Genomic DNA, 92,269 nt, shown 5'->3' with positions numbered 1-92,269 from the left:
ACTTTCTTGAGCAACAGGCTCTGACGCCGCTTCTTGAGGCTCGGCTATCGCATCCGCCAGCGCGTCTTCTTCTGTGTACTCTGGCAGCTCAAGATCCGTAAGGTCGCTCTCGTCTTCCTTTTCTTCTTCTAGAGGAGGCTCGTTAATTGAAGCAAGTGCATCTTCTTCACTGAATTCAGGCAAGGCTTGCTCGTCAATCGCTTCAACACTTTCTTGAGCAACAGGCTCTGACGCCGCTTCTTGAGGCTCGGCTATCGCATCCGCCAGCGCGTCTTCTTCTGTGTACTCTGGCAGCTCAAGATCCGTAAGGTCGCTCTCGTCTTCCTTTTCTTCTAGAGAAGGCTCGTTGATTGAAGCAAGTGCATCTTCTTCACTAAATTCAGGTAAGGCTTGCTCATCAATCGCTTCAAAACTTTCTTGAGCAACAGGCTCTGACGCCGCTTCTTGAGGCTCGGCTATCGCATCCGCCAGCGCGTCTTCTTCTGACTGCTCTGGCAGTTGGACTTCGGAAAGCTCGCTCTGTGACTGTTCTTCTAGCGATGGCTCATTAAAGGAAGCAAGGAGATCTTCTTCTTCGAACTCCACTAACTTGTCATCGTGGAGCTCCTCAACATGGTCTTTTGCCGATGATTCTGCTGAATTGGTTTGAAGCGGCTCAACATCAGCTTGGCTTGGTTCTTCGTCTTCTAGCTCACCAATGTCCCAGTCTTCATCTTGTGGAACTCCAAATTCGTTAGGGCTGACTTCTGGTTTGCTAACCTGTGCGGGTTCTATTTTTTCCGGGGATGTCGAGCTGCTTATTAGAGGTTGCTCCTCATTCGGCTTCAGATCCGGATAACTTGCCCCTTCAATTTCTGGGTTAAAATCAAATGAGTCGTCGATAAATTCTTCATCGATGTCGCCATCAACCACTCCCATCTGTTCATCATCCAGTAGAGGATCTTTTTCAGGAGCGGCACTTAGCAGATCGTCAATGAAGATGTCGCTGTTAAACTCGGAATCTTCAACGCTATCGTTTTCATTATCCAAAAACTCGCTATATTGCTGTTCGGTCTCTTCGATATTCTGAGCATGCTGCTCGATTTCCAGCAACTCTTCAAATAATGCCGTACCATCTTCTTCAGCGAGACTATCCTTATCTTCAGCACCTTCTTGCTCTTGGTCTGCCTTTTCAAACTCAAGTGATTCAGAACCATTGTCAGTAAATAGTTCGTCCAATAGCTCTGTACTATTCTCATCCAGCTCGGTTTCAATGTCGGATTCCGTAGTTTCTTCACCCAATAACTCATACAGAGTTTGATCACCAGTGAAGTCAACATCATCAATATCTTCTTCGCTCGAAGCGATGTCTTTATCGGGCTGCACAAGTTCTTCAAGTAAGTCGGTGCTTTCCGATAAGTCTGTCTCGCTCTCTTCATCATCACCGAGTAGCTCATCGAGCAGTTCGACACTGTCACTATCAATTGCTAGGACATCTTCATCTTGCTCTTCTAATAATTCATCCAGCAGCGCTGTTTCAGTGGAGGAATCAGTTTCTATTGAGGTGAGGTCAGATTGCGCTTCAATCGTTGCGAATAGATCATCAAGTTCACTATCCGACGCTAGCTCTGCTTCTTTTAAATCGAAGTTACCGCCGGTTTTTGCTAGCTCGGGCTCTTCTGAATCCAAGTTGAAATCATCTTCGGACTCATCCAATAATGAATCAAAGTCAAAACTATCATGATGATCGTCATCACTATTGGCGGCAAACAAATCGTCAAGTAGCGATTGATCTAAAGTATCGCTTCCGAGATCTTCAGCTTTATCATCTCCAGCCAATAACGCGTCAATGTCGTCTTCAGAAATGGAATCATCATCATCGGATAAATCAAATTCTGTTTCGCCGTCATCTTCATCTAATAACGCTTCGTCTAAAGCTCGCGCCATCTCATCGAGACCGACAGCTTTTTCGTCAGCACCAACACTGATGCCGTTACTGCTAGCGGTCAAATCTTCTAAATCCGCAGCAAGATCACCATCATCGCCGATACTCGCAAATGGGTCTTCGCCATCTTCACCTTCGAGGTTGAAGTCTAAATCTGTATCGTCTAAATCGGCAAAAATGTCCGATTCTTGCTCAGCATTGTCATCGATTTCATCATCCAGTGTGATGTCGTCACCAAATAACTTCTCACTATCATCAGACTCACCAAACAAGTCATCATCCAGCATTAAATCATCGTCAATATCTTCAAGGCTGCCAGCAGCCATTGGCGTTATGGGCTCTTGATTACCTTGAGTGACAACAGGCTGCTCCGTTGGCTTGGATCGGCGGCCAAGCAACATCACAACCAGTAAACCAATTAACAGACCAGGAATAAGGGCGAGAGCGGCGACCAACCAAGAGTTGGAAAGCAGTTGATCAAGTGCACTTGGTGCAAGCTTTTGCGCCTCTAATGCTTTTCTACGTTCTTCATCAAGTAGCTTTTCAACTTCAGAGCGAATGCGGTTTTCGTCACCGAGTTCTCCTTTGAGTGCATCGACTTCAGATTGAACATCTGCCAGCATCAAACGTAACTTATGATTTTTCTCTTCAAGCGCCAGTAATTCAGTATCAGATTTCGCAACTTGTGTGCCAATATCTTTTAGCACAGGTTCACTCTTCGTCTTTTCAACAACTGGTTGAGCGACAGTAGAGGCAATTGTTTTTTCAGGCAAAGCTGTAGAAGCAGCAGTAACAGGCGCTGTTGGCTGCGCCGTATTAGCATTCAATTTGGCTTGATGCGCGGCCATGATATTGACCGCTTCTTGGGTGGGCGCACTATTTACCTGTGCCAATGATGGAACACGTAAGTTGCTACCCGGGATCAAACTGTGAATATTTTGATTTTCGAACGCCTGAGGGTTTAGCCGATAAATGGCCAGCAGGGTTTGTTGTACAGTGACGTTATTCGATGGGCGTAGTCGAGTGGCAATAGACCACAAAGTGTCGCTGTCTAAGGTTGGCCCAAAAAACGTCGATGGTTGGCTATTAGCCGGCTGAAGATTACGAGTTTGAGTGAGATTTTCTGAAAATTGAGGAGAAGACTGGATCTCACCATTCGGCCCAACCAGGCGAATGCTCTCGGCACTAACGATAGAAGTCTGAGTCACGGCAACCATTGCTATCGGCAACAGTAGACGCTGAAAAATTTGACGCATATAAGGCTCAGCTATGTGCTTGGAATGAATAAATACGATGATCTGTTTAATATATCGGATAACGCTAGCAAAACTATAGGACGCAAGGTAAAAAATGTGTCACGACTACGATAATCGCAGGAATCTCACACATTTTTCCCCGCTAAGTGAGCTTGCTCAGACAAAAACAGTACCATAATAAAAAGAAAGGCCAGCATTGGCTGACCTTTTTAAATAGTACTTAAGCTTACTCTGCGTCTATTTTTGCCCAAGTGTCACGTAGACCCACTGTGCGGTTAAAAACCAACGCTTCTGGTTTAGAATCTTTCGAGTCAGCACAGAAATAACCCATGCGCTCAAACTGATAACCTTGCTCCGCGTGTGCCGACACCAAACTAGGCTCAACAAAACCATTAATTTTAACCAATGAATCTGGGTTAATGGTTTCGGCAAAGTTGTCAGCCGCCGCCGGGTTGGGAACGGTAAATAGGCGATCATACAAACGAATTTCAGCTGGCAAGGCTTTATCGGCGGATACCCAGTGAATAACACCTTTCACTTTGCGTCCATCAGCCGGGTTTTTACCCAGAGTATCCACATCGTAAGTACAGAATATTGTCGTAATATTGCCTTGTGCATCTTTTTCAATGCGCTCTGCTTTTATTACGTAAGCGCCGCGTAATCGAACTTCTTTGCCTAGCACTAAACGTTTGTATTTCTTGTTGCCTTCTTCACGAAAATCTTCACGTTCAATCCACAATTCGCGAGTAAATGGAACTTCACGTTCGCCCATTTCAGGCTTGTTTGGATGATTTGCCAGCGTTAACGTCTCGACTTTACCCGCCTCAAAGTTTTCTATCACCACTTTTACAGGGTCAAGAACCGCCATGGCGCGAGGCGCATGTTCGTTTAAGTCTTCACGGATACAAGACTCTAACGAACTGAATTCGATCATATTTTCCTGTTTTGTCACACCTATGCGTTTGCAAAACTCACGAATCGATGCTGGTGTGAATCCACGGCGGCGTAAACCTGAAATCGTCGGCATACGTGGGTCATCCCAACCATCCACTAATTTTTCCGTAACCAGCTGGTTTAGTTTACGCTTAGACATTACCGTGTATTCAAGGTTTAAACGGCTAAACTCATACTGATGTGGTCGACAATCAATCGTGATATTTTCCAACACCCAATCGTACAGACGGCGGTTATCTTGAAACTCTAGGGTACAAATTGAGTGCGTGATCCCTTCCAAGGCATCCGAGATACAGTGGGTAAAATCGTACATTGGATAAATGCACCATTTGTTACCCGTTTGGTGATGCTCAGCGAAACGAACACGGTAAAGCACAGGATCGCGCATCACCATAAAGGATGATGCCATGTCAATCTTGGCACGTAGGCACGCTTTGCCTTCTTCGAAACCACCAGCGCGCATTTTCTCAAATAGGGCTAGGTTTTCTTCAATGCTGCGATCGCGGTACGGACTTGGCTTACCTGCTTGAGTCAATGTACCTCGATATTCACGGATCTCTTCTGGACTGAGCTCTTCAACATAAGCCAGACCTTTTTGGATCAGCTCAACCGCGTATTGGTATAGTTTGTCAAAATAATCTGACGAATAACAAACATCACCAGACCATTGGAAGCCGAGCCATTTCACGTCGGCTTTGATTGACTCAACGTACTCCATATCTTCTTTTTCAGGGTTTGTATCGTCAAAACGTAAATTACACTGTCCCTGATAGTCCTGAGCAATACCAAAGTTTAAGCAGATAGATTTAGCATGACCGATGTGCAGGTAACCATTTGGCTCGGGCGGAAAACGAGTATGCACACTTGTGTGTTTGCCATCCGCTAAATCTTTATCAATGATTTGGCGAATAAAATTCGATGGACGAGCCTCAGCTTCACTCATCTATAGCACCTCAAAATTATTTAGTATCGTCAGAAGATTTTTCTGTATGTAAGAGCAGTAATGCTTGCAGAAACAGAAAGTTTGTCGCTAATGATCCACAATTATCCGCTCTTGCACAATAAAAAGTGGGCATTTCCTGCGATTATTTCAAGACATTGCCTTTTGTCTGGCTAGGCTAAGCAAAATTTCAGGCAAAGGGCGTAAGAAATAGGCAAAAGCTACCGTTGTGGGCAGCCTTAAATTTGAATAGCGCTCATTTGATGAATAAGAAAAACCTCTGCATGAAGCAGAGGCTTTAAAATAACCTAATCATCCGTTGCGATTAAGACTAAGGAAGTTTCACGCTAGAAAGATCTTCGTTTGCATTGATAGACTTCATCTCACCAGCAACGATTTCAGCAAGAGGGCCTAAGATAACTTGTAGGTTATTAGTACCCAGTTTCACCACACCCATAGCACCCAATGCTTTTAATGTTTTCTCGTCGATAATACTCATGTCATTGACAGATAAACGTAAGCGAGTGATACAAGCATCGATGTTAGATAGGTTGCTGTGACCGCCTAGAGCTTTAAGATATTGTTTAGCGAGCTCAGAAGACTCTTTCGCGCCTGATACTTTGCTATCGCTGTCGTCATCTTCGCGACCTGGTGTTTTAAGGCCAAATTTCAAAATAACGGTACGGAAAATCACATAGTACAGAGCAAAGAACACAATACCTTGAACTATTAGCATGTACCAATTAACCGCCAGTGGGTTACGTGATGACAATACCATATCCACAAGGCCTGCAGAGAAACCGAAACCCGCAATCCACTGCATTGAAGCAGCAATGAATACTGATAGCCCCGTCAATGCTGCATGCAGTACATATAGTGCAGGAGCAAGGAACATGAACGAGAATTCTAGAGGTTCAGTTACACCGGTAAAGAATGAAGCAAAACCAGCTGCAATCATAATAGAAGCAACTTTCTCTTTATTCTTCGCTGTAGATGTGTGGTAAATAGCCAATGCCGCACCAGGTAGACCGAACATCATAATAGGGAAGAAGCCTGCTTGGTACATACCCGTTACACCTGGGATACCAGTACCCTCAGCGATAGATTTTGCACCACCTAAGAAGTTAGGAATGTCGTTAATACCCGCAACGTCAAACCAGAATACTGAGTTCAGTGCGTGATGAAGACCAACAGGGATTAGCAAGCGGTTAAAGAACGCATAGATACCTGCACCCGCAGAACCTAGACCTTGAATCGATTCACCAAACGATACTAGACCACCATAAACATGCGGCCATACATACATCAGAACGAAGGCGATAAAAATACCAGCAAACGACGTCAAAATAGGTACTAGGCGTTTGCCAGAGAAGAAGGCTAATGCTTTATGCAGTTCTACAGTAGAGAAGCGATTGTAGATTTCAGCAGAAACAATACCTACTAAAATACCAACAAACTGGTTGTTGATTTTACCAAAAGCAGCAGGAACTGCGCTTGGATCAATACCTTGGATCTGTGCAACGGCTCCTGGAGAAAGTAAAGTCGTCACGACTAAGAAACCAACAAAACCCGACAATGCAGCAGCACCGTCTTTATCTTTAGACATACCGTAAGCCACACCAACAGCAAACAGTACAGACATGTTATCAATGATTGCAGCACCTGCTTTAATCAGGAATGCAGCCAAGGCACTGTTTGAACCCCACCCATTTGGGTCGATCCAATAACCAATACCCATTAGTATCGCGGCAGCTGGCAATGTGGCAACTGGTACCATCAACGCCTTGCCTACTTTTTGAAAGTATCCAAGAATATTCACCTTAAGTTCCCCCTATAGGATTTAGGATTTTTTGTATTTGGTTGAGCCACTTATTTTAGTCGCTCAATTTAGTCAAACTCAGTTTATGATATTAATTTTGCTCCGCAAATTAAAACCTTATCATTTGTGATCATAATCACCACAATCTGCCAAATACCAAGGTTTTTGCTAGCGAGATCATAAAACTTATTTTACAATTAAAAAAAATGGAAATTAGGCGATAATATTTGCCTGTTTCATCGTCGAATAGCATGTAAGCTAAACAACCCCGACTGGCTTTTTTCGTATAAAATGCAAACTATAACCATCAAATAACCCAGTCAAAACGAGCACTTAATTTTAATGTCATCCAGCATTGGCTGTTTGCTAGCAAGATAATTCGCGACCTAATTGAAGTAAGAAAAGAAAGCACCGTACTGGCACATTCCACCTTTCATTTCGTCGCCTCGCCAAATTTATAAAATATTGATAGATAAGGATTTGATGATTATGTACGCACTAACTAACTGTAAAATCTACACTGGCAGTGATGTGCTAGTTGACCATGCTGTGATTATCAACAACGAGTTGATTGAAGCGGTCTGTCCTATTGCGGATTTACCACAAGATATAACGACACAAGATTTAAGTGGTGCAAACCTAAGCCCAGGCTTTATCGACCTGCAATTGAATGGTTGTGGCGGTGTGATGCTGAATGATGAAGTAACCGCGACTACGATGCAGATCATGCATAAAGCCAACCTAAAATCAGGATGCACAAGCTTTTTGCCAACGTTAATCACCTCTTCAGACGAAGACATGCGCAAAGCGATTTCTGCCGCACGTGAATATCACTCTCAATATAAAAACCAATCACTGGGTTTACACCTTGAAGGGCCATATCTTAATGTGATGAAAAAGGGCATTCACAGTGTGGATTTCATCCGCCCTTCAGATGACAACATGATCGCCACTATGTGTGAAAATAGCGATGTGATTGCTAAAGTGACATTGGCGCCAGAGCACAACAATCCAGAACACATTGAACGTCTGGTGAAAGCTGGCATTGTGGTATCGATTGGTCACACTAACGCAACTTATACTGAAGCACGTAAAAGCTTTGAATCAGGCATCACCTTTGCCACACACTTATTTAATGCCATGACGCCGATGGTTGGACGTGAACCCGGTGTCGTTGGTGCAATTTATGACACCCCAGAAGTTTATGCTGGCATTATTGCTGATGGCTTTCATGTTGATTATGCTAACATCAGAATTGCTCACAAAATCAAAGGCGAAAAGCTTGTATTAGTGACCGATGCCACAGCTCCTGCAGGCGCTAACATGGATTACTTTATTTTTGTCGGTAAGAAAGTATATTACCGTGATGGTAAGTGTGTTGATGAAAACGGCACACTGGGCGGCTCAGCACTCACTATGATTGAGGCAGTGCAAAACACTGTTGAGCACGTTGGTATCGCATTGGACGAAGCTCTGCGGATGGCGACTCTATATCCGGCAAAAGCAATTGGTGTGGATCACAAACTAGGCCGAGTTAAAAAAGGCATGGTGGCGAACCTCACTGCATTTGATAGAGACTTCAATGTTCAGGCGACGGTTGTTAACGGACAATACGAGCACAATTGATAATGAATGGCGGACAAATAGGTAACGTAGATTTAGTCAAACAACTCAACAGCGCAGCAGTGTACCGATTGATCGACCTACAAGGTCCGATATCTCGTATTCAAGTTGCCGATGTGAGCCAACTTGCTCCAGCAAGTGTTACAAAAATAACCCGCCAACTTCTAGAACGCGGCCTCATTAAAGAGGTCGCACAACAAGCCTCTACTGGCGGACGTAGAGCCATCTCCTTAACAACCGAAGTCGCCCCTTTTCACTCTGTCGCCGTACGTTTAGGCCGAGATTACATTCAGCTCAGCCTGTATAATTTAGGGGGCAAAGAACTCGCGTCGGACTATCACGAGTTTCACTATTCTCACCAAACACAATTAATTGAGGGACTCCTTTTCCACCTCAATACCTTTATCAAACAACAGCAAGAGCGAATCGAACAGTTCATTGCCATTGGTATTGCCCTACCCGGCTTAGTCAACCCAGAAACGGGTGTCGTAGAATACATGCCCAACATTGCTATTGATGCACTCGCTTTAGGTGACATCATTCGTGATAATTTTCATGTTGAATGTTTTGTTGGCAACGACGTGCGCGGTATGGCGCTTGCCGAACATTATTTTGGTGCCAGCAAAGACTGTCAAGACTCTATCCTAGTCAGCGTTCACCGAGGAACTGGTGCTGGCATTATCGTCAATGGTCAAGTATTCCTAGGCTATAACCGTAACGTGGGTGAAATTGGTCATATCCAAATCGACCCACTCGGCGAACAGTGTCAATGCGGAAATTTCGGCTGTTTAGAAACGGTAGCCGCAAACCCGGCTATTATATCTCGTGTTAAAAAACTGATTGCTCAGGGCTATGAATCTAGCCTAGCGAATATAGAGAGCATTACCATCAATGATGTATGTGAGCACGCCAATCTCGGTGATGAGCTAGCAAAACAGAGCTTAATTCGAGTGGGTAATCAACTCGGTAAAGCCATTGCGATGACCATCAACTTGTTCAACCCACAAAAAGTGGTAATTGCAGGTCAAATTACAGCCGCTCAAGAGATCGTATTCCCCGCGATTCAACGAAATGTAGAGAATCAATCACTCAAAACTTTCCACACCAATTTACCCATAGTTGCGTCGCAGATTGATAAACAACCAACCATAGGTGCATTTGCTATGATTAAACGGGCAATGTTAAATGGTGTTTTACTTCAAAAATTACTTGGCGATTAAGCAACCGATTGAATTATAATAAAAGGCTGTGTCGTCATGACACAGCCTTTTTTATAACCAAAACATTATTTTTAAACCAAAGCATTACTAAAGGAATTTATGGAACTTATCCTAATTTCAACGGCTTTTTTCGCAGGGTTTATTGCCTTGAAATGCAATTTACCTCCGTTGGTTGGCTTTTTAGTTGCTGGGTTTGGCCTTAATGCCGCTGGCTACCACAGCAGCGATACCATTCTGACCCTAGCCGATCTAGGGGTTACCTTATTGCTGTTCACAATTGGACTTAAGCTAGAGATTAAAACCTTACTTGCGAGAGAGATTTGGGCTGGTGCCACGGTTCATAACCTCCTTTCGACAGGGATTTTCAGCATTGCTTTATTGATATTCAAATATTTAGGGGTTAGCTCTCTGGCCTCGATGTCAATTGAACAATTAGTTCTGCTTGGTTTTGCTTTGTCATTCTCCAGTACTGTTTTTGCGGTGAAATCACTGCAAGAGAAAGGAGAAATGAACGCGACATACGCCACTATCGCCATCGGTATTCTTGTGATGCAAGATATCTTTGCTGTCATATTTTTAACCGTCTCGACAGGAAAACTTCCTCACTGGTACGCTGCCACTTTATTGATCCTACCCTTTATGCGACCACTATTTTACAAACTGCTCGACTGGGTTGGTCACGGTGAAATGCTTGTTCTGTTTGGTATATTTTTTGCCTTAGTGGTCGGAGCAGGATCATTTGAATTGGTTGGGATGAAACCCGATCTTGGTGCTCTGATTTTAGGCATGCTGCTAGCAGGCCATCGCAAAGCATCTGAGTTGTCAAAATCACTCTTTAATCTAAAAGAGCTGTTTCTCGTCTGCTTTTTCCTCAACATTGGACTATCAGAACAGCCCACAATGACTGGGTTTGCGCTCGCATTGTTGCTCTTACTGCTGCTTCCCATCAAAGGTATCCTCTATTTTTGGGTACTCAACCGCTTTAAATTCCGAGTGAGAACCTCACTGTTAGCCACCTTGTCTTTATTCAATTTCAGTGAATTCGGACTGATTGTGGGGGGGCTTGCTTTCAAAATGGGATGGATGTCGGGTGACATATTGGTCGCACTGGCCATTGCGGTATCCATTTCATTTGTAATCGCAGCCCCAATAAGCCGTAAAGGCCATGAACTCTATCAACATTCACGGCAATGGCTAAAAGAACATGCCGCTGAAAAACTCAACACCAAAGATCAATTAATTAATCCAGGCCATGCCCAGGTACTCATATTAGGGATGGGCCGCATCGGTACCGGTGCATATGATGAGTTGCGCTCTCGTTATGGCAAAATAAGTTTAGGCATAGAAGTCCGAGAAGAAGTTGCTCATGATCACCGCTCACAAGGGCGCAATGTTATTGCTGGTGATGCAACCGACCCTGATTTTTGGGAGCGCATTCTAGACACTGGTAATGTAAAACTCGTACTGCTTGCTATGCCGCATCATCAGGGTAACCAAATCGCGCTATCGCAGTTACAACACCGTAATTTTAAAGGACAAATCGCAGCCATCGCCGAATACCCAGACCAATTGGAATCACTATTGGAAAGTGGTGTTGATGCGGCATTCAACATCTATAGCGAAGCGGGTAGCGGTTTTGCCCGTCACGTATGTAAACAGCTCCAACCTAATTTTACTAAACCGTAATAATATCTAGGTAAGCCATCGCAATTTTTAGGTAAAACATTGTCATTTCTATGCCCAACTCAATACGGCCCCAGAGCTTAGTTGGGCATAATTTACCCACCATCGCTCAAAAACAGAAAACAAATAGAAAAAATTCACACAAAGCGCACATTAATTAAATAAAATTCACCAAGATACATCTTATGTGATATTAACGACACCATATGGTTGCTTTTTTTAACCAGAATGGCAAATTAGGTCCAACAGATTAAAAATCATCAAAAGGAAGTTGTATGTGTTCTATATTTGGCATTCTTGATATTAAAAGTGATGCAACAGCGTTACGCCCAATAGCGCTAGAGATGTCTAAAAAAATGCGTCACCGCGGCCCTGACTGGTCTGGTATCTATGCTTCAGAAAAAGCAATCTTGGCTCATGAGCGCCTTTCTATTGTCGGTTTAAACAGCGGCGCACAACCACTTTACAGCCCAAATAAAAAGCACATATTAGCGGTCAATGGTGAGATTTATAACCACAAAGAAATTCGTGCTCGTTACCAAGGTAAATACGATTTTCAAACCGACTCTGACTGTGAAGTGATATTAGCGCTTTATGCAGACATGGGTGCCGCGCTGCTTGAAGAACTCAACGGCATCTTTGCCTTTGTGCTCTATGATGAAGAAAAAGATGAGTACCTCATCGGGCGTGACCATATTGGTATCATTCCTCTTTACCAAGGCCATGACGAACACGGTAACTACTACATTGCATCCGAAATGAAAGCTTTGGTAAGCATTTGCAAAACTATCAGTGAATTTCCTCCTGGTAGTTACTACAGCTCGAAAGAGGCAGGTGCACAACGCTACTATATTCGAGATTGGAATGAATATGCGGCAGTCCAAGGCAATAGCAGCAGTAAAGAAGAGCTAAAACAAGCATTAGAAGCGGCCGTGAAGCGCCAACTGATGACAGATGTACCTTATGGTGTTTTGCTTTCTGGAGGATTGGACTCTTCAATTACGTCAGCCATTGCGAAACGTTACGCTGCAATGCGAATTGAAGATGATGAACAATCAGAAGCATGGTGGCCACAGCTTCACTCTTTTGCGGTGGGTTTAGACGGTGCCCCAGACCTTAAAGCGGCTCGCGAAGTTGCTGAAAAAATTGGCACTGTACACCACGAAATGACTTATACCATCCAAGAGGGTTTAGATGCTATTCGTGATGTTATTTACCATATTGAAACGTATGACGTGACGACAATTCGAGCCTCTACTCCGATGTATTTGATGGGGCGAAAAATCAAAGCTATGGGTATCAAAATGGTACTTTCCGGCGAAGGAGCGGATGAGATCTTCGGTGGTTACTTATACTTCCACAAAGCACCAAACGCGCAAGAATTCCACGAAGAAACTGTGCGTAAACTGCTGGCGTTGAACTTGTTTGACTGCGCTCGCGCTAATAAATCTTTAGCGGCTTGGGGAGTGGAAGGACGCGTTCCTTTCCTAGACAAAGAGTTTATTGATGTTGCAATGAGGCTTAACCCTGCTGACAAAATGTGTGGCAATGGCAAGATGGAAAAACACATTCTACGTGAGTGCTTTGAAGATTATCTGCCAGCCTCGATTGCTTGGCGTCAAAAAGAGCAATTTTCCGATGGTGTGGGCTATAGCTGGATTGACACACTAAAGAGTGTTGCTGAAGAAAAAGTTACCGATCAACAGATGGAAACAGCAAAATACCGCTTCCCATATAATACTCCAGCGACAAAAGAAGGGTATGTTTACCGCGAGATCTTCGAAGAGCTGTTCCCGTTAGAGTCTGCTGCACAATGCGTTCCTGGAGGTCCTTCTGTAGCTTGTTCTTCCGCCAAAGCAATTGAGTGGGATGAATCCTTTAAAAATTGTATTGACCCGTCAGGCCGAGCTGTCAAAGCGGTGCATAATGAAGCGTACTAACCAAAACGCTGGCTAATAAAGTAAATAAAAGGCGCAAAATGCGCCTTTTATGTGTCTAAAGAGCTTACTGTAGAGAGTCAATCACGAATCTAATTCTAAATGCTTATTATCAATGCTCATCGGTATCACTTGGCTGATCATTTTAACCAGCATAATCGATCGCGTCTCACCATCGGGCTCTTGGTAAATGGCATCAATTCCTGAGAACTGCCCACCCTTAAGTCGAACTACCTGCCCTTTTTCTGGAATATTGAACGATGCTACCGGTAATTTTAACTGGTCGAGTAACTTCAATTCCTCGATCAAATCACTGTCCAACTCCTTCGGATGTGAACCAAATCGGATGAAATCAACCACACCGCGAGTAGAGCGCACACTAGTAAAGGTTGGGCCAATTTCAAAATCAAAGTAAATGAACATATAGGAGGGAAAAAGTGGCTCTTTGACAACTTGCCGCTTACCCCGAAGAATTCTCTCTAGTTCAATTTCTGGGTAGAAACATTCGACACCTTGGTTTTCAAGGTGTGCTTTAGCACGCCTCTGATCGCCACGTTTACAATACAACAAATACCAACGTTTCATTTTATTCCTAGCTACTGCTTTTCTTTTTCTTGAATCCTAACACCATCCTCCTCCTCAATAAACGGCTAATAAACTGAACACAAAAATAAACCCTTAATGTCCGAACAAGGCAAATTCAAATAATCAGTAATGAAAGATAAGTTTTCATAACGCAACAAAACTTTGAGCATTGATAGACATGCATTTTAAAAACAATGAGTTAGTTAATAATACCAGAATAAAATACTGATTTTACTCATTGCGATACGCTAAAAGCCCATGTATATCTAAAGCACAATTTTTCTCATCTCAAATACTAATAATTCTTATGACAAACCAACATCAATACTTTGGGCACCCAAGGGGCCTATTTTTACTTTTTGGCACAGAGCTATGGGAGCGTTTTTCGTATTATGCGATGCGCGCCATTTTGGTACTTTATCTTACAGACGCAACGATGAATGGCGGTCTAGGTTGGTCGACTAAAGATGCTCTCGATCTTTACGGCACCTATACAGGGCTAGTCTACATCACACCGCTTATTGGTGGTTACCTTGCAGATAACTACCTTGGGCAACGCCGTTCTATTTTATTGGGTGGAGCGTTAATGGCCATTGGCCAATTTACGCTGGCACTGCCTGCAGATGTGCTAGGCATTGGCTCTCTACACACTTTCTATTTAGGCCTTGCACTGCTTATCTGTGGTAACGGTCTATTTAAGCCCAATATCTCAACAATGGTTGGTGACCTATATAATGAAGGTGATAACCGTCGTGATGGCGCGTTCACCATCTTCTACATGGGGATCAATTTAGGTGCGCTACTTGCTGGTGTGATCTCTGGTTCAGTTACTAACTCATTTGGTTGGAAAGCCGGTTTTGTGGCCGCTGGTATTGGTATGCTGATCAGCCTTGTGATGCAAATGGCAATGGCTCAATCATGGCTTGGTAATATTGGCCGCGAACCAGCAGCTAAGCGCGATCTAAAACTGAAAAAATCAGCAAATAAAGAACCACTAACGAAAGCAGAAGTAGATCGTATCAAAGTTATCCTTGTGATGAGTTTGTTTACTATTGTTTTCTGGGCGGGTTTCGAACAAGCTGGTGGTTTAATGAACATTTACACGCAGCAATACACTGATCGTATGATGGGCGGTTTTGAGATACCTGCGGCTTGGTTCCAATCGTTAAATCCATTTTTCATTATTACTCTTGCCCCTGTATTAGCCGTATTATGGGTAAAATTAGGTAAGCGTGAACCAAACTCGCCAATGAAGTTTGCATTAGCGATGTTCTTCTTAGCCCTAGGCTTCCTATGCATGGTTGGTGCGGTTATGGAGCAAGGTGGTGACACTACCGTAAAAACATCAATGCTATGGCTTGTCGGTGCCTTCTTCTTCCATACCTTGGGCGAACTGTGTCTATCACCAATTGGTCTATCGCTTGTCACTAAACTAGCCCCACTACGCCTTGCTTCATTAATGATGGGAGCATGGTTCGGTTGTAACGCAATCGCGAATTATGTAGCAGGCCATGTAGGTTCTCATGTGGGAGAGCTTGGTGCGATGGCTATCTTCAGCGGTATTGCAGTAACAGCAACCATTGGCGGCGTCATTTTACTGTTGTGCTCTAACACGCTCGTTCGTTGGATGCACGGTGCAGAAAGAGCCACAAGCTACGCTGAAGAAATTGAGGAGCAACAAGCTCAGTTGGTTTAGCTTCAAATATACCTAGTGGTAATTCAAGAATAATAATGACAAACGGTCACGCTATAGTGACCGTTTTTGTACCAGAAAAGAATTCAACTCATCAGTGCTTAACTAAGGAAGCCATCATTTCTATATGCATTGCCGAATCATTTAGGCACTCAATGTAGGTAAACAATTCTCCACCAGCATGTATAAAGGTTTCTTTACCTTGCTCAGCTATCTCTTCTAGGGTTTCTAAACAATCCACCGAGAAGGCGGGTGTGATGATATCCAACTTTTTAATACCGCGGCTTGGCAGAGCCTCTAATGTTTTATCCGTATAAGGCTGTAGCCACTCTTCACGTCCAAAAATAGACTGATAGGTCATACCGATTTGGTCAGCATTCAAACCAAGTTCTTGTGCCAAAAGTTCTGTGGTTTTTTGGCAGTGCTGTGGGTAGATATCACCGTTATCGGCATATCGCTTAGGGATACCGTGGTAGGAACAAAGCAAATAGTCACCTTGCCCGTTACGTTGCCAAGAGTCACGGACTTTACTCGCCAAAGATCGTATATAAGCAGGGTGATTATGATAATCACGAATAAAACGTAAATTGGGCGTCACAGGGATACGTTTCATCGCTTTGGCAAGGCCATCAAACACGGCAGCCGTAGTAGTACCAGAATATTGAGGGTACAGAGGCAGCACCACAATCTCTTCAACACCACGCTCCAATAATGTGTTGATACCCTCTAAAAGGCTTGGTGAACCATAGGTCATACCAAGTTCCACTGGTGTACCGAGATACTGTTCTAACGCTTGCACTTGGCGTTTAGAGTACACCATCAAAGGAGAGCCTTCTTCCATCCAAACAGATTGATATAACTTAGCAACCTTGGGGGCTCGCAGCGGAAGAATCACACCATGTAATAATGGACACCAGATCCAACGACTCATATCAACCACACGCTGGTCATGTAAAAATTGGCTTAAAAATCGTTTTACTGCCGATGCCGTCGGTTCACTCGGCGTTCCCAAGTTAACCAATAGCACACCCTGTTTTTGATTATTTTGCATTACTTCCATTCATCCATTTCATTGTTAATTATTGAGTACGAATTTGCGGTAGGAAAGTTCATAAAAAAAGCGACCTTTAGGTCGCTTTCACTATAACAAAGTTAACAAGCCTATACTGAGCCAATTATGCTAATGCTTTCTCAATATCAGCGCTAACTTGAGCAACTGGCTTAGTGCCATCAAATTTTAGGTATTTCGTATTACCCATTTGTGCTTCTTTACCGTAGTAAGTGATCAGTGGCGCTGTTTGCTCGTGGTAAACACCTAAACGAGCACGAACGGTTTCTTCTTTGTCATCATCACGAACGACAAGATCTTCACCTGTTACGTCATCTTTACCTTCCACTTTTGGCGGGTTGTAAATGGCGTGGTAGGTACGACCAGAAGCCAAGTGAGCACGACGTCCCGCCATACGCTCAACAATAACGTCATCGGCAACATCAAACTCAATCACATAGTCAACATTAATACCCATTGCTTTTAAGCCATCAGCTTGAGGAATCGTGCGAGGAAAACCATCGAGTAAAAAGCCCTTTTCACAATCAGCTTGGGTGATGCGTTCTTTGATTAAGCCAAGGATGATTTCATCAGAAACAAGTTGACCAGCATCAATCACTGATTTCGCTTTTTTGCCAAGTTCAGTACCTGCTTTAATCGCAGCACGTAACATATCACCAGTAGAGATTTGTGGAATACCGTACTTCTCCATGATGAATTGAGCTTGAGTGCCTTTACCTGCACCGGGAGCACCTAGAAGAATGATGCGCATGTTTAATCCTCTTTAGAAAATTATGATTTATACCGAAGCTCACAACCAGATGAGACTTAAAACCAACGGTAAGTTTCGGTATAACGGTAATGAGATGAGTGAATAATAATTCGGCGAGCAACATACACAGCTTACCGATCGCATTCAAGCGATGCATTCTAACATACAAATTTAAGCGACTAACCAGATTAAGACTAAAGAATATAATCTTGGCCGGATGTTCGCTGCAAGTTTGCCTAAAATATCGCTCGTTCTCAGCAGAGAATCGCTATTCAAAGCAAAAAGCTCGCAGTTGCGAGCTTTTTGTTAGCCAGTTAGCTATTCAACCTTAGTCAAAAGCTGATTAATTGCGGTTAAGAATTGTGACGGATCTTCCATCGAACCACGCTCAGCAAGCGTCGCTTGACCTAGTAAAACTTCAACCCAGCGACCAAATACTTGCTCATCCGCTTCATCGGCCATCCGTTTCACTAACGCATGTTCAGGGTTAAGTTCCAAAATATACTTCACCTCTGGTACCGGTTGACCAGCCGCAGCAAGCAATTTTGCCATCTGCGTACCCATCTCATAATCGTCGGTCACAACAACCGCTGGAGTACTTGCCAGTTTAAAAGTAGTTCGAACCTCTTTGACACGATCGCCAAGGTACTGCTTCGTACGTTCAACCACCGATTTAAACTCTTCTTCAGTCTCTTTATGCTTCTCTTTTTCCGCTTCATCTTCGAACTGGCTCAGATCTAGCCCTGCTTTGGTGATGGATTGGAACATTTTTCCATCAAACTCAGTGAGGTAGTTCATCAACCACTCATCAATGCGATCAAACATTAAAATAACTTCGATACCTTTGGCTTTAAACTGCTCTAGGTGTGGGCTATTTTTGGCCGCTGCATAGCTATCGGCGGTGAGGTAGTAGATTTTATCCTGCCCCTCTTTCATCCGTTCAACATAAGCCGCTAAACTAACCGTTTGCTCTGCTGAGTCAACCTCGGTCGAGGCGAAGCGCAATAGGCTGGCGATCTTCTCTTTATTAGCAAAATCTTCTGCAGGCCCCTCTTTGAGTACCAAACCAAACTCTTTCCAGAAGGTTTGATATTTATCAGCATCATTGCTCACCATACGTTCAAGCATGGTCAATACACGCTTGGTACAAGCATTACGCAATGATTGAGTCACCTTGTTATCTTGTAAAATCTCGCGTGAAACATTAAGCGGTAAATCGTTTGAGTCGATTAAGCCACGTACAAAGCGCAAGTAGGACGGCATAAATTGCGCAGCATCATCCATGATGAATACACGCTGAACATAAAGTTTCAAGCCTGATTTATGATCACGATTCATCATATCCCAAGGTGCTTTCGCTGGTATATAAAGTAGGCTGGTATAATCGTTTTTACCTTCTACACGGTTATGGCTCCACACCAGTGGGTCAGCATAATCATGGGAAACGTGCTTATAGAACTCTTGATACTCTTCATCACTGATTTCTGACTTAGAACGCGTCCACAACGCCTGTGCTTTGTTGATTTGTTCCCACTGGGTCTCTTCAGTCTCATTACCTTCGTCATCACGCACCTTGGTTTGGATAGAAACTGGAATTCCAATGTGGTCTGAATATTTAGAAATCACATCACGCAGACGCCATTCAGAAAGGAACTCTTTGCCTTCCTCTCGCATGTGCAAAATGATATCGGTTCCACGAGACTCTTTATTAATGCTTTCGACTGTATATTCACCTTCACCTTGTGAATACCATTGAACCGCTTCGTTAGCGGGTAAACCCGCAGCGCGAGTTCTTACAGTGACCGCATCAGCGACGATGAAGGCCGAGTAAAAACCCACCCCAAACTGACCGATAAGCTGAGAGTCTTTAGATTGATCTTGGGATAGTTTAGAGAAAAACTCCGCTGTGCCGGATTTTGCAATCGTACCGAGATGTTCAATGACATCTTCGCGGCTCATACCAATACCGTTATCTGAAATGGTCAGCGTATTCGCTTGGGTATCAAACGATAATTTAACGCCTAAGTTGGCATCACCTTGATATAAATCGGCATTAGACAACGCTTGAAAACGAAGTTTATCCGCAGCATCAGAGGCATTTGAAATTAATTCGCGGAGGAAGATCTCTTTATTGGAATAAAGAGAGTGAATCATAAGATGAAGTAACTGTTTGACTTCAGATTGAAAACCACGAGTTTCTTTATTGGTAGTAGCCGTTTCGCTCATACTAGCTCCATAACATCTGAGTTATTTTCATTCACACACAGAGTGTGCAACCAAGGATGATTTGCTAGTAAGATGAGGCTGGCAATTGTAAATTCAAGGTCAATAATCATAAAAACACTGTTTTTTTCATTTATTTTGATTATGCTTGCCGTAATTTTTATCAAAGAAAATAAAAACTAGCATAATGTTTCATCAATTGCTTCCCCAAGCAGGCTAGGTTGATGGACGGTTAAACATGCCAACAATAAGAAGATTATCATGAGTAACATAGGCACAAAATTCATCCTTGCTAACCGATTCACGTTTGATCCCAATAGTAACTCTTTGCTTGAACAAGAAAACGAACAAGAGGCTGTTCGCCTTGGTAGTAACGAAAGTCGAATTCTACTTCTACTTTGTGAACGCCCAAATGAAGTCATTACACGCCATGAACTGCATGAGTTTGTGTGGCGTGAACAAGGTTTTGAAGTTGATGACTCAAGCTTAACTCAAGCGATTTCAACACTTCGTAAGATGTTGAAAGATCAAACTAAATCACCAGAATTCGTTAAAACCGTGCCAAAACGAGGTTATCAAATGATCGCCTCGGTGACTCGAGCAACCCCCTACTCACAAAAAAACACCACCAACGAGCCTGAAGAGGAACCGTTACTGGCCAGTGAGTCTATCCAAGACATTGACGCGGACACCACTTCGCAACCCGAAGAGACAACATCCCAAACCGTGACGACAGATCCACTCGCGAAAGTAAAAATAGGGAAAGAAAAGTTAACACTGCAAAGCAAATTGATGTTGGTTGTGGCTCTTTTCTTACCTATTCTGGCTCTCCTATTGACTAGCCCTGCACAATCAAAATTTAAACAGATTGCGGTTTATAACAACATAGTTGTGAATACGCCCATCAATCATCCAGACCTAAACAAATGGTTACCTTCTATTGAAAAATGCGTAAAAAAATACAATGAATCACATACTGGAGAACTGGCACCTAAGCAGGTGATTGCGACTGGTGGTCAAAATAATCAGCTCGTATTGAATTACATCCATAGTTCTGAGTTCTCGGGTGAAAATGTCACTTTACGAATTTTAGCTAACCAAGATGATTTGGCCAACGTGTGTAAATAAGGGCATAAATATGAATCCAAAAGTGGCAACCCTCATCTTAGCTATCTCTGCACTATTCAGTAGTTGGTTATACTGGGGCAGTGATTTAAAAATAGAACAAATCCTAACGGCGCAAGAATGGCAATCTAAAATGGTCACTGTGGTAAAACGCAGTCAACAGAATGATTCTGTTGGGCCAATCCGTCGGGTTGATGTCAATTCGAATGTGAAATATTTACCTAACGGTACTTATATTAGAATGTCAAATGTGAAGTTATTCGCCGTGGGTGGTGAAAGTGAAAGTTTCATTAATATCTCAGAAACCGGCACCTGGGATATCAGTGATAGCTACTTATTGATATCGCCTAGCGAATTTAAAAACATTAGTTCTAGTCAAAGTAAGGACTTTACCCCTGAGCAACTAGAACTGATTACTCAATTTTTCAAGATGGATGCTCAACAAAGTCGACGTATTGATGTCGTCAATGAAAAAACATTATTGCTCACCAGCCTAAGCCATGGTTCGACAGTGCTGTTTATCAATTAGCCATCGAGTAATCTGTAACTTCAATGAAGGATCGAAAAGGTCCTTTGTTGCGAATGGCCCTTACTTCTTCACAAAAGGTACACCATGGAAAAAGCCAATATTGAGATCTACTATTGCCGCCAGTGTAATTGGATGCTTCGAGCCACTTGGCTAAGCCAAGAGTTACTGCATACTTTTAGTGAAGAAATTGAATCTGTGCGTCTCTACCCTGATACAGGGGGACGATTTGAAATCATGTGCAATGGGCAACGTATTTGGGAACGTAAACATGATGGTGGTTTCCCTGAAGCAAAGGTTCTTAAGCAACGAGTCAGAGATATCATTGACCCAGAGCGAGATCTGGGTCATTCAGACAACAGGTAAATCAGATAGCGACCGGTTTAAGAGCTAGTCGCTAAACGATATTGCGCCAGTTGTTGTCCCTCTAGCCCCATGACTTGAAATAATCCATCCGTATAAATAGCGTAGCTTGGGGGAAATTCATTACGTGGAAAGGTCGCGGACCCCGGGTTGACAATAATGACATCATCTTGACCTTGCGCCATAGGGATGTGCGAGTGGCCATGGATCAAAACATCACCTTTTTTTAATGGTGGCCTATTTTGAGCATTATATTGATGGCCATGCGTTAAGAAAAAACGAGTTCCTGACTCCAAAACTACCCAACAAAAATCCATCATCATCGGAAAGTCGAGCAGCATTTGGTCGACTTCGCTATCACAATTGCCTCTGACCGCCACAATATGCGGCGCCCATCGATTCAAGCACTCCGCCACTGCGGTCGGATTATACCCATCAGGTATAGGATTACGCGGACCATGATTTAAAAGGTCTCCTAGCAGTACTAAAGTGTCTGCACCTGACTGTTCAAATAGACTGAGCACTTTTTCAGTAGCAGGCAGTGAACCGTGTAAATCCGAAGCAAAAAACAACTTCATACTTTTATCTCCGTATTTTGGAGCTACAGATTGTACGAATTTCAGCACACTTCGTCATCTTTAGTTATGGATAAACATTGTCATTTATCACCACAAACAATTCACGTATGCTAAATAAGTTTCCTATATTAGGTTAGATGGCAAACAAGCATCGCCACTTAACCAACATGGCTATCGTTCTCATCACCACCATTTAGGTGATATCGCACAGACCAATGAGGTAGAAACATGAAAATACTATTAACGGGAGGGACTGGCTTTATCGGTAAAGAGCTGATGAAACAGATTTTCACGCACAATATCTACCTCCTCACGCGCGATATAGAGCGAGCTAAGCAGCAGCTCGCCCATGTAGACAAAGGTAGTATCACCTACCTGACCTCCCTAGCGAGTTTAAAAGACGCGAATCAATTTGACGCCATTATCAATCTTGCAGGAGAACCGATCGCCGACAAACGTTGGAGCAAACAGCAAAAAGCGATCATTTGCGCTAGTCGATGGGAAATAACAGAGCGGTTAGTTGAACTCATCCATGCCAGTACTGAACCACCCTCCGTTTTCATCAGTGGCTCGGCCGTCGGCTATTATGGTGACCAACAGTCTCATCCGTTTGATGAAACATTACATGTGCACCAACAAAGTTTTCCTCATCACGTTTGCGAAAAATGGGAGCGCATCGCACTCCAAGCGCAATCAGAAAAAACTCGAGTGTGCCTATTGCGTACGGGGATCGTGCTCGCTAGCGATGGTGGTGCTTTAAAGAAAATGCTGCCACCTTACCGTTTAGGCTTGGGCGGCCCTCTTGGTAAGGGTGAGCAGTATATGCCATGGATCCACTTATTAGATATGGCACGAGCGATAGCCTATTTATTAGACACGCCACATGCACAAGGTGCTTTTAACCTCTGTGCTCCACATCCCGTACCTAATAAGCATTTTAGCCAGCTATTGGCGAAAACATTACGTCGACCACACATACTATTCACTCCCAAATGGGTTCTAAACCTTGCAATGGGTGAAGCGGCTGTTTTACTGTTTGACAGTATTAGAGCAAAACCTAAAAAGCTAACCGAGCTAGGATTTCACTTCCAGTTTTCACACCTAGAACCTGCGTTGAAAAATATATTACAACATCGTGCTTAACCAAAACTGGCCTATATTTTTTGTGAATAGCAAGGTATACGATAATGACAAAAGCGATACTTATCAGTGGATAAACCGACGGTTGCATAAAGTAGCACAACCAACTTAATTGTCATTAATTCGTAACATTCATGTAACATGATACAACTCTGGATATCCCAGTTAATCCAATATAAAGCGTTACATGTGGTACGACGAATATGACATTACACCAATTAAATTGGCTCAGTGTCGGTGTTGCGCTGACACTATTCTTAATATTATAAACACCTTTGCTTGCCCTCTCTTTGAGAGATAAAAAACGCTACTTTAACGGTAGCGTTTTTCATTTGCCCTTGATATTCCAATTTTTACCCCTATTTCTAAGACTATAAACTTGATTATCGCAAGGAAAATATCATGCAATCACCTTACATCGTTGAGGTCAATCAGCACAACTTTCGAGAGGTGTTCGAACGCTCAGTTGAGACTCCCATTCTCTTTTATTTTTGGGCACCCATGAATCAAGAGAGTGTACAACTCATTCCTGAATTACAAAGCGTAGCGCAACAACACAGTGGCGCATTCACATTGGCTCTTCTCAACTGCCAGCAAGAACAGCAAGTGGCAGCACAATTTGGTGTTCAAGCCCTGCCAACAATCGCTCTGTTTATTAATGGTCAAGCGGTCGACGGCTTAGCAGGCGCTCAGACCATAGAAACAGTGAATACAATGTTAAGCAAACATTTACCAAGCCACGATGAAGTTGCGCTACAGCAAGCCTTAACACTGATAGAGCAAACACAACATTCGCAAGCACTACCTTTGCTACTAAGTCTACCTGACGATATGAAAGCAAAAGCAGAGGTCAAACTGGCCCTCGCTGATGTATTTCTGGAAACTCAGCAGTATGAAGCGGCAGAAACAGAACTGGAACGCATCCCACTAGAGTATCAAGATGGTTACTACAAAGGCTTAATCGCCAAACTGGAGCTGCATAAGCAAGCCGCTGACAGCCCAGAGATTCAGGCATTAGAAGAGATTTTTTCCGCTGAGCCAAACAACGCTCACATAGCAAGTGAGTTAGCGCTTCAATATCATCAAGTTAACCGTAATGAAGAAGCTCTCGAGCTGTTATGGTCATTTTTACAAAGCGACCTCAATTGCCTCGATGGCGAGCTCAAAAAAGTGTTTATGGACATTTTAAGTGCTCTTGGACAAGGAAATAGTGTGGCAAGTCTCTATCGCAGAAAGCTGTATTCACTATTATATTAATAATATCAAGCAATTAAACTGGAAACGTTCTGCTTTGATTGTTAAAAAACCAGTATCAAATCTCATTATTTCATTTGTTCCATATCGATAACTGATAGAGAATGATCAATAGCAAAGCTCAAACGTTGATGAGAATCGCTCCTATATCCAAATGACTTGGAGATACCGGCAGTCGGCAAGTGAGTTCATCCCTATGAGCACAATAAGCTCTATGATTGGGGTGAACGAACTTAGCTAACACAGCGGCCGTTTCAATAGAGAAAGGAACATCAACATTAGGATTATTTAATACTAAAAAGGAACCGTTATGGCTATTGATTCACTCGTCGCCGTTGGCATATTTGTATTCGTCGTTATTTCATTTATCTTTTCTGCCGTGAAAACCGTTTCACAAGGGAGCAATTGGACAGTAGAGCGTTTTGGACGTTACACACACACCCTACGCCCCGGTTTAAATATCATTATTCCGTTCATTGATCGCGTCGGACAAAAAATTAATATGATGGAACAGGTGCTTGATATCCCAGCACAAGAAGTGATATCCAAAGATAACGCCAATGTTGTTATCGACGCAGTTTGCTTCGTGCAAGTGATTGATGCTGCGAAAGCCGCCTATGAAGTTAGCGAACTACAACACGCCATTCGCAACTTAACTCTAACCAATATGCGTACCGTACTGGGCTCGATGGAGCTGGATGAAATGCTCAGCCAGCGTGACATGATCAACACTAAATTGTTATCGATAGTCGATCAGGCGACTAACCCTTGGGGTGTAAAAGTCACTCGCATCGAAATTAAAGATGTACAACCACCAGCGGATTTAACCGCGGCGATGAACGCGCAAATGAAAGCGGAGAGAAATAAACGTGCTGAAGTGTTAGAAGCCGAAGGCGTACGTCAAGCACAAATTTTACGCGCCGAAGGCCAAAAGCAGTCTGAAATACTTAAAGCTGAAGGTGAAAAGCAGGCGGCTATTCTTCAAGCAGAAGCACGTGAACGCGCTGCCGAAGCGGAAGCTAAAGCGACGGAGATGGTTTCGAATGCGATTGCGCAAGGTGACATGCAAGCGGTTAACTACTTTATCGCTCAAGGATATACCGAAGCACTTAAAGCCATTGGTCAAGCAGAAAACAGCAAAATCATCATGCTGCCATTAGAAGCAACTGGGTTGATGGGTTCGGTTGCTGGCATTGCTGAAATGTTCAACCTAAAATCCTCACAAGATAAGTAGGCCTAACGTGATAGAGCTAATACAACAAATGAATTATTGGCACTGGCTCGCATTAGGCTTAGTGCTTGTTGCATTGGAACTGCTTGGAACTGCTGGGTATTTTCTTTGGTTAGGTATTTCCGCACTCATCGTTGGCCTTATCTTTGCGATGCTCCCCATCAGTTGGCAACTGCAGTGGATGGCTTTTGCAAGTTTATCACTCGTCACGACTTGGTTATGGTGGCGTAAACAATTTAAATCAGACCACGATGGTGATGAGACTCGTGATCTGAACCAGAAACAGAAACAGCTGATCGGACAAACAGCTCGTCTTAAAGAGAGCGTTCAAGAAGGGGCAACTTTTCGATTGCAGCTCGGCGATACGACGTGGACAGCAAAATGCCAGCAAAACCTAGAAGCCGATGTTGTGGTTAAAGTCGTAGATGTCGAAGGAATAGTGTTGATTGTTGAGCCTAAAGAGAGCTAGCTTCATTGAGTAAACATCAGTAAGAAAGTACATAAAAACCAAAAGTGATGAATTGCTTTTGGTTTTTTCATTTATGGGCAGCCCAATTGTAGTGTGTGCCTCCACAGCTCATTAGCTAATGAGCTCATTTTCACACTGACTTGTTCAAGTCGTTATAGCAACACTGCCCCTTCAAATTATCTATGATTGGGCATTCACTACCACCGTCGCCTGGACATTCGGTAATCCACTCTTCTAGTTGCAACTTAATCAATGAAAGCTCTGCCAGCTTCTGTGATACTTGTTTCAACTTCTCTTGCGCTTTCTCTTTGACTGCAAAACTGGTCCGGGACGGATCGTTGGCAAGGGCGAGTAAGGATTTACATTCCTCTAAACTAAAACCAACGCGCTTGCATCGCGCAATAAGTAAAAGATCATCAATATGCGCTTGTTGATAATGACGGTAACCATTCTCTGAACGAAGGGGCGCCGATATCAGCCCCTTCTCTTCATAAAGACGAATGGACTTAGCAGTAAGTGCTGTTAACTGAGAAACTTGGCTAATATTCATAGTAAGCGTAATACTTAAAAGGCATGATTTAACCATGCCTTTTATAACGATAAATCGCAAGCTTGATTATTGATTTAGTAACCAGCTCAGAATCTGAGACTTCTCAGCTTTATTCGCTTTCTCATACCAGTACCCTAGCATATCTAATGGCTTATTTTCTGCCGTCAGAGGTTGGCTAATGTTATCTCGATTACTAAATGCCCAGTTTTCAAATATTTTCCGATCGTTAACATCAGCTTCAGTAAACCAATATTGAACCATTTCAATAGGTTTAGTCGCTTGCTCTTGCACTGAGTGAGTGATACTGGAAGGTATCGTTGAACTGCCTAAGGTGAAATTCGCCTCGTCAATCACGGCTAAGAAGTAGGCTTTAGGCACCGAAAATTCTACTTGGCTTTTGCCTGTTGATGAAGTCAGCGTAAACACAACCGAATCCGAGCTCAGCTGATGAATATATTCTTGAGATAATGGAAACTTAAACCATTGCGTCGTCGTACAATGCTCGGTACAAGTCTCAGCCAATGGACGATATGTTTCTACTTGAAACTTCTGTGATGAGTAAGTAACTGTGTCAAATTGGTCATAATTTTTAAAATAAGTAACATTCATATCAACATATGAATATTCAATATTTACCCCTTCAGATTTAGGGAAATTACCGACATAGCTTAGCTCAGATTTTACAATATCAGGTCCTAAAATTGCCTTAGCTCCTGGTGTAATGTCTTTTGCTACAACTTGAACATAGTTGTGCCTTTCTTTGACATTCTTCGCCACATCATTGAACACACTAGAACTGTCTAAATTACTGCATCCAACGGCCATTGTGATGGTTGAAAATAATATGGTCGTTTTAAATAAATTCATCATTTATGTCCTTGTTTATGGAGTAAAAACACCGGCACAAGGCCGGCGTTTTATTAAAGAAAGGCGAGGTTTGTCAAATTAGAAGCCGTATTCCAAGCCTACACGTACAAATCCTTTCTTATCATCAGAGTTGTATGCATCGTGCTGACCAACACGAATGTATGGCACGAAACCATTTTTCACGTACATCAGCTGTGCAGACAATACTTCATCATCATCATTTTGCTCTACACCGTTCACTTCAGAATCAAGGTTAGCTGCATAGCCTACTTTGAAGCCCCATGGACCATTCCAGTATTGGCCGATCAGAGAGTATTGACCTTGCTCACCTTCTTTACCAGCATTGCTATAGTGTTTAGAAACACCTTCCGTATACTTATAAGCCCCTGCTAAGCCAAAGCCTGCTGGCAGTGGAAGTTCAAAACCTACGATATACGCTGTTGCGTCAGCAGCAGCTTTAATATCATCTTTTTTGTCTTCTGTTAAAGTTAATTGGTATTTTGAGTTATTTTCGTAACCGACATGGAAAGTTACGATATCAGCTGCATTATAGTGAACAGCTGCACCAAAGTGATTTGAACCTTTAGTGCCTACATCACCACGACCAGCAGAAATGTTAAATGTTAGACCACCGAAGGCTGGTGAGTCGTAGCGAGCAATATCACCTTTACGATCATAATGGCCTGCAACATCGCCACCCCAATCGAATACACGACCTAAACCTGGGTTAGAGTATGGCCAGTCAACGATTTCATATAGAGGGGTTAGCATACGACCAAAACGAATTTTACCCCAATCTCCTTGCAAACCAAGAAAAGTATCACGGGCACCTAAAGTGTTACCTTTACCATCTTCGCCAACATAACCTGATTCAATTTGCATAAATACGTTCACATTATCAAACATATCTTTGCTAGCACGGAAACCTATGCGTGATTCATTTTCATAATCGTAGCCATTACTATCTTCTTGATAAAAAGCAGAAATAGCAGCAACACCGTACGCTTGCACGTTAAAATCAGACAGCACACCAATTGCACCTGTTTCAGACGCTGCGAATGCACCAGTTGACGCCATAGCAACTGCAGCGCCTAAAAGAGTACGTTTAAACATTTTGTCCATGGAAAAACTCCTAAAAATAGATATAGCTGTTTTTTATTTCCCCCTTAAGTTGGCCGCCGAAGGGAGAAATCATTTCCTATGTTGAAAACCTAAATTAGTCATTAATTTTCTGATTTTCTCTTTTCCTGCATACACATCGTGTATCCATGTTCACTAGACTAACTTCGCAACAGAAAACATCAATGAGAACTTAATTTTTATCTAAAAAAATATGAGCTACGGCAAACTTTGACCAAGTAAGTGATCAAGATCTAATAAGTCATAAAACAAAATATAAAAACAAAAAACTCATTAATTTTCAAAATGATACAAAAACAATTACACTAATAGCTTGAAGTGCATCGCAATAATAAATTGAAAGAGAGTAAAGTTCTTCTTGATTGGCATCGAAGAAAATGAGGGCTTTTTTTCTAATTACTGGACATTTTAATGTGGCGGTTTGAGATAAAAATAAAGCCTCAAAATTAATTTTGAGGCTTTATGAAGGAAGGGATGCTTAAAAAATTAGCTTTTCATTAACTCAAGCAAATCTTGTTCGCTGCGAATTTCGATGCCTAGTTCTTGCGCTTTTACTAATTTTGAACCGGCCGCTTCTCCGGCAAATAGTATATCGGTGTTTTTAGAGACGCTTCCCGTTACTTTTGCGCCAAGCTCTTGTAGCGCCGCTTTCGCATCACTTCTAGAGAGTTTCGACAAGCTCCCCGTCAAAACCACCACTTTACCAAGTAAAGGGAGAATCGCATCTTGGCTCGGCTTTTCGATATTAGGCCACTGGATACCGAGTTCGATCAATTCATTAATCACCCGTTGGTTTTTATCTTGCTCAAAAAAAGATGTGATATGACTCGCAACGATAACTCCAACATCTTGAACTTCAAGTAGTTCTTCATGGGTCGCTTGGCGAATTTTGTCTAATGACCCGAAATGGAGCGCAAGATTCGCCGCCGTCGCTTCCCCGACTTCACGTATGCCCAATGAATACAAAAAACGGGGTAATGTGGTCATTTTGGCGGCATTCAGTGCATTAACGATATTTTGTGCTGATTTTGGTCCCATACGCTCTAACACCGTTAGCTGGCCTGCTTTTAGACGGAAGAGGTCCGCGGGCGTGCTCACCATCTCTTTATCAACAAGCTGCTCAATCACTTTTTCGCCTAAACCATCCACGTCTAACGCTTTGCGAGAGACAAAGTGCTTTAATGCTTCTTTGCGCTGAGCTTGACACACTAACCCCCCTGTACAACGGGCGACAGCTTCACCTTCAACACGCTCAATGTCAGAGTTGCACACCGGGCAGTACTGCGGGAAAACAATATCGACCACGGTATCAGAGCGTCTGTCTAACAACACAGAAACAATCTGTGGGATAACGTCGCCTGCTCGACGAATAATAACGCTATCACCAATTTTCACGCCTAGGCGCTCAATTTCATCAGCGTTGTGTAATGTCGCATTGCTGACGGTGACTCCCCCCACAAATACAGGTTCTAACTTCGCAACAGGTGTAATAGCCCCGGTACGACCCACTTGAAATTCAACATCGTTCAGGAGCGTTATTTCTTCTTGGGCAGGAAATTTATAAGCAATCGCCCAGCGAGGCGCCCGCGCGACAAAACCGAGCTTTTGTTGCAATTCAATATCATCAACTTTAATCACCACACCATCAATCTCATACGCGAGTTGAGCGCGACGAGTTAAGATACTTTGGTAGTACTCTTTCACTTCATCCATTGAAGAGACTAGACGTGTTTCAGGGCACATCGGCAGCCCCCACCCTTTTAACTGCAAAAAGCGCTGATAATGACTGCTTGCTAACTCAGCGCCTTCAATCACACCAACACTGTAAGCATAAAAATTCAACGGCCTTTGAGCTGTGATTTTTGAGTCGAGCTGTCTCAAGCTCCCTGCGGCCGCATTTCTTGGGTTAACAAAGGTTTTTTCACCTTTTTTGAGTGCTTGTTGGTTCAATCGCTCAAAACCGGCTTTAGGCATGAACACTTCACCACGAACTTCTAAACGAACGGGCCACCCTTTTCCCTGTAACTTCAGTGGAATAGCACTGATCGTTCGCACGTTTTCCGTAATATTTTCACCGACCGTGCCATCCCCACGCGTGGCGGCTTGTACTAACACACCATTTTCGTAAAGCAAACTCACGGCTAAACCATCAAGCTTAGGTTCGCAGCAAAAAGCGTTAAAGTGGGCACTCGGTATCCGGTCTTGCATCCGCTTGTGAAAGGCATCAAGCTCTTTCTCATCAAACACATTATCTAAAGAGAGCATTGGAATTTCATGAATCACCTGAGCAAAACCCTCTAAAGGTTTACCTCCAACACGCAAGCTGGGTGAATCCGCTGTGACTAACTCCGGATGCTGCGATTCCAACTCAAGCAGCTCACGCATCAAACGATCATACTCAGCGTCAGGAATTTCAGGGTTATCTTCTACATAATAACGTACAGCATGATAATGCAGCGTCTCACGAAGTTGGCTTAATTTGTGTTCTATTGTTTGCATCATAATTCTCTCGGATCATGAAAAAAGGCTCCGACTAGGAGCCCTTAATGGTCGATGTTTATTCTACGCGTTGCGTGCGCTTTTAAACTCTTGGATTTGGCGTCGGTAGGCAGCCAATCGATCTGGTGTCATTAAATTACGTGCGTCATCCAATACATTACCACCTAAATCATCGGCGATTTGCTGAGCGGTTTTAAGCATTAATTTGAAATTTTGATCAGGCTCGCCGTAGCAAGGCAGTGTCATGAAGAATGAGATACCGCGAGTAGTAAACTCCGCAGGATCATGATGTGCCAATGTACCGGGTTGCATCATGTTGGCAACACTAAACAGCACTTTCCCTGTACCTGACAGATCGGCATGCCGGTGGAAAATATCCATCTCACCATAAAGAAGGCCGTTTTGCTGCATACTGTCAAAAAGCTTAGTGCCGACAAAGGGATCATTTCCCGCACAATGCACATTCAGCACAATCACTTCCATTTCGGCTTCTTGAACGTCGGATTTTTGATTATCGTCAGCAATGACATCATCTTGTTCACTGAGACTTGGGGATTCGGTTTTCATCGATATTGAGGGCACATCATCGAGTTCATCAAGCACATTTTCAGGTTCAAAGCTTGGTGAATAACCGTCAATGAGAGGGTCAACCGCTTCACTAAAATCTGGCTCTTTACGTACTTTGCGAATAATTTCGAAATCATCTTCCGGAGCAAATGAACGCTGGGTCGCAGATTGTGTATCATCGTGATCAACATCAATTTTACCAAGAGGCTTATCCTCAAACTTGGACTTCCCTTCTTTCTTACTGGTCCAAAGACCATGAAATAGCAACGCGGCTATCGCTAGCGCGCCAACAATTATGAGTACGAATCGCAATTCCTGCATGTTTCACTCTCAGTTTCTCGATGCATGGTTATTCTCAGCTTTACCAGCTTGAATTGAACGTGTCACCAACGTGGGTTATATCGGTCTATCGGGGTACTTTACCAAAAGTTTGTACCGATTTAGAACAACTTAATGTGAGAAGTTCAATACATGATGTGATTTTCACCACGCTTTTCTTCTTCGGCAGGTTGAGTAGAATAGCTTTTTAGTATTGATTAACAGATATTCACATGGATAACGGTATGACACTTAAGCAACGTTCAGGTTTTGGATACTTCTTTTTTGGTCTAGAGCTAGCACTGACCCCCGGCATTCGACGCTTTGTGATTCTGCCATTACTCATCAACATCATTCTCGTCGGCAGCGCTCTTTTTTACTTATTCAATCATCTCAATACGTGGATAGAACAGTTTATTGGTCAAATCCCTGATTTTTTATCTTGGCTAAGTTACGTTTTATGGCCATTGCTCGCGATCACTATCTTAGCCACGTTCTCCTATTTCTTCAGTACGCTGGCTAACTTCGTCGCTGCACCATTTAATGGGCTACTCGCAGAAAAAGTGGAAGAAAGATTAATTGGCGCTCCAATCAACAGCGATGGCATCTGGTCTATGGTCAAAGACATCCCACGTATCCTCGCAAGAGAGTGGCGAAAATTAATCTATACCTTACCCAAAGCAATCGGTTTGTTCTTATTGCTCCTAATTCCTGCCTTAGGACAAACCTTAGGCCCTTTGCTGTGGTTCATTTTCACTGCATGGATGTTAGCCATCCAATACTGTGACTACCCATTTGACAACCACAAAGTGAGCTTTAACCAGATGAGACACAATTTGAAACAAAAACAGACCAAGGCGTATAGCTTTGGTGTTTTAGTGTCGATTTTTACCACCATACCCATTGTTAACTTAATCGTCATGCCGGTTGCTGTATGCGGTGCAACAGCCATGTGGGTTGGTGAATTTAAAAACAAACTGCAGTGATGGTGCGAGGGAGATTCAACCTGCATATCCCTCTATAAGTTATAACTTTTTAATCCTTTTACGTTTTAAGGTTAACACCTATTCTGCACCTGTATCCACTCACGTGTCTTATCACACAACCAGACACGCATAACGTGTGTAATAAAGGAATATCGCAATGAGCAAAATTTACGAAGACAACTCCCTGACTATTGGTAACACTCCTCTTGTTCGCTTAAACAAAGTCAGCAAAGGTAAGGTACTGGCGAAAATTGAAGCGCGCAACCCAAGCTTTAGCGTGAAGTGCCGTATCGGTGCCAACATGATTTGGGAAGCAGAAAAAGCTGGCACACTGAAACCTGGCGTTGAACTTGTAGAGCCAACCAGCGGTAACACCGGTGTTGCTCTTGCGTTTGTTGCAGCAGCTCGTGGTTATAAGTTGACGCTTACTATGCCTGAATCAATGAGTTTAGAGCGCCGTAAACTGCTTAAAGCTTTAGGAGCCAACCTTGAACTCACCGAAGCGGCGAAAGGCATGAAAGGCGCAATTGCTAAAGCAGAAGAAATTGTTGCCAGCAACCCTGAAAAATACTTGTTGTTGCAGCAATTCAATAACCCAGCCAACCCACAGATCCACGAAAAAACAACAGGGCCGGAAATCTGGGATGCAACTGATGGTGAGATTGACGTGTTCGTTGCAGGTGTCGGAACCGGTGGTACTTTAACGGGCACAAGCCGCTACATTAAGGGCCAAAAAGGCAAGGCTATCATCTCAGTTGCGGTTGAACCTGCGGAGTCGCCAGTCATTGCTCAAGCACTTGCTGGGGATGAAATTAAACCTGCACCACACAAAATCCAAGGTATAGGAGCGGGATTTATTCCTGGCAACCTCGATTTATCCCTCATTGATCGTGTTGAAGCCGTCACTTCAGAAGAAGCGATTGAAATGGCAAGACGCCTCATGGAAGAGGAAGGAATCTTGGCTGGAATTTCATCAGGCGCAGCGATTGTAGCCGCGAATAGATTAGCAGAACTACCTGAATTTGAAGGAAAAACAATTGTAGCGGTATTACCAAGCTCAGGTGAGCGTTATCTGAGCACCGCACTATTTTCTGGCCTATTTACCGAGAAAGAGAACCAACAGTAATAGGTGGTTAAATCAAATTTTCGTTTAAAAAAGCCCCATGCAGGGGCTTTTTTGTTGATCCTTGCCTCACCTTTGGTAATATCACCTCGTTTTATTTTAAGCTTCAAAATAAAGAAGTCAGAAACGTATTAACTATAATGACGAATGACAACATAGATTGAAATCGTGATTATGAAATTTAAATCAGTATCAGCTATGACACTAAAACAGCGTTACTCTGCTAGCAGAACCGTTGATTAGCAGTTAAGCTGTTCTGGTGAAGAAACTAACAAAAAATAAATCAATTGGGGTATATAACATGTACGAGAAGCAAGTAGAAATCACTGCAGAAAATGGCCTTCACACTCGTCCTGCTGCGCAGTTCGTTAAAGAAGCAAAAGTATTCGATGCAGACATCACAGTGACTTCTAACGGCAAAAGCGCAAGTGCTAAGAGCCTATTCAAACTTCAAACTCTTGGCCTAGTAAAAGGTACCGTTGTGACTATTTCTGCTGAAGGCCCTCAAGCTAAGCAAGCGGTAGATCACCTAGTTGCTCTCATGGACCAACTACATTAATCCGGTCCACTATTTTCAAAGCCATTTTGTGAAAACAAAATGGCTTTGTTGGAAATAGTCTACATTTTGAGCTACTAATTACCGTTAGCGCAATAGTCCACATTCTCCCGTTTACAGTTGACCAATTTAAGGTAACGCTATGATTTCAGGCATCCTAGCATCTCCAGGCATTGCTTTTGGTAAAGCACTGCTACTTCAAGAAGATGAAATTGTCCTAAATACTCACTCTATTTCAGATGACCAAGTAGAAGCAGAAGTTCAGTGTTTTTATAACGCTCGTAATAAATCTTCTGCTCAGCTAGAAGTGATCAAACAAAAAGCACTTGAAACATTTGGTGAAGAAAAAGAAGCCATCTTTGAAGGCCACATCATGTTGCTTGAAGATGAAGAGCTAGAAGAAGAAATTTTAGCACTCATCAAAAATGACAAAATGCATGCAGACAACGCGATCTATACCGTGATCGAAGAGCAGGCTGCTGCCCTAGAATCTCTTGATGATGAATATCTAAAAGAACGCGCGACAGACATCCGCGATATCGGTACGCGCTTTGTTAAAAATGCACTCGGCATCAATATCGTTTCACTGAGTGATATTAACGAACAAGTAATTCTTGTTGCTTATGATTTAACGCCTTCTGAAACTGCACAAATCAATCTTGATTACGTGCTGGGTTTTGCTTGTGATATCGGTGGCCGTACATCTCATACTTCAATCATGGCACGTTCACTTGAGCTTCCAGCGATTGTTGGTACTAACGACATCACTAAGAAAGTAAAGAATGGCGACATGCTTGTTCTTGACGCCATGAACAACAAAATCATCATTAATCCTTCAGAAGCACAGCTTGAAGAAGCGAAAAAAATTCGTGATGATTTTGCTGCGGAAAAAGAAGAGCTCGCAAAACTAAAAGACCTACCTGCTATCACACTCGATGGCCACCAAGTTGAAGTATGCGGTAACATCGGCACAGTAAAAGACTGCGATGGTATTTTACGCAACGGTGGTGAAGGCGTTGGCTTATATCGTACTGAGTTTTTATTCATGGACCGCAGCGCGCTACCAACTGAAGATGAGCAATACCAAGCTTATAAAGAAGTTGCAGAAGCGATGAGTGGTGAAGCGGTGATTATCCGTACCATGGATATCGGTGGTGATAAAGATCTTCCGTACATGGATCTACCAAAAGAGATGAACCCATTTTTGGGCTGGCGCGCGATTCGCATCAGCTTAGACCGTCGTGACATCTTACGAGATCAGCTTCGTGGCATTCTGCGTGCATCTGCGCATGGTAAACTGCGTATCATGTTCCCGATGATCATCTCTGTAGAAGAAATTCGTGAGCTTAAAAACGCCATTGAAGAATACAAAGAAGAACTTCGCACTGAAGGCTTAGCGTTCGATGAAAATATCGAAATCGGCGTTATGGTTGAAACACCTGCGGCAGCGGCAATTGCGCACCACTTGGCAAAAGAAGTGTCATTTTTCTCTATCGGTACCAATGATTTAACCCAATACACTCTTGCGGTTGACCGTGGTAACGAAATGATTTCACACCTGTATAACCCACTTTCTCCAGCGGTTTTAACCGTGATTAAGCAGGTGATTGATGCCTCACACGCTGAAGGTAAATGGACGGGTATGTGTGGCGAGTTAGCGGGTGATGAACGTGCAACGCTACTTCTACTTGGTATGGGACTCGATGAATTCTCTATGAGTGGTATCTCTATCCCTAAAGTGAAGAAAGTGATCCGCAACTCAAACTTCGCCGAAGTTAAAGCGATGGCAGAAGAAGCACTCTCTTTCCCAACCGCAGCTGAAATCGAAGCTTGTGTGGAAAAATTCATCGCAGAGAAAACGCAATAATTCGCTAATACCAATGAGATAGACGACTAAAAATAGGTCGTCTATTGTTGGCGATTGGTATACTATAATTCGACAGAATAAAATTAAACGTTAGGAGCATGACACAATGGGTCTGTTTGATAAACTTAAGAAGCTAGTATCTGACGACAGCTCAGATGCAGGTGCGATTGAAATTATTGCCCCTCTTTCTGGTGAAATCGTCAATATCGAAGATGTGCCAGATGTTGTTTTCGCTGAGAAAATTGTTGGTGATGGTATTGCGATTAAACCATCAGGCAACAAAATGGTAGCTCCAGTTAACGGCACTATCGGTAAGATTTTCGAAACTAACCATGCGTTTTCAATCGAGTCTGATGACGGTGTTGAGTTATTCGTTCACTTTGGTATCGACACAGTTGAGCTAAAAGGTGAAGGTTTCACTCGTATCGCTCAAGAAGGCCAAGCGGTTAAAGCAGGCGATACTGTTATCGAATTCGACCTAGCGCTTCTTGAAGAGAAAGCAAAATCAACACTAACACCTGTTGTTATCTCTAACATGGACGAAATCAAAGAGCTGAACAAGCTTTCTGGCACCGTCGTTGTTGGTGAAACACCGGTTCTACGTGTAACTAAGTAATTCGTTAAAATTTTTATTACGTAAAAAACGCTGCTGATTTGCAGCGTTTTTTGTTTCTACAAAAACAGCTCAAATCGCACTACAAACCTAACGCGTATTTCAACAGTTTTTCCTTCACTGGGCCTGAATGTTCGGCCAACTTCAATACCGTGTTGCGCACCAACTTTATTGGCAAAACCTCGTTGCTGAACGTTTTATAAAACAGATCCATTCCTGATTGCATCACTAAGTTATCCGGCCTTCTGCGTGTTTCATAATTCCGTAATTGCGCTTGTGTTAAAGCTTCTTGATTTTGTGTCACAGCTAACAACGCTTTTACATCTTTAAACCCTAAATTCACCCCTTGCCCAGCCAGAGGGTTAATCGTGTGTGCTGAATCGCCAACCAAAACACATTGCCGTTTCGCATACGTCTGAGCATGACGACGAGTGAGGGGAAATGCCCCACACTGCAACACGTTAATATCGCCTAGTTCCTCAGGAAAAGAGACCAACACTTGCTCCCTTAACTGCTGCTTGTTCATCGCACACAATTGGCGAATTCGTTTTGGTGAGTCATACCATACCAAAGAAGCTTGATTACCCGGCAAAGGAAGAAACGAGCGCGGGCCGGATGGAAAAAATTGCTGCCAAGTAATATCTTGCTGAGGTTGATGAGTTTCGACATTGATCAACATGCAATGGTGCCGATAATCCCACGCGGTAACACCAATTCCCGCCAGCTGCCGCACAAGAGAATTTGCACCATCCGCACCAATCACCCAAGTTGCAGTAAGAGTTGCGCCTGACTCTAAAAGCACGCTATTTTGTTGGCCAAACACAATGTGCTTGAGCTTATCAGGACAAAAAACCTGCAAATTCGGATAGTGCACAAATTGCCCCCACAATCCGATCTGAATAAGACGATTTTCGACCATATAACCCAGCTGAGGGAGGCCCAGTGCATCGCTATGAAAACGAGTACGGCACTCTGGGTGCTCCCAGGTTTCTAGGCGGCGATAAGGGCAAACACGCATTTGCATAATTTCATCCCATGCGCCTAAGTCAGTAAGTAACTGAACCGAAGTTTGCGAAATGGCAGAAACGCGCAGATCCATTGCTTGGTCTATTGTAAATGCTTCAGGCTCTATACCTTCGACCATAGCAACCGTGCGACCTTGCTTAGCAAAGCCTATAGCCACTGCCGCCCCAACCATGCCACCGCCAATCACCACCACGTCAAAATTGTTCATTGTTTACACTTAATCGTCTGAGTTTTGAGTCGATTTTCATTGTACGTTTTCAGCTCTTTTTTGCGAATTTTTTTACACAAAAACCCTGCACTTTCTATGGTGAAAATCTAGAGATGACGGAACATGCGAGAGATTTTATTGGATGACTAGTCAGTGACTTTTTAAAGCAGTACAATACGCGGCTTACCGCCGAGATGGCGGCTACAATTTGAGCATTAGTTCAACCAATTTAGACCAATAAGACGAGCGAAAGTGAGATGAGTAAGAAACTGCTAATTAAAACCTGGGGCTGCCAGATGAACGAATACGATTCATCAAAAATGGCCGACCTGCTTAACGCTGCAAACGGCTACGAGCTAACGGAAGAGCCAGAGGAAGCAGATGTATTATTACTTAACACCTGTTCGATCCGAGAAAAAGCACAAGAGAAAGTCTTTCACCAACTGGGTCGTTGGAAAACATTGAAAGATAAAAAACCAGGCGTCGTGATTGGCGTTGGCGGTTGTGTTGCAACCCAAGAAGGTGATCACATCCGTGAACGCGCTCCTTTTGTTGATGTTATTTTTGGCCCGCAAACCCTACACCGCTTGCCAGAAATGATAAAACAATCGCAAACCAACGATGCGCCAGTCATGGACATTTCGTTCCCAGAGATTGAAAAATTCGACCGTTTACCAGAACCAAAAGCAGACGGCGCAACCGCATTCGTCTCTATTATGGAAGGGTGTTCAAAATACTGCACTTACTGCGTAGTACCTTACACTCGCGGTGAAGAAGTCAGTCGCCCGATGGATGATGTGTTGTATGAAATCGCGCAACTCGCGGCGCAAGGTGTACGCGAAGTCAATCTTTTAGGACAAAACGTTAACGCATACCGTGGCCCTATGCACGATGGTGAAATCTGTTCATTTGCTAATCTGCTACGTTTAGTCGCCTCCATTGATGGTATTGATCGCATTCGATTCACCACCAGCCACCCACTCGAATTTACCGACGATATTATTGCCGTTTATGAAGACACACCTGAACTGGTGAGTTTTCTGCATCTTCCGGTACAAAGTGGTTCAGACCGAATCTTAACCATGATGAAGCGCCCACACACCGCGATTGAGTACAAATCCATTATTCGCAAACTGCGTAAGGCGCGCCCAGAGATCCAAATTAGTTCTGACTTTATTGTCGGTTTCCCCGGTGAAACAGATAAAGACTTTCAAGATACAATGAAGCTGATTAAAGACGTTGATTTTGATATGAGCTTCAGCTTTATCTTCTCCCCTCGCCCGGGTACGCCAGCCGCTGATTACCCATGTGATTTATCAGAAGACGCCAAAAAAGAGCGTTTATATGAACTGCAGCAAACAATCAACGCACAAGCGATGCGTTACTCACGTTTGATGTTAGGTACAGAACAACGCGTATTAGTCGAAGGCCCATCTAAGAAAAATCTAATGGAGCTTCGCGCCCGTACCGAAAATAACCGTGTCGTTAACTTTGAAGGCTCCGCCGATCTGATTGGCCAATTTGTCGATGTGAAAATTGTCGATGTGTTTGCCAACTCACTGCGTGGTGAACTGGTTCGCACTGAACAAGCGATGGATCTTCGCACCGTGATTTCACCAACGCAAATGATGGCGAAAACACGTCGAGAAAATGAGCTAGGGGTAGCCACTTTTACACCTTAGGTTTAAGCATAATGTCATACAGTGCTCGATCATAATCGGGCACTGTACCATGGCAAACTGAGAGGCAACATTGAGCAATAAAATTGTTACGCTAGAGATAGATCTAGAACCTTCAGACAACCGCCGTCTTGCTAGCCTGTGCGGTCCATTCGATGACAACATCAAACAATTAGAACGCCGTCTTGGTGTTGAAATTAATCACCGCAGCCAGTTTTTCACCATAGTCGGTAAACCACACACTGCCGCTGCTGCGTTGGATATTATCAAATCTTTGTACGTTAATACCTCACCCATACGTGGTCAAATTCCCGATATCGAACCAGAGCAAATTCATCTAGCCATCAAAGATTCAGGGATCCTTGAGCAGCCGTCTGAATCAAGTATTCAACATGGCAAAGAAGTCTTCATTAAGACCAAGAAAGGGCTGATAAAACCGCGTACGCCTAACCAAGCTCAGTATCTCGTTAACATGGTGACGCACGACATCAGCTTTGGTATTGGCCCTGCAGGGACAGGTAAAACCTACTTAGCCGTTGCCGCTGCAGTTGATGCGCTAGAGCGCCAAGAAGTTCGTCGAATTTTGTTAACACGCCCGGCGGTTGAAGCAGGTGAAAAATTGGGCTTCCTACCCGGTGATTTAAGCCAAAAAGTCGACCCGTATCTACGACCGCTTTATGACGCGTTGTTTGAAATGCTTGGCTTTGAGCGAGTAGAAAAGCTCATTGAACGCAATGTGATTGAAGTTGCGCCACTCGCTTACATGCGCGGACGTACGCTCAACGATGCTTTTATTATTTTAGATGAAAGTCAAAACACTACCGTTGAACAAATGAAAATGTTCCTGACACGGATTGGGTTTAATTCAAGAGCCGTTATTACGGGTGATGTGACACAAATCGATTTGCCGCGTGGCGCTCGTTCAGGTCTTCGCCATGCCATTGAAGTGCTCAATGAAGTTGACGAAATCAGCTTCAACTTCTTTTTGTCTGATGATGTCGTACGTCATCCAGTGGTTGCTCGTATCGTCAACGCTTACGAAAAATGGGAAGCTCAGGACCAAAAAGAGCGTAAAGCTCAAGAGCAACGTCGTCGTGAAGAGCGAGAAGTCAAGCCTGTGGATGTTTATACTGAAGTGAATACAGTAACCGCAACAAAAAACGTTGGTGAATAATGAGTATCGAACTAGATTTACAATTAGCGGTCAAAAATGAGCAAGGGTTACCTACTTTTGATGATATCAGCCATTGGTTAACTCACGCGGTGACCCCATTTCAGGAACAAGCGGAAGTCACTGTGCGAATTGTTGATTCCGAAGAGAGTCAACAGCTCAATCGCGATTATCGAGGAAAAGATAAGCCGACCAACGTGCTATCCTTCCCTTTTGAGATGCCTCCGGGCATAGAGTTGGATCTGCTCGGTGACCTTGTCATTTGCCGCCAAGTGGTGGAACAAGAAGCCGATGAGCAACAAAAACCGTTGATGGCACACTGGGCTCATATGGTTGTACACGGCAGTCTACATCTGCTAGGTTATGATCATATCGATGATGATGAAGCCGAAGAGATGGAATCTCTTGAAACTGAAATTCTGCAAAAAATGGGCTTTGAAGACCCGTATATTGCTGAGAAGGAATAGCTCCAGACAATGAAGCTAGTACCGCTAAAGTCGGTACGATACGTGTGCTATCACACATCTGATAGCGAGGAAAATTAGAGAAACAATGAACGAAGATAACCCCCAGAATTCTGAAGGTCCGAGTAGAAAGTCCTTCTTTGAACGCCTAGGCCAATTATTTCAAGGTGATCCGAGAGATCGCCAAGAGCTTGTAGATGTGATCCGCGACTCTGAAATCAATGACCTTATCGACCATGACACAAGAGATATGCTTGAAGGTGTGATGGAGATTTCTGAGATGCGCGTGCGTGATATTATGATCCCACGCTCACAGATGGTCACTATCGATAAAAACGATGACTTGGATACCTTAATTGCGCTGATCACCGATGCTCAGCACTCACGTTATCCAGTGATCAGTGAAGATAAAGACCATGTTGAAGGCATTCTACTAGCGAAGGACTTACTCAAATATTTAGGTTCAGACAGTGCACCTTTTAACATTTTAGAAGTGATCCGCCCGGCAGTCGTGGTACCAGAAAGTAAACGGGTTGATCGCTTATTGAAGGAGTTCCGAGAGGAGCGTTACCACATGGCGATCGTCGTGGATGAATTCGGCGGCGTGTCTGGCTTAGTGACCATTGAAGATATTTTGGAAGAGATCGTTGGCGACATTGAAGACGAGTTCGATGATGAAGAACAATTGGATATCCGTAAGCTCAGCAAACATACTTTTGCAGTTAAAGCGCTGACCACCATCGAAGAGTTTAACGAAACCTTTGGTACTAAGTTCAGCGATGAAGAAGTGGATACTGTAGGGGGATTGGTGATGACGGCCTTTGGCCACCTGCCAAGCCGTGGCGAAGTTGTAGAGATCGACAAATACAGCTTTAAAGTCACCGCAGCAGATAACCGCCGAGTGGTTCAACTGCAAGTCACTATTCCTGATCTTGAATCACTTCCAGTGATAGCAGAAGAGTGACATAACCCCATTCACATCAGCAGAATGAGATAGATGATTAAAACACTTTTTCATCGCCTAATGCGGCCGCTTGCGGCCGCTTTTGTTGGCGCATTAACCCCACTCGCTTTTGCTCCTTATCAGTTTTGGCCGCTGGCCATACTCACCCCCATGTTGCTATTGTTGCTCATTAATCAGCAACCAGCTAAAAAAGCAGCGTGGATCGGTTACTGCTGGGGCTTAGGTTTTTTTGCTTTTGGCATCAGTTGGGTGCACGTCAGTATTGATACCTTTGGTGGTATGCCCAAAATTGCCAGCCTGTTCCTGATGTCATTACTGGTCGGTTATTTAGCCCTTTATTCTGGGCTTTTCGCTGGCTTACTCAACCGTTTTTTCCGCCGTAACACTATTAGCCATTTTTTATTAGCCGCCCCTGCGCTTTGGCTAATTACCGATTGGCTTCGAGGCTGGGTCATGACCGGCTTTCCTTGGTTATGGCTTGGTTATAGTCAAATTGATAGCCCGCTTGCCAGTTTCGCACCACTGGGAGGCGTTGAGCTGGTCACCTTCTTCACGCTCCTCTGTTCTAGCGCTCTAGCAATGACGTGGCTTAAGCGCTCTTGGATACTCGTGCTCATTCCTCTGACCATATTGGCGACGGGGTTTGGACTACGCAATTTCGATTGGGTCACTCCCGATCCCAGCAAACAAACTCGCGTCGCACTGATTCAAGGTAATATTAAGCAAGCGGAAAAATGGCTTCCCAATCAGCGCTGGCCAACCATTATGGCCTACACCGATCTCAGTCGAGAAAACTGGGACGCAGATATTATCGTATGGCCAGAAGCGGCGATTCCCGCATTTGAATTCGAGATCCCTTCCTATTTGAGTAACTTAGATTCTGCGGCAAAAATGAACGACAGTGCGATTGTCACAGGCGTGCTCAACCAAAGCCCAGAGCGATCTTTTTACAACAGCATTCTGGTACTTGGCACCAACCCTTATGGCGACTACCGTTATGACTCTGACGCTCGCTACCATAAGCATCATTTATTGCCATTTGGTGAGTTTGTGCCATTTGAAGATTGGCTCAGGCCCATCGCACCCTTTTTCAACTTGCCGATGTCTTCATTTAGCCGTGGTGACTATATTCAACCGAATCTGATTGCCAAGGGTAGACACCTAGCCGCGGCACTGTGCTATGAAATCATCTTCAATGAACAAGTCAGAGCGAATGTCACTGATGAAACAGATTTTATCTTAACCCTCTCTAACGATGCGTGGTTTGGGCATTCAAATGGCCCATTGCAACATATGGAGATTGCTCGGATGAGAGCTTTAGAGCTGGGTAAACCGCTCATTCGTTCAACCAACAATGGTGTCACCGCCGTGACGGATCACAAAGGTAAAATAACGCAGCAGATCCCACAATTTGAAACAGCCGTATTGAAAGCAACCATCACGTCGACCAAAGGAGAGACGCCGTATCACGCTGTCGGCACTTGGCCGCTCTACGTCTGGGTGTTACTCAGTTTGATCGTCAGATGGACAAGACGTCACTCACCTCATTCTTAACCTCAAAAAGGCGCATTTCAGCGCCTTTTTGAGGTTTTCTATCAGCAACACTTAAGGTTTTAATGGCTGACGAGTAAAAGCCGTTTGCCCACATTGAATACAAGGCATAATTTCAGTTGGATGATTATACTGGGTTTTATGCCCACAATGGTCACACACTAACATTCCAAGGCCTATCATCTCCCCCGCCTGGTACAAACCTTGTCGTTCTAAATCTTGAAACAATTCCACCCATTCCACTTTTGTTTTATCGGTGATTTCAAAAAGCCCCTGCCAAATTGAATTGGTAATCATCAATGAAAATGGGCTGCTTCTGCTCTCTTCAAAACTATCCGCGAATTCTTTGAGATCCGCTTTTACATAGGCAGAAATAAGCGCTAATTCATCTTTGGTGAGATTATTGGCAGCATCAACAACCTTACCTGATGTTTGCAAAACTTGGGACATTTCATCAGGACTATGTTTGAGCGTTTCAATCACGTCATCCACAATCTCTTCGTAACTTGTTTTACGTTTTGGCATCACCCACCTCCATCAAACCAGATTGGCTATTGTTGTGTACCCCTGCTTTAGGTATTCTATGTCGATCTATTAGACTCTGTTCTAACCGAACTCACAAATTCCAAGATAACCGGATATCATCGATGCAAGAGCAATATAACCCGCAAGATATTGAACAAAAAGTTCAACAGCACTGGGATGACAACAAGACCTTTGTTGTAAGTGAAGACCCAAATAAAGAAAAATTCTACTGTCTTTCTATGTTCCCATACCCAAGTGGCCGACTGCACATGGGTCACGTGCGTAACTATACTATCGGTGATGTAGTCTCTCGTTTTCAACGTCTGCAAGGCAAGAACGTCATGCAACCCATTGGTTGGGACGCATTTGGCCTACCCGCTGAAAATGCGGCTGTAAAAAACAAAACGGCACCAGCGCCTTGGACCTACGAAAACATTCAGTACATGAAAAACCAGTTAAAACTGCTGGGTTTTGGCTACGATTGGAGCCGTGAATTCGCCACTTGCACGCCAGAATATTACCGCTGGGAACAAGAGTTCTTCACTAAGCTGTATCAAAAAGGCTTAGTCTACAAGAAAACCTCTTCCGTTAACTGGTGTCCAAACGACCAAACCGTTCTCGCTAACGAGCAAGTTGAAGATGGCTGCTGCTGGCGTTGTGATACACCAGTAGAACAAAAAGAGATCCCACAATGGTTTATTAAGATCACCGCGTACGCACAAGAACTGTTGGACGATTTAGAGAACTTAGAGGGTTGGCCTGAAATGGTCAAAACCATGCAGCGTAACTGGATTGGTCGCTCAGAAGGCGTAGAGCTCAAGTTTGGTGTCAACGGTCATTCAGATCTCGACGTCTATACCACTCGCCCTGATACCTTGATGGGTGTCACTTATGTGGGCATTGCGGCTGGTCATCCATTAGCGACCATTGCAGCGCAAAATAACCCTGCTTTAGCTTCTTTTATTGACGAATGTAAGAACACCAAAGTTGCAGAAGCTGAACTGGCGACCATGGAAAAGAAAGGCATGGATACGGGCCTAACGGCCATTCATCCTTTAAATGGTCGTGAAGTGCCTATTTATATCGCCAACTTTGTGCTGATGGATTACGGTACAGGCGCGGTGATGGCCGTACCTGCTCATGACCAACGTGATTTTGAGTTCGCCACCAAATATGGCCTAGACATCATTCCAGTCATCAAACCAGAAGATGGCTCTGAAGTCGATGTGTCTAGCGCTGCGTACACTGAAAAAGGAGTCCTGTTTGGTTCTGGCGAATTTGATGGTTTAGCCTTCCAAGCAGCATTTGATGCTATTGCAGCCAAGCTGGAGGCTGAAGGTAAAGGCAAGAAAACCGTTAATTTCCGTCTACGTGACTGGGGGGTTTCTCGCCAACGTTACTGGGGCGCGCCGATTCCTATGGTGACCACTGAAGATGGCCAAGTTCACCCAGTGCCAATTGATCAACTGCCCGTCATTCTACCAGAAGATGTTGTGATGGATGGTGTAACTAGCCCAATCAAAGCCGACAAAGAGTGGGCCAAAACCACCTTTAATGGCGAGCCTGCACTACGTGAAACCGATACCTTCGATACGTTTATGGAGTCGTCTTGGTATTACGCTCGTTACTGTTCACCACAAGCGGACGATATTTTAGACCCAGCGAAGGCAAACTACTGGTTACCAGTAGACCAATACATCGGTGGTATTGAGCATGCTTGTATGCACCTGCTCTACTCACGCTTCTTCCATAAGCTATTGCGTGATGCAGGCTATGTCACTTCAGATGAACCTTTCAAGCAACTGCTTTGCCAAGGCATGGTATTGGCTGATGCGTTCTACCACACGAACGAGAAAGGCACCAAAGAGTGGGTAGCGCCAACTGACGTAAAAGTGGAACGCGACGGTAAAGGCCGCATCACTCAAGCCGTAGACAACCAAGGCCGCAACGTTGAGCACTCAGGCATGATCAAAATGTCTAAGTCGAAAAACAACGGTATCGACCCGCAAGAGATGGTTGATAAGTATGGCGCCGATACGGTTCGTCTATTCATGATGTTTGCCTCTCCGGCTGACATGACGCTTGAATGGCAAGAGTCTGGTGTAGAAGGTGCTAACCGCTTCCTAAAACGCGTCTGGAAACTGGTTGCAGAACATAGCGCTAAAGGTGTGGCTGAAGCGGTAGATAGCGCCTCTCTTACTGGTGAACAAAAAGCGCTGCGTCGTGATGTGCATAAAACCATCGCCAAAGTGACTGACGATATTGCACGCCGCCAGACGTTCAATACCGCCATTGCTGCGATTATGGAGTTGATGAATAAACTCACTAAAGCGTCACAAGAATCCGTGCAAGATCGGGCCATTCTCGACGAGGCTTTAAAAGCGGTTGTCAGCATGCTTTACCCAATCACTCCTCATATCAGCTTTGAACTGTGGAATGCACTGGGTGAGAGTGATGTAGATAATACCGTGTGGCCGACCTACGACGAATCCGCCCTAGTGGAAGATGAAAAACTGATCGTCCTACAAGTTAACGGAAAACTTCGTGGTAAGCTGACCGTAGCCGCTGATGCAAGTAAAGATCAGGTTGAAGCACTCGGTTTAGCAGACGAGAACGTCATGAAATTTACGGATGGCTTAACCGTTCGTAAAGTTATCTATGTACCAGGTAAGTTACTGAACATCGTTGCGAACTAATATCGCAGCCTAATGTCGTAATAACTGGTTTATCAACAGGGTAGCTCGCTGCCCTGTTGATTTATCTTAGCGTTCTTACCCACAGAGCTATAGAGCGCTAAGATAAGTCACCTAAATATATGAGAACTTAACCCCAATGCGCCAAATTTCGTCTTACTCTCTGAAATTATCGTTAATTGTTATTATGAGCAGCCTACTCTCAGCTTGCGGCTTTCATCTTCGTGGCGATTACTCCGTTCCTGAAGAACTCAATCGAGTATCTGTCACCAGCTACGACCAATACAGTACCTTCACTCGTATGGTAAAAAATCAATTACGAATGAGTGACATTGAGATTGTTTCCCCCTCAGAGACGGTGCCAAACATCTATCTAATAAACGAGAGTGTTGGTGAACGGACGCTTTCGCTTTATCAAAATACTCGTGCTGCTGAATTGGAATTGACGTTCAACGCCTCCTATAGCGTCACCCTACCTGAAGTGGGGATAAAAACGTTTTCAACCAGTGTGACTCGTAGCTATCTTGATAACCCATTAACTGCTCTCGCTAAATCGGTAGAGCGAGACATGATTGAAGATGAGATGCGCAAACTAGCCGCAACTCAAATTTTACGCCAAATGGCACGTCTAAAAGCCGATATTGCAGCGAATGAACATCAACTTGAACAACAAGAAAATGAACAGCAGCGAACAGACCAGCAGGCCTATGAGATAAACACCGTGGAAAGTGAACCGTCACAATTCACGGCTCCTGCGACAAACTAAAGGCGAGTAATGAGAATATTTGCTGACAAGCTGGCCGATCACTTAAACAAGCCCTTGATGGGGCTTTACTTACTGTTTGGCAACGAACCGCTATTGCTGCAAGAATCACGCGTGGCGATAGAGAAAAAAGCATTAGAACAAGGATTTGAAGAACGCCATCGTTTCAGTGCCGATGCCCATTTAAACTGGGATCAAGTCTATGACTGCTGCCAAGCTTTAAGTTTATTTTCCAGCAAAAAAATCATTGAAATTGAATTACCTGAAACGGGTGCAAATGCGGCAACAGCGAAAGAGCTCGTCGCCCTAGGTCAATCGCTTCATCCTGACGTACTACTTGTGATCATCGGTGAGAAATTGACCAAAGCACAAGAAAGCACTAAATGGTTTAAGACACTCTCAAGCCTAGGATGTTGGGTGAGTTGCTTAACCCCGGACATCAGCAAACTGCCACAATTTGTCATGATGCGCTGCCGCGCATTGGGGCTAAAACCTGATCAAGAAGCAGTGCAGATGCTGGCGCAATGGCATGAAGGCAATCTGTTCGCACTATCTCAAAGCTTAGAAAAACTCGCGCTACTCTATCCAGATGGCTTACTGACGCTGATCCGCTTAGAAGAGTCATTAAGCCGACATAACCACTTCACTGTCTTTCACTGGGTCGATGCGCTGCTCGAAGGGCAAGCGAATCGGTCACAACGTATTTTACGCCAGCTCATTACCGAAGGCACTGAGCCTGTGATTCTGATACGTAGCCTACAAAAAGAGCTGCTACTGCTGCTGCAAATGCATCAAGATTTAACCCAGATGCCGATTGGCTCAATCTTTGATAAGTACCGAATTTGGCAATCCAAGCGACCTTGGTACGCGGCAAGCTTAAAAAGACTATCGAGAGATAAACTCAAACAGCTGATTGCATTACTCACCCAAGCCGAAAGAGTAACTAAAACTCAGTATGAAACCTCAACTTGGCCAATATTGCAGCAAACCAGTGTTGAATTTTGCTTGCCACAGTCCGTTGTATCAAAGTTGGCTTGAAGGCGTGTTATACTCCGCGCCATTTTGTCAGTAACCAGACCAATTTTTAAAGGAGATGACGCTTGCAACACCACGAATTGAAAGACTTTCTTGCCGATAAAGCCGACGATATGAAAGCCATTGATATCAAAACCTTAGATGTTAAGGGAAAATCTAGCATCACCGATTACATGATCATTTGCACAGGCACATCAAAACGACATGTAGCCTCGATTGCCGAACATGTCGCAACTGAAGTCAAAAAAGTGGGCATGGAACCACTGGGTATGGATGGCGAAAGTGAAGGTGAATGGGTCGTGCTAGACATGGGCAGCAGCATGTTGCATGTTATGCAAGAAGAGCATCGTGATCTGTACCAGCTTGAAAAACTTTGGAGTTAAGTTTTGAAAATTCAGTTGATTGCCGTTGGTACCAAAATGCCGAAATGGGTAGAAGAAGGCTTTCAAGAGTACCGCCGACGTTTTCCACACGATATGCCGCTTGAATTAGTGGAGATACAAGCGGGCAAACGTGGCAAAAATGCGGATATTGCAAGAATTTTGCAAAAAGAAGGCGAAGCTATGCTCGCGGCCGTGCCAAAAAGCAATCGAATTGTTACTCTCGATATTCCAGGTAAGCGTTGGGATACCGAACAACTGGCGGAACAACTTGAAAGTTGGAAGCTCGATGCCCGTGATGTATCAATTTTAATTGGTGGCCCTGAAGGGCTTTCTCCTGCATGCAAAGCCGCCGCAGAGCAGAGCTGGTCGCTTTCGCCGTTGACACTTCCTCACCCTTTGGTTCGAGTGGTCATGGCAGAGAGTTTGTACCGCGCTTGGAGTATTACGGCTAATCACCCTTATCACCGAGAATAACTATTCATGTTACGTAAGCGTAGCCAAATTCGTGACTACCAATCAGAAGCTCGGCTGTTTCGCAACCGAGCAATTGTCTCTTTTATTGCGATCATCATGCTGGTGGGCGTTCTGCTTACCAATTTGTACCATATTCAAATTAACCAATATCAAGATTACAAAACGCGATCCAACGATAACCGAATCAAAATCGTCCCGATTGCGCCTAATCGAGGGTTAATTTATGACCGCAATGGTGTGCTACTAGCGGAAAACCGCCCAGTATTCAACTTAGAGATCACACCTGAGCAAGTGCGCGATATGGATGATACGATCACGCGCTTACAGCAATACCTGACCATCTCACCAGAAAAAATTGCCACCTTTGAAAAAGAGCGTCGTCAGACACGCCGGTTTAATTCAGTGCCGCTTTTGACACAATTAACACCGGAAGAAGTGGCTATTTTTTCGGTCAATCAGCACAAGTTTCCCGGTGTATCAGTAAGCGCAAGCTTAAAGCGCTACTACCCCTATGGTGAAGTTCTCACTCATGTTATCGGTTATGTATCCAGGATCAATGACCGAGATATGGAGCGTCTAGAACGCGAAGAGCGCTCAGCCAATTACCAAGCCACTCGTGATATTGGCAAACTGGGGATTGAACGCTTTTATGAGGATGTGCTGCACGGTACGGCTGGCTACCAAGAAGTTGAGGTCAATAGCCGAGGACGCATCATTCGCACCTTAAAATACGTCCCTCCCGTGGCAGGGAAAGACATTGTGTTAAGCTTGGACATTGATCTGCAGCTTTATGTGCACAAGTTGTTGGATGGCCGGCGAGGTTCAATTGTAGTGCTCGATCCAAAAGATAACGGTGTCCTTACCATGGCATCAAGTCCAAGCTACGATCCAAACCCATTCGTACATGGTATTTCTAGCGCCGCCTACAACGAACTTCTCAATGACCCAGACCGCCCGTTAGTCAATCGAGCGACACTTGGTATTTACCCTCCCGGCTCAACGATTAAACCTTTTATTGCTGTCGCTGCACTTCAAGAAGGGGTTATAACCCCAACAACAACACGTAATGATCCTGGTTATTGGGTGATACCAAACTCCAAAACGCGGCCCTTCCGAGACTGGTTGCGCTGGGGGCATGGGCGAGTGGACATTAATAAGGCACTCGAAGAGTCTGTCGATACCTTCTTTTACCAAATCGCCTACGACTTGGGTATTGATCGTCTCTCTAGTTGGATGATGAAATTTGGCTTTGGTGACTATACAGGTTTAGACATTTATGAAGAAGGCAAAGCGAACATGCCAACGCGTGAATGGAAAATGGCACGTCACCGAACCCCTTGGTATCAAGGTGATACGATTCCGGTCGGCATTGGTCAAGGGTATTGGACATCAACACCGATGCAAATTGCCAAAGCGACTTCCGTGCTGGTTAATCACGGCAAAGTGATTGCGCCGCATTTATTGCGTTCGACGCTCAAAAATGGTGAAGAGTTTAGCAGGCAAGAGCTTTCAGAATTAGAAACTTCGCCACCTATCGAAGGGGTGCCGAAACGCTATTGGGACATCGCAATCAATGGCATGCGTCTTGTAAACCACGGTAAAAAAGGAACCGCACGGCGCTCATTTACCAATATGAAATATGTCAGCGCTGGAAAATCTGGAACTGCGCAAGTGTTTGGCTTGGCAGAAAACCAAGTGTATAAGGCCGATGAATTAGCCGAACACCTTCGTGACCATGCCCTATTCACAGGCTTTGCGCCTGTAGATGACCCGCAGCTTATTGTCACTCTGGTACTCGAAAACGCAGGGGGAGGTTCTGGCAATGGTGGACCCGTTGTTAGGAAAATATTTGACCGCGCCATTCTAGGTAAAGAGGCTGAAAAATAATGGAACTGGATCCTTCAACAGGACAAAATCGAGCGCTTTTTGAGCGCTTGCACATCGACTTGCCATTACTGCTGGGTATTTTGTTATTGATGGGGTTTGGGCTGGTCGTGATGTACAGCGCCAGCGGTCAGAGCTTAACTATGATGGATCGCCAAGCCATGCGCATGGTACTGGCTCTTGGTGTGATGATCTTTCTTGCTCAAATTTCCCCAAGAACTTATGAGTCTCTTGCACCCTTTATGTTTTTCTGTGGCGTACTGCTGTTGCTCGGCGTGCTGTTTTTTGGCGAATCGTCCAAGGGAGCTCAGCGCTGGTTAAATTTAGGCTTTGTTCGTTTTCAGCCCTCAGAATTGCTTAAACTCGCAGTGCCTCTCATGGTCGCTCGCTACATAGGGAAACGTTCTCTTCCACCCACCTTTAAAACCCTAGTCGTTTCGCTGTTAATGGTGTTTATCCCTACCGTGCTAATCGCGAAGCAGCCCGATCTTGGCACTTCAATATTGATTGCAGCCTCCGGCATTTTTGTCATTTTCTTATCTGGAATAAGCTGGCGAATCATTTTTTCTGCCGCCGTGGCTTTGGGTGGCTTCATACCTGTGCTTTGGTTCTTTCTGATGCGTGAATATCAAAAAACCCGAGTCAGAACACTTTTCAATCCGGAATCCGATCCACTCGGTGCAGGTTATCATATCATTCAGAGTAAAATAGCCATTGGGTCTGGAGGGTTGTCAGGAAAAGGATGGCTACACGGCACACAGTCGCAACTTGAATTCTTACCTGAGCGGCACACCGACTTCATTTTTGCCGTTATTGCTGAAGAGTGGGGCATGATTGGCATCTTGTGTTTACTCGCTATTTATCTCTTTATCATCGGACGTGGTCTATACCTCGCGAGCAACGCACAAACGGCTTTCGGGCGAATGATGGCTGGAAGTATTGTACTCAGCTTCTTTGTTTACGTTTTTGTAAATATAGGTATGGTCAGTGGTATTTTACCCGTGGTTGGTGTTCCCTTAGCCCTCATCAGCTATGGTGGCACATCCATGGTCACTCTCATGGCTGGCTTTGGCATACTGATGTCTATCCACACTCACCGAAAAGCATTTTCTAAGGCAACCTAAGCATGAGAAACTCCCTATTTATCTTTATATTAACGAGTCTATTTCTCATCGGTTGTAGCTCTTCAAGCCGCTATTCAATAACAGACGACGTGGCCCCTAACACGCCACTCTCGGTTGAGCATATTGAAGATGCACATCCGCAATACGAACCCTATAGTTTGGGCGGCAACAAGAATTACACTTTGAGAGGCATAAACTACACCATTGTCAAAGAGGCCAAAGGATTTACAGAGAAAGGCCAAGCCTCGTGGTATGGAAAAAAGTTTCATGGACATCTGACATCCAACGGTGAAATCTACGACATGTATTCGATGACGGCCGCCCATAAAACGTTGCCGTTACCCAGCTACGTTAAAGTAACAAATTTAGATAACAAAAAAACCGCGATCGTTCGGGTAAACGATCGCGGTCCATTTCATGAGGGACGAATTATTGATTTAAGCTACGCTGCCGCTTACAAATTAGGTGTAGTTCAAACCGGGACTGCGAATGTGGCTATCGAAGTCATCACCATCGATAAACCCATCACGACGTCACCACAGAAAAAGAAGGTTCAATATCTCATCCAAGTTGCCTCTGCAAAATCAGAGCAAAGAATACGAACTTTATCCGAACAATTGAGTCAAACATTGACGGTTGAAAGCTTTGTAGACAGTGTTAATGGCAGTCATCGCGTATTTTTAGGGCCATTTAATGACGATGCCCTGACTCAACAAACGCTAGAAAAAGTTAAATTACTCGGTTACGAGACCGCCTTCATCAAAGCGCAACCCGTCACTCAGTGACTTATCAAATCCAGTGATCTTGATTCAAGCTCTGGTTTGATAGGTCGTTTCTGTTAAGATATGGACAGTTAATAAGATAATTTGCATTCCTCATGAAAAAACACACATTCTTAAAACCGATTCTAGCGTCTTCTATTGCGCTTTCTGCAACCTTTACTAGCTCAGTATTTTCTGCGCCTATCGTGATACCTGATGCTCCTCAAATTGCCGCTAAAGGCTATGTGTTGATGGACTACCATTCAGGTAAAGTGCTGGCAGAAAAAGAGATGAACACCAAACTTTCACCTGCAAGTTTGACGAAAATGATGACCAGCTACGTGATTGGCCAAGAACTTAAACGTGGCAATATCTCTCCACAAGATAAAGTGGTGGTCAGTAAAAATGCGTGGGCTAAAAACTTCCCTGACTCGTCTAAAATGTTTATTGAAGTCGGCACTACAGTTACCGTAGAAGAACTGAACAAAGGTATCATCATTCAGTCTGGTAATGACGCTTGCGTGGCGATGGCTGAACACATTGCTGGCTCAGAAGACGCTTTTGTTGACCTAATGAATGCGTGGGCAAGTTCACTAAAAATGAGCAATACGCACTTTGCTAACGTACACGGTCTAGATAACCCAAATCTCTATTCAACTCCATATGACATGGCGCTACTAGGTCAAGCGTTGATTCGTGATGTACCAAACGAGTACCGTATTTATTCAGAGCAGAAATATACCTATAACGGGATTACCCAGTACAACCGAAATGGTTTGCTGTGGGATAAAAGTATGAACGTAGATGGTATTAAAACCGGTCATACGAGTAATGCTGGGTACAGTTTAGTTAGCTCTGCAACGGAAGGGAAAATGCGCCTCGTTGCTGTGGTTATGGGGACCAAAGATGAAAATGCTCGTAAATCAGAAAGTAAAAAACTTCTGAGCTATGGCTTTAGATTCTTCGAAACCGTTGCGCCACACAAAGCAGGTGAAACATTCGTCGAAGAAAAAATCTGGATGGGTGACAAGGATAAAGTGGCGCTTGGTGTCAATGAAGATACTTACGTTACACTCCCTCGCGGTCAAGCGAAGGATCTCAGCGCAAGCTTTGTTCTTGAAAAAGAGCTCAGAGCGCCAATAAGCCAAGGCGATGTGGTCGGTAAGCTTTACTACCAGCTTGATGGCAAAGACGTGGCTGAATACCCTCTTTTGGCATTAGAAAATGTGGATGAAGGCAGCATATTTAGCCGTCTTTGGGACTACATTATATTGCTTTTCAAAGGGTTATTCTGATATCCCTTGTAGAAGATAAAACAAAGCCGCCTTACCGCGGCTTTGTGATTATTGAGTTCCATCAACATTCGCTGTAGTATTCGCCACCGCTAATCGAATTATCAACGGGAGTTTCCATTATGCTGACTATCAACTCTGATGCAAAACTCAAAGACTTACTCGAGTTTCCTTGTTCATTTACCTACAAGGTGATGGGCCACGCAAAGCCCGAACTTCCAGAGAAGGTTCTTGAAGTTATCCAACGTCACGCTCCAGGTGATTACAGCCCACGAGTTAAACCCAGTGCAAAAGGGACTTATCACTCCTTATCGATTAACATTACCGCCACCTCTATCGAGCAAGTTGAAATACTGTACAAAGAGCTAGGCGAGATCGATATCGTACGTATGGTTCTGTAGCCCAAAAACCGTGATTGAGATGCCTAGCCTCTCATTTTTTGATTTATTCAATTTTTTTTGAAAGCAGCTTAGGCTGCTTTTTTAATATAAATCATATAGCTAGCATATACCCCATCACACTAAGGACAAATTTATCGTCCTCATTAGTAGTCCATTCGCTGGAAGAAGTTTATAATCCAAAAACTTTATTTATACGGTAGATGAGTCACGCTGATGTTAAATTCGCTTGTTGTAAAACGTCTGGGTCGCCAAGAATACCTTCCTGTATGGGAAGCTATGCATGAATTTACCGATACAAGAACCGAAAGCACACCGGATCAGATTTGGCTTGTCGAACATCAACCAGTTTTTACCCAAGGCCAAGCAGGTAAAGCTGAGCATCTTCTCAATACTGGCGATATTCCAGTGGTACAAAGTGACCGAGGCGGCCAAGTTACCTACCATGGTCCAGGCCAACTGGTGGCTTATTTCTTGATCGATTTGCGCCGCAAAAAATTAGGTGTAAGAGAGTTAGTGACCAAAATTGAACAGATCGTGATCAATACCTTGCAAGCATACCGTATTGACTCAGCCGCAAGACCAGATGCCCCTGGTGTCTATGTCAAAGGGAAAAAAATCTGCTCTCTTGGGTTACGGATCCGTAAAGGTTGTTCGTTTCATGGTTTAGCGCTAAACGTCAACATGGATCTCTCCCCTTTCCTACGCATTAACCCTTGTGGCTATCAGGGTTTAGAAATGGCCCAAGTCAGTGAACTGGGCGGCCCGACAGAACTACAAACCGTAGAAAAACAACTTATAATAGAACTCGTTAACATATTGGCTTACGAGCAAGTAGAATTCAGCACAGAAGCACCTCTTCAAAGGTAAAAAGCATGAGCAAACCGATCCAAATGGAAAAAGGCGTTAAATACCGCGACGCTGATAAGATGGCATTAATTCCTGTAAAAAATATGCCAGCCGCCGAACAAAAAGAAGTTTTGCGTAAGCCCGAGTGGATGAAAATTAAGCTGCCGAGTGATAGCCAACGCATCCAAGAGATCAAATCAGCAATGCGTAAAAATAATCTCCATTCGGTGTGTGAAGAAGCGTCTTGCCCTAACCTAGCAGAATGCTTTAACCACGGAACCGCCACCTTTATGATTTTAGGCGCCATCTGTACAAGACGGTGCCCATTTTGTGACGTTGCTCATGGACGGCCAAATGCCCCAGAGACAAACGAACCACAAAAACTGGCGCAAACCATTAAGGATATGAAGTTGAAATACGTGGTTATCACCTCAGTTGACCGTGATGACCTACGTGATGGTGGTGCCCAACATTTTGCCGACTGTAACCGTGAAATTCGAGCATTAAACCCAGAGATCCGTATCGAAACGTTAGTACCGGATTTTCGTGGCCGAATGGATATCGCCCTTGAACTACTCAAAGATAACCCACCGGATGTGTTTAACCACAACTTAGAAACCGCACCACGTCTATATCGTAAGGCGCGTCCTGGGGCAAACTATAAATGGTCACTGGAACTGTTGAAGAAATTCAAGCAACAACATCCAAGTATCCCTACCAAATCAGGCATCATGATGGGGCTTGGTGAAACAAAAGAAGAGATAGTGGAAGTATTGAAAGATCTTCGCGCTCACGACGTCACAATGCTGACTCTTGGTCAATATTTAGCACCGAGTCGCCATCACCTGCCAGTTGAACGCTACGTTCCACCGTCTGAATTTGACGAACTTAAAGAGATCGCACTAGAGCTTGGATTTACTCACGCCGCCTGTGGTCCGTTCGTACGTTCCTCCTATCATGCGGATATGCAAGCCAAAGGGCTAGAAGTGAAATAACCACACAGAACAAGTTCAATCAAGCCGATGTTCACTCATCGGTTTTTGAGACTCTGCTCGGTTAATGATTGAAGCTTGAATATTGATTCTATGTTCTATAGGCTAACGACATAGAAAATAGATAACAAAGCTAGGGATTTATTAATATGAAAACGATCAGTACATTAGCACTTGTTACAGCCACTTTAATGGCCGGTTGTGCGTCTAATACTCAGCAAGATAACTATCGTGAAGCCTCCTTTGAGCTTTGTAATACTGAAGTCAACATTTACTCTGTGAGTGATGATGGCCGCGTTCGTATTGTCTGCGCTGACGGCTCTAAGTTTGCCTTAAATAGCGAAAAGACACTTGATACTATGCGCAATATTAATATTGAGTATTGTGATGGTGAAGGTTTAGGAAAATTTAACGAGAGCACTAAATATTACTCTTTTCAATGTAAGTCAGGCACATTGCTCAGCATTGCAAAATAGTTCTGCAGAGCACATTCAACAGCGAGAGGCCACTCTTCTTATTGGTGCTCAATAAAATAAATAATGACCAAATAAAAAAGCTCCTGAATATTAGGAGCTTTTATTTTATTGTGCGTAAAACTACGCGTATACAGGCAAACGCTTACAAATTTCTAACACTTTTGCCTTCGTTGCTTGAATCACAGATTCATCACCCATGTTGTCCAAAATATCACACATCCATCCAGCTAGTGCTTTCGCATCAGCTTCAGTAAAACCACGGCGAGTAATTGATGGAGAACCCACGCGGATGCCAGAGGTGACAAATGGGCTACGCGGATCATTCGGTACAGAGTTTTTGTTCACTGTAATGTTAGCCGCACCCAATGCCGCATCAGCATCTTTACCTGTAATATTTTTATCGATCAAATCGACAAGGAACAGGTGATTTTCTGTGGAACCTGAAACAATGTTGTAACCACGAGCCAAAAACTCGGCCACCATCGCTTTCGCATTGGCGACTACGCGTTTTTGATACTCTTTGAACTCTGGTTCTAGAGCTTCTTTGAACGCAACCGCTTTACCTGCGATAACGTGCATTAAAGGACCACCTTGACCACCAGGGAATACGGCTGAGTTAAGCTTCTTATATAAGTCTTCACCTGCATTCGAAAGAATAAGCCCACCACGAGGACCTGCCAGTGTTTTGTGGGTAGTGGTCGTCACTACGTGGGCATGAGGAACTGGGTTAGGGTAAACACCCGCCGCAATCAAACCAGCTACATGCGCCATATCAACGAACAAGTAAGCGCCCACTTTATCAGCAATTTCACGCATTCTTTTCCAGTCGCAAACTTGTGAATAAGCAGAGAAGCCACCGATGATCATTTTTGGCTGATGCTCAACCGCTAATGCTTCCATCTCTTCGTAGTTAATTTGACCTTTTGCATCAATGCCATAAGGAATGATGTTGTACAGCTTACCAGAAAAGTTGACAGGAGAACCGTGAGTCAAATGGCCACCGTGTGCCAAGCTCATTCCTAATACGGTATCACCTGCGTTAAGCAAAGCCATATAAACCGCGTTGTTTGCTTGTGAGCCAGAATGCGGCTGCACGTTCGCATAGTCTGCGCCAAACAGTTCACACGCACGTTCAATCGCCAGTGTTTCTACTTTATCGACAAACTCACAACCACCGTAATAGCGTTTACCTGGGTAACCTTCAGCGTATTTATTGGTGAGCTGTGAACCTTGCGCTTCCATTACACGTGGACTTGTGTAGTTTTCCGAAGCGATAAGTTCAATGTGTTCTTCCTGACGAAGAGTCTCTTCTTGAATAGCTGCGAACAGGTCCGCATCGTAATCTGCGATGTTCATATCACGCTTAAGCATCTGTATCTCCTGACTCAGATTTTACTGAAAGTTTCAAAAAAAACCACACAACGACCAAAAGCAAACGTTTTCGTCACCGTAATATGGCGCACATTCTACATAATTTGATCTGGGTCATAAAGAACAAATTACAGAAATTATCATGCAGTTTTTTCATAATGGATAGTGAGGTAACTCATGCTAAACAGTAGGTTGGATAATGATGAGTTAGTATGTCAACCATTCTGCTTTACACCTTGTAAAGCTGCAATTACATAGGTTTACCTCAATTTTCACTCTCTATCTACCGAAAATATTACTTTTTCTTTACTATGCTCGCCATTCTTAGCTATTAAAATTATTTATCGATGCGAACACACACACGTAAAGAAGATTGGGTTGCCATTTTAACGGGAACCTTTTTGGTCGCACAAGGCGTCTTCTTTCTCCAGTCCGCTCATTTACTAACAGGTGGAACCGCTGGTTTAGCACTGCTGATCAGCCAGTTAGTCCCAGCCTCATTTGGTAGCATTTATTTTTTGGCTAACACCCCTTTTTACATTTTGGCTTGGAAACGATTTGGTCATCTCTTTGCCATCAACAGCGCGCTATCCGGCGCATTGGTCTCTCTTTTTGCGGACCATCTTTATTTGGTAATTTCTTTGGAAATGGTCAATGAAATTTACTGCGCCATTGCCGGGGGATTATTAATGGGTCTTGGCATGTTAATTCTCTTTCGTCACCGTTCCAGCTTGGGTGGCTTTAATGTCTTGTGTTTGTTTATTCAAGATAAATTTGGGATCCCTGTTGGCAAAAGTCAGTTGGTTATAGATTGCTCAATTTTAGTTGCTTCTGCCTTTTTTGTTTCGTTTTCCATTGCCACACTGTCTGTGCTCGGGGCTGTCTCACTTAACCTTGTGTTAGCAATGAATCATAAACCCACACGATATAGCGTGACTTATCCTTAAGCTGTCGCAATATCCATAAGATTAAGAAGAGATAAAAACACAACCAAATTTAGCCTTAATTCTTACACCGTAAATACCCTCCATTATTTTCATTTAAACATTAGCTAGCTCTTATATAACGGTCGTCTAACAAGGTGACCACATTAAGTTAATGCAGTAATAGCAAGTGATTACATCACCTTATCCGACTCTCCGTACTCCATCTCAAATTGAAAAACCCAAAATACAGTCACCCATTCCATATATCACACATCGCGTCTTATTTTTGATGCACCTGATCAGTTGAAGTCGTCGGAGCTTAATATGAGAATGCACTGCTAAAAAATAATTATTATTCGTTACCTTAATAATTGAGCGGTTAGGAGCTTCTACAATGGGTGAAAGAGGAAGGATCCGTATTTCTAACTATCAAGGTAAATTTTTCTACCGCCTGATAGATTGCTTAGTAATACTGATCACAATGTATATTACACTAAAGTTTCACTCACATATCGTTACGATGTCTTATATATCTGTGGGACTTTTAGGGGTTATTTTTTATTCATTTATTGCTGAAAGCCTTGATATATACAGCGGTTGGCGAACCACAAAACTTAGAGTTTTAACTCTACATACTGCTTTTTGTTGGGCTTCAACTGTTGGCTGCTTAACTTTAGTTGGTTATTTCACAAAAACTGGAAGCGATTTCTCACGTTTAATTTTAGGTTTTTGGTTTGTCGGATCATTTATTTTATTACTGCTTTGGCGCTTCGTCGCATTTACAGTCATTTACTATCTACATAAAAAAGGTTATCACACCACTAAAGCTGTCATTATCGGCATGACACCGCAGGGCCTAGAACTATCGAAAAATCTCATCAATAACCCTGAGTTAGGTATTAAACTGACGGGTTTTTACGATGATAGGGGTGATGAACGTATCGCAAGCGATATTCCAGTGCTCGGTAAAGTTAATGATGCATTAACACTTGCCAAAAACGGTGAAGTAAAAAGTGTGTACATAGCACTACCAATGCAAGCCCAGCATCGAATCAGCAAGATTCTAGAGGCCTTTTCGGATAGCACAGTGAATACCTATATTGTGCCGGATTTTTTCACCTTCAATTTACTGCATTCGCGTTGGTATACCATCGGCGATGTTAATGCTTTTAGTATTTTTGATACACCGTTCAATGGGTTAGGTACGTGGCTAAAACGTTTTGAAGATTTAGTCTTAAGTAGTCTTATCTTGATTTTAATCAGTCCTGTCCTTATTGCAGTTGCAGTAGGCGTGAAACTCAGCTCGCCCGGCCCTATTATTTTCAAACAGATGCGTTATGGGCTGGATGGAAAGTCTATCAAAGTATGGAAATTCAGAAGCATGCGTGCCATGGACAATGGGAACAAAGTGACACAAGCCACAAAAAATGATCCCCGAGTGACTCCTTTTGGTGCGTTTATTCGGAAGACGTCACTAGATGAGCTACCACAGTTTATTAATGTGCTTCAAGGTCGAATGTCTATTGTCGGCCCTCGCCCTCATGCCGTAGCGCACAACGAAGAGTATCGAACGATCGTTAACCGCTACATGCTGAGACATAAAGTAAAACCAGGAATTACTGGCTGGGCACAAATTAATGGCTGGCGTGGTGAAACCGATACGCTAGATAAAATGGAAAAACGTGTCCAATTTGATTTGGACTATATACACAGATGGTCGTTGTGGTTCGACATCAAAATCGTATTTCTCACCGTATTTAAAGGATTTGTAGGCAAGAATGCTTACTAGAATGGATAAAGCATACTCATATGAAAACAACTAATTTAAATAGAATCGCGTCCTTTGGTTTGGCTTTTTTTGCGTTATCAGCCGTACAAGCAAAACCGCAACCCAACCCAATTATGACTGAGTCAGGGATTGCTATTGTACCGTTTTTAAACTTATCAACGGGTTATAACGACAACTTAGCAAAAGCGTCACAAGATCTCGAACATTCCCAATATTCAGTGTTCGAACCAGGTATCGGTTTAGCAATAGAGCCGACAAGTGGCCAGAAACATCGCGTAGGTTATCGACTACAAAGAGGCGATTTTTTCAGCTCTAGCAAAGATAACTACACTGACCATTTCTTTGATTTAGCCAGTGACTGGGAGCTCAATTCCAAGCATCGAGTTGACTTCAGCTATGCTCTTGCATTAACTCATGAACAGCGTGGTGATAACGATACGACACTCAATTTGTCGTACAACGAATACAACACCAATAACTTCAACCTCGGTTACGGTTTTGGTGGTGAAGACGCCAAAGGTCGAATAGAAACCAACCTTGGCTGGGGCAATTTGGACTATAAAAACAACCAAAATATTACTCAATACCAAAATTGGGATGAATTACGATTCAACAGCTCTCTATACTATAAAGCGCTGCCAAAAACATCGTTGGTTTTCCAAATTATCGTTAATGATAGGCATTATAGTGATATAGCCCCAGGCTCAACTCTCAAAGACAGCACCCATTATATGGGATATGTTGGTACCTCGTGGGACGCAACAGGGAAACTGCAGGGAAATGCCAAGGTCGGTATGCAACATAAAGATTTTGAATCCTCTTCTAGGGAAGATTTCGACTCTTTTTCATGGGATATTGATGTCACTTATCTCATCCGCACATACTCTGCAGTGCAGTTGAAAACAAATCGTAAATCAACCGATACTGACGGTACAGGTGATTCAATCGATACCAAAGTGTATAACGCAAATTGGACACACAATTGGAGTGACATCATCTCTTCTAACGTCGATTATTCTCTATTAAGCGAGAATTACACCAGCACTGCTCGCGACGATGACACCAGTAAGGTAACACTTTCATTAAGCTACGATTTTCGCCGTTGGCTAACATTCAAAGTCGGCTACCAACTTGAATCGAGAGATTCCAGCATCAATTCGTTAAGCTACGATCAAAATGTTTATTACTTTGCTATTGAAGGTGTGATGTAACTTACGATGAAGTACTTCTTAGTCATTCTATTGAGTTGTCTTTCCTGGTCAACATTGGCCAATGAGAGTTTTTATAAGTTAGGCGTTGGGGATCAAATTCGGATTCAAGTTTATGATGAACCAGAGTTATCTATTGAAACGCGTGTGGGTGACAGTGGTAACATTGATTACCCTTTTTTGGGACGAATTAAACTGAAAGGAAAAACGATTGAGGAAGTAAAAACTGTTATCCACAATGGTTTAATCGATGGGTATCTGGTTAATCCCAATGTTTTTGTCAGCATAGTCGAATATCGTCCCTATTTTATCAACGGACAAGTGAAAATATCCGGGAGTTACCCGTATCATCCGGGGTTAACCGTAAACAAAGCCATTACGATTGCGGGTGGATTCACTGAGCGAGCATCTAAAACTAAGATCTATATATCATCAAGTGATGCTCCTGAGGCCAAGCCAGTAAAAGTAACATTGCTTCATAAAATTCAGCCTGGTGACATTCTCACCGTAGAAGAAAGCTTTTTTTAGGTAACTTAGTTGTATGGAAAACTCTTTAATTAAAAATCACTTGAACTCAGATGAAGTTATTGATATTCGTCAGTATTTTCATGTTCTTCTCAACTATAAATGGCGTATTCTACTTTTTTCTACAATGGTTACCGCCATCGCCGTATTGATTGCATTATCAATTCCTTCGCAATATACCGCTCGCGCCTCATTGATCATCGAATCAAAGCAAGCAAAAGCTGTTTCGATTGAAGACATCTATGGTTTAGATACCAAAAGCCAAGAATACTATTTGACTCAAATAGAGATCTTGAAATCAGACCGAGTCGCAGAGGAAGTCATTAAACGCCTTAACCTTGCCAGCCACCCAGAATTTGACCCTACTGTAGAAAATAATCAAAAAACTGGGTTTAAATTCGATGTATTGGAATGGTTTCCTGTTCTAAAATCGTTCAAGAAAGAGCCAGCGGAAATATCACAGGAAGACCAAAACTATCGGACTAGCCGATTGGTTCTTGCTAAGTTTAAGCGTGGGCTAGAAGTTAGCCCAATAAGAAAAACTCAACTAGTGAATATTTTCTACACCAGTAAAGACCCTAAATTATCGGCTCAAATTGCCAATGAGATTGGTAACGTCTTTATGGATAGTCATATCGAAGACAAACTTCAAGTTGAACTGAAGGCGAATAGCTGGCTCAACAACCGCATGGGTGATTTGCGCGAACAACTAAAAAAGTCAGAAGCTCAACTACAAACATTTTTAAAATCTGAAGGGCTAGTTGATATCCAAGGCGTTGAAAGCCTAGCATCTCAAGAACTTGAAGAACTGACCTCTCAATTGAATAAAACGAGAGACAGACGCGTTGCAGCTGAGACTCTTTATTTGGTCGCTCAAACGTACAGCCGTCAAGATGGTGACCTCTCTGCCCTTGCATCTATCCCAGAGATCTCTAACCACCCGACGATACGAGATGTCAAATTGGCTGAAGTGCAAGCTGAAAAGAAAGTCTCGGAACTATCAAAACGCTATGGAGATAAACACCCAAAACTCAAAGCAGCACAAGCCGAACTTGCCTCTGTTAAACGTAATTTAAATTCCGAACTAAAACAACTACTAAACGGGATCAACAATGAGTTACAGGCTGCTAAGCAAGCAGAGAGTTCTTTGCACCGGGAACTTGAGAAACGCAAATCAGAGTTTCAAAGCCTCTCCGTAAAAAATGCAAGATATTCAGAGCTAAAGCGTGAAGTCCAAACAAACCGAGAGCTGTTTGATCTCTTTTTAAGTCGTCAAAAAGAGACCAGTGCATCGAGCGACTTTAATGCTACGATTGCTCGTTTTACCGATTTTGCCAATCCGCCCCTCGCCCCAAGTAAACCGAATCGTAAACTGATTGTATTGTTAGCGTTTGTCGCTTCGTTTGGTTTGGCGTGTGTTGTTGCTTTTATTGCTGATGCGGTAAACGATACATTCCTTGATGTAAAACAGGTCGAAAAACAGTTATCACTAAGCTTACTCGGTATTATACCGGCAATTAAAACTCGAGGTCCCCTGACGCTCAAAACCTATTTTGATTCGAAACACCGAGAGCTAACAGAAGCGATTAGAACCGTTCGGACTGGTTATTTACTTGCCAACACCAACAAAGATCATCATGTGGTAATGGTTACTTCTTCACTACCTGAGGAAGGAAAAACAACCTCGAGTATCAATTTGGCTTTTTCACTGGCACAAATGGAAAAAACACTACTGATTGACTGCGATTTGAGAAAACCATCGGTTGCACACCGTTTTGGCATCTCTGGTTCACAGCCAGGAATGAGCAACTTGCTCATAGGTACGCATACCATAGAAGAGTGTCTCTATACCGATGAAGAGTCAGGGCTTGATGTTTTGGCTGCAGGAGTCGTGACAGACAATCCTCTTGAACTTATCTCCTCGCCTAAGTTTGTCTCACTACTCGAAGAGCTAAAGACACGCTATAGCAGAATTGTGATTGATACACCTCCGTGTTTAGCCGTTAGTGATGCATTTATGCTGTCGCAGTACGTGGACTCGACCATACTCGTGATCAATGCTCTACACACACGCACTAAAGTAGCTAGAGATGTGGTTGGACGCTTAACGCAGCAAGGAGCGAGAATTGATGGCGTCATATTGAACAAACTGAACACCAAAAAAGCCTCTAATTATAGCGGTTATCATCAATATCAATCCTATTACGGCCCAGAAAAATAACCATGAAGGTCGTGAATCACCCTTTTTTAGCCCATGCTTTGCGTTTGAGCATTGGGCTAACTGCACTCGTTACTCTCTATTTTGCATTTCATTTTTTGACGGCGTCCATTTACGCGCTAGCAACAGAAAGAAATATCGACTACTGGACAAAGCACAGTGATGGTGTAACTTTAGAGCAAGTGAATGAGACAAAACTCATGATACTAAAGGCCCTACAACACCACAGAGACCATCCTCATTACCACAATTTACTGGGTAAGGTCTATGAGTGGGAAGCCTATTTGGGCGATGATGTAGATAAAGAGAGCCGCTTGCTCAATGCAAAAAAGGCCTACTTGGAAAGTGCATTATTGAGACCCACTTGGTCAGATACATGGGCTGATTTATTGGTGATTGAAACTCAGTTGAAAGGGGAAAATATTGATCTCTATTTTGCGCAAGCCGACAGATATGGGCCTTTTACACCCAAAGTGAACAACACACTTTCCCAGATTGGCCTTAACCATTGGTCTATTTTTTCAGCGCCGCAGCGAACTATCATTATTGATCACGCCGCAAGAGCATTAGCTCATCCTCAAAGCCGAGGAGAAGCCTACCAGTATCTAAAATCAAGCGGTCTCTTAAAATTTACCTGTGCAGCTATTATTTATAACCCTCAACGTTATACTGAGAAAAATAATCTCTGCAAGAGAGCGCTAGAGTGATCTCGATGATAAAACATTATTCAATAAACCGGCCTATCGCCTTGTTCATGTTAGCCTTGCTTTCTCTTGGTACGGCTTCGCTATCACTGGCAAAAACACTGAATATTCATGCTGAAATACCGATATTTTTGGAAAAGTCACTCGGCGGTGATATTTATCTCCACTTTACACTTGCGCTATTCATTACCTTGGTTTTTATCCGAGTAATTTCCGCCACTCTTCCCCCTATACAGAGCATCTTTCTCGCCATAGTTATCGTCTCGACCTGTTGCGTAATTGATGAAAGTTTACAAATGTTATCGCGTTCACGATCATTCTCTTTGCTCGATTTAGGGGCAAGCTTACTTGGTATAACAATGGCCTCAATAATCTATTACGTTACTAGCAGACTTCAATCTTCAAACTTATGCTCCAAACTAAGACAACCTCGCGCATAAAAACGCCTTAAGAATGAGAATCGAACCCTTATTAACAGAAGTACGATATCACTGGATGTACTACTTCACTTATAATCATCGCAACAGTAAATCGTAGGCTTTTAGGACTTACCAATGAAAAAATCACTATGGATATTTTGGATTGCTATTTCAGCTTTGCTGGCTAGTTCAAGGTTATATGCCGAAACAGAAATTACTTGTTCACTTTATAAAAACCATAAAGTGGCCACAGACACAATAAGAGCCAGCCTAGAACAAGCAGACGATGCCATTATTTCTCTGCAAGCTTTAATGAAACTATGCCCAAGCATGGCACTAGAAATGGCGGACCTAGCGTCTACTCTACACCCACAACTAGCACTCGATATCTTCAATACAGTATTTGACCATATATCGAGTGACCAAGTCGCAGCTTTGACTGCAATACTCGTTAAAAATGCACCTCAAGAGATGCGTTCTGAAGTCATTCAGCTTGCTGTCACTAAATCACCAGAGTCAGCTCAAGCTATCGTTGATGCTGTTATTGCAATGGATTTAATGGACTCAACTGATGTGATTGTTGCTGCAATCTCCGGTGGCGCTGACCCAGCGACCATTACTGAACCAACAGCGGCAGGTACTCCATCAGCTTTACCTGGTGGCTTACCTCCAGTCGCAACGGTGCCAGGTAACACCACAACACTTGGAACCGGCAATGGCAGTGGTGGTGGTACCGCTTCACCAAACTGATCGTTTAATTCGATGCTTTCATCCAGTTTAGGGCAGGTATATTCCTGCCCTTCTTAATTGATATTAATAGTATGCGTCTAATAGAAAAATCCATTTTCCCAATATTTCTCATTTTTGTATTTTGGCTGCCCATACCTTTAGGTAGTAATCGCCCATTAGCATGGTCATTCAATGAAATCTGGATTGCATTGCTGCTTATTGCCTGTTTATTCAACTACTCTTTTGAGCATTGGAAAAACTGTCTGATAAGGGGAAAATTAGTCATCATTCCCATCGCACTTATCACTTGCTGGTCATTCATCCAAAGTATTCCACAACTTGGTATAACTCAGGATCCTAGTTTAGTCTTTGTCTCTGCAATCAAATCGCTCCACTATTTCCAGTTTTGTCTTATTGCTCTTGTCCTCATCGATACACCTAAAAAATTAAAACTTCTCGCAGTAGTCATGGTTAGCAGTGGAATTTGCCAAGGCTTTTACGCTGGCGTGATTTTGCTACTCAACCTAGATCATTCGATAATTTTCAAGCTGCCACTAGGAAATAGAGCCTCCGGAAGCTTTGTCTATCATAATCATCTGGCAAACTTCTTGATGCTGAATCTCTGCATTGGATTTGGCTTATTAATTGCAAAACTCGATAGCTCACACAAAACCGGATTTAGAAATATCACTAAACAGTTTTTAGCCGTGTTGCTGTCTGATAAAGCCTTTGTACGTTTAGGGCTCGTGATCATGGTGATTGCATTAGTCTTAACACGCTCAAGAATGGGAAATATGGCTTTCTTTATCGCCCTAACCGTAGGTTGTGTGCTGTTGCTATTGTTTTACAAACCGAAACCCAAAAGTGTTTATGTGCTTATAATCAGTTTATTCATCATTGATACGTTCATCGTGAGCCAATGGTTTGGATTGGAGAAAGTCAAACAACGTCTTATTGAAACTAGCTTGGAAAGTGAATCAAGAGATGATGTTGTCAGATATTCCCTAGTTGCAATACAAGAAAGGCCTCTGACTGGCTTTGGGGCTGGTACTTTCTACTCCACTTTTCCTTCCTACAATCAAGGAAAAGTAAAACTGTTTTACGATCATGCTCATAATGACTACATCCAATTCACCTTAGAATCAGGCCTTGTCATGGTTTCGATATTAGGTGTAATGCTCTTAGTCGCCGCCCAACGCGCATTTTATGCGTTTAAAAACCGCAGAAATAGATTGATGAAAGGGATCGGATTATCATCCATGATGGCTATTATTGGTATGTTGATACACATGAGTGTTGATTTCCCACTTCAAGCTCCCTCAACAACACTTTATTTCTTGCTGTGTTTATTGATGGGACACTGGGCAAATTCAATGCCGAGTCTAGTCACTCGTTCAAAATATTCCTGATATATAAAAACGACTTGAAGTTGCAGGTAAACGAATGTTTCCAACACCGCGCAGCTTCAAGTAGGAATGGTATACGTCCAGAGCAATCCCTACTCCATATCTGGTTAATAAAAAATCCCTCGATTATCTCGAGGGATTTTCAATTATTGAATTAAAACGATATCAGTTAATCGAATACAAACTGCAAGCCTTCAACTAACCAGCCACCAGTCCAAACATTGATCTGCTTGATGCGTTTACCTTGCGGCACAGTGTACGTTTCAACTTTTTTGTTGCTCGCATAGTAGGTTGACCCCAATAACATGCTAGAGCCATCCTTCATCGTGAACTTAATCGCCACTATGTGGTAACCACCCCAGTTATAAAGACCAGAGGTAACTTCCACGGATTGCAATTGATCAAGAGCAATCGGTGCTCTTAGCACACCACCGTTAGTACCTTGTACCGGGCCGCCCACCAAGTTATTGGCCGTCGTGCCGATCGCATCGATCGCAAAACCAGAACGCAGATACATCTGGTTATCCGCCGTCACTACACGTTGTGATTGCTGAGTATTTGAGTAACCAAAAATTGGAGACTCACCACCCACCGTTGCACGTAATGTACTCGAACGGTATGTATTATGGCTCAACCAACTCGGTGTCGCATTTGTAGGCACTACACCATCTTGAGTAACATTCGTCAGATGGAAAGCATGCTGGTTCCAGATGCGAGTTGCATTCTTCCAAGGTTTTGCACTGTCCGCAGATTCATAAACAAACACACCATGGTTAACGACATAGTTTTTATCAAAATCATTCGCAACAACAATCAGCTCTGCGTTGTTATCCCCCGCAAGATCAACAACAATCGGGTACTCCCACAAGGTTGAGGTCGAATGCGCGAAAGAGGCTCTTTCCTGGCCCGTTCGTCCATCAAGAATTCGCACTCTGGCATGATCCTGAACAATAACTTCATCAATACCATCGCCATCAAAATCGTAAGCAGAAACACCAATTTTACCACTGCCAGTATCATCGTTAGCAGCAGACCAGACGCGATCACCTTTACTGTTGTACATATCCACAGCAGTATATCCAGCGTAAACAATGCCTTTCACATCAATATCATTAGAGCCACTACGAGAAGCCAATTCAAATTGCAAACCATCAACTAGCCACCCCTCAGTCCACACTTTGATACTCTTAATTTGGCTATCGGCTGGCACATTAAAACTCTCGGTCTGCTTAGAATACGCGTACTTTTTCGACCCCATTCTAATAATACTGCTATTACTCATTCTGAAATCGAGCGCAACGACATGATAACCACCCCAATAATACTTACCCCAAGTAACATCAACAGATTTGACGTCTTTGATATTGACTGGTTGGCTAAGGTTACCACCACGGCCACCAATAAGTGATTGAGCTGAGCTCCCCACCGCATCAATCGCTAAACCAGAGCGTACTGATAATTTAGCATCCGATGTGATAGTAATCGTCGATGGATTAGTATGAGAACGATATCCATAGACTTTTGACCATTCATTGTTTTCGATAACTTTGGCTTTACCTAAGAAATTAGAAACAGCTTGTACGCCACCACCTGGATTTGTACTGTTATTCACTTCCCACTTTACGGTACCGTCGTGTTCTAAAACAGCAAATCGTGCATTTTCGCCTGTTGCGAAAGTTGCAGGGACCGAAGCCACAATTTCTGGACGCTCATCGTTATCCAAATTAACAAGCGATGAAAACCACACCATATCATTGGCTAGATACTGCCAATTGACGGCACCACTGTTTTGGTACATTACACCACCAGAAAAGACCTCTTGCGAATTATCGCCATCGATATCCACATTAATAGAAGATGGGGCCCAAGGATGACTAAATACAAGACCTGACTCGTAATTATAAACGCCATCTGAAGATAGAATCTCGACACTACCGTCCCCATCAAGATCTGCGAGGGTTATAGAGCCAACTGAACGGCCTCCAGTTTGTGCTTTGAGAATCTGTTTCTTTACATGACCGTTGTTATCCAAAATATTTAAATAGGGGCTAGATGTATTGGTTGTAACGATTTCAACTACACCATCACCATCTAAATCAGCGACAGCTGGTGAATATCTTGCGTCAGCAATGGCTTCACCTTGCTCATAAGACCACAATTCCGAGCCATCAACACCGCTTAAAGCTCGAACTAGGCCTCCGTTAACATACTTGTTCCCTTCAAACGTCACAACGATAAGGTCAGCAATGTCTTTTTCATCAATATGACCATCGCCATTATCATCATTCAGTTGAGCAACAACTGGAGTCGCCATCACTTGATTCGATAATGGCTTAAAGCCACCGCCTTGCCATGACCATTTCAACTGCGTGCTAATGGTGTCAGAAGGTACATCAAATGACACAACTCGCATAGAACGAGGGTGTGAAAAATCAAGGAGTTCACCGTTGTAAGCTTTCACTGATTTCAGTTGTGCATTAGATGTATTACCATCGAAAACAGCTAAACGGTTATAGGACAAATTATCCCAATCACTAAGTATCACTCCAAGACCTTCAGGAGCGACTATATCGACAGGATGTCCATAGATATAGGAAGGGAGCGAATAACCAGAACGCTCACCTTCTTTAAGACAAAAACGCTCACCATTTTCACGGCTCACGATACAAGCTTCAGGATAAAGTTCCGATGCAAGGACACGCATGGAACGAGGATGAGAAAAATCTAGAGCCTGCCCGTTCAATGCTTTAACATTTTTTAACTCACTGTTATCAGTATAATGGTCAAAAACTGCCAAGCGATTGTAAGATAAATTATCCCAGTCACTGAGCATCACTGAAACACCACTAGGTGCTAAAACATCAACTTGATGATTATAAATCCAAGATGGTAGCGAATATTCTGAACGCTGCCCTATATTTAGGCAGTACTTATCTCCGGTTTTCCGGCTAATAATGCAACCTTCCTGATCTGCAGCTTGAACCATTGAGCCACCCAATGAGATCATTCCTACAGCGAAAACCAAATATTTTATTGTCATGAAAAAGTTTCCCTCTACTAAATATGCATACCTTCCCAACCAAACTGCGTTCGATAGGCTAAAAGTACGGTTAGCAAGGCCAGCATAATGCAGATACCTTGCGAACATGGATAAGGTGACATAATTATCAGTAGACGTGCATCTTATTACAACTACACTTCGATGAGATACAGACTCAAATATGAGACGAATCAAATATGAGACAAATTTCTCTTATAAAATTTCATTTTAAGAAATGCCACTCTAGCCACTCTATTAGTCACAACTAGAAAAGCGCTAGTAAAAAACTTTACAAAAATCAACCATAGTTAAAATAGAAACAAATACAAATTCATCCTATAAAAATTTTTCTTTCAATAATAAAAATAAAAATTTGCTATTAGTAACAAGATATCTCTTCCACATTCTTCTAGGCTCTTGAATGATACGGTATAACCATTCCAAACCAGAATTTTGCATCCAAACTGGGGCTCGATTTACTTTGCCAGCAACAACATCAAATGTCCCACCGACTCCCATAACGAAGTTAACACCTAGTTCATCTTTCCATTTATTAATAAAATTTTCCTTTTTTGGTGAAGTAATTGCTACGAATAAAAGCTTAGCTCCCGATTCCTTAACTTTATTTACAACAAACTCTTCATTATCCCAAAAATATCCGTCATGGTAACCAGCAATAATCAATTCTGGATAAAGTCTTTTAACCTTATCCGCAGTTTGAGTGACCACGTCAGATGTTGCTCCAAGTAAAAACACTGGGAAGTCTCGTCCAGCACTCATTTCTAATAAATTGTAAAATAGATCAACACCAGCTACTCGCTCAGGAACATTATGCCCCATAAATCGAGCACCAAAAACGACTCCCATTCCATCAATATTAATTAAGTCGCATCCCTTGACTGAATCAGATAACGTAGGATCGGTCTGCATATTTACTAGCTTAGCCACATTAACTACAACATGTTGTAAAAAACCACCTTCGCTTATCTTATTCTCAATGAATGATACTGTCTCGGACATTGTAGCAATATCCATAGGAGATCCCAAAAATTCTATACGTTTCATCTAATTAATGACCGCCATGTGTAATAAAATTATCAATTCAATTTTTATTCAAAAAAATATAACGTTGATAATATGAGAACGAATAATAAACCCATGCTTTTGTCCAGCGAATATAATCAATTTTATTTGTATAATATTGATTCTTCTGATAAACAAATCTCCGCTTATTCTTTAAGTATAATATTTCAATAGCATTACTTATTATTCTATCGGCCATAATTAAGTCATCAGCCGTACCACCAACTTTAAGCAGAGTAAGCACAGCCTGAGATACGCTATGCATATCAAGAGGATAGCGGTTATTATGGTAATACTTAGCAGTACCATCTGCTTCAAAAAATTGGGTTTTATAAAATTTAAAGCCAAGTTCAATACTTGATTTAAACTCATCCGTACTTAAAGAATCAGCCAATAGAGTTAGGGCTTCTAAGTTGTACCCCGTATGGAAAGAGTCGATAAACTGATGGTGGTGTCTTGTACCATAGACCCAAGAACCGTCATAACTTTGAGCTAAAACTGATTGTCTTGCAACAGCTAAGGACAATTTCTTATACTGGCTATTACCTGTAATACTAGCAATTTTTGCGACCCAAGCGGCACCCCATAAACTGGCGTTGTATACTAGTGCGGTCTCTCCTGGGATGTAAGAGAAAAAACATTCACCATCTAGTTCTGTGTAGAGATGTTTAACTATAAAATTCGCAGAATCAATTGCTGGCTCACGATATTTATCACTATTAATAATCTCCCCCAACGCCCAAAGTGCTTGTGCAACATAGACAGTCGTGATTACATTAGGTTTACCTTTTGGCACAAAGAATGCGCGTGCATTCCAATCAAAATGATAACCCCAGCAGCTGTGCCCCCACAAAGTTCTATCACTCTGCTGTGTTAACAACCAATTAGCCAACTCTACCGCTTCATCTAGGTAACTCTGCTCATTTGTTGACTGATAGTTTTCTAATAAGCCTAAAATAAATAACCCAATCCCTTTAGGATTTCGCTTGTCAGGAACAAAGAATACTGTTCTAAAATTAATGGCAGAGCGCTTATGAAGTTGAGTCCAAAATAAACCAAGTAAGCCCGTTTTGGCTCTAGGAAAAAAATAAAAAAATTTACTATTTAACCCATCAAAAGGATCCTTTCCAGCATAATCATTAATTTTTGCATCTCTTAATAAAGAAGAGACGATATCTTCCACACTAATCAAAGTAGGTCACCTAATTCTTGCCAAATAGAATGTTCAATCATCTTCACAACCTTAGCCGGAGAACCCGCAACTATTGAGTTATCTGGAATGCTATTAATAACAACAGCGTTTGCTCCAATTATTATATTATTTCCAACTTTTATGTCACCCAAAATCCTTGCGCCAGCACCAATATATACATCATTTCCTATCTCTGGACATGACTCTTTTAGCTTTCTTCCTATTGTAATACCCTGGCCTAAGCAAACATTATTACCAATAATCGATTTTTTATGAATGACACATCCTATCCCTCCATACATAAAACGGGAATTTTTCCCTATTTTCACAGAAGCTGGGACAACGGAATTAAATAGTAAAAAAGAAATAATTTTTATAACATTTGGGATCAATGGAATTCGATTCACGTATGCCCAGTGAGATATACGATAAAAATATATCAAATTCATCACGCCACCTTATTCCCAATAATATTTTTCGTTATATACCTATATCGTTCAATAATATTAAATAACAATCCTGATTTTATATAATCAACAATTTTCCCTTTAAAGTTTCTAGGAGGATTTATTGGTATACAACTAATTTCTGGTGCTAGATAGTGAATGATTTCTTTAAATAAAATATTGTTATAGTATTTTGTATATTTGTATGGCAAGCAAATCATACGTTCAATAATGTAGTGTGTAGCAAATGGATTGACTTCCTCAAATGCTATATCTGACTCAGAATTACCAACTGCCCCCCAGTTACCTAGTTTTTGTTCAATGTAATATAATGAGTTCTTGGGATAAGAGCTAGCATATAAATGTTCTTTACAACCAGCTAACCATAAATTTGTCTGAAAATTGGAGAAGCGTGAATTTACACACTGATATTTAAAACACAAATAATTACTCTCGATATTTTCTTTAGGTGTACCATATACAGATCGACCAAATTCCCCGACGCCGCAAACGTTGATATGTTCAGGCAAGATTATAGAATAGTTATAGACTTCTGGGAGCCGTTTTTCAGTAGCGTAAAAAACAGAATTGGAATATTCATTTTTAAATGAATCAGGTATTTTATCCACATCTAAAAAATCAGTATGGATCGTATATTTCACTCCAAGTGTATCACAAATCCTCTTACCGATGACAATATCCGGATGATCGTCATTTAAATTTTTCAACTTATCAATAAAGTAATAGCATCTATGTTTAATTTCTTTTGTAGCAGCGGCCATCACCCTAGAATCATTACCTGCTGTAACAGCGATTGATAATGGTGATACATCAGAAAAAGCTTTTAAAATGGCTTTAAGTTCTTCTGCAACTTCTGTCACAACCTGATTAATATCATGGTACTTAAATTCAACTTGAGGCCAATAACGAACAACTTTCATATCTCTAATACTTAAAGCATGGTTAGGAAGTACTTTTTCTATCTCATTAAAGATAGTTTCATGCCCGATCCAAGCATTACCATTTCCTTTTTTTGGAAAGACTTCCTTATAAAATTTATAGGCTTCTTCATTATGTGTAAGCTTAATACTTTGATATTGCAAGAGACTAATGTCTGTCGCTATCAAACCGTAACTACTAGAAAAATTAATTTGCGCAAGTGATGTTGCATCAGCTCTTAACATATCAACTTTACTATCACTATAAAATAAATAGTATCTTCCACAGCACCTCGATAGAGATTTATTGATGATTGGAAAACTTATATCTGAATTGTCAAGTTCATTAACAATAATCCTTAAGTCAAATGAATCAAACTGTGGATGTACTATCTCACCTACAATTAATAGGGAGAAAAATCTACCTATGTACTGGTATACTTTATTATGACTATCAAAATAAATTGAATACTTAGTAAAATCAATACATCTGAATGTACTGGGGACAGAAACTTCAACATTCGATGCGTCACTTACAAGAATTTGTCTTTTAAACATTTTAAGGTTCCAACTCTAAAATCGCTTGCCTAAATTTTCCATTTTTTGTTCTTGGAATGGATGAAACTTTCTTAACAAGAACACGCATATCTTCTCCAAAATATGTTTTAATATTTTTTTCTAGAATTTTTTCTGATTGTTGATCATATCGACGATCAACAACAACTAAAGCTATTATTTCATCTATTCTTTTTTGCTTAAGCTGAAGCTCAACCAAACCACACACATTTTTTGGGATATGGTTAAAAATAAGCACCTTACGCCCTGAAGTTGACAGTAGAAACTCACCTTCTCTACCTTGAATACTTTTAATTGTTAAAAATGGAAGACCACATTCACATTGATTGAATTCGGAACTAACACCAGAGAATATGTCTTCTGTGTTATACCTAATTAATGGCATTTTAGAGTTATGGAATCCCGTCGCAATTAATTTATCATCAGAAAACTCATAATAGCCATAGTCTTCAATTAAATGCATCTTACCGTATTTACACGTACCTGCCGTTGCCACCCTTTCACTCAATCCATACCAACTAAAAACCTTACAATTAAAAACGCGTTCGATTACTAGTTTCTGATTATCAGAACAAGATTCCGATGAAAGGACAATCCCTTTAATTTTTAGGTTTACTGCTAACCCTAATGACTCAATTAAATTAGCAAACAGAAATATTGCAGATGGATAAGCTTGAATTATTTTTGGTTTATAATTATGTAATTGCTCTAAATATTGTCGAACTGTTTCCTCGCTCAGATGATATACAGACATCATTAACATTTTATCAATCCTGTTGTGACGCCAATAAGGTGAGGTATTTTGCTCTAGAGGAACAATAAGATCAGCTCGTAACCAGACTCGCTTATCACCTGGAAGATAACCAGCCCATGTCAATTGTCGATGACTTTGAGCATGATCTTCTATAATCGCGGATAATCCGGAATAGAGGTTTAGTGGCTTACCTGTCGTACCTCCAGTCTGAGACTTAAAAGTATAAGAAAATTTTTTAGAATCATTTAGAAATGCACAGGGAGCGATACGAATATCTTCCTTACCAATGAGCGGAAAATCATCAATATTAGATGATTTTACATTTTTATAAAAGGAAACGTGTTCCTTAGCCTGATCTAATGTTATCTTTAATAGGCTTCTTTGTTGCTCAAGCAATTTCTCTCTAGAGATATATTGGTTACTATGTAATTCTTTTATTCTTTTTTTAAACAACCAATTTTCTCTCAATAATTTAAATATAATCGATTTAATGTTAATCATCAGTTCTTGCAGAAAAATAGGTGACTTTTTATAAAGTGAGCTTTTATACATTTCTATCTAAACCTAAGGCTAAAGACATTGCAAGAATCTGATTATTTATACTAGCTTCATTATGAACTGTATTTAACGCCTCTTTAGACATTCTATTTTTAAGCTGAAAATCATTCCCTTTCTCTTCAATAAACGCAGTCCAAGCACTTAAATCTTTCTCTTTGAATAATACTCCATTAACATTTTGCTTCAAAAAATTTATTTCAGGACTGTGGAACGAAATGTCCTCACTTAGCAGTGGTAAACCAGCGCTAAATGCATGTACAATGGCTAATCCTACATAGCCAGGCATTACAAACCAATCAGCACTTTTAAATATTATTGCAAGCCGATCTTCATCAAAAACCTCACCTAAAAACAATGCATGTATACCAAAACATTTACATAATTCTTGCCAGCTTTCTCTCATCTCTCCATCACCGACAACAACCAGTGCTACTGAATCTTTATTCTTTGCTTTTCCCAAAGCATTAATAAAGTTTTCTAACCGTTTGCCAGATCTAAAACGACCTGAAAAAAGATATACAGTTTTATTTTCTATGTTATTGTCCGATTTGAATTTATTAATGTCTTCTTCTTTTATAGGAAGATAGCTATTGATTAACTTTTCTGTATTAAGCGTATTTGGAGCAACAAATATCTTTTCCTTATCAATTCCTTTATCGACAAGGTATTCTTTCCCTGGTTCAGAAAACACGATAATGGCATTTGCTTGCTTTAAACATTTATTTATCACAGAGACTCTAATCTTATTTAAAAAACCATTTAATCCACTATCTGGTCTGCGGCAATGGTCGTATCCATGCGTCCAATAAACAAGCTTTGTTTTTGTTATTTTACAAAATAGAGATAAGCTTAGCTCGGTTAGGTTTGAACTATTAGGAAGAGCTAGAATCACATCCGGTTTATATTGGATTATATATTTATAAGCATAAGGCAATAGATTAATACGTTTAGACCATTTTAATATATCTGTGCTGCATATATAGTTTAAGTTTGCACATGGCTTTATATAATCTTTAATTTCACCGTCAGTTATTACATCAATTTTACAGTAATAGTTAAGCGTTAATTTAGTGAGAACTTCATTTCTATATCTTTGCCAACTTGCATCTTTTGATAAAAACAAAACATTTCTATTCATTAATTATTTTCCTATGGCATATTGAAGAAAGATAGATAAGAACATAAAGCACCCATAATAAATTATTACTTCTAAAGAAATCTGTTTCCATAAAAGAATGAATGATCAAAAAAAACAATATTGCTATGAATAAATAATTAGATCGAGTTATTTCAAATATGGAATGAATGACAAATGCAATAAATATTGGCACACCAATATAACCTAACATTATCCAAATATCTAAGTAAGTATTATGTGATTGATTTAACTTTGTAATAAAGAAATCAAAATCCCCACCATATAACACGCTAAGTCCAGCATCACCAACTCCCCAAAAAGAACGATAACCAAAACCTAGCCATTTATAATCATTCATCTCGAATATCACAAAGTCCCATATTATAGCTCTACCAGTAAAATCAAGCCCATAATCAGACAATATACTCGTATCAACTAAAAGGAGGGCTAAAAAAACAAAACCAGAAGTAAAAAATATAGATAAAATGACATTTTTCGCTTTTAACCACTGGTAATTAATCAGCATATATATGAAGATTGAAGATGATATCACTAGCGCTAACGATGTCTTGGATTTTGATATTATAAGCAAAACAAAAACAGTAAATAACAAATATAAATTTAATTTATTCTTATTTTTATTAATGAAAATATCATACATAACTATCAATAAAGATAGAGCATAAATATACCCTGCAGTATTTTTGTGTCCATGTATCGCTCTAAATCCAATATCTTGCCAAGCAAAAGAGAATGGAATACTTAACACTCCAATAATAACAATAGCGATAGCAAAAAACTTTAGCACATTGAAGATATCATTAAAATATAAATATCTTATCACCATCAAAATGAATGTGATTAAAAATATTTGTTGTAATAATCTAGTAAATGAAGTCAAAGGTATTTCAGACCAAAGGCATGATATAATTGAATACAGAACCAATATCCACAGAGGCCAAGCTTTTATAATAATAATTTTAAAAAAATCCTTATTATTTTTAAACAAAAAAACAATAGAAATCATGAATGAAGACAACATAATAAGTCTATTAACCATATTAGATGATATTTCAATTTCAGACACAAAATCACTGTCACGAACAGCCAATGATGGAGAAAACACTCCTGCAGAATTTAATAAGAATACGAATAGCAGACCAGATATGAAATTCTTATAGCTAATTTGCATAGAATAGCCTTTTACTTATAATTTTATATTGTGAACAACAGAAATGAAGAAGCTCACCTATTAAGTATCCAACAATAATTCCAATGGCTCCATAATATGTTCCTAATATTGTTGAAGCGGCTACGCCTAAAGTAGAAACAATAACACCCATAACCGCTAAATATTTAAATTCCTCAGCTACATTTAATATATTACTGTTTGAAAATTTAAAGACTTGGACCATGCAGACAGAAAGCCAACAGCATAATAGATCAAATCTAACTTTAGTTTCAAATATCATTTCTATATAGTTAAAATTACTTAATACCAATATCGAATAAACAGTTATAAATAGAAACATTGATAATATAATCTTTACACTGACATTTTTAAGTATATTTTTGTCATTTTTATATAATTTAGCCCATCTAGGTTTTTCAGACATATAGATACCAGAAGCTACTAGATTTATTGGCATAACAATTAATCGAGCTATAGCTAAAACCGCTGTTGCTTCAACGCCAATAATGAGTGTAGCTAAATAGGTATAACTATTATTTTGTGCCCAAGTCGCTAACGAACCAACAGAAGACCAACGGCCTACACTCCATAAGTCATAATAAGATACTTTCATTTCACTTATTGTTGGTAGCCTAAATTTAAGTTTATAAGTAATAATTACTATTGATATAACACCCGATATTATAGACACTAAATATATATAATTAAGAGTCACATCACTTTCATTAAAGAACAAATACAATAAACCTAACATAGTAGTAAAAAGTGAAACAATAGCAGACAACACTATCGTGCCACGAAGCTCGAATACATAGTTATATACTCGATACAAATCTCTACTTAAATATAGAAAAAAAGAGCAGTACACCAAAAAAAACAATGAATTTTCAAATTCAAAATATTTGACCAAAAAGAATGCAGGTACAATAAGAGCCATATGAATAATATTAGCAAATACACACAGTGCATTACTCTTCCTGATTTTTATTTCATATTCAGAGATTTTTGCATATTTTACGGATAAGGTTGTATGGAAAAATGCATTTTGAAGCGTAGAGATCAGCATTAATCCTGAAAAAAAATTCATGTATACTGCATAGTCTTTAGGTCCTAACTCTCTAATAATAAAAAAAGATATTAAAAAATTAGCCGCACTTATTGTTGCTACATCAATCACGCCACACAATTGATAAAATAATTTTATTAATTTACTCACCATACATTTTAGTCTCTCTGCCAAACAATCCCTCAATTTGACCGAGCCTAGCAATGGAATTTACCAATAAAATAGTTCCCTTTCTTTTCCCAGTGAAAGCAATAAGTGGAAGTGAAGCTAACACCCCAAATAGTCCAACTATTGATCTAGTGGTAATTATAATTGCTTTTTTATCTAGAGAATAATGATTTTTTCTTATTTTAGAAAAGGTTTGCCCTCCCCTCCTGCCTCTTTTTATAGCATACTGTAAATTAGCTCTATCAAGAGACAAATATTCGAAGACTTCAGTTTCATCGCACCAAGTCAGTTTTGCCCCATGTTGTTTACACCGATAGAAAAACTCAGAATCCTCTCCTCCAGACTGTCCAAATGCTCTATTGAATAGTCCGACTTTTTCTATTAATGCCATAGATACAAGAGCATTTCCTGTATTACCAGTAGAAAGTATAGTACCTGTTTTTTTTCTAACTCTTTCAAAGAGTTTAGAAACAATTACCCATTGAGATGTCTGTGGATAATAGCAAGTTATCACAGGACCAATCACAACATCTGTATCATACTGATTAAGCATCTTGGCTAAACTAATGAAGTAATTAGGTGAGATAGTTTCATCATCATCTAAAAAAAGAATGTAGTCTGATTCATTATCATTTGCGATTCCAATGCATTTATTACGCACATCAGATATATTCCTTGAAAACTCACAATGATAAATTACATTTATATTTTCATTATAAAATAGACTTGCAACTTCATTTGCACTTCGGTTTTCATCATTATCAACTATGGCTATAGTTAAGATAAATTCACTGGTATCATTTGCTTCAAATATTGAAACCAATAATTCCTTTAATTGTTCAGGGCGACGATAGGTACAGATCCCTATCGTTACCTTTTTTTTATTATTTGTCATTCCTATGACCTAAAATCTCTGTTCGAGAAGGTTTTTAAGTTGTATTTATGACAACTTATTCCTACCGATACTATAGTAAACAAAACCTTTTTTGGTCATCCGTATCGGATCAAATAGATTTCGGCCATCGAACAATACGGCTTGTTTTAATTGCTCTTTAATTTTGACAAAATCTGGAGCTTTAAAGCTTTGCCATTCAGTACAAATAATCAATGCATCGGCGTTTGTTAGTGCAGCTTCTTTTGTGCCCATAAGCATTAAATCCTCTCGGCTCCCATAAATGCGCTGAGTTTCCTCCATCGATTTTGGGTCATAGGCTTGTACTCTTGCTCCTGCCTCCCATAACTGCTGCATCAATACTCGACTCGGTGCTTCACGCATATCATCCGTATTTGGTTTAAAACTTAATCCCCAAATGGCGAATGTTTTTCCCGACAGATCAGGGCCAAACTCTTTTGTAATATATTCAAATAGTTTATGTTTCTGCGCATAATTCACCGCTTCTACGGCTTTGAGAATTTGAGACTCATATCCTATTTCATCGGCAGTGCGAACTAGCGCTTGTACATCTTTAGGAAAACACGATCCGCCATAGCCACAGCCAGGATAAATAAATTGAAAACCAATTCTGGAATCAGAACCGATCCCTTGACGAACTTGCTCTATGTTTGCACCCACCCGCTCAGCAATATTTGCCATTTCATTCATGAAACTAATTTTTGTGGCAAGCATACAATTCGCAGCATATTTAGTAAGTTCAGCACTTTTAATATCCATCACAATAACTTTTTCATGATTTCTATTAAAAGGAGCATAAAGCTCTCGCATTAACTCTTCGGCTTCTCTTGAGTCTGTACCAATCACTATTCGGTCAGGACGCTTACAATCATCAACCGCCGCACCTTCTTTTAAAAACTCTGGATTAGAGACGACGGAGAACGTTAATTTAGACCCTTTATTATCCAGTATAGCTTGGATAGTATTCCTAACTTTATCTGCAGTACCTACTGGCACGGTTGACTTATCAATAATAATTTTTGGTGATTGCATATATGTCGCAATCGTTTCAGCGACTTTAAGGACATACTTTAAATCCGCAGAGCCATCTTCATCTGGAGGAGTGCCAACCGCAATAAACTGCAAATCGCCAAAATCCACGCCAACTTTGGGATCGGTCGTAAAGCTAAGGCGTCCCTCTTGGTAGTTTTTCTCAACCAATGCGGTTAAACCTGGCTCGTAAATAGGAATAATGCCCTTTTTAAGATTTTCAACGCGGCTTTCGTCTATATCAACGCAGCAAATGTCATGGCCAGCATCGGCAAGGACAGCCGCTTGCACCAAGCCTACATATCCAATACCGTAAAATGTTACTTTCATCTTAATTCCTTTTATACAACACCACGAGTATCAATCACTACTTTCTTGGCAAACGCCGTTTTATCTGCTTCTTTAAAATCTCGGTGATCAACCAGCACCACAACGATATTGGCTAACTCTAAAGCACGCTCTAGCGAGACTAGCTCAACATCATGTTCTGTTAACTTACCCGGTAATTGGTGGATATTTGGCTCTACCGCTAGAATTTGTCCAATATTGTCTTGTGCTAAATGCAAAGTGATGTCTAAAGCTGGGCTTTCACGTAAATCATCAATATCGGCTTTAAAGGCCAAACCTAAGCAAGCAATAACTGGTTTTTTGAACTGATCTGCGGCTTGTTTTACCTGATCAACGACCCAGTGTGGTTTACCATCATTAACATGACGAGCAGCAGCAATCAGTTTTGCTTCTTCTGGGCAGCTGTTAACAATAAACCAAGGGTCAACTGCAATACAGTGCCCGCCAACACCTGGTCCTGGATTTAATATATTGACCCGAGGGTGGCGGTTGGCCAATTTAATTAATTCCCAAACATTGATTTTTAATTTCTCACAAATAAGGGAAAGTTCGTTCGCGAATGCAATATTGACGTCGCGAAAGGAGTTTTCTGTTAATTTCGCCATCTCCGCCGTACGAGAGTTGCTGATGATGCATTCGCCTTTAACAAAGGTTTTATACAGAGTCATCGCTTTCTCGCTACACGATTTACTCATGCCACCAATCACTCGGTCATTACTGACCAACTCTTGTAGTACATAACCCGGTAAAACTCGCTCTGGGCAATGCGCTACCTTAATGTCAGCCGTGTCACCTTTGTGCTGTGGGAAAGTTAAATCAGGACGAGCCTCTGCTAGCCATGCGGAAAGCTTTTCTGTCGCTCCGACAGGGGAAGTACTTTCCAATACCACCAAGTTGCCTTTTTCCAGAACTGGTGCAATCGCTTTGGCCGCGGCTTCTATATAGCTAAGATCAGGCTCGTGATTATCACCTTTAAATGGTGTGGGTACCGCCACTAAGAAAGCATCAGCTGGTTCAGCTGTCACGGTTGCTTTTAGTTTGCCAGTCATCACTGCACTTCGAACTACGATATCTAAATCCGGTTCGACAATGTGAATTTCACCTTTGTTGATTGTATCGACAGCGTGTTGATTGACATCTACGCCAATCACTTCAATACCACGCGAAGCAATAACGGCAGCCGTTGGTAGGCCGATATACCCTAAACCAATCACAGAAACTTTATTAAACATCTTATTTTCCTTAAATCTTATCTTGCTAGAATGTCGGCGATACGTTGACAGGCTTTACCATCACCGTATGGATTGTGTGCTTGACTCATGAGTTGGTAAGCGCGCTCATCACTAAGCAACTGGTCTAACTCTTCACAAATCAGTTGTGTGTTAGTCCCAACCAGCTTGACCGTACCCGCGCTTACCGCTTCAGGTCGTTCGGTGGTGTCTCTCATCACTAATACAGGCTTCCCTAGCGACGGTGCCTCTTCTTGAATACCACCGGAATCGGTTAAAATGATGTGTGCTCTGTCCATCAAATAGACAAAGGGCAAATACTGTTGTGGATCCACTAAGAAAATGTTTTCAATGCCTTTTAAAAGACGATTGACGGGCTCTTGAACATTCGGATTAAGATGTACCGGATAAAGAATTTGACAGTCAGGGTGGCGCTTTGCTGTGATGGATAAGGCTTCACAAATACGCTCAAATCCATCACCAAAACTTTCACGGCGATGGCCTGTAACAAGAATGAGTTTTTTATTGTTATCAAGCATCGGAAACTGGTGTGCCAGCGTAGCATTGAGATCTTGCTCGTTGTGAATCTTGTTACGGATCATAAGCAAGGCGTCAATGACGGTATTCCCAGTAATATGGATGTTCTCGAGGCAATAATTTTCATCCAATAAATTTTGTTGAGATGTTGCCGTTGGTGCGAAATGGTAGTGAGTCAATGCACCCGTAAGCTTGCGGTTCGCTTCTTCAGGCCAAGGAGAATAGATATTGCCAGTGCGTAACCCAGCCTCAACGTGGCCGACTGCAATTTGCTGATAATAACAAGCAAGTGAAGTCGCAAACGTTGTAGCGGTATCGCCATGAACTAAGACGATGTTTGGTTGAAAATCTTTTAGAACCGTTTCCATACCGTTCAAGATTTTAGTCGTTACTGTCGTCAGTGTTTGCCCTGGTTCCATGATATTAAGATCAAAATCAGGCACCACTTCAAACAACTCTAAGACCTGGTCAAGCATTTCCCTGTGCTGGCCAGTGACGCATACTTTTGTGTCGAAGCGGTTATCTTGTTTAAGCTGATGAACTAGAGGCGCCATTTTAATTGCTTCAGGTCGTGTACCAAACGCAATGAGTATTTTTTTCACTTTATTTATTTCCTTGGGCTAAACTAAACGACTGTTAAGAACAAACTGTTCAACGCTATTTCTTCAAAAAAGCAGATAAAAATGGTGAATAGCAACGGTTAAATACGCTACCGCCACTAGATGTCGCCTCTAGAATGCGCATTTTCTTCACATTTTTTTTGCTTTATGTATATAAGAGAAAACTTATTAACCACCCATATTTAATCACCTACTTACAAACTATGAGTAGAAATTAATTGCCAAACTGTTGCTTTGTTTTTTGGGGTAGGTAATCAAAAAGTCATATAAAACTTTCTATGTGCTACACACAAAGTTTCATTGCACTTTCCTTTAATTGATATTGTTTAGATATATGTTCGATGATCCCTTGGGCCCCGCTCTCTATAAGTTCCAAAACCCGTTCAAACATATGAATATTTCCTTTGTAAGGATCAGGGACTTCCGTGACACCGATGTGACTATGCGATAGAAACAGTGAAAGTTTCTCTTTATGTTTAGCAGGACAAATGTCAATCAGATCCGCTAAGTTGGCTTTATCTAAGGCAAAAATAAGATCAAATTTTTCGAAATCCTCAGAACAAACCTGCCTTGCTCTTAAATTTGACATTGAATAGCCACGCTGCTCAGCGACAGATATTGCTTTGGGATCTGGTTTTCGGCCCACTTGATAATTCACAGTACCAGCGCTTTCAACAAATAAATTAATTCCTTGTTGTTGCGCTTTTTGGCTCAAAACAGCTTCAGAAAGCGGTGAACGGCATATATTTCCCATGCATACGATGAGGATAGAGAGTTTTTTATTTTCCATGGCCATTACTGATGCATTCACTTCATTTTGTCTCTGTATTAAAGAGGTGGATAGAGTATCGCAAGGCGCATTGCAATGGGTGTCTCAAAATTGAGTCTATCTATAATTAATACCTAAGATTTAAATAGAAAAAATGAACTGGCTATTTTGATGGATTATCGAAAATGGCATTAACCATTTGATATCTCGCTTGTATATTCAAATAACTTGATGTGATAAGCCGGCCGCATGTGATTTCATCTAATGGGCATAGATAACGGTGAATGGAATAGGTGTGAGCGGTGAACAAAGAAGAGCCTGCAGGGCGCAGGCTCTTGATACGTTAATCAGTGAACACTTCTAGTTTTAACATCATGCAGCAGTTCTTGGTTAAGTTCAGCTTCAACATGACCTGGAGAGCGTGTTGATGCCGAGACCAAACGATACATCGCAGGGATAACAAACAGAGTGACTAAAGTGGCAAAACCCATACCGAAGAAAATCACCGTACCCACCGCAACTCGGCTTTCATAGCCTGCCCCTGTCGAGATAATTAATGGGATGGAACCTGCTAAAGTAGTAAAGGCTGTCATCATGATTGGCCGTAAGCGCCTTGCTGAAGCATCAATAATTGCTTTTTCAAACTCAACCCCCCGGTCACGCAGCTGGTTGGCAAATTCAACGATCAAAATGCCATTTTTGGTCACCATACCGATCAGCATAATCATCCCAATTTGGCTATAGATGTTGATACCTTGTCCCATAATTGATAGACCAAGAAAGCCACCAAACACACCCATCGGCACCGTCAACATCACCACTAACGGGTTGATAAAGCTTTCAAACTGGGCAGCTAACACCAAATAGGCAACAAGCAGCGCTAACGCAAATACAATGGCTACGCTCGATTGGTTTTCTTTAAAATCTTTTGACTCTCCAGAATAGCTAACAGAAATATCACTAGGAAGTATCTCTATCGCTTTCTTGTCAAGAAAATCTAATGCTTCACCCAACGTATAGCCATCAGATAAGTTTGCAGTAACCGTGATCGCCTTTTGCTTATTGTAATGAGACAAGCGGATTGATGATGCCACTTCTTCCACTTTCGCAAGTGCATCCAGTGTAACAAGCTCACCGGATGCGGTTCTCATGTAGATCTGGCTTAAATCGGAGGCGTTATTGAAGCTATTTTCGTCCCCACGGAGATAAACATCATACTCTTCGCCACGCTCAACAAAGCTGGTTTCACTCTTCCCGCCGAGCATCACTTCTAACGTATCTGAAATATCCGCGACACTGATCCCCAATTCCGCGGCACGCTGCCTATCAATCGTCACCACCAGTTCAGGTGTCTTTTCGGAATAATTGGTGTCAGCACCTTCCATAAAGGGGGAATTTTCAGCTTCCGTTTTTAACAATTCAGCCCATTTTTTGAGTTCAGGATAGTCTGACCCACCTAACACAAACTGAACAGGCTCGTTAGAGCCACCACGAAAGCCGGGCATAAAGGGCATAACTCGTACATCGGGAATTCCCGTTAGCGCTTTTTTTACCTGCCCTAATGCTTGTTGAGCGGTGATGCTTCGTTCGTTCCAGTCATCCAAAATCATGATAACAAAACCCGTCTGATCACCCGCTTGCCCACCGAACGCGGGCGATTGAATACTAAACGACTTGAGAAAACCTTTGCCAACCAAAGGCATTAACCGCTGCTCAACAAGATCCATATTGGCCGACATCCGGTTATAACTGGTCGCATCCGCTCCGCGCACAAAGGCAAAAATAACACCGCGATCTTCTGAAGGCGTAAGCTGAGAAGGCACTTTCTGCATCAGAAAATAACTACCACCAACGCATGCAAGGATGACGAGCGGTGCAGCCCATTTCCAACTGATAGCAAAACGTAAAGAGGATTTGTAACCCGCTTCTAAACGGCCAAAAACACGATCAACAAAACGATTAAAACGGTTTGGTTTGACATTGACCTTTAAAATCTTGCTACCGAGAACGGGCGTTAAAGTTAACGCTATTAGCGATGAAAAGAGAACCGACATGGCCAAAAGTACAGAGAACTCGGTGAACAACAGGCCGACCATACCGTCCATAAAAGAGATCGGTAAAAAGACCATCACTAATACCAATGTGGTGGCAATCACGGCAAAGCCGACTTCGCGCGTCCCTTTATAAGCCGCCAGCAGTGGCTTCTCTCCCTGTTCTATGTGATGAAATATATTTTCCACCACCACAATCGCATCATCAACAACCAAACCGATGGAAAGAATCAGCGCCATCAAGGTGATAAGGTTAATGGAGAATCCGAAATAGTAAGCGGCAATAAAAGAAGAGATCAATGATACTGGCACAGTAACGGCTGGGATTAGCGTTGCCCGAACTTGGCCGATAAAAATGTACAGTACCAAAATCACTAAACCACCCGTGATAAACAGTGTGCTGTACACTTCCGAAATTGAGCGATCAATAAAGACGGTCGAGTCGTAGTCAATGGCCAAGCGCGTTCCTTTGGGTAGAAACTGCTGAATATTATCGACTTCTTGATGGACACGCTGCGCCACATCCAAGGGGTTAGCATCTGACTGTGGCACAATGCCCATGCTCACATTAACCACACCGTCGCTTTTGAAGGTTGAGTTTTCGTTCTCAGCGCCGATGAAGACATCCGCGACATCTTTTAAGTAAATCGGCGAATTGTCACTTGCGCGCTTAACCACCAAATAGTCAAAATCTTGAGCCGTTTTGTACGCTCGGTCGGTACGCACCGACATTACTGTCGAATCGTTACGCACTTCCCCGCCCGGGCTTTCAATATTTTCACTGCGCAATGCACTTGATATATCAGAAGTCGTGACACCACGCCCAGCCATCAGATTCGGCTTGAGCTTGACATACATCACCTTATAAAGACCACCAGACACATCCACAGAACTGACGCCAGAGATTAAACTAAAGCGGTCAATCAAAGCTCGTTCGATATAATCGGTCAGTTGGGTTCGATCCATCTCTGAAGAACTGAGATTAATGTACAAAGAAGCTTCACCAGAGCCATTATTTTTGAATACGGTTGGATCATCTGCTTCATCGGGTAATGAGCGCTGCGCTCTCGCAACGGCGTCGCGGATATCGCTCACACCAGTATTGAGATCGTAACCCAGTTCAAATGTAACAGTAATCCGTGACATGCCATTACGCGTGGTGGATTCAATTTCATCAATCCCGCTAATGCCTGCCAGTTGATCTTCCAATACAGAAGTGATTTGGCTTTCAATGATGGTAGCTGAAGCCCCTGCATAACGAGTACTGATTGAAACCACCGGGCTTTCAATATCAGGCATTTCCCGGACCGAAAGCTTAGAAAATGACACTAGACCAAAAACGCACAACAGTAAGCTTAATACCACCGCCGCCACAGGGCGCTTCACTGAAACATCGGATAACCACATTATTTGTCATCCTTTTGTATCGGTGAGCCATCCACATTGACTTCAGTAACGACAATGCCGTTTCTCATATTCACGATGCCTTGCACCACAATCTTATCGCCAACGGCTAAACCTTTATCAATCACCACTTGATTGTCGATCCGCGCGCCAAGCCAAACTTCCGTGCGTATTACTTTATTATTGCTATCAATCACATAGACATAGCGTTTAGTGCCTGAATATTCGAGTGCTTGAACGGGAATAATGGGCGCTTCAATCGCTGGGAAATTCAACTTAGTAGAAAGCAACATCCCGGGTTTTAGCTTGCCATCTTGGTTATCGAAATGAATACGGACACGCAAATTCAAGGTTTCACGGTTAATGCGAGAATCAATACCCACAACTTTGCCGGTAAACTCGTTTTTTGCCCAAGCATTACTCTTCGCCGTCACCGTCATACCTTTACTGATTAACGAAAGGTAACGCTCTGGCACTTGGATATCGAGTTGCATCACCGATAGGTCATCTAAAGTCAGCAATTCCGTCCCTGCACTGACCATTTTGCCCAAACTAAAATCAATAAAACCAACGGTGCCATTAAATGGCGCGCTAATGCGCAGATCGTTTAAATTTGCGTTTGCTGCATCTAAACGTGCTTGAGCAATATCAACACTCGCTTTTTGCGCATCGATTTCCGTTTGGGTAATGGCATTCCGTTTGACCAAACGTTCAAACTCTTTCAACTTACGCTGTTCATCGTTCAAATAGGCTTGAGCCTCTGAAAGTGCGGCTTTGGCTTTATCATCATTAAGCTGAATTAAGAGCTGACCTTTCTTGACCTCTTGATTAGCCTTAATCGCAATATGGCTGACCTTTCCCGAAACTTCAGATGAGATCTCCACTGCTCGTTCAGCTTCTAATTTACCAATCAGTGAAAGAGACTGAGACACTTGATGAGTTGCCACACGCTCTGCGACCACCGCAACGGCTTGTGGTGCTTGCGCAGCGAACGCACTTAACGGTGTGGTAAGCAAGGTAACCATCATTAACGAAAGAATAGACGTGTTTTTCATAGTTTTTATTCAACAATAAATAGACTGATTGAATTGTAACTGCTTATACGACGCTCGAACGTCAAGGAGTGTAAATCTTATTAAATATCTGTAACGTGCGTCATAACTTAGCCTCCTCCGGCTGCTTTTTAGGCGTCACACACAGGCTATACCCAAACAACTTGAAGTTGCAGGTAGGCGGCAAGTAAGTTCATCCCCATGAGCATAGATAAACTATGTGATTGGGGTGAGCGAACGTAGCCAAACACCGCTGCAGCTTCAAGTGGGAAGGGTATAAATAGAGCAAAACTATCCATTCCTCCTCCCTTTGCCCAAAAAGGCAGCATTCAATTCAAAATCATAAGAAAAAGGCTTTACAGAGAGAGCGAGTTTGCTATCATGCGCTCCGCACTTGAGCAATGCGTTGGGAAAACGTTGTTTAAGCATACTGTGAGCCAATAGTGTCGTTATAAACACTATAAATCACATTGTATGAAAACCCTCTGGAGGGGTTCCCGAGTGGCCAAAGGGAGCAGACTGTAAATCTGCCGGCTCCGCCTTCGATGGTTCGAATCCGTCCCCCTCCACCATATTCTCTCGCAAGAGAAACCTTGATTGATACGTTGGGAAAACATCATTCAAGCCTATTTTTAGAATAGGAAAACACCCGGAGGGGTTCCCGAGTGGCCAAAGGGAGCAGACTGTAAATCTGCCGGCTCCGCCTTCGA

76 protein-coding genes and 1 tRNA gene are annotated in these 92,269 nt (G+C 42.2%); 44 read left to right on the top strand and 33 right to left on the bottom strand.

The features are described from left to right. The 3 genes from AACQ79_RS00825 to nagE all read right to left on the bottom strand — a co-directional run. Positions 1-3,180: FimV/HubP family polar landmark protein (locus AACQ79_RS00825; protein ID WP_170899555.1), on the bottom strand; the 3,180-nt coding region annotated here is incomplete at its 3' end. 226 nt (positions 3,181-3,406) lie between these two features. Next, positions 3,407-5,077, bottom strand: a complete 1,671-nt coding sequence (glnS, locus tag AACQ79_RS00820) for a glutamine--tRNA ligase (RefSeq protein WP_088732089.1) — start codon at positions 5,075-5,077, stop codon at positions 3,407-3,409. A gap of 328 nt (positions 5,078-5,405) precedes the next feature. Further along, positions 5,406-6,893 (bottom strand): N-acetylglucosamine-specific PTS transporter subunit IIBC, encoded by a 1,488-nt coding sequence (gene nagE / locus AACQ79_RS00815; protein WP_013857296.1) that lies wholly within the window; start codon positions 6,891-6,893, stop codon positions 5,406-5,408. A 489-nt stretch (positions 6,894-7,382) separates the two neighbouring features. Between nagE and nagA the strand changes: the two genes are divergently transcribed. The 4 genes from nagA to asnB all read left to right on the top strand — a co-directional run bounded on the left by nagA (position 7,383) and on the right by asnB (position 13,359). Then, positions 7,383-8,519 carry an N-acetylglucosamine-6-phosphate deacetylase gene (gene nagA / locus AACQ79_RS00810; RefSeq protein ID WP_026028957.1) on the top strand — a complete coding sequence of 379 codons (1,137 nt, stop codon included), beginning with the start codon at positions 7,383-7,385 and terminating at the stop codon, positions 8,517-8,519. A 2-nt stretch (positions 8,520-8,521) separates the two neighbouring features. Next, the gene (gene nagC, locus AACQ79_RS00805) at positions 8,522-9,736 is read left to right on the top strand and encodes a DNA-binding transcriptional regulator NagC (RefSeq protein ID WP_026028126.1); all 1,215 of its coding nucleotides are present in this window, start codon (positions 8,522-8,524) and stop codon (positions 9,734-9,736) included. A gap of 99 nt (positions 9,737-9,835) precedes the next feature. Next, positions 9,836-11,422: a cation:proton antiporter family protein gene (locus tag AACQ79_RS00800; protein ID WP_017045500.1), complete on the top strand. Its 1,587-nt coding sequence runs from the start codon at positions 9,836-9,838 to the stop codon at positions 11,420-11,422. 272 nt (positions 11,423-11,694) lie between these two features. Then, complete coding sequence (gene asnB / locus AACQ79_RS00795; protein ID WP_017045499.1) at positions 11,695-13,359, top strand: asparagine synthase B; 1,665 nt, start codon at positions 11,695-11,697, stop codon at positions 13,357-13,359. A gap of 81 nt (positions 13,360-13,440) precedes the next feature. Here asnB and rfaH read toward each other — a convergent pair whose 3' ends face one another. Next, positions 13,441-13,941 (bottom strand): transcription/translation regulatory transformer protein RfaH, encoded by a 501-nt coding sequence (gene rfaH, locus AACQ79_RS00790; protein ID WP_013857303.1) that lies wholly within the window; start codon positions 13,939-13,941, stop codon positions 13,441-13,443. Positions 13,942-14,248: 307 nt separating this feature from the next. Here rfaH and AACQ79_RS00785 point away from each other — a divergent pair, with 307 nt between their 5' ends. Continuing rightward, positions 14,249-15,637: a peptide MFS transporter gene (locus tag AACQ79_RS00785; protein ID WP_026028956.1), complete on the top strand. Its 1,389-nt coding sequence runs from the start codon at positions 14,249-14,251 to the stop codon at positions 15,635-15,637. Positions 15,638-15,728: 91 nt separating this feature from the next. On the opposite strand, the gene hemH is transcribed toward AACQ79_RS00785, so the two are convergent. The 3 genes from hemH to htpG form a co-directional block, all read right to left on the bottom strand. Continuing rightward, positions 15,729-16,694 (bottom strand): ferrochelatase, encoded by a 966-nt coding sequence (hemH, locus tag AACQ79_RS00780; RefSeq protein WP_170899554.1) that lies wholly within the window; start codon positions 16,692-16,694, stop codon positions 15,729-15,731. A gap of 115 nt (positions 16,695-16,809) precedes the next feature. Continuing rightward, a complete protein-coding gene (adk, locus tag AACQ79_RS00775) occupies positions 16,810-17,454 on the bottom strand; it encodes an adenylate kinase (RefSeq protein ID WP_013857306.1) in 645 nt (214 codons plus the stop codon). Positions 17,455-17,772: 318 nt separating this feature from the next. Then, on the bottom strand, positions 17,773-19,680 hold the full coding sequence (gene htpG, locus AACQ79_RS00770) for a molecular chaperone HtpG (RefSeq protein WP_170899553.1): 1,908 nt from the start codon (positions 19,678-19,680) through the stop codon (positions 17,773-17,775). Positions 19,681-19,938: 258 nt separating this feature from the next. On the opposite strand from htpG, the gene AACQ79_RS00765 reads away from it, so the two are divergent. The 3 genes from AACQ79_RS00765 to AACQ79_RS00755 all read left to right on the top strand — a co-directional run bounded on the left by AACQ79_RS00765 (position 19,939) and on the right by AACQ79_RS00755 (position 21,694). Continuing rightward, positions 19,939-20,805, top strand: coding sequence for a winged helix-turn-helix domain-containing protein (locus tag AACQ79_RS00765; RefSeq protein WP_017045495.1), 867 nt, complete (start codon positions 19,939-19,941; stop codon positions 20,803-20,805). Positions 20,806-20,815: 10 nt separating this feature from the next. Beyond that, entirely contained in the window at positions 20,816-21,331 is a 516-nt protein-coding gene (locus AACQ79_RS00760; protein WP_026027495.1) for a regulatory protein ToxS, read from the top strand. Positions 21,332-21,415: 84 nt separating this feature from the next. Beyond that, on the top strand, positions 21,416-21,694 hold the full coding sequence (locus AACQ79_RS00755; protein WP_017045494.1) for a SelT/SelW/SelH family protein: 279 nt from the start codon (positions 21,416-21,418) through the stop codon (positions 21,692-21,694). A gap of 17 nt (positions 21,695-21,711) precedes the next feature. Here AACQ79_RS00755 and yfcE read toward each other — a convergent pair whose 3' ends face one another. Then, on the bottom strand, positions 21,712-22,269 hold the full coding sequence (yfcE, locus tag AACQ79_RS00750) for a phosphodiesterase (protein WP_026028124.1): 558 nt from the start codon (positions 22,267-22,269) through the stop codon (positions 21,712-21,714). 228 nt (positions 22,270-22,497) lie between these two features. Here yfcE and AACQ79_RS00745 point away from each other — a divergent pair, with 228 nt between their 5' ends. The 4 genes from AACQ79_RS00745 to AACQ79_RS00730 all read left to right on the top strand — a co-directional run bounded on the left by AACQ79_RS00745 (position 22,498) and on the right by AACQ79_RS00730 (position 26,363). Further along, complete coding sequence (locus AACQ79_RS00745) at positions 22,498-23,412, top strand: TIGR01777 family oxidoreductase (protein ID WP_013857312.1); 915 nt, start codon at positions 22,498-22,500, stop codon at positions 23,410-23,412. Between the two features lie 399 nt (positions 23,413-23,811). Further along, positions 23,812-24,666 (top strand): thioredoxin family protein, encoded by an 855-nt coding sequence (locus AACQ79_RS00740; protein WP_170899552.1) that lies wholly within the window; start codon positions 23,812-23,814, stop codon positions 24,664-24,666. A 307-nt stretch (positions 24,667-24,973) separates the two neighbouring features. Then, a complete protein-coding gene (locus tag AACQ79_RS00735; protein WP_013857314.1) occupies positions 24,974-25,897 on the top strand; it encodes an SPFH domain-containing protein in 924 nt (307 codons plus the stop codon). Positions 25,898-25,904: 7 nt separating this feature from the next. Further along, positions 25,905-26,363: an NfeD family protein gene (locus AACQ79_RS00730; RefSeq protein WP_017049492.1), complete on the top strand. Its 459-nt coding sequence runs from the start codon at positions 25,905-25,907 to the stop codon at positions 26,361-26,363. 130 nt (positions 26,364-26,493) lie between these two features. On the opposite strand, the gene cueR is transcribed toward AACQ79_RS00730, so the two are convergent. The 5 genes from cueR to zipA form a co-directional block, all read right to left on the bottom strand. Beyond that, entirely contained in the window at positions 26,494-26,913 is a 420-nt protein-coding gene (gene cueR, locus AACQ79_RS00725; protein WP_170899551.1) for a Cu(I)-responsive transcriptional regulator, read from the bottom strand. 66 nt (positions 26,914-26,979) lie between these two features. Then, positions 26,980-27,783: a hypothetical protein gene (locus AACQ79_RS00720; RefSeq protein ID WP_029388306.1), complete on the bottom strand. Its 804-nt coding sequence runs from the start codon at positions 27,781-27,783 to the stop codon at positions 26,980-26,982. Between the two features lie 75 nt (positions 27,784-27,858). Then, positions 27,859-28,902: a chitoporin gene (gene chiP / locus AACQ79_RS00715; protein ID WP_129532345.1), complete on the bottom strand. Its 1,044-nt coding sequence runs from the start codon at positions 28,900-28,902 to the stop codon at positions 27,859-27,861. Positions 28,903-29,406: 504 nt separating this feature from the next. Next, a complete protein-coding gene (ligA, locus tag AACQ79_RS00710; protein WP_017045816.1) occupies positions 29,407-31,422 on the bottom strand; it encodes an NAD-dependent DNA ligase LigA in 2,016 nt (671 codons plus the stop codon). Between the two features lie 60 nt (positions 31,423-31,482). Further along, complete coding sequence (gene zipA / locus AACQ79_RS00705) at positions 31,483-32,307, bottom strand: cell division protein ZipA (protein ID WP_013857321.1); 825 nt, start codon at positions 32,305-32,307, stop codon at positions 31,483-31,485. Between the two features lie 230 nt (positions 32,308-32,537). On the opposite strand from zipA, the gene cysZ reads away from it, so the two are divergent. From cysZ to crr, 5 genes are all read left to right on the top strand, one after another. Continuing rightward, positions 32,538-33,290: a sulfate transporter CysZ gene (cysZ, locus tag AACQ79_RS00700; protein WP_013857322.1), complete on the top strand. Its 753-nt coding sequence runs from the start codon at positions 32,538-32,540 to the stop codon at positions 33,288-33,290. 157 nt (positions 33,291-33,447) lie between these two features. Continuing rightward, positions 33,448-34,416 carry a cysteine synthase A gene (gene cysK, locus AACQ79_RS00695; RefSeq protein ID WP_013857323.1) on the top strand — a complete coding sequence of 323 codons (969 nt, stop codon included), beginning with the start codon at positions 33,448-33,450 and terminating at the stop codon, positions 34,414-34,416. Between the two features lie 298 nt (positions 34,417-34,714). Then, entirely contained in the window at positions 34,715-34,972 is a 258-nt protein-coding gene (locus AACQ79_RS00690) for an HPr family phosphocarrier protein (RefSeq protein WP_026027491.1), read from the top strand. Positions 34,973-35,111: 139 nt separating this feature from the next. Next, a complete protein-coding gene (gene ptsI, locus AACQ79_RS00685; protein WP_170899550.1) occupies positions 35,112-36,836 on the top strand; it encodes a phosphoenolpyruvate-protein phosphotransferase PtsI in 1,725 nt (574 codons plus the stop codon). Between the two features lie 106 nt (positions 36,837-36,942). Next, a complete protein-coding gene (gene crr, locus AACQ79_RS00680) occupies positions 36,943-37,452 on the top strand; it encodes a PTS glucose transporter subunit IIA (protein WP_010317358.1) in 510 nt (169 codons plus the stop codon). 79 nt (positions 37,453-37,531) lie between these two features. Here crr and AACQ79_RS00675 read toward each other — a convergent pair whose 3' ends face one another. Continuing rightward, positions 37,532-38,683, bottom strand: coding sequence for a 2-octaprenyl-3-methyl-6-methoxy-1,4-benzoquinol hydroxylase (locus tag AACQ79_RS00675; protein ID WP_170899549.1), 1,152 nt, complete (start codon positions 38,681-38,683; stop codon positions 37,532-37,534). A gap of 257 nt (positions 38,684-38,940) precedes the next feature. Here AACQ79_RS00675 and miaB point away from each other — a divergent pair, with 257 nt between their 5' ends. The 5 genes from miaB to lnt all read left to right on the top strand — a co-directional run bounded on the left by miaB (position 38,941) and on the right by lnt (position 44,515). Further along, a complete protein-coding gene (gene miaB, locus AACQ79_RS00670) occupies positions 38,941-40,365 on the top strand; it encodes a tRNA (N6-isopentenyl adenosine(37)-C2)-methylthiotransferase MiaB (protein WP_017048014.1) in 1,425 nt (474 codons plus the stop codon). A 70-nt stretch (positions 40,366-40,435) separates the two neighbouring features. After that, on the top strand, positions 40,436-41,536 hold the full coding sequence (locus AACQ79_RS00665) for a PhoH family protein (RefSeq protein ID WP_094127302.1): 1,101 nt from the start codon (positions 40,436-40,438) through the stop codon (positions 41,534-41,536). Continuing rightward, the gene (gene ybeY, locus AACQ79_RS00660) at positions 41,536-42,000 is read left to right on the top strand and encodes an rRNA maturation RNase YbeY (protein WP_013857329.1); all 465 of its coding nucleotides are present in this window, start codon (positions 41,536-41,538) and stop codon (positions 41,998-42,000) included. The genes AACQ79_RS00665 and ybeY overlap by 1 nt, the downstream gene beginning before the upstream one ends. 85 nt (positions 42,001-42,085) lie before the next feature. Beyond that, complete coding sequence (gene corC, locus AACQ79_RS00655) at positions 42,086-42,961, top strand: CNNM family magnesium/cobalt transport protein CorC (protein WP_010317353.1); 876 nt, start codon at positions 42,086-42,088, stop codon at positions 42,959-42,961. A 33-nt stretch (positions 42,962-42,994) separates the two neighbouring features. Further along, positions 42,995-44,515: an apolipoprotein N-acyltransferase gene (gene lnt, locus AACQ79_RS00650; protein ID WP_170899548.1), complete on the top strand. Its 1,521-nt coding sequence runs from the start codon at positions 42,995-42,997 to the stop codon at positions 44,513-44,515. A gap of 51 nt (positions 44,516-44,566) precedes the next feature. Here the strand turns inward: lnt and AACQ79_RS00645 are convergent, their stop codons facing one another. Continuing rightward, positions 44,567-45,037 (bottom strand): zinc ribbon-containing protein, encoded by a 471-nt coding sequence (locus AACQ79_RS00645; RefSeq protein WP_029388304.1) that lies wholly within the window; start codon positions 45,035-45,037, stop codon positions 44,567-44,569. A gap of 122 nt (positions 45,038-45,159) precedes the next feature. Here AACQ79_RS00645 and leuS point away from each other — a divergent pair, with 122 nt between their 5' ends. The 13 genes from leuS to AACQ79_RS00580 all read left to right on the top strand — a co-directional run bounded on the left by leuS (position 45,160) and on the right by AACQ79_RS00580 (position 58,161). After that, positions 45,160-47,733, top strand: a complete 2,574-nt coding sequence (gene leuS, locus AACQ79_RS00640) for a leucine--tRNA ligase (protein WP_026028474.1) — start codon at positions 45,160-45,162, stop codon at positions 47,731-47,733. Positions 47,734-47,869: 136 nt separating this feature from the next. Continuing rightward, complete coding sequence (locus AACQ79_RS00635) at positions 47,870-48,496, top strand: LPS-assembly lipoprotein LptE (RefSeq protein WP_094165697.1); 627 nt, start codon at positions 47,870-47,872, stop codon at positions 48,494-48,496. Between the two features lie 9 nt (positions 48,497-48,505). Then, complete coding sequence (gene holA / locus AACQ79_RS00630; RefSeq protein WP_105977627.1) at positions 48,506-49,531, top strand: DNA polymerase III subunit delta; 1,026 nt, start codon at positions 48,506-48,508, stop codon at positions 49,529-49,531. Between the two features lie 62 nt (positions 49,532-49,593). Then, on the top strand, positions 49,594-49,911 hold the full coding sequence (gene rsfS / locus AACQ79_RS00625; RefSeq protein ID WP_013857335.1) for a ribosome silencing factor: 318 nt from the start codon (positions 49,594-49,596) through the stop codon (positions 49,909-49,911). Between the two features lie 3 nt (positions 49,912-49,914). After that, positions 49,915-50,385: a 23S rRNA (pseudouridine(1915)-N(3))-methyltransferase RlmH gene (gene rlmH / locus AACQ79_RS00620; protein WP_013857336.1), complete on the top strand. Its 471-nt coding sequence runs from the start codon at positions 49,915-49,917 to the stop codon at positions 50,383-50,385. Positions 50,386-50,391: 6 nt separating this feature from the next. Continuing rightward, entirely contained in the window at positions 50,392-52,272 is a 1,881-nt protein-coding gene (gene mrdA, locus AACQ79_RS00615; RefSeq protein WP_013857337.1) for a penicillin-binding protein 2, read from the top strand. Next, positions 52,272-53,393, top strand: coding sequence for a rod shape-determining protein RodA (rodA, locus tag AACQ79_RS00610; protein ID WP_013857338.1), 1,122 nt, complete (start codon positions 52,272-52,274; stop codon positions 53,391-53,393). The genes mrdA and rodA overlap by 1 nt, the downstream gene beginning before the upstream one ends. Before the next feature lie 2 nt (positions 53,394-53,395). Further along, positions 53,396-54,178, top strand: coding sequence for a septal ring lytic transglycosylase RlpA family protein (locus AACQ79_RS00605; RefSeq protein WP_017045827.1), 783 nt, complete (start codon positions 53,396-53,398; stop codon positions 54,176-54,178). A 92-nt stretch (positions 54,179-54,270) separates the two neighbouring features. Next, complete coding sequence (locus AACQ79_RS00600; RefSeq protein WP_017045828.1) at positions 54,271-55,449, top strand: serine hydrolase; 1,179 nt, start codon at positions 54,271-54,273, stop codon at positions 55,447-55,449. Positions 55,450-55,568: 119 nt separating this feature from the next. Beyond that, positions 55,569-55,847, top strand: coding sequence for a DUF493 family protein YbeD (gene ybeD, locus AACQ79_RS00595; protein ID WP_010317329.1), 279 nt, complete (start codon positions 55,569-55,571; stop codon positions 55,845-55,847). A gap of 213 nt (positions 55,848-56,060) precedes the next feature. Beyond that, a complete protein-coding gene (gene lipB / locus AACQ79_RS00590; protein WP_013857342.1) occupies positions 56,061-56,714 on the top strand; it encodes a lipoyl(octanoyl) transferase LipB in 654 nt (217 codons plus the stop codon). Between the two features lie 5 nt (positions 56,715-56,719). Further along, positions 56,720-57,688, top strand: coding sequence for a lipoyl synthase (gene lipA / locus AACQ79_RS00585; RefSeq protein WP_013857343.1), 969 nt, complete (start codon positions 56,720-56,722; stop codon positions 57,686-57,688). Positions 57,689-57,834: 146 nt separating this feature from the next. Continuing rightward, the gene (locus AACQ79_RS00580; protein ID WP_013857344.1) at positions 57,835-58,161 is read left to right on the top strand and encodes a hypothetical protein; all 327 of its coding nucleotides are present in this window, start codon (positions 57,835-57,837) and stop codon (positions 58,159-58,161) included. Positions 58,162-58,281: 120 nt separating this feature from the next. Here the strand turns inward: AACQ79_RS00580 and glyA are convergent, their stop codons facing one another. Further along, positions 58,282-59,532: a serine hydroxymethyltransferase gene (gene glyA / locus AACQ79_RS00575; RefSeq protein ID WP_013857345.1), complete on the bottom strand. Its 1,251-nt coding sequence runs from the start codon at positions 59,530-59,532 to the stop codon at positions 58,282-58,284. A 347-nt stretch (positions 59,533-59,879) separates the two neighbouring features. Between glyA and AACQ79_RS00570 the strand changes: the two genes are divergently transcribed. From AACQ79_RS00570 to AACQ79_RS00535, 8 genes are all read left to right on the top strand, one after another. Then, positions 59,880-60,479, top strand: coding sequence for a YitT family protein (locus tag AACQ79_RS00570; RefSeq protein ID WP_170899547.1), 600 nt, complete (start codon positions 59,880-59,882; stop codon positions 60,477-60,479). A 373-nt stretch (positions 60,480-60,852) separates the two neighbouring features. Then, on the top strand, positions 60,853-62,247 hold the full coding sequence (gene vpsL, locus AACQ79_RS00565) for an exopolysaccharide biosynthesis glycosyltransferase VpsL (protein ID WP_069211921.1): 1,395 nt from the start codon (positions 60,853-60,855) through the stop codon (positions 62,245-62,247). A 20-nt stretch (positions 62,248-62,267) separates the two neighbouring features. Further along, positions 62,268-63,458 (top strand): outer membrane beta-barrel protein, encoded by a 1,191-nt coding sequence (locus AACQ79_RS00560; protein ID WP_088728715.1) that lies wholly within the window; start codon positions 62,268-62,270, stop codon positions 63,456-63,458. A 6-nt stretch (positions 63,459-63,464) separates the two neighbouring features. Further along, positions 63,465-63,983 (top strand): exopolysaccharide export protein VpsN, encoded by a 519-nt coding sequence (gene vpsN, locus AACQ79_RS00555; RefSeq protein ID WP_088732057.1) that lies wholly within the window; start codon positions 63,465-63,467, stop codon positions 63,981-63,983. Positions 63,984-63,996: 13 nt separating this feature from the next. Further along, positions 63,997-66,201: an exopolysaccharide regulatory tyrosine autokinase VpsO gene (gene vpsO / locus AACQ79_RS00550; protein WP_170899546.1), complete on the top strand. Its 2,205-nt coding sequence runs from the start codon at positions 63,997-63,999 to the stop codon at positions 66,199-66,201. 2 nt (positions 66,202-66,203) lie between these two features. Further along, the gene (locus AACQ79_RS00545; protein ID WP_170899545.1) at positions 66,204-66,905 is read left to right on the top strand and encodes a VpsP family polysaccharide biosynthesis protein; all 702 of its coding nucleotides are present in this window, start codon (positions 66,204-66,206) and stop codon (positions 66,903-66,905) included. Positions 66,906-67,456: 551 nt separating this feature from the next. Further along, positions 67,457-68,071 (top strand): hypothetical protein, encoded by a 615-nt coding sequence (locus AACQ79_RS00540; protein ID WP_013857353.1) that lies wholly within the window; start codon positions 67,457-67,459, stop codon positions 68,069-68,071. Between the two features lie 71 nt (positions 68,072-68,142). After that, the gene (locus tag AACQ79_RS00535; RefSeq protein WP_170899544.1) at positions 68,143-69,459 is read left to right on the top strand and encodes an O-antigen ligase family protein; all 1,317 of its coding nucleotides are present in this window, start codon (positions 68,143-68,145) and stop codon (positions 69,457-69,459) included. 166 nt (positions 69,460-69,625) lie between these two features. On the opposite strand, the gene AACQ79_RS00530 is transcribed toward AACQ79_RS00535, so the two are convergent. From AACQ79_RS00530 to AACQ79_RS00450, 17 genes are all read right to left on the bottom strand, one after another. Beyond that, entirely contained in the window at positions 69,626-72,496 is a 2,871-nt protein-coding gene (locus AACQ79_RS00530) for a beta-prism lectin domain-containing protein (protein WP_170899543.1), read from the bottom strand. A gap of 336 nt (positions 72,497-72,832) precedes the next feature. Further along, the gene (locus tag AACQ79_RS00525) at positions 72,833-73,561 is read right to left on the bottom strand and encodes a WecB/TagA/CpsF family glycosyltransferase (RefSeq protein ID WP_096036185.1); all 729 of its coding nucleotides are present in this window, start codon (positions 73,559-73,561) and stop codon (positions 72,833-72,835) included. Between the two features lie 37 nt (positions 73,562-73,598). After that, complete coding sequence (locus AACQ79_RS00520) at positions 73,599-74,771, bottom strand: hypothetical protein (protein WP_064624729.1); 1,173 nt, start codon at positions 74,769-74,771, stop codon at positions 73,599-73,601. Beyond that, a complete protein-coding gene (locus AACQ79_RS00515; protein ID WP_096036184.1) occupies positions 74,768-75,220 on the bottom strand; it encodes a serine O-acetyltransferase in 453 nt (150 codons plus the stop codon). The genes AACQ79_RS00520 and AACQ79_RS00515 overlap by 4 nt, the downstream gene beginning before the upstream one ends. Continuing rightward, positions 75,220-76,713: a hypothetical protein gene (locus tag AACQ79_RS00510; RefSeq protein ID WP_170899542.1), complete on the bottom strand. Its 1,494-nt coding sequence runs from the start codon at positions 76,711-76,713 to the stop codon at positions 75,220-75,222. The genes AACQ79_RS00515 and AACQ79_RS00510 overlap by 1 nt, the downstream gene beginning before the upstream one ends. Position 76,714: 1 nt before the next feature. Then, positions 76,715-78,037: a phenylacetate--CoA ligase family protein gene (locus AACQ79_RS00505; protein WP_064624719.1), complete on the bottom strand. Its 1,323-nt coding sequence runs from the start codon at positions 78,035-78,037 to the stop codon at positions 76,715-76,717. Then, positions 78,030-79,181 (bottom strand): glycosyltransferase family 4 protein, encoded by a 1,152-nt coding sequence (locus AACQ79_RS00500; protein ID WP_064624716.1) that lies wholly within the window; start codon positions 79,179-79,181, stop codon positions 78,030-78,032. The genes AACQ79_RS00505 and AACQ79_RS00500 overlap by 8 nt, the downstream gene beginning before the upstream one ends. Next, complete coding sequence (locus tag AACQ79_RS00495) at positions 79,174-80,373, bottom strand: O-antigen ligase family protein (protein ID WP_013857363.1); 1,200 nt, start codon at positions 80,371-80,373, stop codon at positions 79,174-79,176. The genes AACQ79_RS00500 and AACQ79_RS00495 overlap by 8 nt, the downstream gene beginning before the upstream one ends. Continuing rightward, the gene (locus AACQ79_RS00490; RefSeq protein WP_064624714.1) at positions 80,363-81,592 is read right to left on the bottom strand and encodes a lipopolysaccharide biosynthesis protein; all 1,230 of its coding nucleotides are present in this window, start codon (positions 81,590-81,592) and stop codon (positions 80,363-80,365) included. The genes AACQ79_RS00495 and AACQ79_RS00490 overlap by 11 nt, the downstream gene beginning before the upstream one ends. After that, a complete protein-coding gene (locus tag AACQ79_RS00485) occupies positions 81,582-82,502 on the bottom strand; it encodes a glycosyltransferase family 2 protein (RefSeq protein WP_013857365.1) in 921 nt (306 codons plus the stop codon). Before AACQ79_RS00485 ends, AACQ79_RS00490 begins: the two co-directional genes overlap by 11 nt. Positions 82,503-82,547: 45 nt before the next feature. Further along, the gene (locus tag AACQ79_RS00480) at positions 82,548-83,879 is read right to left on the bottom strand and encodes a UDP-glucose dehydrogenase family protein (RefSeq protein WP_013857366.1); all 1,332 of its coding nucleotides are present in this window, start codon (positions 83,877-83,879) and stop codon (positions 82,548-82,550) included. A gap of 11 nt (positions 83,880-83,890) precedes the next feature. Beyond that, the gene (gene vpsB / locus AACQ79_RS00475) at positions 83,891-85,129 is read right to left on the bottom strand and encodes a UDP-N-acetyl-D-mannosamine dehydrogenase VpsB (RefSeq protein WP_170899541.1); all 1,239 of its coding nucleotides are present in this window, start codon (positions 85,127-85,129) and stop codon (positions 83,891-83,893) included. 17 nt (positions 85,130-85,146) lie between these two features. Then, positions 85,147-86,265, bottom strand: a complete 1,119-nt coding sequence (gene wecB, locus AACQ79_RS00470; RefSeq protein WP_170899540.1) for a non-hydrolyzing UDP-N-acetylglucosamine 2-epimerase — start codon at positions 86,263-86,265, stop codon at positions 85,147-85,149. A gap of 301 nt (positions 86,266-86,566) precedes the next feature. Next, the gene (locus AACQ79_RS00465; protein ID WP_170899539.1) at positions 86,567-87,094 is read right to left on the bottom strand and encodes an arsenate reductase/protein-tyrosine-phosphatase family protein; all 528 of its coding nucleotides are present in this window, start codon (positions 87,092-87,094) and stop codon (positions 86,567-86,569) included. A gap of 305 nt (positions 87,095-87,399) precedes the next feature. Further along, on the bottom strand, positions 87,400-90,510 hold the full coding sequence (gene vexH, locus AACQ79_RS00460) for a vibriobactin export RND transporter permease subunit VexH (protein WP_170899538.1): 3,111 nt from the start codon (positions 90,508-90,510) through the stop codon (positions 87,400-87,402). Next, on the bottom strand, positions 90,510-91,562 hold the full coding sequence (locus tag AACQ79_RS00455; RefSeq protein WP_170899537.1) for an efflux RND transporter periplasmic adaptor subunit: 1,053 nt from the start codon (positions 91,560-91,562) through the stop codon (positions 90,510-90,512). Before AACQ79_RS00455 ends, vexH begins: the two co-directional genes overlap by 1 nt. A 146-nt stretch (positions 91,563-91,708) precedes the next feature. After that, positions 91,709-91,858: a hypothetical protein gene (locus AACQ79_RS00450; protein WP_170899536.1), complete on the bottom strand. Its 150-nt coding sequence runs from the start codon at positions 91,856-91,858 to the stop codon at positions 91,709-91,711. A gap of 188 nt (positions 91,859-92,046) precedes the next feature. Between AACQ79_RS00450 and AACQ79_RS00445 the strand changes: the two genes are divergently transcribed. Further along, positions 92,047-92,131, top strand: a tRNA-Tyr gene (locus tag AACQ79_RS00445). Positions 92,132-92,269 lie beyond the last annotated feature (138 nt).

This window comes from Vibrio sp. 3-2(1), assembly GCF_963887575.1.
Classification (GTDB): Bacteria; Pseudomonadota; Gammaproteobacteria; order Enterobacterales; family Vibrionaceae; genus Vibrio; species Vibrio anguillarum.
This window is presented reverse-complemented; position numbering and strand designations above follow the sequence as displayed.

What these genes read in the sequence shown, in the direction of transcription:
- glnS (WP_088732089.1), bottom strand. Translation starts at nt 5,077, where the DNA reads ATGAGTGAAGCTGAGGCTCGTCCATCGAATTTTATTCGCCAAATCATT.
- nagA (WP_026028957.1), top strand. Translation starts at nt 7,383, where the DNA reads ATGTACGCACTAACTAACTGTAAAATCTACACTGGCAGTGATGTGCTA.
- nagC (WP_026028126.1), top strand. Translation starts at nt 8,522, where the DNA reads ATGAATGGCGGACAAATAGGTAACGTAGATTTAGTCAAACAACTCAAC.
- AACQ79_RS00800 (WP_017045500.1), top strand. Translation starts at nt 9,836, where the DNA reads ATGGAACTTATCCTAATTTCAACGGCTTTTTTCGCAGGGTTTATTGCC.
- asnB (WP_017045499.1), top strand. Translation starts at nt 11,695, where the DNA reads ATGTGTTCTATATTTGGCATTCTTGATATTAAAAGTGATGCAACAGCG.
- rfaH (WP_013857303.1), bottom strand. Translation starts at nt 13,941, where the DNA reads ATGAAACGTTGGTATTTGTTGTATTGTAAACGTGGCGATCAGAGGCGT.
- AACQ79_RS00785 (WP_026028956.1), top strand. Translation starts at nt 14,249, where the DNA reads ATGACAAACCAACATCAATACTTTGGGCACCCAAGGGGCCTATTTTTA.
- hemH (WP_170899554.1), bottom strand. Translation starts at nt 16,694, where the DNA reads ATGGAAGTAATGCAAAATAATCAAAAACAGGGTGTGCTATTGGTTAAC.
- adk (WP_013857306.1), bottom strand. Translation starts at nt 17,454, where the DNA reads ATGCGCATCATTCTTCTAGGTGCTCCCGGTGCAGGTAAAGGCACTCAA.
- htpG (WP_170899553.1), bottom strand. Translation starts at nt 19,680, where the DNA reads ATGAGCGAAACGGCTACTACCAATAAAGAAACTCGTGGTTTTCAATCT.
- AACQ79_RS00765 (WP_017045495.1), top strand. Translation starts at nt 19,939, where the DNA reads ATGAGTAACATAGGCACAAAATTCATCCTTGCTAACCGATTCACGTTT.
- AACQ79_RS00760 (WP_026027495.1), top strand. Translation starts at nt 20,816, where the DNA reads ATGAATCCAAAAGTGGCAACCCTCATCTTAGCTATCTCTGCACTATTC.
- AACQ79_RS00755 (WP_017045494.1), top strand. Translation starts at nt 21,416, where the DNA reads ATGGAAAAAGCCAATATTGAGATCTACTATTGCCGCCAGTGTAATTGG.
- yfcE (WP_026028124.1), bottom strand. Translation starts at nt 22,269, where the DNA reads ATGAAGTTGTTTTTTGCTTCGGATTTACACGGTTCACTGCCTGCTACT.
- AACQ79_RS00745 (WP_013857312.1), top strand. Translation starts at nt 22,498, where the DNA reads ATGAAAATACTATTAACGGGAGGGACTGGCTTTATCGGTAAAGAGCTG.
- AACQ79_RS00740 (WP_170899552.1), top strand. Translation starts at nt 23,812, where the DNA reads ATGCAATCACCTTACATCGTTGAGGTCAATCAGCACAACTTTCGAGAG.
- AACQ79_RS00735 (WP_013857314.1), top strand. Translation starts at nt 24,974, where the DNA reads ATGGCTATTGATTCACTCGTCGCCGTTGGCATATTTGTATTCGTCGTT.
- cueR (WP_170899551.1), bottom strand. Translation starts at nt 26,913, where the DNA reads ATGAATATTAGCCAAGTTTCTCAGTTAACAGCACTTACTGCTAAGTCC.
- AACQ79_RS00720 (WP_029388306.1), bottom strand. Translation starts at nt 27,783, where the DNA reads ATGATGAATTTATTTAAAACGACCATATTATTTTCAACCATCACAATG.
- chiP (WP_129532345.1), bottom strand. Translation starts at nt 28,902, where the DNA reads ATGGACAAAATGTTTAAACGTACTCTTTTAGGCGCTGCAGTTGCTATG.
- ligA (WP_017045816.1), bottom strand. Translation starts at nt 31,422, where the DNA reads ATGATGCAAACAATAGAACACAAATTAAGCCAACTTCGTGAGACGCTG.
- zipA (WP_013857321.1), bottom strand. Translation starts at nt 32,307, where the DNA reads ATGCAGGAATTGCGATTCGTACTCATAATTGTTGGCGCGCTAGCGATA.
- cysZ (WP_013857322.1), top strand. Translation starts at nt 32,538, where the DNA reads ATGGATAACGGTATGACACTTAAGCAACGTTCAGGTTTTGGATACTTC.
- cysK (WP_013857323.1), top strand. Translation starts at nt 33,448, where the DNA reads ATGAGCAAAATTTACGAAGACAACTCCCTGACTATTGGTAACACTCCT.
- AACQ79_RS00690 (WP_026027491.1), top strand. Translation starts at nt 34,715, where the DNA reads ATGTACGAGAAGCAAGTAGAAATCACTGCAGAAAATGGCCTTCACACT.
- ptsI (WP_170899550.1), top strand. Translation starts at nt 35,112, where the DNA reads ATGATTTCAGGCATCCTAGCATCTCCAGGCATTGCTTTTGGTAAAGCA.
- crr (WP_010317358.1), top strand. Translation starts at nt 36,943, where the DNA reads ATGGGTCTGTTTGATAAACTTAAGAAGCTAGTATCTGACGACAGCTCA.
- AACQ79_RS00675 (WP_170899549.1), bottom strand. Translation starts at nt 38,683, where the DNA reads ATGAACAATTTTGACGTGGTGGTGATTGGCGGTGGCATGGTTGGGGCG.
- miaB (WP_017048014.1), top strand. Translation starts at nt 38,941, where the DNA reads ATGAGTAAGAAACTGCTAATTAAAACCTGGGGCTGCCAGATGAACGAA.
- ybeY (WP_013857329.1), top strand. Translation starts at nt 41,536, where the DNA reads ATGAGTATCGAACTAGATTTACAATTAGCGGTCAAAAATGAGCAAGGG.
- corC (WP_010317353.1), top strand. Translation starts at nt 42,086, where the DNA reads ATGAACGAAGATAACCCCCAGAATTCTGAAGGTCCGAGTAGAAAGTCC.
- lnt (WP_170899548.1), top strand. Translation starts at nt 42,995, where the DNA reads ATGATTAAAACACTTTTTCATCGCCTAATGCGGCCGCTTGCGGCCGCT.
- AACQ79_RS00645 (WP_029388304.1), bottom strand. Translation starts at nt 45,037, where the DNA reads ATGCCAAAACGTAAAACAAGTTACGAAGAGATTGTGGATGACGTGATT.
- leuS (WP_026028474.1), top strand. Translation starts at nt 45,160, where the DNA reads ATGCAAGAGCAATATAACCCGCAAGATATTGAACAAAAAGTTCAACAG.
- AACQ79_RS00635 (WP_094165697.1), top strand. Translation starts at nt 47,870, where the DNA reads ATGCGCCAAATTTCGTCTTACTCTCTGAAATTATCGTTAATTGTTATT.
- holA (WP_105977627.1), top strand. Translation starts at nt 48,506, where the DNA reads ATGAGAATATTTGCTGACAAGCTGGCCGATCACTTAAACAAGCCCTTG.
- mrdA (WP_013857337.1), top strand. Translation starts at nt 50,392, where the DNA reads ATGTTACGTAAGCGTAGCCAAATTCGTGACTACCAATCAGAAGCTCGG.
- rodA (WP_013857338.1), top strand. Translation starts at nt 52,272, where the DNA reads ATGGAACTGGATCCTTCAACAGGACAAAATCGAGCGCTTTTTGAGCGC.
- AACQ79_RS00605 (WP_017045827.1), top strand. Translation starts at nt 53,396, where the DNA reads ATGAGAAACTCCCTATTTATCTTTATATTAACGAGTCTATTTCTCATC.
- AACQ79_RS00600 (WP_017045828.1), top strand. Translation starts at nt 54,271, where the DNA reads ATGAAAAAACACACATTCTTAAAACCGATTCTAGCGTCTTCTATTGCG.
- ybeD (WP_010317329.1), top strand. Translation starts at nt 55,569, where the DNA reads ATGCTGACTATCAACTCTGATGCAAAACTCAAAGACTTACTCGAGTTT.
- lipB (WP_013857342.1), top strand. Translation starts at nt 56,061, where the DNA reads ATGTTAAATTCGCTTGTTGTAAAACGTCTGGGTCGCCAAGAATACCTT.
- lipA (WP_013857343.1), top strand. Translation starts at nt 56,720, where the DNA reads ATGAGCAAACCGATCCAAATGGAAAAAGGCGTTAAATACCGCGACGCT.
- AACQ79_RS00580 (WP_013857344.1), top strand. Translation starts at nt 57,835, where the DNA reads ATGAAAACGATCAGTACATTAGCACTTGTTACAGCCACTTTAATGGCC.
- glyA (WP_013857345.1), bottom strand. Translation starts at nt 59,532, where the DNA reads ATGCTTAAGCGTGATATGAACATCGCAGATTACGATGCGGACCTGTTC.
- AACQ79_RS00570 (WP_170899547.1), top strand. Translation starts at nt 59,880, where the DNA reads ATGCGAACACACACACGTAAAGAAGATTGGGTTGCCATTTTAACGGGA.
- vpsL (WP_069211921.1), top strand. Translation starts at nt 60,853, where the DNA reads ATGGGTGAAAGAGGAAGGATCCGTATTTCTAACTATCAAGGTAAATTT.
- AACQ79_RS00560 (WP_088728715.1), top strand. Translation starts at nt 62,268, where the DNA reads ATGAAAACAACTAATTTAAATAGAATCGCGTCCTTTGGTTTGGCTTTT.
- vpsN (WP_088732057.1), top strand. Translation starts at nt 63,465, where the DNA reads ATGAAGTACTTCTTAGTCATTCTATTGAGTTGTCTTTCCTGGTCAACA.
- vpsO (WP_170899546.1), top strand. Translation starts at nt 63,997, where the DNA reads ATGGAAAACTCTTTAATTAAAAATCACTTGAACTCAGATGAAGTTATT.
- AACQ79_RS00545 (WP_170899545.1), top strand. Translation starts at nt 66,204, where the DNA reads ATGAAGGTCGTGAATCACCCTTTTTTAGCCCATGCTTTGCGTTTGAGC.
- AACQ79_RS00540 (WP_013857353.1), top strand. Translation starts at nt 67,457, where the DNA reads ATGAAAAAATCACTATGGATATTTTGGATTGCTATTTCAGCTTTGCTG.
- AACQ79_RS00535 (WP_170899544.1), top strand. Translation starts at nt 68,143, where the DNA reads ATGCGTCTAATAGAAAAATCCATTTTCCCAATATTTCTCATTTTTGTA.
- AACQ79_RS00530 (WP_170899543.1), bottom strand. Translation starts at nt 72,496, where the DNA reads ATGACAATAAAATATTTGGTTTTCGCTGTAGGAATGATCTCATTGGGT.
- AACQ79_RS00525 (WP_096036185.1), bottom strand. Translation starts at nt 73,561, where the DNA reads ATGAAACGTATAGAATTTTTGGGATCTCCTATGGATATTGCTACAATG.
- AACQ79_RS00515 (WP_096036184.1), bottom strand. Translation starts at nt 75,220, where the DNA reads ATGAATTTGATATATTTTTATCGTATATCTCACTGGGCATACGTGAAT.
- AACQ79_RS00510 (WP_170899542.1), bottom strand. Translation starts at nt 76,713, where the DNA reads ATGTTTAAAAGACAAATTCTTGTAAGTGACGCATCGAATGTTGAAGTT.
- AACQ79_RS00505 (WP_064624719.1), bottom strand. Translation starts at nt 78,037, where the DNA reads ATGTATAAAAGCTCACTTTATAAAAAGTCACCTATTTTTCTGCAAGAA.
- AACQ79_RS00500 (WP_064624716.1), bottom strand. Translation starts at nt 79,181, where the DNA reads ATGAATAGAAATGTTTTGTTTTTATCAAAAGATGCAAGTTGGCAAAGA.
- AACQ79_RS00495 (WP_013857363.1), bottom strand. Translation starts at nt 80,373, where the DNA reads ATGCAAATTAGCTATAAGAATTTCATATCTGGTCTGCTATTCGTATTC.
- AACQ79_RS00490 (WP_064624714.1), bottom strand. Translation starts at nt 81,592, where the DNA reads ATGGTGAGTAAATTAATAAAATTATTTTATCAATTGTGTGGCGTGATT.
- AACQ79_RS00485 (WP_013857365.1), bottom strand. Translation starts at nt 82,502, where the DNA reads ATGACAAATAATAAAAAAAAGGTAACGATAGGGATCTGTACCTATCGT.
- AACQ79_RS00480 (WP_013857366.1), bottom strand. Translation starts at nt 83,879, where the DNA reads ATGAAAGTAACATTTTACGGTATTGGATATGTAGGCTTGGTGCAAGCG.
- vpsB (WP_170899541.1), bottom strand. Translation starts at nt 85,129, where the DNA reads ATGTTTAATAAAGTTTCTGTGATTGGTTTAGGGTATATCGGCCTACCA.
- vexH (WP_170899538.1), bottom strand. Translation starts at nt 90,510, where the DNA reads ATGTGGTTATCCGATGTTTCAGTGAAGCGCCCTGTGGCGGCGGTGGTA.
- AACQ79_RS00455 (WP_170899537.1), bottom strand. Translation starts at nt 91,562, where the DNA reads ATGAAAAACACGTCTATTCTTTCGTTAATGATGGTTACCTTGCTTACC.
- AACQ79_RS00450 (WP_170899536.1), bottom strand. Translation starts at nt 91,858, where the DNA reads ATGGATAGTTTTGCTCTATTTATACCCTTCCCACTTGAAGCTGCAGCG.